Source organism: Serratia sp. K1WW1 (assembly GCF_055790865.1).
In genome coordinates this window covers 920,322-1,035,664 of sequence record NZ_CM147697.1, presented here as the reverse complement: position 1 = coordinate 1,035,664, position 115,343 = coordinate 920,322, and the positions used below count along the sequence as shown (strand labels likewise).

Sequence of the window (115,343 nt, the reverse complement as noted above, 5' to 3'; positions counted from 1 at the left end):
TTATCTGGCACGACAATCACCCGGTAATGCCCCTCGTTTTCTTTCCACACCACCGGGTTATGTGGCATGACATCCGTCGGGCTGAGGCTGATGCGGGTCACTTCCCGCGTGGTGCCATACTGCACACCAAATTTTTCATAGGGATAGGCCGCGAAACGCAGGCCAACGCGCTGATGAGGTTTGATAAACCCAACGGACTTGCTCGGCGCATACAGCTCAATCTGCATTTGGGCCGCCTGTGGCACCAACGTTAACAGCGGTTCATTTTGGTTGACCGTTTGCCCCGCCTTGACCAACACTGCAGCAACACGCCCAGCCACCGGAGCGGCCAGCGTGCTCTCCTCCTGCGATTGCAGTTCTATCTGTTGCTGCCGGATCCCTTGAAGTAACCGGTCCAGCTCCGCCCGGCGGCTTTGCCCCTGTTGCAACAAACTTCCCTGCTCCGTTTCAACCGAGGTCAACTCACGCTTCAGACGCTGCTGTACTTGCCGCTGGTTTTCGACATAACCTTCCGCAGCTGCCAGTTCAATCTGCTTTTGCTGATACTCAAGCTCGGAGACATACTTCTGGCGAACCAAACGTTGATAACGCTCCATCATCGAGCGGGTTAATGCTGCCTGGCGCAGCGTTTGTCTCAGAGCCTCATCGGCGCTGCGCAGTTCATCCTTCAATTGGCCTGCCCGCTGCCGTAATCCCTGTATCTGCAGGGTATTGGCGGCAACCTCCTGATGCTGTTGCTGTACCAACATCTGATACTGCTGCGCCAGGGAGTTCTTCAGCGTCGCCAAGGTGGCCAAACCCTGGCCGTCATAGCGTTCGCCACTTAGCCGATAAAGTAATTGGCCTGCTGCAACCTCATCGCCTTCTTTAATCAGCAAAGCCTCAACCCGCCCTTGCGTACGCGCAACCACTTTGACGACACCGGTTGAAGGCATCACAACACCTTCCAGACGGGCTTTACGGGTATATTCACCGCCAATTAAAAAAGCGATTAATGCAGCCACCAACAGCACGCTGGCACAGGCATAAAGCGTCATATTCGGGCTAGGGGAAATCAAAATCCCCCCTTCGGATCGCGTGACCTGGGCGGCCAAATAGGCCTGGCGGTAGAGACGCTGATAATTACGCGTCACGAGATTGAAACAGCTAATTTTATCGTCTTAATGGCGATATAACGTTGTTCTGGCAATCTATTATTAACCATAAACATTACCGCTCCCTGCAAATGAAATTAATAGTGATTATTACCAATAGATACTTGAACATTAGTTATTAAATTAAAAGCAACACTTGATTTTCTAACAGAGATTTTCTTTAACCAAAAAACTTACCAAAATAAAAAGAACAACTCAACAACACCGTAAATTATTATTAATTGATTGATAACGTAAAATAAATAAGTAAAAGCCATCTTCGGGGAGATGGCTTGAGGCTACAGGAAGAATTTTACTGGCTAATAGATTACCAACGATAACAACAGAGACCGTTATTATTTCACTAACACCGGATCTGCACGATATTGCGTTGGGAACAGCTGCTGTAACTGTTTTACCTTCGGCAAATCATTCACCACGATATAGGGCTGGTCCGGATTGAGGGTGAGATAGTTTTGGTGGTAAGCCTCGGCAGGATAAAAGTGACCATCGTCCTCAATGCGGGTCACCAGCGGTTTGGCAAAGCGCTTACTGGCATCCAGCTGTGCAATATAAGCCTTGGCAACCTGCTGTTGTGACGCCGTCAGTGGGAAAACGGCTGAGCGATATTGCGTGCCGCTGTCCGGCCCTTGGCGATCGAGTTCGGTTGGGTTGTGTGCTACCGAAAAATAGATTTGCAGCAGTTGGCCATAGGTAATCTGCTGTGGATCAAAGGTGATCTGCACCGACTCTGCGTGGCCGGTATCCCCTCCACTGACGGCCTCATAATTAGCCGTTTGTGCCGCACCTCCGGTATAACCCGATATGGCATTGGTCACGCCTTTAACGTGCTGGAACACCCCTTGCACGCCCCAGAAACAACCGCCGGCAAAGATCGCGGTTTCCGAGCGCGATGTCGTCGGCGCTTCGTCTTTTACCGGCGCAGGGATCGCTACCGCCGCCTCGGCATCACCCAGTGGCCAGGCTACGCTCTGCAAACAGAACCCGGCGGCAACCACTATCGCGCCCCATATGCCATATTTACCTAGCGATGGCAGCATTTTGTCTACGTTTCTCATGTTATTCCTCACTATTCTGGTTAGGCAGGGCTTGGTGTGAACAGCATGGCGATGCCATTCATGCAGTAGCGCAAACCGGTGGGTTGCGGGCCATCGTCAAATACGTGCCCCAAATGCCCGCCGCAGCGGCTGCAATGCACCTCTTCGCGAACCATGCCCAGCGTTCGATCCTTACGCGTCGCCACCGCCTGTTCGAGGGGTTGCCAGAAACTGGGCCAGCCGGTATGGCTGTCAAACTTGGTGTGGGAAGAAAACAGCGCCTGCTGGCAACCCGCACAGGCAAACTGACCATCGCGGTGCTCATCGTTAAGCGGGCTGCTGTAAGGGGGCTCTGTGCCTTCCTCGCGCAAAACCGCATATTGGCTGGCAGAGAGCCGTTGCCGCCATTGTTCTGCGGTATAGTTGACGGCAAACGACTCCGCCATTGCCGAACGAGAAAAAAGGGCAGGCAGCAGGCCCACGGCATAGGCCACAGAGAGTGCCCCACCGCCCAGAATAAAATACCGTCTGTTGATCATCATCGTTACCTCTGGTGCTATTCACCGACAATGACAAACTACAGAGAAAGTCGTGACCAAATCCTCACGGAGAGTTCACAAATTTGTGATAACTGGGAACGCTGCATTAATGCGTTGAAAGTTTAAATGGAATTTCTAATTTGGCGGGGTACGGGCTAAGAGGGAAAAATGAAGGAGCGCAGCCTCTGGCGCGCCCCTGGATAGGAAGTATGTCAGCCTATCGGCATAACTTACTCATCTTCAAGATAAGTATAGCCATACAGACCAGCCTCGAACTCTTCGACAAATTGCGCCTGCAACTCCGCGTCAAGATCGGTTTCTTTCACCTGATCGCGGAATTTAGCCAGCAGCGCGATCGGATCGAGCTGCACGTATTCCAGCATATCAGCAACAGAGTCGCCTTCATCAGACAGCTCGGTTTCTACGCTGCCATCAGGGAATACAAACACATCCACCGACGCCGTATCGCCAAACAGGTTGTGCATATTGCCCAGGATTTCCTGATAGGCACCAACCATGAAGAACCCCAGCAGAGGCGGGTTTTCCGGATCGTACGGCGGCATCGGCATGGTGGTGGCTACGCCGTCACCATCAATATAGTGATCGATGGTGCCATCGGAGTCACAGGTGATATCCAGCAATACCGCACGGCCTTCCGGCGGCTTGTCCAAGCCTTCCAACGGCAAGACCGGGAACAGCTGATCGATACCCCAGGCATCCGGCATCGACTGGAACAGTGAGAAGTTGACGTAGAACTTGTCCGCCATCCGCTCCTGCAATTCATCAATGATTGGCCGGTGCGCGCGATTGCTCGGATCGAGCTGCTGCTGGATCTTGTTGCAGATGTTCAGATACAACTGCTCGGCATAGGCACGCTTGGTCAGATCCAACATGCCATGGGCATACTGGGTATGCACATCGTGCAGATCCATCTGGCTATCGTGCAACCATTCACGCAGCGAACGACGGTTTTCCGGCTCGTTCATTTCCTGCCAGGTTTCCCACATGCTTTCCAGCGCGCGCGGCGCATCTTCGACCGGGGGAACCGGCTCACAGAATTCGTTGCGCTCAACGCCAATAACGTTGGAAACCAGCACCGTATGGTGGGCGGTTACGGCACGGCCAGACTCGGTGATCACCGTTGGATGCGGCAGGCCATGCTCATTACAGGCATCACCGATCCCCCAAATCACGTTGTTGGCATATTCATTCAGGCCGTAGTTGACCGAACAGTCGGACTGCGAACGGGTGCCTTCATAATCCACACCCAGGCCGCCACCCACGTCGAAACATTGAATGTTTACGCCCAGCTTATGCAGCTCTACGTAGAAACGCGCAGACTCACGTACGCCAGTGGCAATATCGCGAATATTGGCCAACTGAGAACCCAGGTGGAAATGCAGCAATTGCAGGCTATCCAGGCGGCCCGCTTCACGCAGGGTCTCCACCAGCTTCAATACCTGAATGGCGGCCAGACCGAACTTGGATTTTTCGCCACCGCTCGACTGCCATTTACCTGCCCCTTGTGACGCCAGGCGGGCACGGACACCCAGACGTGGTACCACATTCAGGCGTTCGGCTTCTTCCAGCACCATCTGGATTTCCGACATCTTTTCGATCACCAGGTACACTTTGTGCCCCAGCTTTTCGCCGATCAGCGCCAGACGAACATATTCACGGTCTTTGTAGCCGTTACAGACGATCACCGAACGGGTCATACCGGCATGGGCCAGTACCGCCATCAGTTCCGCCTTGGAGCCGGCCTCCAGCCCCAGTGGTTCACCGGAGTTGACCAGTGATTCAATCACGCGGCGGTGTTGGTTCACCTTGATCGGGTAAACCAGGAAATAGCCGCCTTCATAGCCGAAGGATTCACGCGCACGTTTGAACGCGGCGTTAATGGAACGCAGGCGATGCTGCAAGATCTGCGGGAAGCAGAACAAGGCAGGCAGGCGCTGGCCATCTTTCTGGCGTTCTTTCACCAACTCGGCGAGATCGACGCGCGCATGCGGGACGTCGGGGTCCGGGCACACGCTGATGTGGCCCAGCTCATTGACGTCAAAGTAATTGTTGCCCCAGTAGGCGACGTTATAAGTGCGCAGCATCTTGCTGGCATTACGATCATTCATGGCAACCTCCTGCATGGAGCGTAAAGAGATATTTTCACCCGCTACTGACGGGCGTTGGATCGGCATATCATCAGACATTACTCGCCTCACCTTGCATACTGACGATATAGTCAGCCACTATCGCAGCTACAACCCGCGAGAACAACCCGGAAACACCCCATTCTAGCAGTGAATTCACCTGCCGTTCGTGGTCAGCGATCGGTTTATACCCAATAGATTTATTGTAAGACACCCTGTTCAAACCTCGTGAATCGGGTAAAGAATCATCCCACAGAAGGCTGTAGGCTACCCTTGTTCAGTGCTTCAGACAGCCGTTAACCGGCCCGAGCATCCTGAGTAGCGCCCAGATGTGTGTAACATCGGGTAGATGGTGTAGAGACAAGACGGGAAATAGCAGAAGAATGCGCGCCAGAACGGCACTGCTGTTGCGAACCAACAACCAGTAGACAACGGATCATTAATCCAACCACCTCCACGCATGCCGCCCACAAAGAACGACAAAGCCTCTATATAGTGTAAGAACATGAACGTTCAATGAAGCGGCGGCCCCCTCATGGGGTACCTACGGCTGGTCTTGGCGCGGCGTTGCCGGGTTTTACAGAAGGTAACGATTTTCTGTAACACGCTGTGCACCAAATGAACCGCGCGCGCAGTTTATACCGGACCCCCGGGCAAAATGCAAAATGAAAATTCGCCAGAAACTGTTTCAAGCGATGAAAATGGCGGCAAGCGGTTTGCCCAAAAGAGCGTTAGGGCAAAAAATTGCTGGCAATCCGGCTAAAGGCTGACCTAAAATAGACGTCCAGATGTTAATCCATCTATACTGATTAACCGATAAACTGCTTAACGGCTTTGCCTGAGGGGCGTTGCAGGATGCATCTCGCCATCAGCGGAAGACCCTTCGCTTTGATGCCCGGATCTCCAGCGCTGTGCAGTAATTTCCAACCCGTCTTTTGCAAGGTAAAGAACACCATGGCTAAACACCTCTTCACGTCCGAATCTGTTTCCGAAGGACATCCGGATAAAATTGCCGATCAAATCTCGGATGCCGTTCTTGATGCCATCCTGGAACAGGATCCAAAAGCCCGCGTAGCCTGCGAAACCTACGTGAAAACCGGCATGGTACTGGTTGGCGGCGAGATCACCACCAGCGCCTGGGTCGATATCGAAGAGATCACCCGTAAAACCGTGCGTGAAATTGGCTATGTCCATTCCGATATGGGCTTTGATGCCAACTCCTGTGCCGTATTGAGCGCCATCGGTAAACAGTCACCGGATATCAACCAGGGTGTCGACCGTAGCGATCCGCTGGAGCAAGGTGCTGGCGATCAGGGCCTGATGTTTGGTTATGCCTCTAATGAAACCGACGTGTTGATGCCTGCGCCAATCACTTATGCCCACCGTCTGGTTCAACGCCAGGCCGAAGTGCGTAAAAATGGCACACTGCCTTGGCTGCGCCCAGACGCCAAAAGCCAGGTCACGTTCCAGTATGACGATGGCAAAATCGTCGGCATCGATGCCGTGGTGCTGTCCACCCAGCATTCCGATGATATCGAGCTGAAAGATCTGCAAGAAGCGGTGATGGAAGAGATCATCAAGCCGGTACTGCCAGCCGAGTGGCTGACCGCAGGCACCAAATACCACATCAACCCGACCGGCCGTTTTGTTATCGGTGGCCCAATGGGTGACTGTGGTCTGACCGGTCGTAAAATCATCGTTGATACCTACGGCGGCATGGCCCGTCACGGTGGCGGCGCGTTCTCCGGCAAGGATCCTTCCAAGGTTGACCGCTCTGCGGCCTATGCTGCACGCTACGTGGCAAAAAATATCGTGGCCGCGGGTCTGGCAGATCGCTGTGAGATCCAGGTGTCCTACGCTATCGGCGTGGCAGAACCAACCTCCATCATGGTGGAAACCTTCGGCACCGAGAAGATCTCGACCGAGCAACTGACCCTGCTGGTGCGTGAGTTCTTCGATTTGCGCCCATACGGCTTGATCCAGATGATGGATCTGCTGCAACCGATTTACCGTGAAACCGCAGCTTACGGCCACTTTGGCCGAGAACACTTCCCATGGGAAGCGACCGACAAGGCTGCCCAACTGCGTGAAGCGGCTGGTTTGAAGTAAGACTGAGCGTTAGACGTAACAACGGCGAGCCTGAGGCTCGCCGTTTTCGTTTGTAGATGGGTGCTCGTAGATCTCTATACCCTATGGATTTCAAGTTGCAGCTAGGCAACAAGCTATCTCATCCCCAGGAGCTTACGTTTTTGTAAGTGACTGGGGTGAGATAGTGCAGGTAACAACGCTGCGACTTGAAAGACGACGGGTATACGCTTACACCCAACGGGCGGGAGCAGGCCCCCGCCGTTGGGTTGCCTTACCGTTCGGATCCGTAGGCCAAAATGGCCGCAACCTCCGTGTTGCCCGATCGAATGCGCAGCTCACAAAGCTTGCTGCGCGTTATCCATACCAACAAGATTACGGTGGTACAGATAACGACCAGTTTTACGATATCTCCTCTGTTTGGCATTATGCCTCCTTATCCTTGCCTCGCGGCGAGTAAGAAGCTAACCTAACGTTGTTGGGCGTTAGAGTTGGCCTCGGGTTGATATTATCGACCTGGGGCTTTTCTCTTTGTACCTTTCGCTCAGGCTCCAGATACAAAGATCCAGAGCACCCACCCGCAGTATATTCATCTCACCAGCCTGACTGGCGGCCGTTTTACCCCTAACTTTCAACTTTGCGCAGTGCCACGCAATGCATTGTAACGGCCTGAAAAAAGCGCTAAATGACAGTGGCAACATTGCTAAATGTGTAAGAGGGCAGGCATGAACTTACCTGAACGGTCACAATGCCGCGCCTCTTGTAGAGAGAAGGATGAAGTGTGTCAGCAGTCTGAAACGACGAACCGTAAGTCCGTCGCTTGAGTTTGTATGAGATGGGTGCTCGTAGATCTGTACGCTTACAACCAACGGGCGGGAGCTCGCCCCCGCCGTTGGGTTGCCTTACCGTTCGGATTCGTAGGCCAAAATGGCCGCAACCTCCGTGTTGCCCGATCGAATGCGCAGCTCACAAAGCTTGCTGCGCGTTATCCATACCAACAAGATTACCGTGGTACAGATAACGACCAGTTTTACGATATCTCCTCTGTTTGGCATTATGCCTCCTTATCCTTGCCTCGCGGCGAGTAAGAAGCTAACCTAACGTTGTCGAGCGTTAGAGTTGGCCTCGGGTTGATATTATCGACCTGGGGCTTTTCTCTTTGTACCTTTCGCTCAGGCTCCAGATACAAAGATCCAGAGCACCCACCCGCAGTATATTCACCTCACCAGCCTGACTGGTGGCCGTTTTACCCCTAACTTTCAACTTTGCGCAGTGCCACGCAATGCATTGTAACGGCCTGAAAAAACCAAGGGCCCAGCAATTCTGAGCCCTTGGTGGCAAAGGTGGTAACCGAGATAGTCTACGAAGTTTGCTTACGCAGCAGATAGACAAAGTACGGCGCGCCAATAAAGGTCGCCAGCAGCCCAGCAGGGATTTGGTAAGGGAACATCACCATCCGGCCACACCAGTCCGCAAACACCATCAGCAGGCCGCCTAGCAGCGCAGCAATCACCATCTGCGGCAGCGCCCGGCGGAATCCCAACATGCGGGCCATATGCGGCGCCATCAGGCCAATAAAGCTCAGCGGCCCAACGGTTAGCGTTGCCATCGCCGTCAGCGTTGCCGCCAGCAGCAAAATGCTCATCCTGGTCGGCGTCAGGGCAATCCCTACGGAACGTGCTGTAGCGCCGCCCAACGGCAGAATTGTCAGCCAACGTCTACACAGCGGGGCCAACACGATCAACACGCCAGCAATCGCCGCCGTACGTATTGCCTGCGGAGCATCCACCGAGTAGGTTGAGCCGGAAAGCCACACCAACAGCCCCCCCATACGGGGATCGCCACTGGCCAGCAGCAGGAAAATGGTCGTGCTAAAGGCGGTGCTGAGGGCGATCCCCGCCAACAGCATGCGTTCGGTAGAGAATCCGCCGCGCCCAGCCGCAATCATGATGATCAACAGCGTAGCCGCCGCCCCCAGACTCCCGGCGGGTAACAGCCACATAAAAGCATTACCAGGAACGATAAACAGCATCATCACCACGCCGAAAGCCGCGCCGGAACTGATCCCCAGCACTTCCGGGCTGGACATCGGGTTACCGGTCAGTTTCTGGATCAGCGTTCCGGCTACCGCCAGCATCATCCCGGCCGCCAGGGCAGAAACCACTCGTGGCCAGCGCCAAGGCATCAGCGCCTGTAATTCACTGCCTACGCTCCAGTGCCAGCCGTGGGGGTTTTGCCCAAACATCAGCGCCACCGCAATCCCGGCCAATAGTAAGACGCTCCCCAGCAGGATCCATATCGGCAAGTTGCCACGTTCGACAGGCACTTTGTCGCCTAGGTCCATCGGCGGCGGGGTTGCGCTGCTGCGTAAGCGTGGTAACAACCAAAGCAGCAACGGCGCACCAATCAGTGCCGTCGCCGCGCCGGTCGGGATTTCACGCCACACCAGCGTCAGCCAGATCATCACCTGATCGGTCAACCACAGCAGCAATGCCCCCAATAGTGGAGCCAACATCATGCGGTGGGCCAAACGGCGAGCTCCCAGCATCTTGGCCATCAGCGGGGCAAATAGGCCGATAAAACCGATCACACCGACCGCATTGACCAACATGGCGCTGAACACAATCGCCACCGCCAACGCGGCAAAGCGCGACATTGCCAGGCCCAGGCCCAGATTACGTGCCACGCCGTCATCCAACCCTAACAGCGTTAATGGGCGGATCAATAACGCGGCCAGTACGGCAACCAGCAGCAAGCGCGGCAGGATAAACTGCACCGTCCCCCAATCCTGCTGATTTAGCGCTCCGGTGCTCCACAGGAACAGGCCTTGCAGCTGATCGTAATTGAACAACGCCAGCAAGCTATTGACCGCCCCGCAGTACAGGCCAAGTACCAGACCGGCCAGAATCAACGTCACGGGCGACATCCGTTTGCCCCAGGCAACGCCGAACACCAGCCCGCCGACCACAATGGCACCGACCATCGCCGCCAGCTGTCGGGTCAATTCGCCCCCTGGCAGCATCCACAGCGTGGCAATCGTCAAGCCTAGCTGAGCCCCGGCAGCCACGCCGAGCGTGGCGGGTTCCGCCAAAGGATTGCGTAATACCTGCTGGAACAGTACGCCGACCAATCCCAGTCCGGCCCCCACCAGCAACGACACCGACAGGCGTGGCAACAGGCTGTAGTGGAACAGCATCTGATCGACATTGTCGATATCTGGCTGAACCAACGCCTGCGACCACTGGCTCCACGGCAGTTGATGCAGCAGGTTGAAGAGCGTCAGGCTACCCGCTGCGGCCAGCAATAACAGGATCAGCGCTATCGGCAAGATACGCAGGCGTGCACTCATGAGCGAGTCTCCTGCGCCTGCTCCAGCAAGCGGCAAAAACGCATGGCCGACAGCGTGGCACCGTAGAACCACACCGCTGGCACCTGCCGCAGTTGGCCCTGGCGGATAAACGGCAAGGCCTGCCACAACGGCGTCTTGCTGACCTTATCCATCATGGCTTGATTACCGTGATCGAGATAAATCGCTCGCGCATTGTTTATTGTCGCCAGGCGTTCGATCCCCACCACCGAGGTCCCCCAGAAGTTGGTTTCCCCCTGCCAGGCATTCTCGATGCCTAGCTGATCCATCACTTCCTGAAACAGGCTCTTCTGGCCGATCACCAACACGTGCCGAGGATCGAGCAAAGAAAACAGCAGCAGCGGCTGTTGCCGATACCCCGCCAGGCGGTTACGCGCCTCCCGCATAAACGCATCAAACTGTTGCAGATGCTGGGTAGCCCGCGCTTCCAGACCTATCCGCTGTGCCAATTGCAGCAACGAGTTTTTGCCCACGGTGAGCGGTTTACCGCTGCCGTCGTTAAAGCCAAACTCCATGGTCGGGCCAATAGGCTGCAGTTTTTGTGGCGAAGGGCCATAGCCTTTGGAAAGCAGGATCAGAGAAGGTTTGAGCTGTTGCAACAGCTCCAGATTAGGTTCGGTACGTTGACCGACGTCGATCACCGAGTCCGGCAACCCAGGATCTTGTACCCACAGGTTGTAGTTGTGGATATCGGCCACCGCCTGCGGCATCACGCCCAGTGCGATCAGCAGCTCGACCGGTAGCCACTCCAATGCCGCGATACGGGTGATATCGGGCAAACCTGTCGCTCGCGACGGTAAAGAGAACAACAGAGGCGATAAAGCCATCGCCGTTAATAAACGCCGGCGCAGCGGGTCATGATGGAAATCGGCAGAGGTAGGCATTAATAAACGAAGCTCACTGGTGCACCGCCACTTGGATGCGGCAATATGCCCATCGGGATGCCATAGATCTGTTCCAGCACCGGCCCTTGCATCAGTTCGAGCGATGACCCCTGGGCAATCATTTCGCCGCCACGTAATGCCACCAGATGGTCGCAATACCGAGCCGCCATGTTGATGTCATGCAGCACTGCAATCACCGTCAGGCCGCGCTCATGGCTCAGGCGTTGGATCAACGTCAGCACTTCAACCTGATGGGCAATATCCAACGCCGAGGTCGGCTCATCCAGCAACAAACAACGGCTATCCTGCGCGACCATCATCGCCAGCCAGGCCCGTTGACGTTCACCGCCGGAGAGGCTGTCTACCAGGCGGTTGGCAAAGGGTCGGAGCCCCACCAGCCCGATTGCCTCTTCTACCAGCTCGCGATCGCCAGCCTTGAAACGGCCTAAAGCGCCGTGCCACGGGTAGCGCCCGATGGCGACCAGTTCGCGCACCGTCATCCCTTCCGCTGCGGGCAATTGCTGCGGCAGATAGGCTACTTGGCGAGCAAAGGCTTTGCTATCCCATTGGCCCAGCGGTTGCCCGTTAAGCAGCGCCTGGCCGGAGGTAGGATTTTGGTGACGACCGAGGATTTTCAGCAACGTGGATTTGCCGGAGCCATTATGCCCAATCAAGCCACACACTTTGCCTTGAGGAAAGACTAATGACAGCGGCTGTAACAGCACCCGCCCTGGCACGGCAAAGCTCACGCGGTCGAGCTGGAACGTAGCATCGCGATTAAGGTGTTTATCCTGCATAGGCCCTGCTTGGCGGGGAGCGACCAAAGGCCGCTCCCGTTAGCCGATTAGAAACTGAAGGTTGCCGTGGCGACCACTTGACGTTCTGCACCCCAGAAACAGCCATAGGTGGCGAAACAGCTAGAGACATACTCTTTATCAAACAGGTTGTTAACGTTAAGCGCTACGGAAGAACCTGGCAGGTTGAAGCGCGCCAAATCATATTTGATCACGGTATTCCACACGGTGTAGTCCGGCACTTTGAAGGTGTTGGCTTCATCACCATAGGTTGAGCCGGTATAACGCACACCCGCGCCCAGCGTCAGGCCACTCAATGCGGTTTCATGGAAGGTGTAATCCCCCCACAGCGAGGCCATATGCTTAGGAATGATCGCCGGCGTATTGCCCTGGTTGGTGGTGTCTTCGGTGTATTCAGCATCGGTATAGGTATAGGACGCCAGCAGGTTGACGTTAGCCGTCAGCGCCGCTTTGCCTTCCAACTCTACGCCGCGAGAGCGGATCTCCCCGGTTTGCTGCTGGAACCAACCTTTATCGGCATGCTCAACATCCGTGACCAGGTTATTTGACTTGGTCAGTTGATAGATGGCAATGGTGGCAGAGACAGGGCGATCTTTTGGCATGTATTTCACACCAGCTTCATACTGTTCGCCTTTGGAAGGAACGAAGGCTTTGCCGTCATAACCTGCGCCCACGTTCGGCTCGAAGGATTGTGCGTAGCTGACATACGGCGAGATGCCATTGTCGAACAGATAGTTCAGGCCAATGCGATTGGTTGACTGGTGATCTTTCTGCTCGCTGTAGGGGATCGTAGCCATGTCGGTGCGATCTTCAACGGTGCTCTTAGCCCAGTCATAGCGCGTACCAGCAGTCAGGATCCATTGGTTCCACTCGGCCTGTTCCTGCAGGTAAATGCCCACCTGCCGTTGACCATTGACCTTACTGGTTGGGTTTAACGCCCCCTTGGTATAATTACCAAACTGCGGGTTGGCCAGATCCAGTGGACTGGCCACGCCCCAGCCGCCCTGAATATCGTTGCTCATGCGCATAAAGTCTACGCCGGCCAGCAGCGTATGATCCACGCGGCCAGTAGCAAACTTGGCCTGGCCCTGGGTATCGACGCTGAAGTTATTCAGGCGCTCATCCGAAGCGATATAGTTACGGTTCAGAGTCGTGTTGTCGGCGTTTACGCCAGTGCCATAGATATTGTTCTGATTGGTATGCAGCTGCATATAACGCAGGTTCTGGCGTACGGCCCAGGTATCATCGAAATCATGAGAGAAGCTGTAGCCAAACATCCGCGTCTGGCGCGAATAGAAGTTACTCTTTTCACCTTCGTTGAAGCTGGTTGGCAGCTTGCCATAAGGCGCGTTGACCACCGTTCCCTGCATCGGCAACCAGCCGTAGTAGCCGAGGTTAGGATCGTTTTGCAGGTAAGAGTACAGCGTCAGGTTGGTATGCTCATCGGGCTGCCAACTGAATGAAGGCGCAATGGTATAGCGTTTTTCCTTGGCCATCTCCTGCTGAGCGTCTGCGTCTTTGGCCAAACCGGTCAGGCGGAAGGAATACTTGCCGTCATCATCCAACGCATTGCTGAAATCAAAACCAGTCTGGAACAGGTTATCTGTGCCCATTTTAAATTGGATTTCTTTCAGCGGTTCCGTGGTTGGGCGCTTGCTGATCAGCGAGATAATCCCACCTGGGCTGCTTTTACCGTAAAGCACGGAAGAAGGCCCGCGCAGCACTTCGGCCCGCTCCAGGAAATAAGGATCGATTACGGCTTCGTTAAAATAGTCGCCTTGCAGCTTCAAACCATCCAGATAGATATTCTGGTTGACCGAGCCAAAACCACGAATATAAACCGCATCATAGACGTTGGAACTACCACGGCTGCCCACCATTACACCAGGGGTGAAGCCTAACGCTTCTTTCACCGAGGAAGGCTGCATAACGTCCATTTGTTCACGCGTGACCACAGACACCGACTGAGGGGTCTTCACCAGCGGCGTATCCGTTTTGGTGCCGGTCGCGCTGCGTTTCGCCACGATGGTGCCAACTGGGCCCCAGGCGCTTTCCTGTGAAGCACCACCGCTGCCGCCCCCTACCACCGTAATAGTATCGGCATCCGCGGCAGCCGTCGTCTGAGCTGCAACCGCAGGCAAGGTTAGCGTAGCCGCGATCGTGGCAGCCAAAACGCTTACGGGGAACAAGCCTGATTTGGCCGGTGATGAGGAATGACGCTTGGTCGGCATGTCTGGTTTCTCTGATGTGGTTTGATAACGAATGTGAACGAGAATAATTATTATAAGCGCGGCATTTTATGCAGAAGGCTAGCGGAACTGCAAGCGTATTTCGGCCGTAAAAAAGCTATGGGATTGGCGTGGTAACCGCATTAACAGCGTGGAAATAAAACCAACGACAAAGAAAGGAAAGCCCGTAACAGAACGCTACGGGCTTGATAACACAGTAAAATCAAATAATAAATAGGCTTAACATAACGGCTGGGGTTTATTTGCCAAACATATCTTTTATCCAGCCAGCAACGCCGTCGGCATCTTTCTGTTCGCCGGCTTGCTGCTGTTGAGTTTGTTGCTGCTCGGCCTGGCTTGCCTGGCATAGCCCTTGCGGGTTTTCAGTCCAAACCGGGATGGTGCGCCAAATGCTGCCACCACAGATAAAGTTACCGGCAGAATCAATCCCCATCTGGCTAATGCCTTCCGGTTGTTGCAGCTTCAGCACCAGCGGCGTCTGGTTTTCCAGATAGCGGCGATACAGCGTCAAGGCACCGTTGGCACCCGTCAGTTTGGCCGGGCCGTTATTGTCACGCCCTACCCAGGCAATCGCCACTTCCTTGCCGTCGATACCGGCAAACCAGCTATCACGCAGATCGTTGGTGGTACCGGTTTTAGCGGCCAGGTTGTAATTAGGGAACTTGACCGACAGCGAACGGGAAGTCCCGCGTGCCACACCCTGCTGCATCGCATACAGAGTCAGGTATGCCGCCTGTGCTGGCACCATACGTTCCGCCTGTGGGAAGCTTTGATACAACGCTGTGCCGTCTTCCGCAATCACCGAACGCACGGCAGACAGCGGCGCACGGTTACCCCCGCTGGCGATGGTCTGGTATTCCTGTGCCACTTCCATCGGCGTCAGGCCGATGGCCCCCAGCAACATGGATGGCACCGGAGTGATCGCCGATTTAGGAATACCCAACTTTTGCAGGGTCGCGCTGATCTGATCCAGCCCCACCGACATCCCCAGGTTGACCGTAGGCACGTTGAGCGAGTTGGCCAACGCGTCCACCAGCATCACCCGGCCACGGAACTGGCGATCGTAGTTATTCGGCTGCCACGAGCTGCCGTTCGGCAGTTTGATTGACAGCGGCTGATCGGCCAGCCAGGTATTGAGCCGATACTTATCCGGTTCCGACAGCGCGGTCAGATAGGTTGGCGGCTTGGCCAGTGACCCTACCAGACGGCGCGCCTGCAGCGCACGGTTGAAGCCGGCAAACTGAGGATCGGCACCGCCCACCATGGCTCGAACCTCTCCGGTAAAGCGATCGACAATCACCATCGCCGCTTCCAGATCGTTCAGATGACGCGCAGCACGCAGCGCCGGGATACCGTCTTCCACCGCCTTCTCGGCCGCATCCTGTGAAACCGGATCCAGCGTAGTGAAGATCTTCACGCCGGAAAGATCGTTAACCTTGTCACCCAGCTTGGCCTGCAATTCCTGGCGCACCAGTTGCATAAACGCAGGCTGCGGTGAAATCACCCCACCTTTCGGCTGTACGCCCAGCGGGCGAGCGCTCAGCATGTTATACAGCTCAGCGTCGATCACTCCCTGGTTCTGTAACAGCTTGAGCACCAGGTTACGGCGCTCCAGCGCCAACTTGGGGTTACGCCAAGGGTTATACAGCGAGGCCCCTTTCACCATGCCCACCAACAGCGCCTGTTGATCCAGACTCAGTTCATCGACCGGGCGACCAAAGTAGTACAGGCTGGCCAACGGGAAGCCACGGATCTGATCGCTGCCGCTCTGGCCGAGATACACCTCGTTCAGATACAGCTCCAGAATACGGTCTTTGCTATAACGGTAATCCACCAGCAAGGCCATGTAGGCTTCGTTAAGCTTACGCCACAACGAACGCTCGTTGGTCAGGAACAGGTTTTTTACCAGCTGCTGAGTCAAGGTACTGCCGCCCTGCACCGCACGCCCGGCGGTCAGGTTAGCCACCACGGCACGGCCAATGGAGTAGAAGCTGATACCATCATGCTCGTAGAAATGACGGTCTTCGGTAGCGATCAGCGTGTCGACCAGCAAGTCTGGGAAACCAGAGCGCGGAACAAACAGGCGTTGCTCGCCATTCGGCGATTGCAGCATGGTGATCAGACGCGGATCGAGGCGGAAGAAGCCAAAGTTACGCTGATTTTCCATGTTGACGATTTTCGCCAGACTATTGTTTTGGAAATCGAGGCGAGCGTGGATCTGGCCTTCTTTGCCATCCGGGAAATCAAACGGGCGGCGCAGCATCTCGATGCTGTTGGCCTGCACGGTAAACTCCCCTGGCCGGGTCATACGGCTAACCTGGCGATATTGCATCCCCTCCAGCAGGGCGACCATTTCCTTTTTGCTATACGGCATGCCCGGCTCAAGGTTAACCATGCGGCCATACACCGCCGCCGGTAACTGCCAGACTTTGCCATCGATGCGGCTACGGATCTGGGAATCCAGATAAACACCGTAGATTGCCAGCAGCACCGCAATCACCAGGAACAGTTTTATCAGCAGGCCGAGCCAACGGCGCTTTTTACGCGGCGACTTCGCTTTTACCTTGGGCGGCATGCGTTGTTCCTCTTCGTCGTCATCGTACTCATCATCGTCATACTCATCCTGATACTCGTCTTCTTCATAATCGTCGTCACGTTGACGACGCACCGCTTTACGCGGCTGATTACGTTTTGGTTGTTTGCCTTTGCGCCCGATGGGCTCGCGGTCATCCCCAGCCATTGCGGTTCTTCTCCACGCTTGCTGCAATTTATACCCTATGGATTTCAAGCTGCGGCTAGGCGACAAACTATCTCATCCCCAGGAGCTTACTTTTGGGTAAGTGACTGGGGTGAGATAGTGCAGGTAACAACGCTGCAGCTTGAAAGACGACGGGTCCGTTATTTTGTCGCTTAATCTGTCCCTAAGCCATCTGGCTGAACAGAAGAAACATCTGAATTCGTTACTGGTATTTCTTGGTGCGCCTGGTGGGGGCGGTATTGGCCGGATCGTCTGGCCATACGTGCTTGGGATAACGCCCCTTCATTTCCTTTTGCACCTCGCGGTACGCCCCTTGCCAGAAGGCGGCCAGATCGCCGGTGATCTGCAATGGCCGGTGTGCCGGAGAGAGTAACTCAAGCACCACCGGGATGCGACCCTCAGCCAACGTTGGGCTACGCTGTTCACCAAACATCTCCTGTAAACGCACTGCCAATACCGGCGGTTTATCGGCATCGTAGCGGATCGGCAAGCGGCTACCAGTCGGCACAGCATAATGAGTTGGCAGGGCATTATCCAGCCGTTGCTTTTGCTGCCAGTTTAACCGGCGGGCCAAGGCCTCAGCGATATTGACCTGCTTTAATCCGCGCAGATCGCGAACGCCGCTCAATGACGGTAGCAACCAGCTCTCCAGGGTGTCGAGCAACGTCTCGTCATCCACCGGCGGCCAGTCAGCCTCTGGCAACCAACGCTGGGCACAATGTAAACGCAGGCGCAACTGTTCGGCAGCGGTGTCCCAGTTAAGCACTGCCAATCCCTGGGCGCGGACCCAATTAATCAGTGCCTGTTGCAGTTCCTCTTCCGCCGGTTTGGCCAGCGGCTGAGCCCGCAGCGTTAAGCGGCCAATCTGTTGACGCTTCCAAGCCCGTAGGGTGCCCTTTTCTTCATCCCACTCGACGGCGGTCTGGCTGCTGACAATCTCGGGCAACCGAGCCACCAACGCATCAATTTCGATCGGTAACGCCAGCAGGATACGGGCATCCGGGCTGTTATGGCCTTGCAACAGGCTGGGAATAATCAACCAGGGAGCCCTGGAGAGCGCTTCGTCCTGATCCATCGCTGCGCCCAGGCCATTGGCCAACAGATAGCGCCCATCCTGCCCGCGCCGTTGGGCGATACGATCGGCAAAAGCCTGCGCCAGCAAAGGAGCGGCCAGATCGGCATCAATCTGCCCACTTTTTTGCGGTAAGCGCTTACTCAGTTGCGCCGCCCGGCGTTGCCAATGCGGCTGTGGACGGCTTAGCCAATAGCCGATATCCATCTGCCCGCTGCGTGGCGGTTCCTCCAGCAATGCGGCCAACATCGCCGCCGTGGCTAATCCATCGGCCCCCATCTTGGCACCGTCGCACAGCATGGCCGCCAGTCTGGGTTCACACCCCAACCCGGCCATTTGGCGACCAAAGGTTGTGAGTTTCTCACCGTCATCGATAGCCGCCAGGGTATGCAATAAACGGCGAGCGGCAGCTAATGCGGCCAACGGCGGCCGATCGAGCCAGGTGAGTTGATCCACCTCCACGCAGCCCCATTGCAGCAGCTCCAGCCAGAAGCTGGCCAGATCGCTTTGCAGGATCTCCGGTTCAGCATGTTCTGCAGCGCGCTCCGCCTGCTCTTTGGCAAACAGATGCCAGCAAATTCCAGGTTCCAAACGCCCAGCACGCCCGGCGCGTTGGATCATCGAAGCCTGGCTGATGCGTTGGGTGACCAATCGCGTCAGGCCATTACGGACGTCATAACGCGCTACGCGCTCCAGCCCGCTGTCGACGACCAGGCGGATGCCTTCAATGGTCAAACTGGTTTCGGCAATATTGGTCGCCAACACCACTTTACGCCGCCCGTGCTGCGCCGGTTGGATCGCCTTTTGCTGCTGTGCCAACGGCAATGCGCCATACAGCGGGCAGAGATCGGTATCCGCTGGCACTTCGCCAATGAGCCGTTCCTGCACGCGGTTAATCTCCGCCACGCCGGGTAAGAATAACAACAGCGAACCTGATTGCTCAGCCAACAGGCGCTTCACCGCCGAGGCAACGCCATCCTCCAGCCGTTGGTGACTAGGTAATGGCTGGTACTGCCGTTCAACCGGGTAGCTGCGCCCTTCCGACACCACCACCGGCGCTTGCGGCAGCAGTTGCGACAGCCGCGCATTATCCAGCGTCGCCGACATGATCAGCAGTTTCAGATCGTCACGCAGCCCCTGCTGTACATCCAGCAGCAGGGCCAGAGCCAGATCGGCCTGTAAACTACGCTCGTGGAATTCATCAAGAATAATCAGCGAGACGCCCTGCAGTTCAGCGTCCTGCTGCAACATGCGGGTGAGAATGCCCTCGGTCACCACCTCCAGCCTCGTCTGTGGCCCGCTTTTGCTCTCGGCACGCATGCGATAGCCCACCGTTTGACCCGGTTCTTCACCCAGTTGTTGCGCCAAGCGATAAGCGACGTTTTTTGCCGCCAGCCGCCGTGGCTCCAGCATGATGATACGCCCCGGCAGCCCGGCTTTTGCCAGGATCTGCAACGGCAGCCAGGTGGATTTCCCGGCACCGGTGGGGGCATGCAACAACACCTGTGGGGCAGATTGCAGTGCGGCAAGCAGCTCATCAAGAACCGCGCTGACGGGCAGTGAGGACACAAAACTCTCCATGGGGTAGTTAATGGACAGCGCACATTGTAGCATTAGGCTCAGCATTTCATTCATTTACCGGGGTTCCATGTCCAGCTCGCGCCGCCTGTTCTTCGCCTTGTCGCTACCCGATGCCTTGCAGCAGCAGGTGATCCGCTGGCGGGCCGAGGCATTTAAACCCGAAGATGGCCGCCCGGTGGCCGCCGCCAATCTGCATCTGACGCTGGCCTTTCTCGGCGAGGTCAGCGCACAGAAAGAACAGGCACTAAAAACGCAGGCCGGGCGTATCACACAGGCGGGTTTTAGCCTCAATCTGGACGATCTTGGCCACTGGCCGCGCCCCGGAGTGGTATGGTTGGGCAGCAAACGCCCCCCACGCGCGCTGTTGCAGTTGGCGGAATTGCTGCGTTCGCAAGCGGCTCGCAGCGGCTGTTATCAAAGCCCGATGCCGTTTCATCCCCATATCACGTTATTACGCGCCGCGACCCAGCCGGTCGCTATTCCTCCTGGCACGCCGGGTTGGCCGTTCAACGCCAGCCACTTCTCACTCTACCAATCGTCGTTTGAACAAGGCCGCACCCGCTATCACGAATTAGAGCAGTGGCCACTCGCCGACAGGATAAATCATGATTTTTGACCCACCGCTAAAACCGGCCACGCTCATCAAGCGCTACAAACGTTTTCTGGCCGATGTGATCACCCCCGAAGGTGAAACCTTTACCCTGCACTGCGCCAACACCGGCGCCATGACCGGCTGTGCGACGCCAGGGGACACCGTTTGGTACTCCACTTCGGACAATGCCAAACGCAAATATGCCCACAGTTGGGAGCTGACGCATACCCAGGCTGGCGACTGGATCTGCGTCAACACCCTGCGTGCCAACACTCTGGTTCGAGAAGCCATTGAACAGAATATAATCAGTGAATTATCCGGTTACAGTAAAATCACCGGCGAAGTGAAATATGGCGGCGAAAACAGCCGTATCGATTTGTTATTACAGGCAGAAAATCGGGTTGACTGCTATATTGAAGTTAAGTCAGTCACACTATTGCAACATCAACAGGGCTACTTCCCCGATGCCGTAACGCTGAGAGGGCAGAAGCATTTGCGTGAATTGCAAAACGTGGTTGAACAAGGGCAGCGGGCGGTGCTGTTCTTTGCCGTGTTACACAGCGGCATCGATCGAGTCACCCCAGCAAATCATATAGATGAGCATTATGCAGTGCTACTAGCGCAGGTTCAGCAGTTGGGAGTGGAAGTTGTTTGTTACGGGGCAAAATTATCACCTGACGGTATCTCGCTAAGCGCTAAGTTACCGTTTTTTATTGGCTAGCGGTGCCGGGCACAAATAAATCGACAACCGGATATTGCTTCGCCAAATACGCCTTCCTTCACACCATTGTCAAGCAGGCGACAGGAATAATTGCCATCCCTCTTCCCTTCTGTTATTTATAGCGGCCTGTTTTTCCCCCGTATTGGGGATTCGACATACCCTACTAGCATGAAAGGGTATAGTGCGTGTGTATGTAGGAGAAGCAATATGCAAGAAGGGCAAACCCGTAAAACCTCGTCCTTGAGCATTCTCGCCATCGCTGGGGTGGAGCCGTATCAAGAGAAACCGGGCGAAGAGTACATGAACGACGCCCAGTTGACGCATTTCAGGCGCATCCTTGAAGCATGGCGCAACCAACTCAGGGACGAAGTCGATCGTACCGTGTCGCATATGCAAGAAGAGGCAGCCAACTTCCCCGATCCGGCAGACCGTGCCACTCAGGAAGAAGAGTTCAGCCTCGAACTGCGTAACCGTGACCGTGAGCGCAAACTGATCAAAAAGATCGAGAAAACGCTGAAGAAAGTAGAAGACGATGATTTCGGCTTCTGCGAGTCTTGCGGCGTGGAGATTGGCATTCGTCGCCTTGAAGCGCGTCCGACTGCCGATTTGTGCATCGACTGCAAGACGTTGGCCGAAATCCGCGAAAAGCAGATGGCCGGCTAAGCAGTTGTTACCTCCTGCGGCGCGTGCCAATAGCTCGCGCCGCACAGAGTTAAGGGAAGTAATCCCTTCAGATATGCTAGCAAGTCACTATGTGGGGCGCTTTGCCCCATCGCCTTCCGGGGATCTGCATTTCGGTTCGCTGATTGCCGCTCTGGGAAGCTACCTCCAGGCTCGTGCTCAACGCGGGCAATGGCTGGTACGTATTGAAGATATCGACCCTCCGCGCGAAGTCGCCGGAGCTGCCGGGCGTATCTTATCCGCACTTGAACACTATGGTCTCCACTGGGACGGCCAGGTCATCTATCAATCCCAACGCTCTGAAGCTTACCGCGCAACCCTTGATTGGCTGCAACGCCAGGATCTCAGCTATTACTGCACCTGTACCCGCAGCCGCATCCAGCAGATCGGCGGTTTGTACGATGGCCATTGCCGCCAGTTACGGCTTGGCCCGCAGGGTGCCGCGATCCGCTTACGTCAATCAAACCCGGTATATGCCTTCCACGATAGGTTGCAGGGCGAGCTTCGGGCCGATCCGGCGCTGGCACAGGAAGATTTCATTATCCGCCGCCGTGATGGCCTGTTTGCCTACAATCTGGCGGTGGTGATCGACGATCATTTTCAAGGCGTGACCGAAATCGTCCGCGGTGCCGATCTGATCGAACCCACGGTGCGCCAGATTGCGCTGTATCAGCAATTACAGGCACCGGTTCCCGCCTATGTACATTTGCCGCTGGCGCTGGGGAACAACGGCATTAAACTGTCGAAGCAAAATCATGCCCCCGCCCTGCCCACTGGCGATCCGCGGCCGGTACTGGTTGCTGCCCTGAAATTTCTGCGTCAACCGCTGCCAGAAAACTGGCAAGATCTTGATCTACCATTATTATTGAGCTGGGCGGTTGAGCATTGGCAGTTGGCAAATGTGCCGCGTCAGCCAGCGATCCCGCCGTGTGAAAACACAACGGCATTCTCAAAACAGCTGGGGTAAGCTATGATTAGCCGCTATTTTTTTGTTAGCGCCATTTTTATCCGTCACTATCGAGGTGTACCATTTTTACCCGAGTAGCCAATTTCTGCCGTAAGGTACTAATCCGCGATGACAAGTTGACCCGCGAAGATGCGCCGGCCAGCGATAAAAACCAAGTCCGCGAAGAAAGCGCGCCTGCAGAACCGTTAGCCACAACGCCATCGCGCTCTACCGAGAGCGGCAGGGAGACACCTGCCCGCCGTCCAGCGCCGCGTAAACGCCCGCCATTTGTAGCCGCAGAGGGAACGCGCTCAATGACCGTTATCCCCCGCGATCAACATGCGATCTCGCGCAAAGATATCAGCGAAAATGCGCTGAAGGTGCTGTATCGCCTGAATAAATCCGGCTATGAAGCCTATCTGGTCGGCGGCGGTGTACGCGATCTGTTGCTCGGCAAAAAGCCGAAAGATTTCGACATTACCACCAACGCCACCCCAGAGCAGGTACGTAAGTTGTTCCGCAACTGCCGCCTGGTAGGCCGCCGTTTCAGGCTGGCGCACGTGATGTTCGGGCCGGAAATCATCGAAGTCGCCACCTTCCGTGGCCACCACGAACAGAGTCAGGAATCTGACAAGAACTCTTCCCAGCAGGCCCAGAACGGCATGCTGCTGCGCGATAACATCTTCGGAACCATCGAAGACGATGCCCAGCGCCGCGATTTTACCATCAACAGCCTGTATTACGGCGTAGCCGACTTTGCCCTGCGTGATTACGTCGGGGGCATGCGCGATCTGCAACAGGGCGTGATCCGCCTGATCGGCGATCCGGAAACCCGCTACCGCGAAGATCCGGTGCGGATGCTGCGCGCGGTGCGCTTTGCCGCCAAGCTGGATATGACCATCAGCGAAGAAACCGCCGAGCCTATTCCACGCCTGGCCTCTCTGCTGCACGAAATCCCACCGGCTCGCCTGTTTGAAGAGGCGCTGAAGCTGCTGCAAACGGGTTACGGCTACCAGACCTACCTGAAGCTGTGTGAATATCAGCTGTTCCAGCCGCTGTTCCCGTTGATCGCGCGCAACTTCACGCCAAATCACGACACGCCGATGGAGCGCATTCTGGAGCAGGTATTGAAAAATACCGATCACCGCCTGCAAAACGACAAGCGCGTCAACCCGGCGTTCCTGTTTGCCGCCATGCTGTGGTACCCACTGCTGGAGCACGCACAGAAACTGGCGCAGGAAAGCGGCCTGGCCTATTACGACGCCTTTGCACTGGCCATGAACGATGTGCTGGACGAAGAGTGCCGTTCACTGGCAATCCCCAAACGAATCACTACACTGGTACGTGACATCTGGCAACTGCAGTTACGCCTGTCCCGTCGCCAGGGCAAGCGTGCGCACAAGCTGATGGAACACCCTAAATTCCGTGCGGCGTATGATTTGCTGGCATTGCGTGCCGAAGTGGAAAACAACCCGGAGATGCTGCGTCTTGCCGAATGGTGGGATGAGTTCCAGGTGGCCACCGCGGCCCGCCAGAAAAACATGTTGAGCACGCTAGGCGAAGATCCGGCACCGCGTCGGGCTCGTCAGCGCCGCCCACGCCGCAGGACTCCGAATAACGAAGGAGCATAATGATCCGCGTTTATATCGCGCTGGGCAGCAATCTGGCGCAACCTTTGCAACAGGTGAATACCGCGCTGGAGGCGTTGGAGCATATTCCACGCACCCGTCTGATCGTTTGTTCACCGCTGTACCGCACCAAACCGCTGGGGCCACAGAACCAGCCGGATTATCTCAACGCGGTGGTGGCACTGGATACCCAGTTGCCACCGGAACAGCTGCTCGATCACACCCAGGCGATAGAACGCAATCAGGGCCGAGTGCGCAAAGATGAGCGCTGGGGCCCTCGCACGCTGGATCTGGATATGATGCTGTACGGCGATCTGGTGATCGACACCGAGCGTCTCACCGTGCCCCATTACGGCCTGAAACAACGTGAATTCATGCTCTACCCGCTGGCCGATATCGCTCCGGACCTGGTTTTCCCAGACGGTGAAACCCTGGCGGAGTGCCTGCAACGTGTGCCAAAAAACGGCATGACGCTGTGGCATCAGCCCTAGGCTTGAATACCGCCCCCAGACAAGGTTAACGTCGCGATAAACCCACCCTCCTGCCGATTGGCAAAGCTAACACGTAATCCATGCAGGCTGGCAATCCGCTGCACAATAGACAAGCCCAGCCCGCTTCCCACCTGTTCCTGCCCCGGTGGGCGATAAAAGCGCTCCCCTAGTCTTTCCAGATGCTCAGCCGTGACGCCAGGACCGTCGTCCTCCACCGTCAGTTGCTTCTGGCTGAGCGTGACCGTTACCGTCCCACCGGCCGGAGTGTAACGTACCGCATTGTCCACCAGATTGCGCACCAACAGCGATAACAGCAACTGCTGGCCTGATAATGCAGGAGGTTTGCCCTGTTGCTGATAACGCAGCGTGATCCCGGAGGTATACGCCTGTCGATCCAGTTCCGCCAAGGTCATCGGCACCAGTTGGCACCAATCAACCAAGGTCAGATCGTGCAAATCTGCGAGCGAGTCCAGCCGGGATAAGGTGAGCAGTTGATCCACCAGGCGCGTGGCTCGATCGATACCCTCCGTCAGGTTATTCACCGCATGTTCACGCATGGGCACATCGTCGCCCGCCAGTTGCACCACCTCGGTCTGCACCCGCAATGCCGCCAATGGGCTGCGCAACTCATGGGCTGCATCCGAAGTAAACCGCCGCTCACGCACCAGCAGGCTATTAATGCGCGTAAACAGCGTATTCAGCGCCTCCACCAGCGGACGCACCTCACTGGGTACCTGGTGTGCATTCAGCGGCGTAGCGTCGTCAGGGGCTCGTTTACGCAGGCTGGCGGCCACCTCACGTAACGGTCTTAGCTCGCGGCCAACCATCAGGGCGATCAACAACATCAGGATCGGCAACGTCACCAGCCAGGGCAGCAACTGCCCCATCACCAACCCCAACGCCATATCCTGCCGATAATCCCATTCCTGGCCGACCACAATGCGGTAGCGTCCATCCGGGCTGGTGAGCCATAGCAAGCGCCAGCTGTCGCTATCTCCTTTGAGTTGACCATCGACAAACCCTTGCCGCTCGCCGTCAAACAGGAAGTCTTCACCGTTCTCACCGTCGTTGAGCAGCATGCGCCCATCGTGGGAAAAGATGGCGAATGCCAACGCATCATCGTCCTGCTCACCACGTTTGCCATGGTTCAGCATCTTCTTGGTTTTTGGCAGGCTGCGCGCTTGCTGATTAACCAACAAATCCCCCAGATCGGCGGTCGCCAGCCGTTTGGCAAACAGCATCTGCTGGGTGTCGAACACTTCATTGATATTGTGGCGCGTCATCATCCACGCCACCACGCTGGCGGAGGACCAGGTCAGCAATGCCAGCAGGCTGAAGATCAGGATCAGCCTCAACCGCAAACTCAATGACTTCACGGCTCATCCCCCAGCGTGTAACCCACGCCATGTACGGTGCGGATAAAGCCGTTACCCAGCTTGCGCCGCAGATGATGGATGTGAACCTCAACCGCGTTACTGCTCACATCATCATCCCAGTTATACAGTTTTTCCTGGATCAGCGGCCGTGCCAGCACGCGCCCCTTGTTGTGCAGAAACAGTTCCAGCACCGCCAGTTCGCGCGGGGTCAGCGTCACGGGCTCCCCGTTGCAGCTCACGCTGCGGGATGCGGCATCAAACACCAGCTTGCCGTGGACCAGTTGAGGCGTCAGTTGCCCATGGCGGCGGCGGATCAACGCCTGTAAACGTGCGGCAACTTCCGTCAGGGCAAAAGGCTTGCACAGGTAATCATCGGCTCCGCTCTGCAACCCGTTGACACGCTGTTCCAACGCGTCACGCGCGGTCAGGATCAGCACCGGCACATCCTGCCCGGCCTGACGCCACTGGCGCAGCAAATCCAACCCGTCCAATCCCGGCAAGCTGAGATCGAGGATCACCGCATCATAAGGTGCGCTGTCCAGGGCGTTCTTACCGACGATGCCATCGGTGAACCAGTCGAGGTTAAACCCCAGCTTGGTCAAGCCCGCCTTGATGCCATCACCGATCAGTTTGTCGTCTTCAATCAACAGAATTCTCATGGGCTCTCCCTCTAGACAGACCATTACATCATAAGCTTCTTAAGAACATCTTAACCATCAGCATCGGAGCTACCCACCCCTGAAGGGTTACAGTAGAATGACAGCACTTTTTACCACCGTGCTACGGATCCAGGCTGCGCGGATATTTCAGGAGACGTCGTGATGAAACCTACCACCGTGAGCCATTTACGCCAGTGGAAGCAGGAGCAGCGCAAGTTTGCGACTATTACCGCCTACGATGCCAGCTTTGCCCAGCTGTTTGAAGAACAAGGTATTAAAGTATTGCTGGTCGGTGACTCGCTGGGGATGACGCTGCAAGGGCATGACTCAACGCTGCCGGTAACCGTAGCCGACGTGGCTTACCATACCCGCGCGGTACGCCGAGGTGCACCAGCCAGCCTGCTATTGGCCGACCTGCCTTTCATGAGTTACGCCACGCCTGAGCTTGCCTGCCAAAGCGCGGCCGAGGTGATGCGCGCTGGGGCCAATATGGTCAAAATAGAAGGCGGCAGCTGGCTCTGCGAAACGGTGAAAATGCTCACGGAGCGCGCCGTCCCCGTCTGCGGCCATCTTGGCCTCACGCCACAGTCCGTCAACGTGTTTGGCGGCTACAAGGTGCAGGGGCGCGACGAGTTGGCGGCCAAGCAACTGCTGATCGACGCCCAGAATCTGGAGCTGGCTGGCATGCAGCTGCTGGTGCTGGAGTGCGTACCGACCGAACTGGCCCGCCAGGTTACTGAAGCCTTGTCGATCCCGGTGATCGGTATTGGTGCCGGCAATGCTACCGATGGCCAGATCCTGGTAATGCATGACGCCTTGGGGATCACCGGCGGCCATACCCCTAAATTTGCCAAAAACTTTCTGGCGCAGGGCGGCGATATTCGCGGCGCCGTACAGCTGTATATTCGGGAAGTCGAGCAAGGTATTTATCCCGACGAAGAGCACTCTTTCAACTGAGTGACCGGCCACGATTGATAGCTAACTAGCTTATCCCTCGATACTGAGGGGGCACCGAGGAGTTATGGAATGGTAATTATCGAAACCCTGCCACTGCTGCGCCAACAGATCCGCCGCTGGCGGCAAGAGGGCAAACGCGTTGCTCTGGTGCCCACCATGGGCAATCTGCATGAAGGCCATATGACGCTGGTGGAAGAAGCCCGCGCCCGTGCCGACGTGGTGGTAGTGAGCATTTTCGTTAACCCGCTGCAGTTCGAACGCGCAGACGATCTGGAGCGCTATCCGCGCACCTTGCAGGAAGACTGTGAAAAGCTCAATCGCCGTAATGTCGAGCTGATCTTCGCCCCTGCCCCGGCCGAAATTTACCCCAAAGGGCTGGAAGAACATACCAGCGTTGACGTACCGGTGATCTCCACCATGTTGGAAGGCGCCAGCCGTCCGGGCCACTTCCGCGGTGTCTCCACCATCGTCAGCAAACTGTTCAATCTGATCCAGCCGGATCTGGCCTGCTTTGGCGAGAAGGATTATCAGCAGTTGGCGTTGATCCGCAAGATGGTGGCGGATATGGGCTATAACATTGATATCGTTGGCGTGCCAACGGTGCGCGCCAAAGACGGGCTGGCGCTAAGCTCTCGCAACGGCTATCTCACCGCAGAAGAACGCAAGATCGCGCCACAGTTGAGCAAAATCATGAACGCCCTGGCAGAACAGCTCGGCAACGGCGAACGCCACATCGAAGAGTTGCTGGCGCAGACGGCCGAAAAGCTGCGCGCAGCAGGTTTCACCCCAGACGAGCTGTTTATTCGCGATGCAGACACGCTGCAACCGCTGGGCGTAGAAAGCCGCCGCGCCGTGGTGCTGATGGCAGCCTGGTTGGGCAAAGCCCGCCTGATCGATAATCAGCAGATCGACCTGACTCAGTAAGCCATTTGTTGTACAGTCGTTGCCGTTTTTACCCGGTTGGCGGTAGACTGGCCGGGTTTTCGGTGACGATAAATAGTGCAAGGAAGCAGTTCTTCTTCAGCCGCCTGAAAAGGCCGATATTCAGTTAGGTAACGCTATGATACGTACTATGTTGCAAGGCAAGCTGCATCGGGTGAAAGTGACTCAGGCTGACCTGCACTACGAAGGCTCCTGCGCCATTGACCAGGATTTTCTGGAAGCCGCCGGGATCCTGGAATATGAAGCGATCGATATTTACAACGTGGATAACGGCCAACGTTTCTCCACCTATGCCATCGCCGCCGAACGCGGTTCGCGCATTATTTCGGTCAACGGTGCGGCCGCCCGCTGTGCCTGCGTGGGTGACAAACTGATTATCTGTTCTTATGTGCAGATGAGCGATGCCGATGCCCGCCAGCACCACCCCAAAGTCGCCTACTTCGAAGGTGACAACCACCTGCAACGCAAGGCGAAAGCCGTCCCCGTTCAGGTTGCCTAAAAAATCGGGCGCTTTCAGCGCCCGTCTTCTCTCTATTCTGTTACCGTCACACCCGGTAACGCACCAGGCTTGTTGGCTATTCGCTCCGCCATGGTGGGGATGGAGTCGGTACGCAGGATATACAGCCGTTTTAAAGTATAAGGATTATCACCCGGTTTCACTTTCCCCTGCACCGTGGTCACGGCCAAATGCAGCCCGGCATCTTTTGCCGCCTGGATCGCCTTTTGGTTATAACCACCAAATGGATAGGAAAGGTACAGCACATGCGGATTAAACTGCTCTAACGCCCGTCTTGAGCGCTCAAAGTCGAATTCGATATTGTGCAGTGAACGGCTGAGCAGGATCGGCCGACGGTTGCCATCGGTACGATGTAGGAAATGGGTGTGTGACTGGATATCAAATACATCCTGGATCTCTTTCAGCTCTGAAATGCTCATAAACTGCAGCGAATCCGGGTTCCATTTCTGCGGGTGACGTTTGATACGCGAAGAGATGATAAACGCCGTAGCGCGGAAACCGTAATCCTTCAGTACCGGATACGCATAGCGATAAACCGACTTCAACCCGTCATCAAAAGTCAGTAACACCACTTTACCCGGCAGGTTGATTTGATTATTCAGGTAGGCTTCCAGCTGATACATCGAGATGGTGTCATAACCCGTCTGCTTCAAATAGGTCATCTGGTTGCTGAAGGCCACGTCCGAGGTGGTGGTTGAGGTATTACGGAAACGTTTGTTCTCTTCATTTTTCAGCAGGTGGTGATAGGTCAGCACCGGAATGCCGTTGTCGACTTCACAGTCCAACTCACTGACAAATCCCAGACGATCGCCGATATTGACCTCATACCAGGTATTATTCAGCCGATCTTTCAGCTTGCCGATAATCGGATAGCGCAGGTTCTCTTCCAGTACGCCAAAAATTTCACTTTTGTTATCCGCCGCCGTGTAGACGTTAATTGCACGCTGGGTGATCAGATTCTGATTGGTCAGCGGTTTGTTCAGATCCCCCAGATCGTCCTTCACCTTACGGGTTTTGCTGATGGCGCGAACGTCGTTTTTATCAATAAAGCCGGTACCGTAGCCAAACTTGAGCTCGTAATATTCCGCATCCGCCGGGAACATCTGGATCAGTTGCCCTTTTTTCACTTCACCGACCGGGATCACATGCTCACCGATCAACGAATAAACCTCGCTGTTACGCTGTACTTCCATGTATTGGGCTTGAATAGCGCTGTCTTCTGACAACAAATCCGCCAACGCCGCCGGTGCTACCAACGACATAACAATGCCGAGTAGCCCTGCTGCTATCTTATGTTGAGGCTGCATGGTTTGTTCTGCTTACGAGTGCGTCATGAAAAAATGAAGAAAATGTGGAGCGCCAGCATAGCACGATTTAAATCGCCGGGAGAAAGGGCTTATTGCCTTAATTCTATAGATTTAGATGATGTCTGTGCTAAATCAATAAACGCCCTCCCCCGGCAACGGGGGAGGGAAATGACATCAGGAACGCAAGCCGCGGCCACGCTCAATCAGATACCAGGCCAGCCCGTAGAACACCGCAATGAACGCCACCAGCACCAACATGGTCAGCGCCAACGGCACGTCGGAAATACCCAGGAAACCGAAGCGGAAACCGCTGATCATGTAGACGATCGGATTCAGTTTGGAGACCGCCTGCCAGAAAGGCGGTAGCAGCGTCAGCGAGTAAAATACCCCGCCCAGATAGGTCAGCGGCGTCAGCACAAAGGTCGGGATCAGGCTGATATCGTCAAAAGTGTTGGCAAAGACGGCATTAAGCAAACCGCCTAGCGAGAACAGGATCGCCGTCAACAACAGCGTCACCGCGATCACCCACCAGGAATGGACCACCAGCGGAACGAAGAACAGCGAGATCACCGTCACCAGGATCCCCACACAGATACCACGCGCCACGCCACCGCCAACATAGCCGGCAATCACCACGTGCGTCGGCACCGGTGCCACCAGCAGCTCTTCAATATTGCGCTGGAACTTGGCACTAAAGAATGACGCCGCCACGTTGGCGTAGGAGTTGGTGATCACCGCCATCATGATCAGGCCCGGCACGATAAACTGCATATAATCAAAGCCGTGCATCTCACCAATACGCGACCCAATCAGGTTGCCAAAGATGATGAAATACAGGGTCATGGTGATCACTGGCGGTACCAGCGTCTGGATCCAGATGCGGGCGAAGCGGTTGATCTCTTTGGCCCAGATGCTTTTCAAGGCCACCCAATACAAATGCATCATGCTTGTTCTCCATTACCGTTCACCAGGTTGACGAACAGCTCTTCCAGCCGGTTGGCCTTGTTACGCATACTCAGGACCTGGATCCCCTGCGCGCTCAGTTGGGTGAACAGACCGTTCAGACCTTGCTCACGCATCACTTCCACTTCCAGCGTGGAGGTGTCGGTCAAACGGCTGTGGTAACCCTCAAGATGGGGTAGTGGGCTTTTCGCCGCCAGATCGAGGATGAAGGTTTCGGACTTCAGCTTGGCTAACAGCCCCTTCATCGAGGTGTTTTCTACCAGCTCACCGTTCTGGATGATGCCGATATTGCGGCACAGCATTTCTGCTTCCTCCAGATAGTGCGTGGTCAGGATAATGGTGGTGCCCTGGGCGTTCAGCTCTTTGAGGAAGCCCCACATCGAGCGACGCAGCTCGATATCCACCCCGGCAGTCGGTTCGTCGAGGATCAGCAGCTTGGGCTGATGCATCAGCGCACGGGCAATCATCAGGCGGCGTTTCATCCCGCCAGACAGCATACGCGCCCGCTCGTTACGTTTGCCCCAAAGATCGAGCTGATTGAGGTACTTTTCTGCCCGCGCCATCGCCTCGCGGCGTTCAACGCCATAATATCCCGCCTGGTTGACCACAATCTGCAGCACGGTTTCAAACGGGTTGAAGTTGAATTCCTGCGGCACCAGCCCGAGCTGGCGCTTGGCATTAACGATATCCTTGTCGATATCGTAACCAAACACTCGCACCGTGCCCGCCGTCTTGTTGACCAGTGAACTGATAATGCCGATGGTGGTGGATTTCCCGGCGCCGTTCGGCCCGAGCAGGGCATAAAAGTCCCCCGCCTCCACGTTCAGATTGATACCGCGCAATGCCTTGACGCCACCCGCGTAGGTTTTGGTCAGCTGCGCTATTTCCAGTGCATAATTCATAAGTTATGAGAGTACCTTTTGATGGAGTTGGCTGCCGAACTTGTCTAAGAGGGAGTTTATCATCAGCGGCCCGATTACCGAGTTGAATCCGTGCGAATTCCAGAGGGCAGAAAATTGCTTAACTGTTCCGATTTCCAAATTGTGACGCTTGCCATATATTACATCAACGCAATTCGTTCATAACAGGCCAATAACCGCCATGCAAGAAATCGAAAGGCTTATCGCCAATAACCAAGCCTGGTCCGCTAATATCAACAAGGAAGATCCCGGCTTCTTTGAACGTTTGGCTCAAGCGCAAAAACCGCGATTCTTGTGGATCGGCTGTTCAGACAGCCGCGTGCCCGCCGAACGCCTGACCGGCCTGGAGCCGGGTGAGCTGTTCGTTCACCGTAACGTCGCCAATCTGGTGATCCATACCGATTTGAACTGCCTGTCAGTGGTGCAGTATGCCGTCGACGTGCTGGAGGTGGAGCATATCATTATCTGTGGTCACCTGGGCTGCGGTGGGGTAGAAGCAGCTGTAGAAAACCCGGAACTGGGGTTGATCAACAACTGGCTGCTGCACATTCGCGATCTGTGGTACAAGCACAGTTCCCTGCTCGGCGAGCTGGAACCGGAACAACGTCTGGATGTGCTGTGCGAGATCAACGTCATTGAGCAGGTGTATAACCTGGGCCACTCAACCATCATGCAGTCTGCCTGGAAACGCGGCCAGAAAGTAATGATCCACGGGTGGGTGTACGGGATCCAGGACGGTCGTCTGCACGATCTGGAAGTCACCGCCACCAGCCGTGAAAGCCTGGAGATGGGCTACCGCAAAGCGATAGCCACACTTAAACAAGAGAAAGGCCTGTTCTAGCGCCTGATCCGGGTTCAGCGCCCTGCTGAACCCTGGCCGGATTATTCGTCCAGCATCACCACTTTGCCGATGTAAGGCAGATGGCGATAACGCTGGGCGTAATCGATGCCATAACCCACCACGAACTCGTCCGGGATCGGGAAGCCGACATATTCCACCGGTACTTCAACCTCACGGCGCTCAGGCTTGTCCAGCAGCGTGCAAATCGCCAAAGACTTCGGCCCACGCAACGCCAGGATCTCGCGCACCTTGTTCAGGGTATTGCCGGAATCGATGATGTCTTCGACGATCAATACGTCTTTACCACGGATGTCTTCATCCAGATCTTTGAGGATTTTCACGTCGCGGGTGGTAGACATGCCGCTGCCGTAGCTGGAAGCGGTCATAAAATCGACCTCATGCGACACCTCAATGGTGCGGCACAGATCGGCCATAAACATGAAAGAGCCACGCAGCAACCCGACCAGCACCATGTCACTGCCGCTATCGCGGTAGTCTTCGGTGATCTGGCGACCAAGTTCAGCAATACGGGTCTTAACTTCCTGCTCGGAAATCATTACTTCTACAGTGTGTTTCATAGTTTTCAGGTCAGTTGCCGGAAGAAGGGCGCAGAGTTTAGCATAGCTGGCGGGCGGTGGCGACGCGAGTGCGTCACCACCTGTTTCTTTGGCGTATTTTTGAAACCACAAGCTTTATACCCTATGGATTTCAAGTTGCAGCTAGGCGACAAGCTTGTTCATCCCCAGGAGCTTACTTTTGTAAGTGACTGGGGTGAGCAAGCGCAGGTAACAACGCTGTAGCTTGAAAGACGACGGGTATATTAATCGGCTACGGTAAAGCCTAGCATCATCCCTGTATCCTCATGTTCCAGCAGGTGGCAGTGGGCCATATAGGCCTGATCGGCACTGGCCAGATGGTTGAAGCGCACCAGCACTTCGCTGCGCCAACCTTCTACCAGCACCGTATCTTTCCATCCTGCCCGGTGGGCCGCCGGTGGTTTGCCGTTTTCCGACAGAATGCGGAACTGGGTGCCATGGATATGGAACGGGTGCAGCATCATGTCGCCTTCGCCGGAAATGGTCCATTTCTCGTATTTGCCACGCTTGGCCTCAAACGCGGGCTTGGTCATATCGAAGGCTTTGCCATTGATGGTGTTGGCATGGCTGAAATCAAACGGCTTGCTGCCATGATCCATCTTGCTGTGGTCCATTCCCGCCATGTTGCCCTGGTCCATACCTTGCATCTTACTATGATCCATACCTGCCATGTTGCCAGCGGCATTGCCGTGATCCATGCTCATCCCGGCCATCGCCTGGTGACCATAGCGATCCATCAGAGCCTGCATCCCCAGCATATCCAGCTTAGGATCCATCATCAGTTGCAACCAGCGTTCCTGCACCCCGGCCAGCGATGGCAGCGCAGGCAATTTCACCAGGCTGTCCGGCATGGATTTCACGCCCAGCGCCAACGAGGGCTGAATATGCAGCACCGGCAGCGGCTGGTCGAACGGGGCCAGCGTCATGCCCATCTGCTTCACCGGCAGGGTAACGATATCGAACGGCTTGCCATCGGAGGCATCGACCAGCACTTCAAAGCGCTCGCCCATCAGCATCGGCAGTTCGGTCAGTTTCACCGGTTCGCCCAGGAAGCCACCGTCACTGGCAATCACGTATAATGGGCGATTGTCGCTGGTGGACAGGTTAAGCGAGCGGGCGTTACAGCCGTTCAGGAAACGCAGACGCAGCCAGCCGCGTGGCGCGATGTGTTGCGGATAGCTGGCACCGTTGGTGAACATGCGGTCACCAAACCAGCCCACGGCCGCGCTCATGATGTCCAATTGATATTCGATTTGACCGTCTTTGCCCAGGCGCTTATCTTGCAGGATCACGGGAATATCGTCGGTTCCCCAGGTCTTCGGCAAGGGTAGCTGGCTGCTTTCTTCATCTTCCAACAGCACCAGTCCCCCCAGCCCCTTCATCACTTGCTCGCCGGTTTTGCCATGCGTATGGGGATGGAACCAGCAGGTAGACGCTGGCTGATCGGCAGTGAAACTCACCGTGCGGGTGGTGCCAGGTTGGATCAAGGCTTGTGGACCACCGTCGACATTACCGGGGATCTCTAAACCGTGCCAGTGCACCGTACTGGCCTCTGGCAGTTTATTACTGATATCCACCGTCACCGGCTTACCCCGTTGCAAACGGACCGCTGGGCCAAGCAACGCACCGTTAATCCCCCAGGTACGTGTAGCCACGTTAGGCAGCCAGTTCATCTCACCGGTTTGCAGCGCCAACGTGATCTTTCCTTGCGCATCTGGCGTCAAAATCGGTGGGATCGGCAAGGCTGGACGATCGGCCGCCCAGGCGGCACGGCTCCATAATGGCAAGGCGCTTGCGGCACCTATTGCGGCGGTCAGTTTGATAAAATCACGGCGTAACATCGCTGGTTCCCTTTTCTCAGTGATCGAAAGCTTAAGATCCGCAGCCTAAACCCTCCCCTTAGTGGAAGGTCAAGAGCTACTATTAAGGAGTGTTAAGCCCGCATAATTAATTTGGTGCCTTTACAGCCAAGTGTGGTAACGTCAGCAGATATTGAACAGGTCTATTTCATGATGAAAAAAACAACGTTGTTAATGCTATTGCTGACTATGCTGGGCTTTTCCAATGCCAGCCTGGCGCTAAATGAATCCGAAGCGGAAGATCTTGCCGATCTGACCGCAGTGTTTGTCTATCTAAAAAACGATTGTGGCTACAATGATTTGCCTAACGCGCAAATCAAACGCGCCATCGTGTACTTCGCCCAGCAAAACCGTTGGGATTTGACTAACTATAATAGCTTTAATATGAAATCCCTGGGTGAAGACAGCTACCGCGATCTCAGCGGCATTGCTATTCCTACCCCCAACAAGTGCAAATCTCTGGCGCGCGACTCCTTAAGCCTGCTGGCCTACGCCAACTAACTTCCCCTGCTTTCTCTCAGCCTTGCCAACGATAGCTGGCAGGGTTTGCTATCGCCTATCTGTTGCCCTGCCGACAATGCTGTAATTTGCCACACATAGGGTTTATGATGTTGCGCTCATTTTTCATGGTTGTTATTACGGAGTAACCCGCACATGACCCAGAAAGAGATTTGGTATGAAACGCTGCATGCCAACTTTGGCCAGTACTTCTCAGTAGAGCAGGTACTTTACCGTGAGAAAACCGAGCATCAGGATCTGGTGATATTTGAAAACCCGGTGCTGGGCCGCGTGATGGCTCTCGATGGCGTGGTGCAGACTACCGAACGCGATGAGTTTATCTATCACGAAATGATGACCCACGTGCCGCTGCTGGCCCATGGCCAGGCCAGGAAAGTGCTGATTATCGGCGGTGGTGACGGTGCTATGCTGCGCGAAGTCTGCCGTCATCAGGGCGTTGAACATATCACCATGGTTGAGATCGACGCGGGCGTGGTGGAGTTCTGCCGCCAATACTTACCGAATCACAACGCCGGGGCCTATGACGATCCCCGCTTCAAGCTGGTGATCGACGATGGCGTCAATTTCGTCAACCAGAGCGACGAAAAGTTCGACGTGATTATTTCTGACTGTACCGATCCGATCGGCCCCGGCGAAAGCCTGTTTACCTCGGCGTTCTATGAAGGTTGCGCACGCTGCCTCAACGAGGGCGGCATCTTCGTGGCCCAGAACGGCGTCTGCTTCCTGCAGCAGGACGAAGCGGTCAACAGCCACACCAAACTCAGCCAGTATTTTAACGACGTCAGCTTCTATCAGGCAGCGATCCCGACCTATTACGGCGGCATCATGACCTTTGCCTGGGCCAGCCAGAACCCGGCCTTGCGCCAGCTGGATGTCACCACACTGCAACAACGCTTTCATCAAAGTGGCTTAGACTGCCGCTACTACAATCCGGCAATTCACGCTGGCAGCTTTGCCCTGCCGCAGTATTTGCTTAATGCACTGAACGTTTCACGTTAAGCGAGAAGATAGGGGCTAAAACTAATTGCAAAAGATCAAACTGCACGGCTTCAATAACCTGACCAAGAGCCTGAGTTTTTGTATTTACGATATTTGTTATGCCAAAACCGCAGACGATCGCGATGGCTATATCGCCTACATTGACGAACAGTACAATGCCAACCGCCTGACCGAGATCCTCAGTGAAACCTGCTCGATCATTGGCGCCAATATTCTCAACGTCGCCCGCCAGGACTACGATCCGCAAGGCGCCAGCGTCACCATCCTGATGAGCGAAGAGCCGGTCGATCCGAAAGACGTGGATACCTCTGAGCACCCAGGGCCGCTGCCAAAGACGGTGGTGGCACATCTGGATAAAAGCCATATCTGCGTTCACACCTATCCGGAAAGCCACCCAGAAGGCGGCCTGTGTACCTTCAGGGCCGATATTGAAGTCTCTACCTGCGGCGTGATCTCACCGCTCAAAGCGCTGAACTATCTGATCCATCAGTTGGAATCCGATATCGTCACCATGGACTATCGCGTACGCGGTTTCACCCGCGATGTAGCCGGCGTGAAGCATTACATCGATCATGAGATCAATTCGATCCAGAACTTTATGTCCGAGGATATGAAGGCGCTGTACCACATGATGGATGTCAATGTGTATCAGGAGAACATCTTCCACACCAAGATGCTGCTGAAGGATTTCGATCTGAAGCACTATCTGTTTAACGCCAGGCCGGACGAACTGAGCGAGGCGGAGCGAAAAAGGATAACCGATCTGCTGTGGAAAGAGATGCAGGAGATCTACTACGGGCGCAATATTCCGCACCTGTGATGTTGAGATACAGGGCAGCCCAGGTTGCCCTGTCAGTTACACCAGATGCACGGCTGCGGGTAAATCTGCCAGTTGCTGCTGTGCGATAGCAGGTAGCGCCTTATCGGTGACGATATCCGTCAGGCTGCCAAGCGGCGCCACACAAAATAACGAGTAGGCAGCGTATTTACTGCTGTCTGCCAACAGTACCCGCTGGCGGGCATTGGCCATCAGATCCTGCTTCAGGCCCGCCTTCTCTTCGGTTGGGGTGGTAATACCGTTCTCAATACTCCACGAGTTACAGCTGACAAACGCAATATCCGGGTAGATCCCACGCAGCAACCTGCGCCCATGATCGCCGACGCAGGACTGGCTACTGTCATCAATACGGCCACCAATGATGGTCACTTCGATCTGTTTAAATCCTGAGAGAAACAGTGCGATATGCAGATCGGCGGTGATCACCCGTAGCGGGAGGTGGGTCAAGTGTCGCGCCAGTTCCAGCATGGTGGTACCTGCGTCAAGCACCACTGCGTCACCGGCTTTCACCATCGTGGCCGCATACAGGGCGATCGCCCGCTTCTCCTGTGGGTTACGCAATTGCTTTTCGTTAGTGGTGGGCTGTGCGGGAATAAAACGGTTGAGAGCCACGCCGCCATGGCTGCGATTGATGATCCCCTGCTCATCCAGCTTGATCAGATCGCGCCGGATGGTGGCAGGAGAAGCATCGATAGCGCTGACCAATTGCTCAACGGTGACCAGATTATGGGCTTTCAGGTAATCCAGAATCTGGTCCTGGCGAGTTTGTGGCTTCATGACGTCCGTGGTATCACGCCAACTGAGTGGCTAATTTGATCGAGATCGCCATGCTCTCAGACTTGGCTTTACCTGTCCAGGCAATATCAAACGCGGTGCCGTGGTCGGCAGAAGTCCGGATAAACGGCAGGCCCGCCGTGATGTTAACCCCATCGTAGAAACCCAGCAGCTTGAGGGGGATATGCCCCTGATCGTGATACATGGCGACCACCATATCGTACTGGCCTTCATAGGCCTGCAGGAAGACGGTATCCGGTGGGCACGGGCCTGAGACATCGATCCCACGCTGTTTTGCTGCCGCAATCGCCGGGCTGACGATGTTGATCTCTTCATCGCCAAACAGGCCATTTTCACCCGCGTGGGGGTTAACGCCCGCGACCGCGATCCTTGGATGTTTAAAACCGACGCGCTTGAGGAAGGTATCCGCCATCGTCACCACCGTTTCGATCCGCTCGGGATTCAGCGTATCAAGGAACTTGCGCAGGGCGATATGGGTGGAAACATGGATCACCTTCAGCTTATCGGTGTACAGCACCATCGCATAATCCCGGCTGTTGGTAAGTTTTGCCAACAACTCCGTATGGCCTGGATACAGATGCCCGGCCAGATGCAGCGCCTCTTTATTCAGCGGCGCCGTGGCGATGGCCATTACCTCTCCCGCCATGGCCAGTTCGGTGGCACGCTTTACGCATCGGTAAGCCAGATCGCCCGCTTGTGCCTGCACTTTCCCTGGTGTCAGCGCGGCGGGATCCTCTAGCGATTCATCAATCACGTTGATAATGCCGGGCGCAAAGCGTGCCTGCGAAACGTTCAGGATCGGCCTCAATTCGACCTTTGGCACGATCCCCAATGCCTGGATACGTTGCAACGTTTGCAGACAGCCCACCACGACCGCTGGCGTTCCCGCCAACTCACCTTCAGACAGCGCCTTGATGATAATCTCTGGCCCAATGCCTGCAGGATCGCCCATGGTGACCGCAATCGTGTTATTTGCCACTGTACATCTCCTCAATAAAATAAAGTGCATCCCGCAGCGTTGAAGCACCGCCAAATCCGCCAGCCTTGGTGATCACCGGCAGATCGTCGATCTCGCTGTTGACGAAAGTGCCACAAGGCACACAAGGAACAACCTCACTGGTAATACGGTAACCTTCCGCGCCCAGCGCTCTCGCAACCGCAATGGCGATGTCACCACCGGTCAGGAACAAGCCACCAATCTGAGCCTGATTGATAATCGCCAAGGTGATGGAGCCTAATGTCTGGCTGATTTTGTCCCCCAACTGCTGGCGCGAAAGGTCATGCTTTTCACACAGCGTATCGATCATCTGGCGAGCATCGGCATCTCTACAGGTGCGTAGTACACAGTGCTGCCGATCTCGCAGTACGCTGACAGCCTGGCGAATAATTTCATCTACCGCAGACTGGTTATGCGGTTGCAACAAGGCTTCGACATCAATATCCAGTATGCCGAGCGACTTTTCTTCTGCGGCAAACACAATCTGCTGCCGGGTGGCTTCACTCATCGATCCGGCAACCACAAGTACAGGCAGGCGCTGACGAGCGGCCAGATAGCTGCTGGCTGGCAATGCATTTGCCAGCCCGGCAGCACCCACCAGCAGATAACGGCAATCGAGTTGTGGGATTGCCTGCGCCAACTGCGCCAGATCGCCATCCGTTTCGGCATCAACTATCACAATCGCCGGCCCGCTCTGGCTCAGGAGCGGCAACTCGCGGCCTAGCTTGCCACTGCGTACTACCTGTAAATCCAACTCGTGGATCGGATAGGCAGTCTGCAAGCCAATCAAGGTTTTGATATGAGAAGAAACGATCGGCGTTTTCGGATCGCTGGCGAACTCGGTTTCCACCAGCGGTACGCCGTGAACCCGGCATTCGCCATTGAGCGTTACCCGACCCGCTGCGGGGATGGCTGCGGCCACGATAGCCAACTGCGCACCGCTGGCGACCATCGCCGCCTCGATCTCTGCCCCCACGTTACCGCGAAAGGTCGAGTCGATTTTTTTATACACCTGGGGTGGCGTATCGCTCTGGCAATAAGCCCGCAATGCTTCGCGCACCTTGGCGCTGGCCATTTCAGGAGATAACGCCCGGCTTTCGGTATTGATCACCAACACATCCGTGCGCCGGGTTGACTGTGGTAGTTCGTTGAGCACCACGTCGGTACGCGCGCCCTTTTTGGCCAGTTGCACACCCGTATCATTGGCTCCGGTAAAATCATCGGCGATAACGATCATCTTCATTGTAATTCCTCCCCTACCAAGGCCTTTGTTCGTTGCTGATTGCGTTTTGCTACCCATGAAGTCAGCATCGGTGTCAGTAGTGCGGTCACAATGACCGATGTCGCGACCAGCGGTGTCGCTACCGCTACCACTTCTGCCAAGGCGGGATCGGCCTGTGAGATCGCCAACGGCGTCGCCACTGCGTTGCCTGCCGTACTGGAGGCGGCAGCACCCGCAATACCGGTTCCGCCCAGTAAACGATCCGCTTTGATATTGAAGAAGCCGCCGAACAAGGTGGTCAATACTCCCAACAGAATGCCCGCCAAGCCGCCTTTGAGCAGCATGGCCAAATCAATGCCAGCCCCTAGTGCAAACGCAAAGAATGGGATCAAGAGTGGGCCGCCCTTGGTGAGGAACTCGCGCATCTGCACATCCAGATTGCCAAGCAGCATACCGATCAGCATCGGGATCAGCACCACCACAATCGACATCACGGGTATGTTGGCCATGCCTGCCGCACCAAGTGCGATCATGGTCAGGATCGGGCCGTCGCTCAGGGACATCAGAGGGGTTGCCCCCACCTCATTCTCCGTGCCGAACTCTCCAGCCAGCGCAGCATACAATCCGCCGTTGGTGTTGCTCATCGCGGCAATAATCGCTACGGAGGAAAGCCCCCAGATGCCATCAGCACCAAACATTTTCTCAACCCCGAACCCCAGGGCCACTGCAACGACAAATTTGGTAAAGGTGATCCCACCACCAATCAGCAACGATTTAGGTGCGGCCTTGATATGGATCCCGGCTCCCATACATAGCAGGAAAGCCCCGATCAACGGCGCCGCGCCGTTTTTGAACAATGCCGTAGTAAAGCCACCAACCTCCAGTGCCTGCGGGGCAAAGGTGTTGATCATTGCGCCAAGCACCAGTGGGACAACCATCATCCCCCCAGGGATTTTCTCTATTGCCGCCTTAATTTTCATCCTACCCTCGTCATTGTGATTTATTTTAATCAAAATGATTATATAAAATCAAAAAAGAAAAAATCGGCGCTGTGTCGCAGATTAAAAAATCAGTAACATGATTATTTGATTTTATTTAATCAATACGGAAGGAGAGAAAGGCGGCCACGAATCGGCCACCTGGGACTCACAAGGGGCGCAGCATCCTGCCCCCGTCTGGATAATCAGTAGTTGAGCATAAACGAGCGGTAGGCTTTCAGCACCGTCAGAAAGTCTTCGATGCCGCAGAAAGAGAGGCTCTCTTCGTCGTAGTAGTTCATCCCCTCTTCCATTTCGTCGCCTTCGAACTCCAACTGGTTGGCGCGGATCATCACCTCTTCACCGTCCATCAGCAACGTGTATTCGTGGCCTTCCAACTGCCACTGACGCTCACTGCCCTTGACCCCTGCCGCACCGGCTTCGATGCGGTCCAGCAGGTTAAAATCACCGTTGAGTTCTTCGTTAATCCAATGGCCGATGGCCTCATGCCCCATCGAAAATCTGACCACCACCTGACCGGTTACGTCACGCAGAAATTCGTAATCCATAGCATGCCCTCCTGAGCCGTGTATAAGACTGAGTTTAACCCTAAATTCGCGGCTAACTCAGTGAGCGCTCGCAAAGTTGTTCAATAATTCGTGGCGCAATATAACGGTCCGCCCTCCACTTGGGAAGCGGGAAGGCTCTTGGTACCTGCTATGGGCGGGCAATTGTTGTTATCATGACGCTTCTTAGCCCTTACCCAAGCCTGAGCCGATGATCGACAGCGAAATCACCCTGAAAAAATTGGAAATCTTTCTGGCGTTTATGGAGAAGGAAAACATCGGCCGAGCCGCAGAACAGCTTGGCTTGAGCAGCGTTAGCGTGCATCGTGCGTTACATACCCTGGAAGAGGGCTTCCGCTGCCCGCTGTTTATTCATAAAGGGCGCAACCTGCTGCCCCTGCCCGCAGCACTTACGCTGGCAGAATACGCACGCGATATCGTGGATCTCACCTACAAAGGCATCGAAGAAACTCGGCTGAAGGCGGGGTTTGGCCAGCAACGCATGCGTATCGGCACGCTCTACTCACTGACGCTGGAAACCATTCCACGGTTGATCATGGGGCTGAAGGTACGCCGCCCGGCCATGGAGATCAACCTGACGATGGGATCGAATGAAGATCTGCTGGCCCAGTTGGAGAACCAATTGCTGGACGCCATCCTGATTTCGGTTTCGGACAGCCAAATTGATCCGCTGCGCTTTGAGATCCTGCCGCTGTTTGAGGATGATATCTATCTTGCCGCACCGGCAGCCTCGGCGCTAAACAGCGATGGCACGGCAGACCTGCAAGACTTTCGCAGCCAGAAGTTTGTCTCCCTGACCGAAGGCTTCGCCACTTATCACGGTTTTAGCGAAGCGTTTCAGATTGCCGGTTTTGAACCGGAAATCGTCACGCGGGTGAATGATATTTTCTCAATGCTCAGCCTGGTGCAGGCCGGGGTGGGTTACACGCTGGTGCCAGGGCGGATGAAGAAGATGTATGAACACACGTTGAAATTACTGCCGCTGTGCGAACAGTACCAGATGCGCCAAACCATCGCGCTGGTATTCAACCGTAACCAGCAGCAGGATCCGAACCTGCTGGCGTTGACGGCGGAAGGCCGCATGTACACTCGCGGTGAAGGGCCGGTTTAATCGCGCCGATATTTAGCCACAATGCCGCAGACCGCGTTCAGGCCCAGTTGGCAGCGGGACAGCGCTTCCCCCTGCTCCATCACTTTTTTGGTCAAGCCGGTTAATACCGCGCCCGGCGGCATTTCGATCGCCAGACGGACTTCCCGTTCGTAGGCCGCCACCATTGCCTCATGCCAGCGCACGGTGCGGGCCATATTGAAGGCCAGATCGTCAGCAATTCGCTCCGGTTGCCATAACACGCGCCCGGTACTGCCGCTGAGATACGCAACCTGCGGCCGATTGATGGTTACCTGCTTCATGGCCTGCGCCAGCTTTTCCGCCGGTTGTGCCAACAGGGCACAGTGGGAAGGGACACTCACCGCCAAACGCTGGGTTTTCGCCGCACCGGCGGTTTTTGCCAACGCCATGACCTGCGCCATCGCGGCTTCGCAACCCGCGATAACCAATTGGTCTTCGGCATTGATATTGGCCAGATAGGCCGGTAATTCAGCGCTATTGACCTCTGCTATCAACCTTTCCACCTGGCGCAACGGCAAACCGACAATCGCCGCCAATCCATATCCCGCAGGGTAAGCCTCCTCCATTAGTTGGCCGCGCAACGCCACCAGCCGGACGGCATCGGGAAATGCCAAGGCCCCGGCGATCACCGCGGCCGGAAAAGCACCGATGGATAACCCACTGACAAAATCAGCCTCGACCCCGTGCTGCTGTAATTCCCGCGCGTAGGCCACACCGGCTATCAGCAGGCACAGCTGCACTGCCCGGGTTTTCTGTAAGGCTTCGGCGCTGTCCAACGCCAGTACATCCTGGTCAAGAACAGCGCAGGCCTCGCTTAACAACCGCTGGGTTGTTTCATTGGCCGGCAGTTGGTGCAGCATTTGAGGCACCTGCGGCCCCTGACCGGGAAAGGTAAATAAAATCTTCATCAAGCCTCCTGAGAGCTGGCCCATGGATCCGTCGTCAACAACAGCCCCTCAGCGGTTTTCAGCATCGCTCGCCCATCCCGCAGCCATTCGCTCAGGGCAAAGCCGCCGAGCGGTGTTTCTATTTGGGCATCGGCGCGGCAAGGCAACGCCTGTAACCACTGTGCCAGCCTCTGCAATTCATCAAGGCTGGCAGGCTGCAGGCAGCGAACCAACAGATCCAGATCGCTGTCGGCATGCATCACCGGAATTTCGGTCGCCAAAGCATAACCACAACTGCCGGTCACGCCCCAAACCCACGGCCAAGGCCGCTGAGCCAGCATAATGAGCGCCTGCACCGGCTGTTGTGAAACAAAAGTTGAGTGTAACAACGCTAACGGCTCGCTCACCAAAGACTCCGGCGTCACGACGCGCCGGATAGCCTCTTCACTCACCCAGGCCGCAGCGCGCTGGCTGCGTTTCATCCCCCGGATCCCCACCGGGATCCGCCCGCTATCCTGAACATCGCGCCGTACTACCAACGGTAATGAAGTGCGCCACTGCTGGCCAACCCACTCCGGTAACGCCTCATCGGCGCTGAGGGCAGAACGGTCACTAATCCAAATCAGGTCATGCGGGCGAATCATCGGCTTCTCCAGTTACATCCCTGAAGTCAGGGTGATAAACAGCGGTAAGGTAATGATACACAACACGGAACTGATCAGTAACGTGGCTTCGGCATCCGGCGACTGCACGCCAAAACGGTTACCAAAGACGATACCGAAGAAACCGGCAGAAAGGGCGATCATCAAAATAGCGGTGATGGCCACGCTCCCATGCAGGCCCAATGCCAGCACCAGACCCCAGGCAATAAACGGTTGGATCAGCAGTTTGGTTACGCTCGACAGCAGCACCGGGCCGTTGATCTGCAACTTACGGGCAGACAGGATCACGCCGGTCAGGAACAGCGCCGTCGCCGTCGCCGACAGGCCAAGCGGTTTGATCGCGGCCAGCACCATTTCAGGCATATGCACGCCTACCGCCGACAGCACCACCCCAAGCAACGGCCCCCAGACGATCGGTTTTTTCACCGAGCGCCACATCAACACCGGCAACATACCCAGGCTGGAACCCTGAACCGTACCGGCTGCACGGGCTTTTTCGCGCTCGAGGATCAGCAGGCAAAACGGCGTCATCAGTACCGAACCGCAGGCGATAGCTACCGCCACGGACAACGAGGTTCCCGGCGTTTCCCCCAACACGCTGCCGAGGATCGGCAGGCCAAGCGCGGCATAGTTGGGTAGCGCAACGGTGAGCGTCAGCACGGCCGCATCCTGTGGAGACTTATGGAAGACCTTGGTACAGATGAAATAGATCGCCGCATAGGTGATCCACATTGCCAGCACCAACACCACGATCAGCGGCGACTGCTCAACGATCCCCGCCCAAGGCGTTTGTACGGTGGCACCGAACAGGGCCGCTGGCAGTGCAAAATCCATCACGAAGATGTTGAGTAATGAAACGTTCTGGTTATCGACCATTTTTGCCTTACCGGCAAAAAAGCCCAGCAGCATAATGACAAAAATCGGCGCCAAGGCATGAATAATTACGTATGTCATAAATCACCTGTTAAAAAGAAAAAATCAGTCAGATCAGGTGCGATGGTGTTAGTTATATTGTTATATGCAGGTGAAGCTTTACCCTATGAATTTCAAGCTGCAGCTTGAAAGGCGACGGGTAAATATGCCGGGTCGGAATGCATTACTTGCGCCCTCCCGGCGGGTAGTATTTTGTTCCTGAACTCTGACGTAAAAATGGCTAACGTGGCATTACCACTCTGCGCGCATACGTTCACGCACCAGCGAAGAGCTATGGCGGTTGTCTGCTCCCAGGCGGTTAGTTAATCCAACCCCTTCACTGCGAGTTTTGGCGATCGCCTGGATCAGTGCGTGGCGTACCAGATTAAGTTCCTGCTCACTGGCCTGCAGCGGGTCACGGATATCCAGTAGCTGTTCCAGCAGGCCCAGCGAGCTGTAATGCTCGATGTCATAGGCCATCGGTGGAATGGTTGCTGCCAGCTTCTCCAGCGCCTCTACGGAGCGTAACGTGATGCGCGCCGCAGACTCTTTGCCCATCGCATGGATCATCACGCCTGCATCGTTGAAGGCGATCAAGCGGTTGGCCTGATAGCCGTGCGCCAGAAACGCGCCGGACATGGCTTTACCCACGATCAAACCAATCACCGGATGGCCTGCCAGTCGAGCCTTGGCATAAGCCCCAGCTGCACCGGCCAAGGCTTGGTGAATACCAAAGGCCTCTTCCCGGCGCCCGTAGGCCTGGCTCGGCACATCGATCACCGCCACGATGGCGCACTTTTGTGCTTTATCAACGTCAGCCGCGACCGCTTCACTGACTACCTGGGCTAACGTCCAACCTTCCAGCAAACCTACTTCACCGCGTGCGGCGCGTGGGTAATGGTTATTCGCATCCGGCACCACGGCGATAAAACGCACCGGCTGGCCCTCTAATTCAGCGTCCGCAACCCGGATCGAGGCGCACTGCCCCTGGCGCTGCTCGGCCCCCGCTGTCAGCAAAGAGAACCAATATTCTCCACGGCTTGATGATGACGTACTCATACCCGATCCTCCGCAGCAAACAGTTGAGCAATGACCGCCGAGTCCGCCTGCTGGCGGGTGTCGAACTGCGACAGTTTCGGCAAGTAGTAGTGATAATTGTCTGAGCGGTGCTGAACAGGCACGCCGCGTTGCAGGCTACCTTTCATCGCCGCCTTGACCGCATGCAGCGCATCCGGAACTTCTTCATCGACAAAGCCGCTGCGATAACGCACGTCGCCACCGGTCATGCTCCAGATAAAAGGCCGATCGCGGGAATCGTATTCTTCAATACCGGCTTCCTGTTCAATGACCTGTGGGCCGTTTAAGCCAAGACGCGCTTCACGGGTGACGATCAAATAGCTGCATAAAGCCGCCGCTATCGACATCCCGCCAAAGCAGCCCACGGTACCGGCAATAATGCCCACCACCGGGGTATATCGGCGCAGATCGACAATTGCAGCATGAATATCCGCGATGGCCGCCAGCCCCAGATTGGCCTCTTGCAGACGCACGCCACCGGTTTCCAGCAGCAAGACTGCCTGGGTCGCAATACCGTTGCGGTTATCTTCCGCCGCTAGTTCAAGGGCCGCGGCCATCTTGGCTCCGGAAACCTCCCCCATACTGCCGCCCTGAAACGCCCCTTCTACCGCCACTACCACCGCCGGTTTACCGTCAATGGTACCTTTGGCGACCACCATGCCGTCATCGGCCTGGGTGACTATGCCTTGTGGCTCCAGCCAAGGTGAAGTAATACGCTCAAATGGTCCCAATAGTTCACGGAAACTGCCGCTGTCCAGCAGATTGCGGGCGCGCTCCCGGGCGCTGAGTTCGATAAAGCTGAGATCATCACGCATGGGCGGCCACCTCAAATACCTGTTCAATACGCAGCCGAGCTACACCCGGCGTAGCGCCGAAGTCGTTAATCTCTAGCCGCCCGGCAGGTAAATCGCGCAACGAGGCCAGACGTTCAAACAGGTGTTGCCAACGCTGCCGGCTACCGTCTACGGAGGTTTTGATCGCCACCGTCAGCGTGCCGTTAGCCGCAGGCTCAAACAGAGCCTCCATGTCACCGGAGCCTACGACGCCGGTTAGTGCCTTACCCGGCAGCGTAATGCTGGCCGGATAACTCAAATCGATATGTTCCATAACATCCTCTGGATTGATTATTCAGCGGGCCGTAGCCCGATCGAGGAACAGAGCCGCAGCCAGCAAATCGGCCGCGCCACCGGGTGAAGCGTTGCTCGCCAATAGCCGTTGCTCCAGTTTGGCCAACGCCGCCTGCCCTGCCGGATGTTGATATCCTCCGGCATGCAGTACCTCGGCTGCCCCTTGCTGCATCGCTTTTAGCGCCGTTAACCCACCGCGCGACAGCACGCAGGTATCGCTCAGAGTGGTCATGATGGCCATCAGCGCATCAATCTGCGCGGCTGACTCACTGGCCCCCTGGTTCCTGCTGCGCCACAATTGCGGCAACGCCCGTTGCATAACATGCGGGAAACCTTGCTGGGCCTCTTCCCGCGCGCCGGGTACCTGATAACGTTGAGTGGCTCGCAAGCCTTTGCTGAACACCTTCGGGCTGGCGTGATCCGGCAACTGCGCCAACTGGGCGGCTAATGCACAACTGCTGGATGGCGTTGCGTTCCCCCCTTGCATAGCTACCGCCGTCACCAGCAGGCCCATTGCCCAAATTGCCCCGCGATGTGTATTAACACCGGCGGTGGCAGCCATCATCCGCTGTTCGCCTTCCCGGCCAATTCGGCCCACTTCCTGGCGTAACGCACTATCTGCGGGACGCTGCCAACCGGCAATCGCCAGCCGGTGGAAGACTGGCGTCAGGCTGTGGGCCGAACGCTCCATCAACGCCAACGTCAGATCCTGATGCGCACCGGAACCCCGGGCATCCACCAGCCCCGGTTTCGGGCTGAGGCGCGCCTCATCCACTAGCGCCTGCGTGGCAAACTCCGCCAACCGCGCGGCAACCAAATCCGCATCAGAAGCGATTAAACAGGGGGAAAGTTTCATTACCAGCTCCGGAATTTAGCTGGCGGGTTATACAGGCCTTCGGACCACTCGACCAGATCCGCTACGCTGCCCGCGGCCAGCAAAGAACGCGTTGCATCGGTGCGGCGAATGTCGAGATCTTCCGGGAACACCACTTTGCCTTCACGGCGCAACTCGGCCACGCGTTTGGCGTCCACACCCAGCCCGATATCGGTGATACCGGCCACTGCTGCCACCATGGCGCGGCGCTCTTCCAGCGAGCGTGCACGATACAGATAAGCAATGCCCTCTTCGGTCAGCACGTGGGTCACGTCATCGCCGTAAATCATCACTGGCGCCAACGGCATACCAGACTCTTGCGCCACATCGACGGCATCGAGTTTTTCTACGAAGGTCGGTTTGGCGCCCGCCTGGAAGGTTTCCACCATCTGCACCACCAGCTTGCGGCCACGGGCCAACGGATCCGGCTCTTCGATCATATCCAGCCAGGCAGGCGTAGCGTGGCGACGACCGTGTGGATCATGCCCCATGTTCGGTGCCCCGCCAAAACCAGAGAGGCGGCCACGTGTCACGGTAGAAGAGTGGGCCATACCGTCGATCTGTAAGGTGGAACCGATAAACATATCTACGGCGTACTGGCCGGCCATCTGGCAAAACGCGCGGTTGGAGCGCATGGAACCGTCGCTACCGGTAAAGAAAATATCCGGGCGGGCGGCGATATAATTCTCCATCCCCAGCTCACCGCCAAAGCAGTGTACGGTCTCCACCCAGCCGCTTTCGATTGCCGGGATCAGTGTTGGATGCGGGTTCAGGGTCCAGTGTTTACAGATTTTGCCCTTCAGACCCAGTTGCTCGCCATAGGTAGGTAGCAGCAATTCAATGGCGGCGGTGTTGAAACCAATACCGTGGTTCAGCGATTGCACCTGATGTTTGGCGTAGATGCCTTTGATGGCCATCATCCCCATCAACACGTGCACCGGTTTGATCAGGCGCGGATCGCGGGTAAACAGCGGTTCAATAAAGAACGGCTTGTCTGCCACCACCACAAAATCGATCCAGGAACCGGGGATATCAACTCTTGGCAGGTCCGTTTCATCATCAACCAGTTCGTTGACCTGAGCGATGACGATGCCGTCTTTAAACGCAGTGGCCTCTACCAGTGCCGGAGTATCTTCGGTGCTTGGCCCGGTGTACAGATTGCCATGACGATCGGCCTTGAACCCGGCCACTAGCGCCACGTTCGGCACCAGATCCACATACAGACGGGAATAGAGTTCTATATAGGTGTGGATGGCACCGATTTCGAGCTGCCCATCTTCCAGCAGTTGTGAAATACGCAGGCTCTGGGTGCCAGAGAAGGCAAAATCGAGCTTGCGGGCGATGCCCTTTTCAAAAATATCCAGATGCTCGGCGCGGCCAACGCTTGGCATGATCATATGCAGATCGTGGACCTTGGCGGGGTTGACCTCGGCGAGCATACGGGAGAGAAAATCGGCCTGTTTCTGGTTATTGCCTTCCAGCACCACCCGATCGCCAGAAACCAGCAGCTTTTCCAGCACGCTGGTCAGATCGGCGGTGGGGATCACTTTGCCCTGCGACTGCCCTTGCACACTCGCGATACGGCGTTTTTTTTCCTGCCGCCGGGTATCCCAAACGCGTGTGGGGCTTTGATGAAGCGACATACCTCAACCTCCTGGGTTTACTTGGTTCTGTTCAGTACGGTTAGAGTAAGAGTCTAGGAGAACGCCATCAATCAAGCAGGGGGATGATTTATTAGCCTGAGAGTAATGATTTCATCAAATCAAGACTAATCAATAAGTTAGAATCATTAAAAGCCGGGGGCGATCACAAAAAAACGGGGAACCCAAAGGCTCCCCGTGATGATGCTAACTCAGTATTGAATTACACCGCAGTTTGGAAGATCACACCGTCGGCTTTTTCCGTGTACTGGGTCAACTGGTCGAAGTTCAGGTAGCGATAGGTATCCGCCGCCGTCTTGTCGACCTGTGCCATATAGGTCTGATACTCATCAGGCGTTGGCAGACGGCCCAGCAGTGATGCCACTGCTGCCAGCTCTGCGGAAGCCAGATAAACGTTGGCTCCGGTACCCAGACGGTTCGGGAAGTTACGGGTCGAGGTGGAAACCACGGTCGCACCGTCCGCTACGCGTGCCTGGTTACCCATACACAGTGAACAGCCTGGGATCTCGATACGCGCCCCACTCTTGCCAAAGACGCTGTAGTAGCCTTCTTCAGTCAGTTGCGCTGCGTCCATCTTGGTTGGCGGAGCCACCCACAGACGAGTTGGCAGTTGGCCTTTATGCTGATCCAACAGTTTACCCGCCGCACGGAAGTGGCCGATGTTGGTCATGCAGGAACCGATAAACACTTCGTCGATCTTGCTGTTGGCCACGTCGGACAGCAGGCGCGCGTCGTCCGGATCGTTCGGCGCACACAGGATTGGCTGCTTGATATCGGCCAAATCGATTTCGATCACTGCGGCATATTCCGCATCCGCATCGCCTTCCAGCAACTGCGGGTCCGCCAGCCATTTTTCCATCCCCTGAATACGGCGCTCCAGGGTACGGCGATCGCCATAACCTTCGGAGATCATCCACTTCAGCAGCACGATGTTAGAGCTCAGATATTCGGCGATCGGTGCCTTATCCAGCTTGATGGTGCAACCAGCGGCGGAACGTTCTGCCGAGGCATCGGTCAGTTCAAACGCTTGCTCAACCTTCAGCTCCGGCAGACCTTCGATCTCCAGAATGCGGCCAGAGAAGATGTTCTTCTTGCCCTTCTTCTCTACGGTCAACAGACCCTGTTGGATCGCGTAGTAAGGGATCGCATGCACTAAATCACGCAGGGTGATACCAGGCTGCATTTTACCTTTGAAGCGCACCAGCACCGACTCAGGCATATCCAGCGGCATCACGCCGGTCGCGGCAGCAAAGGCCACCAGACCAGAACCGGCCGGGAAGGAAATGCCGATCGGGAAGCGGGTGTGGGAATCGCCACCGGTACCGACGGTATCCGGCAGCAACATACGGTTCAGCCAGGAGTGGATCACACCATCACCAGGGCGCAGTGAAACGCCGCCACGGTTCATGATGAAGTCCGGCAGGGTATGGTGAGTCGTGACGTCCACCGGTTTCGGGTACGCGGCAGTATGACAGAACGACTGCATCACCAGATCGGCAGAGAAGCCCAGGCAAGCCAGATCTTTCAGCTCGTCACGGGTCATTGGGCCAGTGGTATCTTGTGAACCTACCGAGGTCATCTTAGGTTCGCAGTATTCGCCAGGGCGAACACCAGCAACGCCACAGGCACGGCCAACCATTTTCTGCGCCAGCGAGAAGCCCTTGCTGCTAGCCGCTACCGGCTTGGCAATGCGGAACACTTCGCTGTGCGGCAAGCCCAGCGCTTCACGCGCCTTGGTGGTCAGGCCACGGCCGATAATCAGTGGGATGCGGCCACCGGCACGCACTTCATCCAGCAACACATCGGTTTTCAGCTCGAAGCTGGCAACCAGTTCGCCGGTCTCATGGTTACGCACTTCGCCTTTATACGGGAAGATGTCGATCACATCGCCCATGTTCAGGTTGGAGACGTCCACTTCGATCGGCAACGCGCCTGCATCTTCCATGGTGTTAAAGAAGATTGGCGCAATCTTGCCGCCCAGCACCACACCGCCACCACGCTTGTTCGGCACGTAGGGGATGTCGTCGCCCATAAACCACAGCACCGAGTTGGTAGCCGATTTACGGGAAGAACCGGTACCGACCACGTCACCGACGTAAGCCAGCGGGAAGCCTTTCTTGTTCAGCTCTTCAATCTGCTTGATTGGGCCAACGCTGCCCGGCTGATCAGGGAAAATGCCTTCACGTTCGCTCTTGAGCATTGCCAACGCATGCAGTGGGATATCTGGACGTGACCAGGCATCCGGAGCGGGTGACAGATCGTCGGTGTTGGTTTCACCAGTCACTTTGAACACGGTCACGGTGATCTTTTCCGCCAACGGTGAACGGGACAGATACCATTCGGCATCGGCCCAGGACTGCATGATTTGCTTGGCGTGTGGGTTACCGGCTTTGGCTTTCTCTTCTACGTCGTAGAAGTTATCAAACATCAGCAGCGTATGGGAAAGCGCCTTGGCAGCAATCGGTGCCAGCTTTTCGTTATCCAACGCGTCGATCAGCGGATGAATGTTGTAACCGCCCTGCATGGTGCCTAGCAGTTCAATGGCTTTTTCGGGGGTAACCAGGGGGGAAGTGGCTTCGCCTTTGGCAACGGCTGCCAGAAAACCTGCTTTGACATAGGCGGCTTCGTCGACGCCCGGTGGTACACGGTTAATCAGCAGGTCTAACAGAAATTCTTCTTCGCCTTTTGGCGGATTTTTTAATGATTCAACCAGCGCTGCCATTTGTGTCGCATCTAATGGCTTAGGGACGATGCCCTCTGCAGCACGCTCGGCCACGTGCTTACGGTATTCTTCTAGCACGACTTTCTCCTCGCTCTCATTGTCATTTATTGTGCCTGGCGTTTTATATTCAACCGTTTTTATACCCTATGGATTTCAAGTTGTAGCTAGGCGACCAGCTCGTTCATCCCCAGGAGCTTACTACAGTAAGTGACTGGGGTGAGCGAGTGCAGTCAACAACGCTACGGCTCGAAAGACGACGGGTAGAGCGTACGGTGATACTTGTCGGGCACTGCTGTCGATATCCTGGACTGTAAGTAAGGTACAGTGCCCGGTTCCGCCCAGCCAGCATATCAGGATTTGAATCGGTTGTTAATTCGTTCACATAAAAGCAACATTAAATCTTTGCTGAATCGTTGACCGCAGCGTAATCGGCTGCAAAGCAGGCGGGACGGGCTCGGGTTCGTTACGGCACAACAGCGATCTCAGCCCAATGAGCACAACATAACGTCCATACTTTTACAATGGTTATCGATAGGGTTGGGAGAAATTGGCGGCGTTGGGCACAAAAAAACCGCCATAAAGACGGTTCTTTTGTATCCGCGCGGTGCTAGCAGACACCAAACGGATATCTTACATCGTTAAGAACGATACAAGCGCTAACGAGCAAAGATATCTTGCGTAAAATCGGTTAAAAAAGCAACCGCCTTGATGCAAAAAATCGCTGTTTTATGTACCCTGATTTTGGGTCTGTTCTGCCGGTCTAGCAGCCGGTCATCGGGCTTGAGAACAGTGCTGCAACGACTGCGATACAGGCGCTAACGAGCGCTTGTTCCACCGGGGCTTTCCCGGTGAAGCCGCGGTGGTCGTGGTTCCACAAGGAACGCGCAATGAAAGGGAGATCATTCTTTATCCTGCTCATTGTACTGGGATCGCTGTTTGGAGTCAGTGAGGGTAGCTGGTCAGTTTCCGGCAACCAACTGATCTTCAACGTCGTATTCCAGAACAAGTAAGCTACTGGCCGCTCTTTTGAGCGGCCTTTTATCAGGGACTCGCCAATCCCCCGGCTCAAGGCACAAAAAAACCGCCATAAAGACGGTTCTTTTGCATCCGCGCGGTGTTAGCAGGCACCGAACGGATTTCTTACATCGTTAAGAACGATACAAGCGCTGACGAACAGGTTCATTGTGCGTAAAACCGGTTAAAAAATCAACCACCCGGGTGTAAAAACGAACCTTTTTTATGTACCCTGTTTTTGGGTCTGTTCTGCCGGTTTAGCAGCCGGTCATCGGACTTGAGAACAGTGCTGCAACGACTGCGATACAAGCGCTGACGAACGCTTGTTCCGCCGGGATTTTTCCGGTGAAGTCGCGGTGGTCGTGGTTCCACAAGGAACGCGCAATGAAAGGGAGATCACTCATTATCCTGCTCATTGTACTGGGTTCGGTGTTTGGAGTCAGTAAAGGTGGCTGGTCAGTTTCCGGCAATCAACTGATCTTCAACGTCGTATTCCAGAACAAGTAAGCTACTGGCCGCTCTTTGAGCGGCCTTTTATTGGCATTTAATCCAAATAAAAACGGCCCCTTTGCAGGAGCCGCTTATCAACCTTACCAACCGCTGAAATTACTTCTTCTTGGCTTTCGGGTTTGGCAGATCGGTGATGCTGCCTTCGTAGATCTCTGCTGCCAAGCCTACGGATTCGTGCAGGGTTGGGTGAGCATGGATAGTCAACGCGATATCTTCTGCGTCACAACCCATCTCGATCGCCAGACCGATTTCACCTAACAGCTCGCCGCCGTTGGTGCCGACAATCGCGCCACCGATGATACGGTGCGTTTCTTTGTCGAAGATCAGTTTGGTCATACCGTCTGCACAGTCAGAAGCGATAGCACGGCCTGAAGCTGCCCACGGGAAGGTGGAAGTTTCGTAGCTGATGCCTTTCTCTTTGGCTTCTTTCTCGGTCATCCCTACCCATGCCACTTCTGGCTCGGTGTAAGCGATCGATGGGATCACTTTCGGGTCGAAGTAGTGCTTCATACCAGCGATAACTTCAGCAGCTACGTGGCCTTCATGCACGCCTTTGTGCGCCAGCATCGGTTGACCGACGATGTCACCAATCGCGAAGATATGTGGCACGTTGGTACGCAGTTGTTTGTCGACGTGGATAAAGCCACGGTCGTCAACTTCTACACCAGCTTGGCCAGCGTCCAGCAGTTTACCGTTTGGCACACGGCCGATCGCTACCAGCACCGCGTCGTAGCGCTGTGGTTCTGCAGGGGCTTTTTTACCTTCCATCGTGACGTAGATGCCGTCTTCTTTGGCTTCTACCGCGGTCACTTTGGTTTCCAGCATCAGGTTGAACTGCTTGCTGATACGCTTGGTAAAGACTTTCACCACGTCTTTATCTGCAGCCGGGATCACCTGGTCGAACATTTCAACCACGTCGATCTGTGAACCCAGTGCATGGTATACGGTGCCCATTTCCAGGCCGATGATACCGCCGCCCATAACCAGCATGCGCTCTGGAACGGTTTTCAGCGCCAGTGCATCGGTGGAATCCCACACGCGTGGATCTTCATGAGGAATAAATGGCAGTTGGATCGGACGGGAGCCTGCGGCGATGATGGCATTGTCGAAGTTGATGGTGGTAGCACCATTCTCGCCTTCAACCACTAGCGTGTTGGCGCCGGTGAATTTACCCAGGCCGTTGACCACTTTCACTTTGCGGCCTTTAGCCATGCCAGCCAGACCACCGGTCAGCTGATTGATGACTTTCTCTTTCCAGACGCGCACTTTGTCGATGTCGGTTTTCGGCTCGCCGAAAACGATGCCGTGTTCGGCCAACGCTTTGGCTTCTTCGATCACTTTGGCTACGTGCAACAGTGCTTTGGAAGGAATACAGCCCACGTTCAGGCAAACACCGCCCAGAGTGGAGTAACGCTCAACCAGAATGGTTTCCAGACCTAAGTCAGCGCAACGAAAAGCAGCAGAGTAACCTGCAGGGCCCGCCCCAAGTACCACGACCTGAGTTTTAATTTCAGTACTCATCATGACCTCTTAATTAGTTGTCCGGCGGGTCAGACGTCATTTTATACCCGTCATACTTGAAGCTGCCTCGGCGTTGGCTGCGTTCGTTCACCTGAATCACTTACTTAAAGTAAGCTCATCAGGATTCACGAACTTGCCGCCTTGATGCAGCTCCAATTATTTTGGGTATGTTATTAATCAATCTCATAACGCCCTTCATCCACCGGGACGCATACACGCGAGCAGTTTACAGAATTGTTAATAATCTGCAAAGCGTGTTCGAGTGACCCGTGTCCCAACAATTCTGTCGAGTCATGCAAAACCCGACAAAACTGCTACTGAATTACTAAGGGCGCAGCATGCTGCGCCCTTTTTCATTACATCACCAGACGGCGAATGTCGGCCAGCATGTTGTTGATGATGGTGATAAAGCGCGCACCGTCAGCACCGTCAATCACACGGTGGTCGAAGGAGAGCGACATTGGCATCATCAGGCGCGGCGTGAACTCTTTACCGTTCCAGACCGGCTCCATCGCAGACTTGGAGACACCCAGGATAGCCACTTCCGGCGCGTTAACAATCGGCGCGAAGTGAGTAGTCCCGATACCGCCCAGGCTGGAGATGGTGAAGCAACCGCCCTGCATTTCGCCTGCGGTCAACTTACCGTCACGCGCTTTTTTGGAGATCGCCATCAGTTCACGGGACAGCTCAGTGATGCTCTTCTTGTTCACATCCTTGAATACCGGAACCACCAGGCCATTTGGCGTATCTACCGCCACGCCGATGTTGATGTATTTCTTCAGCGTCAGCTTCTGGCCGTCTTCGGACAGTGAACTGTTGAAGCGTGGCATCTGCTCCAGGGCAGCGGCAACGGCTTTCATGATGAACACCACCGGGGTGAACTTCACGTCCAGCTTACGCTTGGCAGCTTCGTCGTTCTGCTGCTTGCGGAACGCTTCCAGATCGGTGATATCGGTTTTGTCGAAGTGAGTCACGTGCGGGATCATCACCCAGTTGCGGCTCAGGTTGGCACCAGAGATTTTCTGGATGCGGCCCAGTTCAACTTCTTCGATCTCACCAAACTTGCTGAAGTCCACTTTCGGCCACGGCAGCATGCCTGGCAGGCCACCACCGGTAGCGGCAGGAGCGGCTTCGGCACGTTTGACCGCGTCTTTCACGTAAGCCTGAACGTCTTCGCGCAGGATACGGCCTTTACGACCCGTGCCCTTCACTTTCGCCAGGTTAACACCGAACTCACGCGCCAAGCGGCGGATGACCGGGGTGGCGTGCACGTAGGCGTCGTTTTCAGCAAACTCGCCTTTCCCTGCGGCAGCAGCAGGAGCAGCAGCTTTAGCTTCTTGCTTGGCCGGAGCCGGGGCAGCTTCTGCTTTCTGAGCTGGGGCAGCGGCTGGCGCTGCGCCTTCCACTTCGAAGACCATAATCAGCGAACCGGTTTTGACTTTATCGCCGGTAGCGATTTTGATTTCTTTCACGGTGCCCGCGAACGGAGCCGGAACTTCCATAGAAGCCTTGTCACCTTCAACGGTGATCAGTGACTGCTCAGCGGCAACTTTATCGCCCACTTTCACCATCACTTCGGTCACTTCTACTTCGTCGCCACCAATGTCTGGCACTTCGACGTTTTTCGCCGCGCTTGCCGCAGGGGCAGCAGCCGGAGCCGCCTGGGTAGCCGCAGCAGCAGGGGCAGCAGAAGCCGCGCCAGCCACTTCGAAGACCATAATCAGGGAACCGGTTTTCACTTTGTCACCGGTGTTGATTTTGATCTCTTTCACGGTACCGGCGAACGGTGCAGGCACTTCCATAGAGGCCTTGTCGCCTTCTACGGTGATCAGCGACTGCTCGGCAGTCACGGTATCGCCAACCTTCACCAGGATCTCGGTGACTTCAACTTCGTCAGCCCCGATGTCCGGTACTTCAACGTCTTTGGCTGCGGCTGCAGCAGCAGGAGCCGCGGCCGGTTTTTCTTCTGCCTTGGCGGCTGGTGCGGCAGCGGCCGCACCTTCTGCTTCAAAGATCATCAGCAGTTTGCCAGTCTCGGTTTTATCACCGACGGCCACTTTGATCTCTTTCACCACGCCAGCCTGCGGCGAAGGCACTTCCATGGAGGCTTTGTCGCCTTCCACGGTGATCAGCGATTGTTCAACTTCAACCTTATCGCCAACCTTCACCAGGATCTCGGTGATTTCAACTTCATCTGCACCGATGTCCGGCACTTTGATTTCGATAGACATTGTTCAGTACCTCTTATGCCAGACGCGGGTTAACTTTTTCTGGGTTGATGTCGAATTTCTTAATCGCATCAGCGACCACAGAAGCTTCAATTTCACCGCGTTTAGCCAGTTCACCCAGAGCAGCAACCACCACGTAGGAAGCATCAACTTCGAAGTGGTGACGCAGGTTTTCGCGGCTGTCTGAACGACCGAAGCCGTCAGTACCCAGTACGCGATAATCGCTGGCTGGTACGAAAGTACGAACCTGCTCTGCGAAAAGCTTCATGTAGTCGGTAGAAGCTACCGCTGGCGCCTCGTTCATCACCTGAGCGATGTAAGGCACACGTGGGGTTTCGGTTGGGTGCAGCATGTTCCAACGCTCACAGTCCTGACCATCACGCGCCAATTCGGTGAAGGAAGTTACGCTGTAGGTATCGGAACCCACGCCGTAGTCTTTCGCCAGGATCTGCGCAGCTTCACGCACATGGCGCAGGATCGAGCCGGAGCCCAGCAGCTGTACTTTACCTTTGCTACCTTCCAGAGTTTCCAGCTTGTAGATACCTTTACGGATACCCTCTTCTGCGCCCTTCGGCATGGCTGGCATGTGGTAGTTTTCGTTCAGCGTAGTCAGGTAGTAGTAGACGTTTTCTTGCGCGTCACCGTACATACGTACCAGACCATCATGCATGATCACCGCCACTTCATACGCGTAAGCCGGATCGTAAGAGATGCAGTTAGGGATGGTCAGAGACTGAATGTGGCTGTGACCATCTTCGTGCTGCAGACCTTCGCCGTTCAGGGTAGTACGCCCTGAAGTCCCGCCGATCAGGAAGCCACGCGCCTGTTGGTCACCCGCTGCCCAGCACAGGTCGCCAATACGTTGGAAACCGAACATGGAGTAGTAGATGTAGAACGGGATCATCGGCAGATTGTTGGTGCTGTAGGAAGTCGCTGCGGCCAGCCATGAAGAGGCAGCACCCAGTTCGTTGATACCTTCCTGCAGGATCTGGCCTTTCTCGTCTTCTTTGTAGTATGCAACCTGCTCACGGTCCTGCGGGGTGTACTGCTGGCCGTTCGGGCTGTAGATACCGATCTGACGGAACAGACCTTCCATACCGAAGGTACGCGCTTCATCGGCGATGATTGGCACCAGGCGATCTTTGATCGACTTGTTCTTCAACATCACGTTCAGGGCACGCACAAAGGCGATGGTGGTAGAAATTTCTTTGTTCTGCTCTTCCAGCAGTGAACTGAAATCTTCCAGAGCTGGCATTTCCAGCTTCTCGGTGAAGTTCGGCATGCGGGTTGGCACATAGCCTTCCAGCGCCTGACGACGTTCGTGCAGATACTTGTACTCTTCGGAGTCTTTCTCGAAGGTGATGTATGGCAGTTTTTCGATATCGGCATCGGCCACTGGCACGTTGAAACGATCGCGGAAGTGGTGAACCCCTTCCATGTTCATTTTCTTCACCTGGTGAGCGATGTTTTTACCTTCCGCGGTTTCACCCATGCCGTAACCTTTGATGGTATGGGCCAGGATCACGGTTGGTTTGCCTTGGGTATCCTGCGCTTTTTTCAGTGCAGCGAAGACTTTCTTCGGATCGTGACCACCACGGTTCAGCGACCAGATCTCGTCGTCGGTCATGTCTTTGACCAGCGCGGCGGTTTCCGGGAAGCGGCCGAAGAAGTGCTCACGTACGTAAGCGCCGTCTTTGGATTTGAAGGTCTGGTAGTCGCCGTCCAGGGTTTCGTTCATCAGTTGGATCAGCTTGCCGCTGGTGTCTTTACGCAGCAGTTCATCCCAACGACCGCCCCAGATCACTTTCAGCACCTGCCAGCCAGCACCTGCGAAGATACCTTCCAGCTCGTTGATGATCTTGCCGTTACCGGTAACCGGGCCATCCAGACGCTGCAGGTTGCAGTTGATGACGAAGACCAGGTTGTCCAGCTTCTCACGGGTTGCGATGGTGATCGCACCTTTGGATTCTGGTTCGTCCATCTCGCCGTCGCCCAGGAAGGCATAAACGGTCTGGCCAGAGGTGTCTTTCAGACCACGGTGTTCCAGATACTTGAGGAACTTGGCCTGATAGATGGCGCTGATTGGGCCCAGACCCATGGAGACGGTCGGGAACTGCCAGAATTCAGGCATCAGTTTTGGATGCGGGTAAGAGGACAGGCCTTTACCGTGCACTTCCTGACGGAAGTTGTTCATTTGATCTTCGGTCAGGCGGCCTTCAAGGAAGGCACGTGCATAAACGCCCGGAGAGATGTGGCCCTGGAAGTAAACCAGATCGCCGCCGTCTTTCTCGTTGCGAGCACGGAAGAAGTGGTTAAAGCAGACTTCATAGAAGGTCGCAGAAGATTGGAAGGAAGCCATATGGCCGCCCAGATCCAGATCTTTCTTGGAAGCACGCAACACGGTCATCACGGCGTTCCAACGGATAGCAGAACGAATACGACGCTCCAGATCCAGGTTGCCCGGGTATGCCGGTTCGTCTTCTACCGCGATGGTGTTGACGTAGTTGTTAGCCGCAGCACCCGCTGCAACGCTAACACCGCCCTTACGGGCTTCTCCCAGCACCTGATCAATCAGGAACTGAGCGCGTTCAACACCCTCTTCACGGATGACCGATTCGATCGCCTGCAGCCAGTCGCGGGTTTCGATCGGATCCACGTCATTGTTTAAACGTTCTGACATGGTGGTATTCCTTATCTGTCTAATGGTTTGTTTGGAGCCTGTCTTCCTGCGTTCTGAGCAAAACGCACGAAGACAGGCTCATCAGTTTGGTTGCCGCTTAAGTACTTAACTAAGCACTCCGAGCTTTATCTCAACAAGCTGGTGTGCCTTGAGGAGAACCACTCTTAATCCTTGCGTTGCTGGAGACGCCGCAGCGATCGATCACGCCGGGTGTGTTCCCTGCTGAGATCCAGCAAAATTTCCTCGATAAACGCCAAATGGCGGTGCGAGGCTTCACGGGCCTTTTCAGGTTCGCGTGCCACAATCGCCTCAAAGATCCCGGCGCGATGGCTACTCACTGTTGCCAACATCTCACGGCGCGAGTAGAGCAATTCAAAGTTCTGACGAACGTTCTGTTCCAGCATCGGGCCCATACAGCGCAGCAGATGGAGTAACACAACGTTGTGGGCAGCCTCGGTCACGGCAATTTGGTATTGCATGACCGCGTCGGCTTCGGCGTCTAGATCGCCACTGTCCTGAGCTTGCTGGATCACATGATGGCAGTCGCGGATGCGCGCCAGATCTTCGTCCGTCCCACGCAACGCCGCATAATAGGCAGCGATACCTTCAAGGGCATGACGTGTTTCGAGCAGATCGAATTGTGATTCAGGATGATCGGCCAGCAGCTCAGCCAGCGGATCGCTGAAGCTCTGCCACAGATTAGTTTGTACAAAGGTGCCGCCTCCCTGGCGACGCAGGAGCAGCCCTTTAGCTTCCAGACGCTGAATTGCCTCTCTCAGAGAAGGACGGGAAACATCAAACTGTTTCGCCAGCTCGCGCTCTGGAGGCAGCTTTTCGCCTGGACGTAGCGTACCCTCGAGGATCAGGTATTCGAGCTGCTGCTCGATAACATCTGACAACTTGGGTTGGCGGATTTTGCTGTAGGCCATGGGTGATTTCTTCTCTGCGAAGTGCCCGGAGTCAATTGGTAATACCAATTTCAAAAACGTGACGGTAAAGTAACAAAGTATTCACCTCCTGTCCATATGGGCCTTGATCGAAATCATGAATGCCGCACATTTTAACACTTCAATCCATAAGCCTTTGCAAACCGGCAACTCAGCGTTGGTAATACCATTTACGAGGTAGCCGCCGAATTTAACTTTTGTGAAACCTCTGGTTAGAACAATGCCCGGGTTATATGGCAAGGAGATTAAGGGTTATTTTCGCTTTATTACCGCTTACCAAGCCCCGCCCGTTAACAAAAAAACAACAACAATGGCGATTATTTTTGCCAATTCTGTGAGTTATTGCTTATTTCGTGCACGCAATCCCCCCGCTCGTCACACAACCCGCATTTTGTTGCCTAAACTGCTGCAATCTTAATCATTCAAACAACAAAGCAGGTGCAAACTTTCGCACATACCATTATTCTCTGCCAAACGGTAGCGACGCCGTGGAATTTATAGCTATAACGTCGTAAACAAAAAACAACACACATCGTAATCATTACTTTACGGTAATGAGCATTATGTCAGCACAGAGGGTTTCATTGATGGATGGTCAACAGCATGGCGACCAGCTGAAGCGCGGCCTGAAAAACCGCCATATCCAGCTGATCGCCTTAGGTGGCGCAATAGGTACCGGCCTGTTCCTCGGTATCGCTCAAACAATAAAAATGGCCGGCCCGTCGGTCATCCTTGGTTATGCAATTGGCGGTTTTATTGCCTTCCTGATCATGCGTCAACTGGGTGAAATGGTGGTTGAAGAGCCAGTGGCCGGATCGTTTAGCCACTTCGCCTATAAATACTGGGGGAACTTCGCCGGTTTCGCCTCCGGCTGGAACTATTGGGTGCTGTATGTGCTAGTTGCCATGGCGGAACTGACCGCAGTGGGCATTTACGTGCAGTACTGGTGGCCGGAAATCCCCACCTGGATCTCCGCCGCCGTGTTCTTCCTGGCCATCAACGCCATCAACCTGTCGAGTGTGAAGGTCTATGGTGAAATGGAGTTCTGGTTCGCCATCATCAAAGTGGTCGCTATCATCGGCATGATTGCCTTTGGTGCCTACCTGCTGTTCAGCGGCCTGGGCGGCCCGGAAGCCAGCGTCACCAACCTGTGGGCGCAAGGCGGGTTCTTCCCGAACGGCACCATGGGCTTGCTCATGGCGATGGCGGTTATCATGTTCTCCTTCGGTGGATTGGAGCTGGTGGGCATTACCGCCGCTGAAGCCGATAACCCGGAAAAAAGCATCCCGAAAGCCACCAACCAGGTGATCTACCGTATCCTGCTGTTCTATATCGGCTCGCTGACTATTCTGCTGTCACTCTATCCGTGGGGCAAAGTGGTCGAAGGCGGCAGCCCGTTCGTACTGATCTTCCATGCGCTGAACAGCAATATGGTCGCGACGGTGCTCAATATCGTGGTCCTGACGGCCGCGCTGTCGGTCTACAACAGCTGCGTCTATTGCAACAGCCGCATGCTGTACGGCTTGGCCAAACAGGGCAATGGCCCGAAAGCCCTGCTGAAAGTGGATAGCCGCGGTGTGCCGGTAGTTGCCATCGGTTTCTCTGCGTTGGCAACCGCGCTGTGCGTGCTGATTAACTACCTGATCCCAGGCCGTGCCTTTGAGCTGCTGATGGCGCTGGTGGTGTCTGCTCTGGTGATCAACTGGGCGATGATCAGCCTGGCACACCTGAAATTCCGCCAGGCGAAAAACCGTGAAGGGGTCGAGCCGAAGTTCAAGGCCTTCTGGTATCCGTTCAGCAACTATCTGTGCCTGGCCTTTTTGGCCGGCATTCTGGTGATCATGTATCTGACGCCGGGGATCCAGATTTCCGTGCTGCTGATCCCGGTATGGCTCGCTATTCTCGGCATCGGTTACTTCATCAAGCAGCGTGGCCAACAACCGGCCAGTGTCGCAAACCGTTAATCTTGAATCCGTTTTCTCAGGCCCGCCAGCGCGGGCCTTTTTTTACCCTACGCTTTTTGCCAACTGGCTCACACTTCTTCCGCAGTGGCTGATTTATCCATCTCTACAACCATTAATTTCTGATAGTTCGCCGCCACGCAGGGCAATAATCGTTATCCAACAGTCCGATCCTGTCACAGCGGAGAAAATGTCCATGAAGAGCAATGCCCTATCGATAAAAGAAAAGATTGGCTATGGCATGGGAGACGCCGGTTGCAACATGATCGGCGGCGCAATCATGCTGTTCCTCAACTACTTCTATACCGATATCTTTGGCCTAACCCCGGCACTGGTGGGGATTTTGCTGCTGTCCGTACGCGTGCTGGACGCCGTGAGCGATCCCATCATGGGAGCGATTGCCGATCGCACCCAAAGCCGTTTTGGCCGTTTCCGCCCGTGGTTGTTATGGATTTCCCTGCCTTACGTGCTGTTTAGCGTGTTGATGTTTACCACCCCGGAGTGGAGCTATAACAGTAAGGTGATTTACGCCTTTGTCACCTATTTCCTGATGTCGCTGACCTACACCGCCATCAACATTCCCTACTGCTCGCTGGGGGGCGTGATCACCGCCGACCCGCACGAGCGCGTTTCCTGCCAGTCGTACCGTTTCATCATGGTCGGCATCGCGACGCTAATCCTCTCACTGACCCTGTTACCGATGGCGGAATGGTTCGGCGGGGCCGACAAGGCCAAGGGCTACCAAATGTCGATGGGCGTGATGGCGTTGATCGCGCTAGGGATGTTCCTGTTCTGCTTTGCGACGGTGAAAGAACGTATCCGCCCGGCGGTTCCCACCCACGATGCGCTGAAGGCCGATCTGAAAGACGTGTGGAAAAACGATCAGTGGGTACGCATTCTGCTGCTGACCTTCTGCAACGTCTGCCCCGGTTTTATCCGCATGGCCGCCACCATGTATTACGTCACCTACGTCATGCAGCAATCCACCTCGTTCGCCAGTCTGTTTATCGCCTTGGGCGTGGTCGGCATGATGATCGGCAGTGCCCTGGCCAAGCCGTTAACCGACCGCTTCTGCAAGCTGAAGGTGTTCTTCTGGACCAACATCGTGCTGGCCATTTTCTCCAGCGGCTTCTACTTCCTCAACCCGCAGCTGACCTCGCTGATCGTGGTGGCCTACTTCCTGCTGAACATCCTGCATCAGATCCCTTCCCCGCTGCACTGGTCGCTGATGGCCGACGTGGACGACTACGGCGAATGGAAAACCGGCAAGCGCATCACCGGTATCAGCTTCTCCGGTAACCTGTTCTTCCTGAAGGTCGGGCTGGCGGTTGCCGGGGCGATGGTGGGTTTCGTGATGTCTTACTCCGGTTATCAGGCCGATGCTGGTGCTCAAAGCGCCGGAGCGCTGCAGAGTATCGTCTTGCTGTTTACCGTGATCCCTGGCGTGGGCTACCTGATCACCGCTGGCGTGGTCCGTTTGCTGAAAGTGGATCGCAATCTGATGTCACAGATCCAGAGCGATCTGGAAAAGCGCCGCGTCAACTATCAGGAACTGGCGGAATACCGCGAACAACAGCTCGAAGCCAAACACTCTTGAGAGGAACAGATGTCTATTTACCCTAACCCACTGATTGAACAGCGTGCCGATCCCTTTATCTATCGCCATAGCGACGGCTATTACTATTTTATCGCCTCGGTGCCGGAGTACGATCGTCTGGAACTGCGCCGCGCCCGGCAACTGACGGAGCTGCCCCAGGCTCCAGCTCAGGTTATCTGGCGTAAACCCGCGTCTGGGCCGATGAGCAACCTGATCTGGGCACCTGAGCTGCACGTTATCGACGGTAAGTGGTATGTCTACTTTGCGGCGGCCCATAGCCCGGAGATTGCCGACGGCCTGTTCCAGCATCGCATGTTTGCGCTGGAGTGCAGCGCCACCAACCCGCTGGAGGGAGAATGGGTAGAGAAAGGGCGTATTGCAACCCCGATCGACAGCTTCTCGCTGGATGCGACTCACTTTGAGCATCAGGGAAAGCACTATTATCTCTGGGCGCAGCAAGACCCGCAGATCCGTGGAAACTCCAACCTGTATCTGGCAGAAATGGCCAATCCCTGGACGCTAACAGGGGCCCCGGTGATGCTGAGCAAACCGGAGTTGCCTTGGGAAACCATTGGGTTTTGGGTAAACGAAGGCCCGGCGGTGATCAAACACGGTAAGCGGATCTTCATCAGCTACTCGGCCAGTGCCACCGACGAGAATTATTGCATCGGCCTGCTGTGGGCAGATATCGATGCCGATCTCCTCGATCCGACACAGTGGCATAAGGCCAGCGAACCGGTGTTTCGCACCAGCTATGCCAACCGCCAGTTCGGCCCAGGGCACAACAGTTTTACCGTGGATGAGCAGGGTAATGACGTGCTGGTTTACCACGCCCGCAATTACACCGAAATAGAAGGCGATCCGTTATACGATCCGAATCGCCATACGCGGATTAAATCTCTGGAATGGGATGCCGAAGGAATACCGCTGTTTGGCGTTCCTCCGGCAGATAATCACTAACCCACAGTTGGCGGGGTTAGTGGGCTTTGCGCAGTGCCTTCACCTGCTCGGCGGTGATATCCGCCGGCAGCCCGCCCCAGGTGACACGCAGGTAATTCACCAGCTCGGCAATTTGCGCATCGTCCAGACGATCGGCAAAGCCCGGCATGCTCTGCATACTTTCGTTACCGGGGAACTGCTGCGCTGGTAGCCCGTCCAGCACCGACACGATCAGGTTCTTGCCATCTGGTTGGCGCAGCGTGGCGTTATCTCGCATCGCTACCGCAACATGCGGTATGCCTGCACCATCACGCTCATGGCAGGCGGAACACTGATCGAGATAGGTGATACGCCCGGCATTGCTGCCCTGCCCGATTTTAGCGGCCACCGGCTGCGGTGGCTTGTCGCCCATCAGGTAGGTCACCAGCGCCCGATGATCTTCCGGCGTCAAATGGCGAGTGCTGAGATCGACCACCATGTGCATTTCGCTAAACGCCGAGCCCTGCGGCGCTAACCCGGTGCTGAGGAAACGGCTAAGATCCTCTGGCGTCCAGCCGCGCTGTGCCAAAGCCTGTGGCGTAATATCCGGCGCGATAAAGCGCCCCAGATCGCCACCCTGCATCGGCTTGTTCACTTCCATTTGCCCCAGCATGCCCCGTGGCGTATGACATTCGCCACAGTGACCAAGCACGTCAGACAGGTAACGCCCACGCTGCCATTCGGCGGAGCTCCCCTGCGAGCTGGCCGGTAACGGATCGCTGTTGCGGAACAGCAAATTCCAACCGATCAGCGCCATCCTCTGGTTGAACGGGAACGGCATATCGTTGGCTGGAATGGCTACGTCCACCGCCGGGCGCGACATCAGATAGGCATAAATAGCATCCGCATCTTCGCGCGAAATGCCTTTGTAGGAGGTATAAGGCATCGCCGGGTACAGATGGCGGCCACCCGGAGCCACCCCCTGCGTCAACGCCAGGAAGAAATCATCCTTGGTCCAGCGGCCAATCCCCTGATCGGCAGAAGGCGTCAGGTTACTGCCATAAATAGTGCCGAATGGAGTATCCAGCGGATAGCCTCCCGCCAGCGGTGCCCCACCAGCGGCGGTATGGCAGGCAGCACAGTCGGCAGCCTGCGTCAGATAACGCCCACGGGCAATCTGTTCGCTGCTGGCGGTAACCTGCTGGACTGGGCCGTCGTAGCTGCGGTTTTCTCGCCACCAAAGCACGGCGATGACAATCGCCGCAATCAGCACAATCAACAATGCGAGACGTTTTTTCATTACGCCGTCTCCTTCAGCAGGCCAGGGGTTTTCAACACCACGTCACGCACCGCCTCGTAATAACGGACATAGCCGGTGCAACGGCAGATATGGTTTTCCAACGCCTGCTCAATCGCGCCTTCCAACTGATCGCGTGGAATTGGCTCACGCTTGAGCTTCTCGACAAAGATGGTGGCCGCATTGACAAAGCCCGGCGTGCAATAGCCACACTGGAAGCTGTAGTGATCGAGGAACGACTGCTGGATCGGCGAGAGCTCAACCACTTCGCCCTGATTATCCACCTGTGCAACGCCTTCGATGGTGCGTACCTGCTTGCCATTGAAAAAGTGAGCGCCGGTGATACAGGTACGGATTTCTTCGCTGGTACCGCTTGGATGGTCAAGGATCGCCACGCAGGCGTGGCAGATACCCTGGCCGCAGCCTAGGCGTGAGCCGGTCAGATCGAGATATTCATGCAGAAAATCGATCATCATCAGCCCTTCCGGTACCTCGACGGGGCCATATTGTTTGCCGTTAACGGTCAGGGTAATAGGTTGGGTTTTAATGCTCATGGTAACACCTCAAGAATATTTTCGGCACGGACAGGCAAATCACGGAAACGATGGCCCGTGGCGTGGGCAATGGCGTTAACCAATGCGGCGACCACTGGGATCATGACGACTTCCGCCATTCCTTTCGGCGGATCGGTTTCCGACAGCGCAGGCAGGATGTCACCGGTCTGTTTCCAGACCGCCACATCGCTGGCGCGCGGCAAATGGTAACGGTTAAAGTTCCAGGTGCCGTTACCCGGCCCATCTTCGTACAGCGGTAAATATTCATGCAGCGCATGGCCGATCCCCATCGCCAAACCGCCCTGTAGCTGGCCGGAAACCAGCTCAGGTACGATCAGGTTGCCACACTCCATAATCGAATGATGATTTAGCAGTTCAACCTTGCCGGTAGCGATATCTACCGCCACTTCTACCAGCGTACCCACGGCGCTGTAATAGGTCACAGCTGCGTTATTACGTTGGGTTGGCGGGTAATAAACCTGCTCACGAGCCAGAGTGCTGAATTCGCCGTTGCCAATGCGTACCGACAAACCGTCGACAGGCAGGCGCTCGCTGTGATTATTCAGCTTGAAGTCCGCTTCCGCCCACTGCCAGCGGTTGAAGACGTGCACCACTGCGCCAGTCAGGTTGCCCATCTGATAGGCTTTCTTCGCCAACAACTCAAACGGCAATATCTGCATACCGGCCGCCGTCAGGCCACCTTCGACCCAGCGAGCATCTTCTTTACGCACCACCAGCGGTGCCGCCTGGCCGCCACCAATGCCAGACTGCCAGATAGACAGCGCGGCAGGCCACAGCCCCTGTTCAAACACCAACCGGGCCGCTTCACGCGTACTGTGCGAGAAATAGTAAGCGGAGTTGCTGGCGCTGGAAGGTGAGCAGTAGCTTGGCGTCCAGTTCGGATTGGTTTGCAGCTTGTCCTGCTCATCCTGCGACATCGTGTAGGGATCGCCGCTGGTCACCATCGGCAACAGCGCCCATTCGGTCACCGAGAAATGAGCCTCATCCGCCGGTTTACCCAGCCATTGTGCACATAGCACCGACTGCGACGTTGACATACCAGTGCCCATTTCGGCCCCGCTGTGATACAGCGAGATACGCCCGTCCTCGCTGAACTCCACGCGAGCAAAGGAGGTTTCGGCCCCGGTGCCAAAGTCTTTCTGCACGCAGCCAAAACCCACGCCATAACGTTTGCCAGGATATTGGCTCTCAAACTCGGCCTTGCGTTCGGCGCGTTTGCGCCACATCTCATGCTGTGAGGCTTTTACCAGCACTTCATCGGCGCGAATAGCCCCTGCCGGGATCGCCCCCTGGGTATTTTTCATGCCGGATTTAAGCACGTTGCGCAAACGAAACTCGATCGGGTCGAGCTTCAGTTCCTGTGCCAATTCGTCCATCATCATTTCGGTGGCAGCCATGCTTTGCAACGTGCCGTAGCCGCGTGCGGAACCCGCATCGATGGCACGAGAGGCCAGCCCGACCGAGGAAAGATCGCTTTTCGGGAAGTAGTAAATCGACTGTGCCGCCGTAGCCCCAACCATCACCACCGAAGGTGTGAAGTTACAGCGCCCACCACCGTCGGCGGTCATCGCCCCTTGGAAGGCCTGCAATATGCCGGTCTGCTTGTCTACCGCAATGCGGTAATCCATATCGAAGGCATGGCGCTTGATCGAGGTCTGGAACTGCTCATAGCGGTCATTAGCCAGCCGCACCGGCAGCCCGTCACCGTACAGCGCGGCAACCGCACCGTAATACGGGAAGTTATAGTGATCTTTCGAGCCGTAGCCCACGGTGTAACAAGGGTGCAGGATCAGCTGTTTGACCGGCTGATGACGTTTGGCCAACATACGTGGCATTTCGTCCGCCACCTCCTGCGGGGACTGGGTCGGGATCACCATATGCAAGGTCTGGCTGGCAGTATCAAACCAGCCATTGGCGTTGTCTGGCTCCAGGGCCGAAGTATCAACGGATTGCGTGGTATAGCGGCGTGACATTACCAACCAGTCCTGCGGTGGGGTTTGCAGTTGGTCGGCAATCATCCCGGCGTAATACATGCCTTCCTGATCCAGCTTGCCGCCCTCACGCCCTTCCGGCCACACCGGCAGATGTCTGCGCATCGACAGCGGGAAGATCGGGGTATCTTTCAGGCTGGAGAAGCGATCGTCATCGAATGGCTGTTCGCCACCGACGCGCACATAGCGGAAGCTGCCCCAAGGATCGCGCTGTAACGGGCCGGTTTCAGTACCATACTGGATCACTTCGTCGTGGAATTTCAGCTTGTCTTTGGCAAAGCGGAAACGAGCAAAATCATGATAAATCAGGATTGCCACCGCATGGCCGAGATAGGCTGGGGTTTTCCCTGTGGGCAGCAGCATGTCATCGCCATAAAACGCCGGGAAGGCCAAACCGTCTCGCTCAAGATCTTCTGCCGTCACTATCCGATCCGGTTGCAGATCGTCCCCCAGCAAGGAGAGATCGATGCCGGTAAACAGACGATCGGCTTTGGTTGCGCGCAGAATAAAGGCATGGGCCTGCTGCTGCGGCCAGTGTGGCATATCAACGGCACGAATATCGCGGGCAAACACTTTCTGCCCCATGACCTTGGAGCGGCCATCGATACGGTAGCGAATGCGTTTGGTCTGCGCATCCCAATTGGGCGATTGCAGGATCTTCTGCTCAAACAGCGCGGCATAGGCGCGGCTGTAAAGAGGCGCGAGGTAGACGGACACCCCCGCTATCACGGCACCCTTGATAAAACGGCGTCGTGACGGGTTGAAATTGCTCATAAAATATCCTTTACGTTCTTATCTACCCCTGGCATCCAGATGCGGCATTAGCGCCGTAACCATAAGGCTGGGGTAAGTCGTTTTTTTTATCGGTTTTGTTGCGCAACCGCTGGTAACCTTGCCGAAGACGTTATAATCATAAGCTTATAACCAAAATTATGTGAGTATTAACATTTTGTTTTCATAAAATGAAACACTTGGAAACATATAATGCCTCTATAGTGTGGCTGAATTGCGCAAACGCGGGCAAAAGAGATGACGACAGGTATCGTGATTACCGCCGCCGGGCGGGGTGAACGTTTCATTCAGGCCGGTGGCAGTGGCAACAAGCTTAATGCCCTATTGCAGGGTAAGACGGTGTTCGAACATACGCTGCAACAGGCGCTGGCCTCCGGCTTACCGGTGCAGGTCGTCACCCGGCCAGAAAACCTGCCGGTGCAACAGGCTTGTGCCGCGCATCAGGTTCCCTGCACCTTACTGGCCAGCGGTGGGCTGGGTGAGTCAATTGCTGCCGGAGTAGCCGCAACGGCAGACTGGGACGGCTGGCTGATCCATTTGGCGGATATGCCTTTTGTTTCATCGCAGATCTTTGTACAGGTGGCCGCAGCCCTGAGCCAGCACAGCATCGTACGCCCCAGTTTCCAGCAACAACCCGGCCACCCGGTGGGCTTCACCGCCATTTTGCGCAAACAACTATGTACGCTGCGTGGCGATAATGGCGCGCGAGAGCTGCTACGCAGTCACGGGCAGGTCTACCTGCTCCATCTCGATAAACCGAGCATCGTGCAAGATATCGATCTCCCTTCTCAGCTAGTGGCCAACGAGTCCGTTAATTAATGCAGCATCTTGATATCACCGTAGTCAGCCAAGCCATCAACTGGCTGGAACAGCAGCCGGTATGGCTGTGTACCGTATTGAACACTTATGGCTCATCACCACGCTCTCCTGGCGCGTTGATGGTGGCTACCCGCGACGGACACTATTGTGGATCGTTATCCGGTGGCTGCGTGGAAGAGGACTTTTTGCGCCGTCTGGCGGAGGGGGAATATCAAGCCGCCAGCCAGGTGATCCGCTACGGCGCTGGCGGGCTAACCCCAAGCGTGGCGCTGCCCTGTGGTGGCGTGCTGGACGTATTGATCGAGCATCTGCCCGCAGGCCCTGCCAGCATTAGCTACTTGCGCAATATCGCCGAGGCGTTAGCCGGCCATCATGCCTTGGTCAAGCACTTGACCTTGCCCAATGCCTGTAGCGCACTGGAAACCACCAGCTTTGCCAGCGCAACCCAGGTCGTGCGCAACCAACAGGAGATCCAGTTGCACATCGCCGCCGCTCCTCGGTTGCTGATTGCCGGGCTTTCCAGCGTGGCGCTGTATTGCGCCGACTTTGCCAGCGCACTCGGCTTTGAAGTGTTGGTATGCGAAAACCGCCCGGAAGCGTTGGAAAACTTCGCCACGCAGCTCAAACCGCATATCACCTTGCTGCGCCAGTTCCCGGCCAAATTCATTGAGGCAGGCGGTTGCCACGCCAACACCGCGATTGTGGCGCTGACCCACGATCCGCGTATGGATGATTTAACCCTGATGGAGGCGATCTACACCCCGGCGTTTTACATCGGCGCGATGGGTTCCCAACGCAACAGCGATCGCCGCCGCCAGCGGCTGCAACAGATCGCCGAATTCAGCCCGCAGGAACTCGGCCGTATCCATGCGCCGATCGGCCTGCCGCTCGGCAGTAAAACCCCGGCGGAGATCGCGCTGGCCGTGATGGCCGATATCGTGCAGCAGAAGAATCACCCCTCACCCCAACCCTCTCCCACAGGGAGAGGGAGCTGATAGCCCCTGCTCTTTTGGAAGCGTTCAGATAATCTCAACTGGGAGAGAGAGCTGATAGCCCCTGCTCTTTTGGAAGCGTTCAGGTAATCTCAACTGGGAGAGGGAGCTGATAGCCCCTGCTCTTTTGGAAGCGTTCAGGTAATCTCAACAGCCTCGATCACTCCCTCATCCGAGGTAAATCACAACAATTTCAAACACACTCGATCGGTCCCCTCTCCCTGTGGGAGAGGGTTAGGGTGAGGGGCAAGTTTTCTCTGCGAAGGCTTTATCTGGCACTATCGGGATTAGATACTCATATTCCAGGTACAGCTCTTCGTCGCTATCGAGCGAGTAGCTATGCTGCGCGATATCGTACCCTTCCCGGCGTACCAGGTTATACTGCGGCAGAAGTTTGGTATAAACGCTGGCGATATGCTCGTTAAGGGCCACCGGCTTGCCAGCATAGCGAAAGCGGCAAAAACCACCGCTGATTTCCGGTAGCTCCCGCAACGATTTACCTTGGGCGATCGCTTTATCAACCGCAACAAAATAGTCGACCTTCACCCGCTCACCATCGGGCGTAAAATTGGTTAGCGCATAAAGTTTGTCTGGATTTAATTTAAACTCATCACAAAAACGATCCTTTATTCCATCACGAATTGCCGCGTGGGATTCGCCCAACTGTTCAATATCGATGTGATAAGAATAATACTGACCGACCAGCGAGTAGCAGTCTGGTTTAACCTCAACATAATCAATAGAGATATCGCTAGGTTGATTCAGCGACAGCGATTGCACCAGATGGCTGAAATCACAATTCCGCGCCTTGCGATAGCTGCTGGGCGTTTGGGAAAAATGTTTTTTGAAACAGCGTGAGAATGTCTGTTGGGAATCGAACTGATACTCCAACGAAATATCCAGAATGCTTTTCTGCGTAAAGCGTAATGAGAAGGCCGCCAGATAGAGGCGACGGGCGCGGATATAAGCAGCAAGTGGCAGGTTGGTCTGTTGGCGGAACATGCGCTGCAGATACCATTTGGAGTAGCCGGATTTTTCGCAAACAATATCCAGTGATAGTGGATTGCGTAGGTTGTTTTCTATCCAGACCAGTAATTCTTTGATATGTGTTTCCTGCGTCACCATTACTTTTGCTGGCATAACCCATTTTTCCTGTACATTTATCTTATCAATGTGACTGCTCCTCGCCGTAAAATAGGGCGAGGGTTTACGGCAGATGTGCTAATAACTGCTTTGGTTTGGCAGCCTAAACCATAATAACCAGCACTTTGTAAATTTTTCCGGGAGATTTGTAAATATAGACCAACGTAGAACAATCAATACGCTGTTTAACACCTTTTCCCCGGTGCTGCCTGAAGTGTTTCCATGGCCCGTATGGACTCAGCACGCAACTTATTGGAACAGGGCCTGAGGCTTCTGCTTAGCTGTGCTCCGCTTCCGTAGCCAGGGCCGCCTTAACTGATGGGCGTTCGGCAATACGTTGGATGAAATAGTCCAGTTGGGGCCAGCGCTGCAGGTCAATATTCAGATGCGTGCTCCACCGAACCACCACAAACAGGTAGAAATCTGCCACTGAAATCTTGTCACCAAGCAGGTAGTGTCTGCCATCGATAAACAGTGACTCGACAAAATCAAGCCGTGTAAATAACTTGGCCCTCGCCTTGGCATCCTGTTCCGGATTCTCTGGATGGAATAACGGCCCAAAGGCCTGATGCACCTCAGACGCGATATAAAACAGCAATTCGTTTAAACGGGCTCGTTCCATCGTGCCTGACGACGGAACAAGCTCTGTGCCCTCACCAAGGTACAGTGCAATTGCCGCCCCTTCAGTCAATAGCTCTCCGTTTTTCAGTTTCAGCGCAGCAACATACCCTTTAGGGTTGATCGCCAGAAAGTCCTCCCCATGCTCGGTTCGTTTGGTCACCAGATCAACTCGCTCCAGGTCGAACTTCATGTTCAGTTCGCGCAAGATGATGTGGGGGGAAAGGGAACAGGTACCGGTGGCGTAATACAGTTTCATCATGAATCCTTATGGAAGCGATGGATCGTCGAGGGAGACGATGCCATGCCAGGTTTCAAAAAGAAACCACTCACTTCCCATGGTTCAGATTATGTGGTAACCATTTGGTAACCCTATCCCCTCGATGAAGAGAGAATAACTTTGGCACTGAAGCGCAGGAAAAATCGCTCACCCACTCCTGGTAATATTTGCCCACTCAGTAAATGTCTGGCCTTACTGGCGGGAGCCTGGACGCCGGAAATCATCTGGTGTTTGAGTGCGGCACCACGCCGATTCAGTGAAATTCGTGTCGATATTCCCGCCATTTCCGCGAAAGTCCTGACAACCAGGTTACGAGATCTCGAAGGGAAAGGGATAGCCAACCGTCAGGCAATGCCAACATCTCCGCCTTCCGTAGAATACAGCCTCACGGCTCTGGGTGCCGAACTGCTGCCTGCCATTGCGGTTATTGCCAAGGTGGGAGACAAGATAAAGTTTGGTTAGCGGATAAAATGCCGCCCACTGGGGGCGGCTATCAATCAGATTACTTCACACAGCGCGTACATTGAGATCCCTGGATCTTCTGGAAGAAATCATTACCTTTGTCATCCACCAGAATAAAGGCCGGGAAATCTTCCACTTCGATTTTCCAGATCGCTTCCATACCCAGTTCAGGATATTCCACGCACTCCAGGCTCTTGATGCTCTGCTGTGCCAGCACCGCCGCCGGGCCACCAATGCTGCCAAGGTAGAATCCGCCGTGCTTGTGGCAGGCATCCGTCACCTGCTGGCTACGGTTACCTTTGGCCAACATGATCATGCTGCCGCCGTGTGACTGCAGCAGATCGACATAGGAGTCCATGCGCCCTGCCGTGGTTGGCCCCAGAGAACCAGAAGCATAGCCCTCTGGCGTTTTGGCCGGGCCCGCGTAATAGATCGGGTGATCTTTCACGTACTGCGGTAAACCTTCGCCACGATCCAGGCGCTCTTTCAGCTTGGCGTGGGCAATATCACGCCCAACGATGATGGTGCCGCTCAGGGAAAGGCGGGTAGACACCGGATACTGTGACAGTTGCTTGAGGATATCGGCCATCGGGCGGTTCAGGTCCACCTTGATCGCTTCGCCTTCACCCGCGCGGCGCAGTTCCTGCGGAATAAATTTACCTGGGTTATGCTCCAGTTTCTCCAGCCAGATCCCCTCGCGGTTGATCTTGCCTTTGATATTACGATCGGCGGAGCAGGAAACCCCCATCCCCACCGGGCAAGAAGCGCCGTGGCGTGGCAAACGCACTACGCGCACGTCGTGGGCAAAGTATTTGCCGCCAAACTGTGCACCCAGGCCCAAATTCTGGGCTTCTTTCAGCAGTTCCTCTTCCAGCGCCACATCGCGGAACGCCTGGCCGTGTTCGTTGCCTTCGGTTGGCAGCGCATCATAATATTTGGTTGAAGCCAGCTTCACGGTCTTCAGCGTGGCTTCCGCCGAAGTACCGCCAATCACAAAGGCCACGTGGTACGGTGGGCAGGCCGCGGTACCCAGAGTACGCATCTTGTCGACCAGATAGTCTTTCAGCTTACCTGGGGACAGCAGCGCTTTGGTTTCCTGATACAGGTAGGTTTTGTTGGCCGAACCACCGCCCTTGGCGATGCACAGGAACTTATACTCGTCACCATCCACGCTGTAGAGATCGATCTGCGCGGGCAGGTTGCTGCCGGTATTGACCTCCCGGTACATATCCAGCGCGGCGTTTTGCGAATAGCGCAGGTTATCTTCGATAAAGGTGTTGTATACCCCGCGCGACAGGGCTTCTTCGTCCCCGCCACCGGTCCAGACGCGCTGGCCCTTTTTACCCATGATGATCGCCGTGCCGGTATCCTGGCAGGTTGGCAAAATACCCTTGGCGGCGATTTCTGAGTTACGCAAAAATTGCAGCGCAACGTACTTGTCGTTTTCACTGGCATCGGGGTCATTGAGGATATCCGCCACCTGCTGCTGATGCGCAGGGCGCAACATGAACGAGGCGTCGTGGAAAGCGTGCTGGGCGAGCAGGGTCAGGGCTTGCGGGTCAACCTTGAGGACTTCCTGACCGGCAAATTCGCCGACGGAAACGTGGTCACGGCTTAGCAGATAGTATTCGGTATCGTCTTTCTTCAGCGGGAACGGATCTTGATAATGGAACGGTTTATTCGACATTGTTCTCTCACTTGCAACATCAGCTGCGTTAAATTCACACTTACCCAGCGTGCTCGGGGCGCGCTGCGTCAAAAAAACTCCCCACACCTTACGTATTTTTAGGTAGTCAGTTATTGCGCCAAATCGCAAAATAACCTCTATTAACGTAGGGACTTAACGCGGGCGTTGTTTTTCTGACCTCATCCGGTGAGAACTGCGGGTACAGACTCATCATGCACGGATTATTATCCCGCAGTTAACACAATGATTACAATCAATGTCAGTCGATCGGCTTATCATTGTAGGAAAATAGCGTTGCAACGATATCCTTACGGCCCCGTTTCCACACCAAGCCGTTTTCATTCATCACCTAGGCTATTTTTTCTTCCCCGGTAACGTCGCCATTAGCTCCTCCACCGAGATCCCCCCTGCCACACTCCCCGGCACCGGCATCCGCAAAATATGATTCTTGATCTTCCCAATCACATGCATCTCACACGGCTTGCAGTCAAACTTCAACGTCAACGACTCACCCTGATGCACCAACTGCATCGGCGATGCCCTCCCCTTCACACCCTGTACACCCTTGGCCTGTTTAGGGCAGAGGTTGAAGGCGAAGCGCAGGCAGTGCTTAGTGATCATCACCGGCACATCCCCTTTTTCTTGATGCGCCTCGTAGGCGGCATCAATCAACGTGACACCATAACGCTGGTAAAACTCACGCGCCTTCTGGTTATAAACATTGGCAAGAAACGTCAGGTGCGTTTCCGGATAAACCGGCGGCGGCACGGAAACCGGTTTGCGGCCACCGCGTTCGTTTAGCGCCAGGCGGGCGGCGTCCAGTGCTTCCACCGCATCGCGGCGCAGTTGATTGATCTGGCTGTTGGGCATGAAGCAAGCTACCGGCAGATCAAGATGAACGTCACGCGGGTAATAAAGGGTTTGCCCAAGTTTGCTCAATCCGTCACGCAGTGTGACAAGCGCCTTTTCCGGCTGGTTGGCGGCACCGAATTCGCCCTGCAGCGTATGGCTGACGCTGATGCCCTCTTCGCTGATCAGGGTCAGCGTCACTCCGTCGCTGCTTTGTGTCAGCAGAATATCGACGGCGATGCGGCGTTCCGCCGAGGTTTTTAGCAACGCCTGTTGCCAGTTGTGATCGAGGTTGCGATTAAGCGGATGCTGTGGACGCAGCTTATGCAGATCTGCCGGCATTTCGTTAGGCCAAACCCGGTAGCGCCCTTCGGCAATTTTCTCTGCCTTATTGGCGCGGAAGCCAACGATATCGCGCTTGATCAGCACGTTAAGTCCATCGCCATTGGTCAGCGATTCTTTGACTTCTACGTCCAGATGATCTTTACCCACCTTTAGCACTTCTCCTACAGGCAGGCCGATGAACTTGGGTGAATCGAAGGCGCCAATATCCACCTGGCGTTGGTTAACGAAGTAATCGGTACTGCCACGGTGGAAGGTTTTATCCGGCGACGGAATAAAGAAGTGTTCCGTGCGGCCTGACGATGCCGGCGTCAGATCGGAACGCTCGTTGAGAATGGCATCCAGATGCTGACGATAGTACGCGGTGATGTTTTTCACATAGCTCATGTCCTTATAACGCCCTTCAATCTTGAAGGAGCGAACACCGGCGTCGATCAGCGCCGTCAGGTTGCGGCTTTGATCGTTATCTTTCATCGACAGCAGATGCTTTTCATACGCGACTACTCGCCCCTGATCATCTTTCAGGGTGTAGGGAAGCCGGCATGCTTGCGAACAATCGCCACGGTTGGCACTGCGTCCGGTCTGGGCATGGGAAATGTAACACTGGCCGGAGAAGGCCACGCACAACGCGCCATGGATGAAAAATTCGACGGCAGCGTCGACGTTGTCACTGATAGCTTTTATCTGACTGAGATTCAGCTCACGCGCCAATACCAACTGGGAGAAACCGGCATCGGACAGGAAACGAGCCTTCTCTACGCTACGGATGTCGGTCTGGGTGCTGGCATGCAGCTCAAATGGCGGAATATCCAGCTCCAGGATCCCCATATCTTGCACGATAAGCGCATCAACTCCGGCGTCATACAGTTCATGGATCAGGCGGCGTGCCGGCTCCAGCTCGTCGTCATGCAAAATAGTATTGAGGGCGATGAACACTTTGGCCCGGTAACGGCGGGCAAATTCAACCAGCCCGGCGATATCGCTCAAGCTGTTGCCAGCATTATGACGGGCGCCGAAGCCTGGGCCACCGATATAGACCGCATCGGCCCCGTGCAAAATAGCCTCACGGGCGATACCTGCATCGCGGGCGGGACTGAGTAATTCAATCTGGTTAGATAAAAGCATGAGTATCGCCGTTAGGGTAAGGGTGAAAACGCGGCTATTGTAGACACAAACATCGTACATACAAGCCTTGCGTAACGGTTAACAGCCCATATACTTTTACCTACTGCCCCGTTGCCAGCCGCCGCGCCATTGCTTAAGCTAGCGCCATATGAATAGAGTAAGAATCCCCATTGCGCTGCAACAGGCGGTAATGCGCTGCCTGCGAGACAAATTGCAGCTGGCGCGGCAGCATTTTGCCGTCGAGTTCCCAGAGCCCAAGATCCTGTATCAGCAACGCGGCACCAGCGCGGGCACCGCCTGGCTGCAAGCCTGGGAAATCCGCCTCAACCCGGTGCTGCTGATGGAAAACCAGCAGCCGTTTATCGACGAAGTGGTCCCCCATGAGTTGGCTCATCTGCTGGTCTACCGCCAGTTTGGCCGCGTGCCGCCGCATGGCCGGGAATGGCGCTGGATGATGGAAAGCGTATTACAGGTTCCCGCCAGCCGTACCCACCAGTTTGAGACCCGCTCGGTACAGAGCAAAACCTTCCCTTACCGCTGCGATTGCCAGCAACATCAGCTGACCCTGCGCCGCCATAATCGGGTGATGCGCGGCGAGAGCGAATACCGCTGCCGTCAGTGCGGTGAAAAGCTGACATTTTCCGGTTAATCAAAGCCGTTAATAATCATATTTATAAGTTAAAACAATCCATTATCTCTATTTGCACCTGTCGGTGACTTCCGTTACCCTGCCTGCCTTTCCAATTTTGAGCTGTTTTGGAATATGCATCGCAAAATTTTATTTTTAGTCGTATTGACGGCCTCCAGCGGCACGCTAGCCAAGGGGATTAATAACTTTACCCAGGCCAAGACTGCCGCCGCCAAAATCAACCAGGACGCCCCAGGCAGCTTTTATTGTGGCTGCAAGATCGACTGGCAAGGTAAGAAAGGCATTCCCGATCTCGCTAGCTGCGGCTATCAGGTGCGTAAAAATGCCCAACGCGCCGGGCGTATCGAGTGGGAACATGTGGTTCCGGCCTGGCAGTTCGGCCACCAGTTGCAGTGCTGGCAACAGGGTGGGCGTAAAAACTGCAACAAGGATCCGGTTTATCGCCAGATAGAGATCGACTTGCACAACCTGCAACCCGCCATCGGTGAAGTGAACGGTGACCGCAATAACTTTATGTACAGCCAGTGGCGGGGCGGCGAAGGACAATACGGACAATGCCAGATGAAGGTGGACTTCAAGAACAAGCAGGCCGAACCACCGGCACGTGCGCGAGGCGCCATCGCCCGCACCTACTTCTACATGCGCGATCGCTACCAGTTGCCGCTTTCACGCCAGCAAACCCAGCTGTTTGAAGCCTGGAACCGCCTGTATCCGGTCAGCACCTGGGAATGTCGACGTGAAGCACGCATCGCCATGGTACAAGGGAATCACAACCCTTATATTCAACAGGCTTGTCAGCAGCAAAAAGGCTGACCTACTATAGTGCTTTCGCGCTGCCCTCCGGCAGCGCCGTATCATTGAGCCAGGATCTGACAATCATTATGCGTAAACCCCGCATTTACCATCCAGAGCCCTTGAGCGCCAGTGCAGAAATAGCATTGAGCGAGGATGCCGCCAATCATGTCGGCCGTGTGCTGCGGATGAGCGCCGGGCAGGCACTGCAACTGTTCGATGGCAGCAACCAGGTGTTTGAGGCAGAAATCACCCGGGTGGATAAAAAGAACGTGCTGGTTCAGATCAACGCCGGGCAACTGGAAGATCGCGAATCACCGCTCAACTTACATCTTGGTCAGGTGATCTCCCGTGGCGAAAAGATGGAATTCACCATCCAGAAATCCATTGAGTTGGGGGTGAACGTGATCACTCCGCTATTTTCCGAGCGCTGTGGCGTTAAACTCGACGGTGAACGCCTGGAGAAAAAGCTCCAGCAGTGGCAAAAAATCGCCATCGCGGCCTGCGAGCAATGTGGCCGCAACCGCATTCCGGAAATCCGCCCAGCGATGTCTCTGGAGCACTGGTGCGCCGAGCAGGACGATAGCCTCAAGCTGAACCTGCATCCACGCGCCAGCCAAAGTATCAATACCCTGCCGTTGCCGGTAGTGAGCGTACGTCTGCTCATTGGGCCGGAAGGCGGATTATCCGCCGAAGAAATTGCCATGACCACAGACTATGGATTTACTGATATCCTGCTGGGGCCACGCGTTTTGCGTACAGAAACTACCGCGCTCACCGCAATTACCGCTTTGCAGGTTCGTTTCGGCGACCTGGGCTAAGGGCCTGTCTCACAGGTTCGTAAGGAGAAGAGATGATCAAGCTCGGCATCGTGATGGACCCTATCGCATCCATCAATATCAAAAAAGACACCAGCTTTGCCATGCTGCTCGAAGCGCAGCGCCGCGGCTGGGAACTGCATTATATGGAGATGAACGATCTCTATCTGCATGCCGGTGATGGCCGTGCCCGCACGCGCCTGCTGAACGTGAAAGAAGATAAAGAGAGCTGGTTCAGCTTTGGCAGCGAGCAGGATCTGGCGTTGCAGGATCTGGACGTGATCCTGATGCGCAAAGATCCGCCGTTCGACACTGAATACATCTATGCGACCTACATCCTGGAACGCGCCGAAGTGAAAGGTACGCTGGTGGTCAACAAGCCACAGAGCCTGCGTGACTGTAACGAAAAGCTGTTCACCGCCTGGTTCCCGGAGCTGACGCCAGACACCTTGGTCAGCCGCAGCGCTGCCCATATCCGCAAATTCCACCAGCAGCATGGCGATATCATCCTCAAGCCGCTGGATGGCATGGGCGGGGCCTCGATCTTCCGCGTGAAGCAGGACGACCCCAACCTGTCGGTGATTATCGAAACCCTGACCGAACACGGCAGCCGCTTCTGCATGGCGCAAAACTTCCTGCCGGCCATCAAGGATGGGGACAAACGCATTCTGGTGGTGGATGGCGAACCGGTGCCTTACTGCCTGGCGCGTATCCCTGCCCAAGGCGAAACCCGTGGTAACCTGGCCGCAGGTGGCCGTGGTGAAGCGCGCCCGCTGAGCGAAAGCGACTGGAAAATTGCCCGCGCGGTTGCTCCAACGCTAAAAGAGAAAGGGCTGATCTTTGTAGGCCTGGACGTGATCGGCGATCGCCTTACCGAGATCAACGTCACCAGCCCAACCTGTGCCCGTGAGATCGAAGCCGCATTCCCGGTTTCCGTCACCGGCATGCTGATGGACGCCATTGAAAAACGTCTGGCCGCGAAGTAGGCCGACGACGCGCCCTCTCTCATTGGGAGAGGGCATGCATTTTACTTCCGAATTGAATTAACGCCATGAATTTACAGCACCATTTCCTGATTGCCATGCCCGCAATGCAAGATCCGCGCTTCAAACGTTCGGTGATATACGTTTGCGAACATAATGACGACGGAGCCATGGGATTAGTGATCAACAAGCCCGTGGAACATTTCACCGTGGAGACGGTGCTGGATAAACTCGACATCAAGCCTTCACCGCGCGATCCGGCGATCAGCCTGGATAAGCCAGTGTTCGCCGGGGGCCCGCTGGCTGACGATCGCGGCTTTATTCTGCATACCCCACGCAAAGGCTTTGGTTCCAGCATTCAAATCTCACCGGCCACCATGATCACCACCTCAAAAGACGTTCTGGAAACGCTTGGCACGCCAGATCAACCCGCCGATGTGCTGGTGGCGCTTGGCTATGCGGGCTGGGAAAAGGGCCAGTTGGAACAAGAGCTGCTGGAGAATGCCTGGCTGACCACCGAGGCTGACACAGACATTCTGTTCCACACGCCGATCGCCAACCGCTGGCGCGAAGCAGCCAACCGCCTTGGCATCGATATTCGCAGCATTGCCAGCCACGCAGGACACGCCTGATGACCAACCGCACCATTATCGCCTTCGACTTCGGAACCAAAAGCATCGGCGCAGCGATCGGCCAGGAAATTACTGGCACCGCCCGCGCGCTGGCGGCCTTCAAAGCCCAGGACGGTGTACCTGACTGGCAGAAGATCGAGCGCCTGCTGAAAGAGTGGCAGCCAGACCTGGTGGTGGTTGGCTTACCGTTGAATATGGATGGCACCGAACAGCCGCTGACCGAACGAGCGCGTAAATTTGCCAACCGGCTGCATGGCCGCTTTGGCGTGCAGATTGCCCTGCATGATGAGCGCCTGAGCACCGTGGAGGCACGGGCCAATCTGTTTGACCATGGGGGATTCCGCGCATTGGATAAAGGCAGCGTCGATTCTGCCTCCGCCGTGGTTATTCTGGAGAGCTGGTTTGAGCAGCATCCGGGCTGATTTTCCGTGCCGGAGCAAAGCGGCTGAACATGATCGCACCGGCTGTAGGCACCACTTCCCGATCAGATTCAGGCAATTCAAGCGTATCCGGTAGCTCAAGGCTGTCCAGCGTCAGACTGTTGATACGGTACGGCGTCAGATTGCCTATCAGCGCATAGCCCCGCCAGTCGGTGGTGACGCCATACTGATTATCGATGCCAATCCCCGGCGTCCCCGGCACGCTGACGATGGCCACGGTTTCGCCTAACGTCTGCCCCAGCGTGAGCCCTTCCTGATGCGCCATCAGGCTGCCAGCAAGCTCCAGATTCTGCTGACGATACCCTTTACCTTGAGAATAACCGGCCCGCAACTCGCCAGCGTTATATTGATAATTGCCGCTCACATCCTGGCTGTTGCCGTATCGCTGGCTCTGACTGGTGCTGGCGTTGTAACTCAGGCTATAGTCGTCAAGCAGCGTACCGCTGACGCCTATCCGTCGGCTGTCGGTTCGATCGTTAGCCAGCGTATGATCATAGTTCAGCTTCATACGTGGTGCGCCGAGCGCGTTCAACGGCAACGAGACAGAGAGCCCCAACTGTGCCTGTTCTTTACCATAGGAGGGGCGGTTATATTCCGCATACAGCGCAACGTCTACCTTACCCAGGCTGGCGCTGAAGCCCATCTCGACGCTGGTTTCACCTCTTTGATTACCCCGCGTGGCCTCTCGAACCAACGTCAGGTAAAGGCTGTCTGAATCGGACAGATACTGGTTATAGCGCGCTTCCAGGCGATACTTTTTTTCCTCGTCAAAGTCACCGACAAAAATACCGTCTTCCCAGTCCCACCAATAGGTGCTCTGCTGATCTATCGCCGTGCCAAACGTACGATAGCGCTGCCGCGGATAATATTGCGCCATCAGGCTGAGGGAAGACTCCCAGGCCGGGAAAGCCTTGGCGTAACGTATACGCGCCATGCCGCCGGTGTCCGGCGCTGAACGCCTTGGCTGACGGGCAGATGAAAACGTGTAATCCGCCGAGATCGCTCCCCAGTGGTTAAGACTCTTGCCAATCCCGACCGCCACGCTGCGATAAATATCGGCCCCCTGGAAACCACCATACAGCGTAACCTTCCCCGGGAGCCCATAGCTGAGCGAGGCCTGGGCAAAGCCTGGCTGCTCCTCTTCCATACCGTAATAGGGTTGATATTTACCCACCGAGGCGTCATAGCGCCACTGGCCAGCGTAAACCAGGTTGGGCATGGAGGAGTAGGGGATTTTTCGTTCGGTTTCGGTACTGTCGCTTTCGCGTATCGTGACGGTAAGATCCCCCTCAAGCGCGGGCGGATAGACATCTTTCAACACGAATGCTCCCGGGGTAACAAACGTCTGATAGATGACTTCACCGTTCTGGCGCACCCTCACCTCCGCATTACTACGTGCAAAGCCGCGTATCCAGGGGGAAAACTGCCGCAGGCCATCCGGTAGCATTCGGCTATCCGATACCAGGCTGATGCCACGGAATCGGACGTTATCGAACAAAACTGACGGCGTCACGCTGTCGCCCAAGGTCAGCGTAGCGCGCCAGGCTTTGAGATCCCGATAGGCTAGCGCCCTTTCGGTGTGCCAGGTCGGGTTGCCCCAGATCTCTTTCTGATAGACGGGCTGATAACGTAGCCGCCAAGGGCCCACGTTTACCCCGGTGGTAATATCGGCATACAGGCTGTCGTGCCGCTGCGTATCGCGATAGTTTTCACCCGCATAATGGCCGTAATTGAACTGATAGTTAACAAATGCCGCATTGATGCCGTCATCCCAGCGGCCTGCCAGCTTGCTGTCATCCAGCATGCCAGCCGGGATGTCTACCGTCAGCAATTGTGCTATCGGCTCATAGAACACCCCAATTTTTCGGGCACTCAATACCTCGGGCAGAATACAGCCCTCAGGGGTCGTTTCCATCACTATCGCGGCATCACGTATCCCCCACTCACGAAGCAAGGGGGCATTAATACACGGCTGCTCATCCAGCCCCAGGTTAACGGCCACCTCACCCTTAAAGTTATCGTTAATAATGAGATAGACGTTATTTATTTCAGCCCTGGCACCGTTAACCAACAGGCCTAACGACACAATGGCAATATGAAAAGTGGGTTTCATTCGTTCCCTGAGTGCAAACCACAATATTTATCCGACACAAAAAGAGGCGCATCTGCGCCCCTTGATTACCAAATCATGACTGCTTATTTCTGTGCAGCGGCCAGTTCAGCACGAGCCTGCTTCAGCTCTTGTTTGATTTCTTTTACGTCAGCCTGCTTTTCTTGCAGTTTTTTCTGGTACTTGGCCACTTTCTTGGCATCACCTTTAGCCTGAGCTTCACGCAGGTCGGCTTTAATTTCCTGGACGTCTTGCTGCTTGTCGGCCAGTTTCTGTTCCAGCTTGGTGACTTTCTTCTGCGCGTCCTGCAGCACGCTGCCGTTAGTGCAATGGGCATTAACTTCACTCAGGGCTTTCTTCAGACCCGCGACACGGTTGTAGTTACCGTACTTCTCAGCCTGCTGGATCTGATATTCGATCGCAGCACGCTTGGCGTTACAGTCGTTAGCCGCATTAGCCATCGTAGAGAAGCTGGCACCCAGAACCAGAACCAGTGGCAGAATCGTTAATTTAGTGGTGTTTTTCATCATTTAATCCTTAAACGTTATTACACATGAGGAGCCCAAAAGCCCCCCTTCCTGTGCAACAAAGAATAAAATGACCTCCCTTACCTTAATATTTGCAGAAGCCTTAATCACTCTGTAGGAAGGGACTATTCTTCTGTAGTCCGTTGTACCTTCCTTAAGGTACTGAGCAGCCGTTGCGCTTCCCCCAGCACCGCCGTTGCGGTTGCCTGAATGGGGTTGTCATGCAATGACTGACAAGCTTGATTCAGTCTTTCAGCATTTACCAACCGGGCCGCGCCGGCCAATTTATGGGCCAACGCCCGTATGCTTATCAGGTCCATCGGTTGCTGCTTCATGTCCATGGCAAGTTGCGTGCAGTCTTCATGCAAGCAATCCAGTAGGGTTTGGATGAACTCCCGCAATACCTTTGGCTGGCGCAATTCCGCTGGTAAATCTTCCACGACAAACGCAGGTTCCTCTTCACTGTTCCCCACATCAGCCAGTGGCAACGTAGACAATTTCGCTTTTAATATGCTCAGGTTAACCGGCTTAAACAGGCAGTCATCCATTCCCGCCTGTAGACAGGCCTCCCGTGCACTTTCTTGCGCATTGGCCGTCAGCCCCCAGATCACCGTAGGAACGGACTGCTGTTCACGCTCCAGGTGCCTAATTTGGCGGCTAAGGCTGTAACCATCGCGTTCAGGCATCTGGCAGTCGGTGATAATCAGGTTGAAGCTTTCCTGCGCCAACAACTGCAGCGCCTGCTCCCCATCCCCTACCGCACTGGGCTGATGGCCAAGAAACTGCAACTGTTGGGTCAACAACATTCTGCCCGCCGGATGATCTTCAACAATCAGTACCCGCAGTTGGGATGATGCCGCCGGAGTTGGTTCCTCCAGAGGTGTTTGAGGGGGGAATTTCAGCAATCTCGGCACCGAAAGCAGCACGGTGACCTCGCTGCCAATACCAACCTCACTGTTCAATGCGATGGTCCCTCCCATCATCTCCACTAGCTTGCGGCAAATATACAGCCCTAGCCCCGTCCCGCCAGCCTCTCCATTGCCCTGAGTAAAAGGTTGGAACAGACGCTCTTGAGTGGCTGCATCAATCCCTTTGCCAGTATCAGAAACACGTAGCCGCAGATCCGCTCGTTCTTCGCTAATCTGATCGACCACGACGCTGAGCGTGACCTGCCCTTGCTCGGTAAACTTGATGGCATTACTCACCAGATTAGATAGCACCTGCTTGAAACGCATGGGATCAACTAACACATCGCCGTTAATTTCCGCGTCAATATCCAACCTGAACGCTAACCCTTTTTGGCGTGCCACACCGTCAAATAACATCGCCACGGCTTCAATCAGGTGGCGGATATCTGCACGCTGTGGATGCAGGATCAGACGGTCCGCCTCGATGCGTGAGATATCAAGAATGTCACCAATCAAGGCCAGCAGAGAATGGGCGGACTCATGTGCAACGCTCAGCAGTTCTCGATCTGATGTTTCCTCCCGCTGCGGGCGGTTCAGCAACAGTTCCAACATGCCGATAATGGCATTGAGCGGGGTACGGATCTCATGGCTCATGGTGGCCAGGAAGGTGGTTTTAGCCCGGTTGGCACTGTCAGCACGCTCTTTCGCCTGCTGTAACTGCGCGATCAGGCGATCGCGTTCGGTCACGTCAAACCACCCGCCGATTTTTCCTTCAGCACGCTGATCGTCAGTAATCAGCAATTGGCCCCACTGCTGCAAAGTACGCGACTGGCCCCCCAGTTGCATAACTGATAAAACCTGTTCCTGCTCACCGCCCCGGCCAATATCCAGCGTAACCGGCAGTTGCAGTGGGTAATTTTCCAGTGAGCTACCGATCACCGTCTCTGCGGGAACATTGATGGCATTAAAAAACGGCGTGTTCGCCATCACTATCTGGTCTTTCAGATTGGTGATGTAAATCGGCAAGGGCACGCTATCGATTATCGCCTGGCAACGCTGCACCAGGCGGCGATTACAGCGCAACCGGCTGATAACCAAGACTATCACCAGCATTACCAGCAACAGAACGATCGGTAACCACGTTGTGGAATAACAGTGGGCAAGCAATTCTCCATCACCCGAGGCCCCTTCAAGCAGATAGGTATTGTTATACCAATTGCTGGTCATCGCATGGATATCTTCTGGGGGGATATTCAGCAATGCCTTGTCGAGGATGGTTGCCAGGGGATATTCATTGCCAGAGACACCAATCACAAAACGCGCCGGTTCAATATCCAGAGCACTCAGAATACTTAGCCCTGCGGAGGGATCCCGAGCCAGGAAATAATCAGCGCCAATCATCGGCAACACGAGTGCTTCAGCCTTGCCCGCTTTTAGCGCCTCAATACCGGCTTGGGGTGAAGGCACGGTAATGATCCGGCTATCGGGATACTGTTTGCGCAAGATAGCCTGCAGAGGGTGCCCTGCGACCAGGGCAATCAACTGCGGAGGATCATGGCTAATCTGCTCCTGGATCCCCAGCAATACCCAAGAGTTGAATAAATAAGATCGAGTGGTCAGCAACCCGTTAGGCCAGATTGCATCTAACGTCACGCCAGCGACAATGTCCGCCCTGCCGGTTTTCACCGCATCCAGGGAGTCTTGCAGTGATTGCGCGCGGATAATGTCGAATTTTAGCCCTATACGGCTGGAGATAGCCTCCATCACATCGGCTGTCAGACCACGGAACTCCCCCTGAACGTCGAAGAAGCCCAGAGGGGCGAAATCACCATTAACGGCCAAACGCACCCTGGGATGTTCTTCCACCCATTTTCTTTCCAGTGAGGTCAGCAGCAGGTGTTCATCGCTTTGTGACATGGGGATCCCGCCATTCCAGCGGCTTTGGATCTCTGCATGGGCGCTTTCCGGAATGCTCGCTAAAACAGCGTTCAATATTCGCTGTAAACGCACATTCCCGCTGGCCATGCCAAAGGAGAAGCCTTTGATGTCCTGCTGTGGCAGCAATTGCAAACGTAGATTGTTCAGGTTGCCCTGATTGATTAAATAGCGAGCTACCGTGGCATCACCAATAAAAGCGTCCAGCTTCTTGAACGACAACGCCTCCAGCGCCCGGCGCGGTATGTCAAAAACCTGATAATCCGCCGGAAAGCTTGCTACCACGCTCTGATTACCGCTGTATAGGCGTTCGATAGCAATGCGCTTGGGGGGGTTCTGTTGCAGCAAGCTGTCGGTGCGTACCACCAATGCCGGTGAGGCAGAGACATAAGGTGTAGAAAGCAGCATGTCGGGATCGGCTACGTTTTTTGCAGCGACATTGCCGATCAGATCGACTTCTCCCTTATCCAGACTCCGCCGCAAGGCTGAGGCATCTTCGTAGTAACGCACCTTTATCTGTACGTTAAGGTTATAGCCGACGATCCCCAGGTAATCAGCATTGATACCACCATAATCCCGGGTGCCACTGATGATATCAAAAGGAGAATAATTGGGGGCCGCAATGCCGAAAACCAGCACACGTTTACGGCGCAACCATTGCCAATCATCACTGGTTAGCTCGGGCTCAGATAATTGAACCTGGCTACGGCTAAGCAAATTAGTTTCACGAAACGCTGGAACTTCCCCAGCGGAAACACCACAGCAAAAAAACAAAAGTATCAAGAGCAATTTATTCATCGTCAGGTCGTTCGCTCTGATGATGAAAAAAAGCCACCAAATCTTCTGTACTGCTAACTTTTAGTTTTTCCATCAGACGTGTCTTATAAGTGCTGATAGTTTTATTGCTCAAAATCAGACGATCGGCTATTTCCTTATTGCTAAGACCCTCTGACAAATACCGTAACACGGTCAATTCACGATCGGAAAGGCGAGTAAGATCATTCTCGCTTTTTTGCGATGAGTTTAGCAAAGGCATCAGAGTAATCTGTGGAAAACAGGCGTAGCCTTGCAGCACCAGCTGGCACAACGGTGCCAATTGACTGATATCCTGATCCTTGTTGAAAAAACCGCTAGCTCCGGCGCGCAACGCTCTTTCTGCATAGCTCCCCGTGGGGAGACTGGTATAGACCACCACTTTAATTGCGCTGTCCACCTGGCGAATATGCTGTAGGATCTGCAGCCCATCCATTTTGTTCAGCATGATATCAAGTATCACCAGCTGTGGCGTATTTTCCCTTATTCGCGCCATGGCATCCAGACCGTTAGTTGCGGTCTGGATCGAGTTATTACCTAATGAAGATAAAATTGCTTTCACAGCGAAACAAATTGCGGGGTGATCGTCAACAATCAGCCAGGAACCCATAAGAATATCCTTATCCCAATACTAGTTCTAAAAAAAATATAGCTACTTACACTCGCTCTTGAGTTATCAATATACTTTGCTCTTGCACATAATCTCAGTGCTATTGATTGCAATTAAAAATAAGGAGGAAAAATAGTTAATCGATTGTGGCATTATAATATTCCCTGCGCAACACGCTGTTGCAAGCCCTGTTCAAAAGTTTGCATGCCTGACTGCGCTCCGGTTTGCAATACGCTGACCAACTGATGGGTTTTACCTTCGCGGATCATGCTGCTCACCGCCGCCGTGGCCGTGAGGATCTCGTAAATGGCAACACGCCCTCCCCCGGGCTTGCTCAGCAACTTCTGCGCGATCACCGCCTGCAGGCTACTGGCCAACTGAGCCCGAACATAGGCTTTCTCTTCCGCCGGGAAGACATCCACCAGCCTTTCCACCGCCTGTGGTGCGCTGCGGGTATGCAAAGTAGCTAGAACTAGATGGCCAGTTTCTGCCGCGGTCAACGCCAGCCGAACGGTGGTGGTATCACGCAGCTCCCCCAGCAGGATCACGTCTGGATCCTCACGCAGTGCGGCCCGCAGCGAATCGTCAAAACTGTGGGTATCCCGCCCTAACTCGCGCTGTTGGATTAGGGAACGCTGGCTACGATGGATAAACTCGATCGGATCTTCCAGCGTCAGGATATGGCGGCGCTGATGCCGATTAATAAAGTCGATCATCGCCGCCAAGGTGGTCGACTTGCCGCTGCCGGTAGCGCCGGTGACGAGTATCAAGCCATCTTCGCGCTGCAACAGCGCCGGAATAATTTCCGGGGTAGTCAGTTCGGCCAAGGTTGGGCACTGGCTGGCGATCCTGCGTAACGCCACGGAGACCCCGGCGTTTTGCAAAAAGAAATTGGCACGCAGCCGGGTACCATCAGCAAGAGCTAGCGCCATATCGAGCTGCCCCACCTGCTGGAGTTGCTGCCACATCGTCTGCGATAACTGCGTTTGGCACCATGCCGCCATCTGCTGTTGGGTAAGGATTTCCCCACTTTCCACAGCCTGGAGTTCCCCATCGATACGTAACATTGGCAGATGACCGGTACAAAGGTGCAGATCGGAGGCATTATGCTTTACACTAAGAGCCACAAATTCATCGATATCCATATCAATCTCCCGGGTTAATCATGAGCACTATCCAACAGAATCTGCAGGATGTCAGGAGCCGTATTGCAGCGGCCGCTCAAGACTGCGCACGCATTCCAGAAGAAGTGACATTGCTTGCAGTCAGCAAAACCAAACCTGCGGAAGCGATCGCACAAGCCATCGCCGCAGGCCAGCACGCGTTTGGCGAGAATTACGTGCAGGAAGGGGTAGACAAGATCCAGTATTTTGCCCAGTTGCCGGAAGGGGCTGGATTGGAATGGCACTTTATCGGCCCGCTGCAATCCAATAAAAGCAGGCTGGTGGCAGAGCACTTTGCCTGGTGCCACACCGTTGACCGCTTGCGTATTGCCCTGCGCCTGAGCGATCAGCGCCCCGCAGAAATGCCGCCGTTAAACGTGCTGATCCAGATAAATATCAGTGACGAGCAGAGTAAATCTGGCATTGTATTGAGTGAGCTGTCAGCGCTGGCCGAGGCGGTCGCCGCATTGCCTAACCTGTGCTTGCGTGGGCTGATGGCCATCCCGGCCCCGGAACACGACTATCAGCGCCAGTTGGCGACATTCGGCCAGATGAACGACGCTTTCCAGGAGCTCAAGCAGCGCTATCCGCAGGTGGATACGCTGTCGATGGGCATGACAGATGATATGCAGGCAGCGATCGCCGCTGGCAGCACGATGGTTCGTATCGGCACCGCAATTTTTGGCGCCCGCGACTACTCGCACACCACCGTATAACGAGGATTGGATGCAACATCGCAAAATTACCTTTATTGGTGCCGGTAATATGGCCCGCGCTATCATTGCTGGCCTGGTCGCCGGTGGCTATCCGGCAACTGCCATCAGCGTTTGTGCGCCGTCAGCAAAAAACCGTGACGCCCTGGCCGCCGAATATGGCATCCACAGCAGCGCAGACAACATCAGTTGTGCACAACAGGCCGACGTCGTGGTCCTGGCGGTGAAACCGCAAATGATGGCACAGGTTTGCTTACCTTTACAGGAACAGGTCGATTTCTCCGGTAAACTGGTGCTGTCGATCGCCGCCGGTATTCTGGTGAGCCGTTTCTATCAAATGCTCGGTGAAGGCTTGAATATCGTGCGCATCATGCCCAATACCCCTTCACTGGTCGGTAAAGGAATGAGTGGGCTGTATGCTCCCGAGCAGGTTAGCCAACAGGATCGTGATTACACCAGCGATCTGATGAGCTCGGTGGGTAAAGTTTGCTGGGTCGATGACGAAAACGGCATCAATGGCGTGATCGCCGCCGCAGGCAGTGCACCGGCCTATTTCTTCCTGTTTATGGATGCCATGCAGCAGGAAGCCGAACGTATGGGATTCAGCAGCCAGGCCGCACGCGATCTGGTGCAGCAGGCCGCTATCGGTGCTGCGGCATTGGCCGCCGCCAACCCGGAAATTTCACTGGCTACGCTGCGTGAGCAGGTGACCTCCAAAGGGGGCACCACCGCCGAGGCTATACGGGTGTTCAACGAACAACGGTTGCCAGAGACCGTTGCCAAAGCCATGCAGGCCGCCGTTTCCCGTGCGCAGGAAATGGAAAAATCATTTTAACTATGCCCGATGAGTTGCAGGCCGCCACGGTGGTCTGAAAACCAAGGGGATAACCCAGAAGTTAAGGAGAAGGGTAACTTACATGCTAACGCTGACTTTCCTGGTCAAAACCGTCGTTGATATTTACGTGATGGTGCTGCTGTTGCGCATCTGGATGCAACTGACGCGCACTGACTTTTATAACCCGTTTTCGCAGTTTGTGGTGAAAATCACCCAGCCGATCGTTGGCCCACTGCGCCGCATCGTTCCTTCGATGGGGCCGGTAGATAGCGCCTCATTGCTGTTGGCGTTCCTGCTGATGACCATCAAATATCCGCTACTGCTGCTGATCCAGAGCGGTACCCTGTCACTCAGCCTGTACAACTTGCTGTTTGGCCTGATTTCTCTGATCAAATCCGTCGGCTACCTGATCTTCTGGGTGATGATCATTCGCGCCTTGATGAGTTGGATCAGCCAGGGCCGCAGCCCGATTGATTATGTGATGTTCCAGCTTACCGAGCCGTTGATGGCCCCGATCCGCCGCGTGATCCCGGCAATGGGCGGCATTGATTTCTCCGCGATGGTGGTGATCCTGATCCTGTATCTGATCAACTACCTGGGGATGGATCTGTTTGGCGAGCTCTGGTTCCTGCTGTGAGTGCAGTCACCCCGCTGCTGGACGGGCTGGTGGTCAGGCTATATATTCAGCCCAAAGCCAGCCGCGATCAGATTATTGGCCTGCATGGCGACGAGATCAAAGTCGCCATCACCGCACCGCCGGTTGATGGCCAGGCCAATGCCCATCTCATCAAGTTTATCGCCAAGCAGTTCAAGGTGGCGAAAAGCAACGTGATCATCGAGAAAGGCGAGCTGGGGCGGCACAAGCAATTGCGCATCCTCAACCCGCAACAGATCCCTGAGGCCATCGCGGCGCTCATCGAATAATTTCAAGGTATCTATTATGCAAAAAATCGTTCTTGCCACCGGCAACCCCGGCAAAGTGCGTGAACTCGCCGAACTGCTGGCCGATTTCGGCTTTGACGTGGTAGCGCAAACCGAGCTTGGCGTAGACTCTGCCGAAGAAACCGGCCTGACGTTTATTGAAAACGCCATTCTCAAAGCCCGCCATGCCGCGCAGATCACCGGCCTGCCAGCGATTGCCGACGACTCAGGCCTGGCAGTCGATGCCTTGGGCGGCGCTCCGGGTATTTATTCTGCCCGCTACGCCGGTTTAGAGGCCAGCGACCAGCAAAATCTGGACAAGCTGCTGGTGACGCTGAAAGACGTGCCTGCGGGCAAGCGCGGAGCTCAATTCCATTGCGTGCTGGTGTATATGCGCCATGCGGAAGATCCAACTCCGCTGGTATTCCACGGTTGCTGGAATGGTGAGATCACTTTTGAAGCGGCCGGCGTTGGCGGCTTCGGTTACGATCCGATCTTCTATGTGCCAGATTTGGGCTGCACCGCAGCAGAGCTGACGCGGGAAGAGAAAATTGCCATTTCCCACCGTGGCAAGGCGCTGAAGTTAATGTTGGAAGCGATGCGTAATGCCAGCTAACAGCGTACAACTGCCACCGCTCAGCCTGTACATCCATATTCCCTGGTGCGTACAAAAGTGCCCATACTGCGATTTCAACTCGCATGCCTTGAAAGGCGAAGTGCCGCATCAGGAATATGTCGACCATCTGCTGGCGGATCTGGATGCCGATTTGCCGCTCGCCAGCGGTCGTGCAATCAGCACCATCTTTATCGGTGGCGGTACGCCGAGCCTGTTGAGTGCCGAAGCCATGCAGGCACTGCTGGATGGCGTGCGGGCGCGCATTCATGTCGCGGATGACGCCGAGATCACCATGGAAGCCAACCCAGGCACCGTGGAGGCCGATCGCTTCAGTGGCTACCAGCGCGCCGGGGTGAACCGCATCTCGATTGGCGTACAGAGCTTTAGCGCCGAGAAGTTAACCCGTCTGGGGCGCATTCATGGCCCGGATGAGGCCAAACGCGCGGCACATCTGGCAACCGGCCTGGGCCTGCGCAGTTTCAATCTGGACCTGATGCATGGCCTGCCTGATCAGTCACTGGAAGAAGCGCTGGACGACCTGCGTCAGGCTATCGCCCTTAATCCGCCGCATCTGTCGTGGTATCAGCTCACCATCGAGCCAAATACCCTCTTCAGCTCACGCCCGCCGGTATTGCCGGACGATGACGCGCTGTGGAATATCTTTGAACAAGGTCATGAGCTGTTGAGCGCCGCCGGATATCAGCAGTACGAAACCTCGGCCTACGCCAAACCGGGTTATCAGTGTCAGCACAACCTCAACTACTGGCGCTTTGGCGACTATCTGGGGATTGGTTGTGGCGCACACGGCAAGCTGACCTTTGCCGATGGCCGCATTCTGCGCACTGCCAAAACCAAGCATCCACGCGGCTTTATGCGGGGTGACTATCGGGACAAGCTGCATGAAGTCGAGGCGCACGATCGGCCCTTCGAGTTCTTTATGAACCGTTTCCGCCTGCTGGAAGCTGCGCCACGCGCCGAGTTCGCCCAATATACCGGGCTGGATGAGAGCGTGATCCGTGCGCCATTGGACGAAGCGTTGGCTAAAGGCTATCTGCTAGAAACGCCAGAGTATTGGCAAATCACCGAGCATGGCAAACTGTTCCTTAATTCGCTGTTGGAACTGTTCTTGCCGGAAGAATAGTTTAGGCTCACCTGTATGGGCGCCGCATGCTGCGGCCATTGAGATCATCAATGCGGTTCAAGCCCTAAAAACTCAACAACACTGCCCTGGCAACAAAAAAGGTTCCGTCGAGTTAAGAGTGCAACTCTTAAAACAACGGAACCTGTTAACGTAAAACCTTAGTTCAACGCCTTAACCAGATCCTTACGCTGGGTTTCCAGTGCCGTTACGCGCTTACACACGTCGCGACCAAAGTTCTGGAAGTCCTGCTCCTGATTGTTCCATTCGTTCTTGATGGCCTGCTGTAGCCCACCCAGGTTGCCCATGATTGCCTGCAGTGGGTTGCCATTGCTGTTGGCAACCTGCTTGACACCCATTTCGTTCAGGCTGTCCTGCAATACGCCGCCCATGCTTTGCTGCACGATATTGCGGCCATCCTGCTCCACCTGAGCGATCGCCTTGTGGTGGAACGTGAGGCCGTCACTGCGGTGTTCAATGATACGGTTCATCTGCTGCTTCAACTGATCGTTGAGCGTGGTCAGGCGGTTACGCACGTTGCTGTCAGTGCCCAACTGCTGAACGATGACTTTATCCAGCGCTACCCGCGCCTTCTCCAGATGCTGCTGCGCGCCCTGATCGATCCAGGGTAAGTCTTTACGTAATGCGCTCTGGTAGCTGAACGCCTTCTGGCGCTGGCTATCGTTCAGGCTCAATGCTTTACCATCACGAGTGACATCGCCGTCGGCGGTGATTTGCAGGTTACCACTAGCCCCCACCACCTGCACGGTCTGTGGGCTGATAATCACGTCGTCCTGCGGCCTGACGCTGCACTGATACTCGGCATGTGCCTGTGAAGCCGTTAACAACAGCAAGGCCAATCCGGTTCTCTTCAACATAGTTTCTCCTGACTCCCTTCCAACCGCATGTGCGATGGAGTTAAAAAATCGAACGGCTAATGCGTTGAGACAACAGTTCTAGTGCTGCAGTTCCCGCCAATGAGTTACCGGATGCATCCAGCTCCGGCGACCAGACGACAATCGACAGTTCATCAGGGACGATGGCAATAATACCGCCGCCCACTCCAGACTTGCCCGGCATGCCAACCCGGTAAGCAAATTCACCTGCGCCATCATACATACCGCTGGTCATCATCAAGGCGTTAATCTGCCGGGCCTGCAACGGGCTGATCACCTCTTCGCCATCAAGCGTCTGGCCCTGGTTAGCCAGGTAGACAAAGCTGCGTGCCAGCTCAACGCAGCTCATACGTAACGCGCAGTAGTGAAAATAGGTTTGCAGCACGGTCAGCACGTCATTGTCGAAGTTACCGAACGACTTCATCAGATAGGCGATGGCGGCATTGCGGTCGGAATGTTCAAATTCGGAGCGCGCCACGCGGATGTCATAGGATAGGTCATCAACGCCTGCCAGTTGGCGCACCACTTCCAGCATCCGCTGCTTGGGAGCACTAAGCCGGGTTTGCAGCATATCGCATACCACCAGCGCTCCGGGGTTGATAAACGGGTTGCGCGGTTTACCCTGTTCCATCTCCAACTGCAGCAGCGAATTAAACGGCAGGCCGGAGGGCTCTTTCCCCACCCGCTGCCAGATTTCACCTTCCTGATAACGCGTTAGCGCCAGCGTCAGGCTCAGTACCTTGGAGATCGACTGGATCGAAAAGCGCTCCGTTGCGTCCCCGGCCTGAAACAGCTCGCCGTCAACGGTACAGACGGCGATCGCCAGCCGATCGGCGGCGACTTCTGCCAACGCGGGAATATAGTCTGCAACCTTGCCTTGCCCAATCAACGGGCGTACCTGTTGCAGGATCTCTTCCAGCAACGCGTTATCTAATGTTGTTACCACCGCGCTCACTACTCCAGAAAGGACACCAGATAAAACAAAGGTGCCATTAAGGCACCTTCGGCAATGCTAATCGGACGGGATCAATCCCACCAGATGTCGAACAGATCGCTGGTTTTCACATCGTTCAGCTTGCGTGCTTCCAGCCAGTTTTTGATCAGCTCGCGGTGTTCTTCGGTGCAATGGCCAATCGTCTGCAAGCAGACCAATCCTTCCCACTGCAGATAACCACTGCCGTCAAACGCCAGGCCGTTCGGTTCGATCACTTCATCGATAAACGCATCCAGGGTGCTGTCGATATCTTCAACGGCAGTCCCTTCAGCAAAACGCCAGGCGACGGAGAAGCCCAGTTCCTGAAACTCTTCGATGTGCAACTTTTTACGTAAACGACGACTACGGTTCTTAGCCATTATTCCATCCTCTCAAACATCAAATCCCAAACGCCATGTCCCAGACGCTGGCCACGTAATTCAAATTTTGTCAGCGGACGCGAGTCCGGGCGCGGTACGTAATCATTGCTCTCAGAGAGATTACGGTAGCCTGCGCTGCTGCTCATGACTTCCAGCATGTGTTCCGCATAGGGTTGCCAGTCGGTGGCCATATGGAATACGCCACCGACTTTTAATTTGCGCTGCACCAGCTCAACAAACGGCGTCTGTACGATGCGGCGTTTGTTGTGGCGCGCCTTGTGCCACGGATCCGGGAAGAACAGCTGCACCATATCCAGTGAAGCGTCCGGGATCATATTCTGCAAAACTTCTACCGCATCGTGGCACATCACCCGCAGGTTGGCCAACTCCGCCTCATGGGCATCGGCCAGGCAGGCACCCACGCCCGGCGAGTGAACCTCGATCCCCAGGAAGTTCTGCTGCGGGTTGTTGCCCGCCATGGTGACCAACGAAGCCCCCATGCCAAAACCAATCTCCAGCACGGTTGGCGCTTCACGGCCAAACAGCGCGGCGATATCGACAGGTTCAGCCTGATATTCCACGCCCATCACCGGCCAATAGTTGTCCAGCGCCTGTTGCTGGCCTTTGGTCAACCGCCCCTGGCGGCGAACAAAACTGCGGATACGGCGCATCGCGCGGCCGTTCTCATCAAATTCTGGGGAGATGACGTCATTAATCATAGTGCTTTCTGTCTATTTGGCTGCCAATTAGGGGAATGCGCATTATGCAAAGATACCTTGCTTTAGCAAGCGTTCATCATCATACCGGATGTGCTACTGCGGAAAGTTCCGGTTTACAGCACCATCACTCTATGCTGCAATCGCGCATCATTATTTATCTGCCGGATAGCGAACTCGCTCATGATGCAAGCACAACAGTTCTCGCACGTAGTGCTTGACTGGTACCAACGCTATGGCCGCAAAACGCTGCCGTGGCAACTCGATAAAACGCCTTATCAAGTATGGCTCTCTGAGGTGATGCTGCAACAAACTCAGGTTGCCACCGTTATTCCTTATTTTCAGCGCTTTATGGCACACTTTCCGAACGTGCGCGCCCTGGCCGAAGCGCCACAGGATGAAGTCCTGCATCTGTGGACCGGGCTTGGCTATTATGCCCGAGCCAGAAACCTGCATAAAGCGGCGCAGACCATTGTCGCACAGCACGGCGGTGAGTTCCCGACAACCTTTGAAGAAATTGTCGCGCTGCCTGGCGTAGGCCGTTCAACCGCCGGTGCCATTCTCTCTCTGTCCCAGGGGCAGCATTTCCCGATCCTCGACGGTAACGTCAAGCGCGTGCTGGCCCGCTGCTATGCCGTAGCCGGCTGGCCGGGCAAGAAAGAGGTGGAGAATCGCCTGTGGGAAATCAGCGAAGAGGTCACACCGGCAAAAGGGGTTGGCCAGTTCAATCAGGCGATGATGGATCTGGGAGCGATGGTCTGCACCCGTAGCAAACCGAAATGTGAGCTATGCCCGCTCAATGTCGGCTGCATCGCCAACGGCAACAGCAGTTGGGCCAACTACCCGGGCAAAAAACCCAAGCAAACCCTGCCGGAAAAAACCGCTTACTTCCTGATGCTGCAACAGGGCGATGGCGTTTGGCTGGAACAGCGCCCAGGAACTGGCCTGTGGGGCGGGCTATTCTGCTTCCCACAGTTTAGCGCGCGGATCGATCTTGAACTCTGGCTGCAACAACGCGGCCTGCAAGGTAGCCGTTTAGAGCAAATGACCGCCTTCCGCCATACCTTCAGCCATTTCCATCTGGATATTGTGCCTATGTGGCTGAACATCGACAAAGCGGGTAGCGCCATGGATGAGGGTGCCGGTCTCTGGTATAACTTAACGCAGCCCCCTTCGGTCGGGCTGGCCGCGCCGGTTGAGCGCCTGCTTCAGCAGTTGGCCAAACAGTCCCCGACCCAACCCGGTTTATTTGGCAACAGCGCCATTGACGAGGAATTAGCATGAGCAGAACCATTTTTTGTACCTTCCTGCAGCGTGACGCCGATGGGCAAGACTTCCAGCTCTATCCAGGGGAAGTCGGCAAGCGCATCTACAACGAAATCTCCAAGGAAGCCTGGGGAGAATGGATGAAGAAGCAGACCATGCTGATCAACGAGAAAAAGCTCAACATGATGAACGTGGATGACCGCAAACTGCTGGAACAAGAGATGGTCCGCTTCCTGTTCGAAGGGCATGAGGTCCACATCGAAGGCTATACGCCACCGAGCGAATAAGGTTTTCCGGGCCAGCGCTGGCCCTTTCCCCCTGTTTAATTCTTCGCGTATACGGCTTTAACAAGATGAAGAAAATGTTAGCTTTGCTAGTGATAGCGCCTTTGCTGATCTCCTGTTCCGGCAAAAAAAACGACGTGGTCAGTGAAGCCTATGTCAAAGACACCAACGCCTTTGATATTTTGATGGGCCAGTTTGCCCACAATATCGAGAACATCTGGGGGCTGAGCGAAGTTCTGATCGCCGGGCCAAAAGACTACGTCAAATATACCGACCAATATCAGACCCGTAGCCACATCAACTTTGATTCGGGCACCATCACTATCGAAACCATCGCCACCACCGATCCGGCGGCTCATCTGCGCCAGGCGGTGATCAGCACCCTATTGATGGGTGATGATCCGGGCTCGATCGACCTCTATTCCGACGCCAATGATATCCAGATCAGCAAAGAGCCGTTCCTGTACGGCCAGGTGCTGGATAACAAGGGCCAACCCATCCGCTGGGAATGGCGGGCGGCGCACTTCGCCGACTACCTGCTGCAAAACAAGCTAAAGAGGCGTACCTCAGGCCTGCACGTGATCTACTCGGTGACTATGCAACTGGTGCCTAACCACCTGGACAAACGTGCACACAAATATCTGCCGATGGTTCGTCAAGCGTCTGAGAAATACGGCGTCGAAGAGTCGCTGATCCTGGCGATTATGCAGACCGAATCCAGCTTTAACCCTTATGCGGTAAGCGGTTCCGACGCGCTGGGCCTGATGCAGGTGGTGCAGCATACCGCCGGTAAAGACGTGTTCCAGAGCAAAGGTAAATGGGGCACGCCAAGCCGTAGTTATCTGTTCGATCCGGAGAACAACATCGATACCGGTACCGCTTATCTGGCCATCTTGCAGAACAACTACCTCGGCGGTATTCAGAACCCGACCTCACGCCGTTATGCGGTGATCACCGCATACAACGGTGGGGCTGGCAGCGTGCTGCGGGTGTTCAATAGTGACAAGGCCAAGGCGGTAACCATCATCAACAGCATGCAGCCTGGTGATATTTATCAGACTCTGACCACCAAGCATCCGGCGGGTGAATCACGCCGTTATCTGGTGAAAGTGAATAACGCGCAAAAAAACTATCGGCGGAAGTAATCGCTGGTGGGAAAATACAGGATTGGGGGGACGGAGATCCCCCTAACCCTAATCGAATAGACGGTCCTTACTGTTTGATCATATAGCCAAAAATCCGTTTCCAGCCGTGATCTTTTTTCTCTATATACACGCCCTGCAGCTCCGGTGAGAAGCCTGGCAAGCGGTTGATGCCCTCCTCCAGCGCCAGGAAGTAACGCTGTACCGCACCTCCCCACACTTCGCCTGGCACCACGCACAGTACGCCCGGTGGATAAGGTAAGGCACCTTCTGCCGCGATGCGCCCGGCAGCCTGAGCGATCGGTACCAGCTCAACGTTGTCGCGGATAAACTCGACGTTGGCATCCTGCGGATTCATCATCACCGGCGGGAAATGATCCTGACGGAACATCTCTTTTTGCAACTGCTTCACGTCGAAGCTGACGTACAGATCGTGCATCTCCTGGCACAACTGACGAATGGTGTAGCCTGCATAACGCTGCTGATTCTTGCGATAAACCGTCGGCAAGACCTCGCTCAGTGGCGCATCTGCCTCGACATAACGCTCGAACTGCACCAGCATATCCACCAGATGCTCCATTTTCGCCGGGTTCTCCGCCGGGGTGAGCAGGAACAGGATCGAGTTGAGATCGCACTTTTCTGGCACAATGCCGTTCTCACGCAAGAAATTGGCCAGAATGGTTGCCGGGATACCGAATTCGGTGTAATGACCGGTGGCTGCATCAATCCCCGGAGTGGTCAGCAGCAACTTGCAAGGATCGACCAGATACTGCCCTTGCGCGTAGCCTGCAAAACCGTGCCATTGCTCGCCCGGTACAAAGTTGAAGAAGCGTGCATCGTTGGCGATCAGGTCGGTATCGTAATCCTGCCAGTTCTTGCCTGCCACCTGCGGCGGAATAAAGGGCCGCAGCTGCGAGCAGCGTGCCAGCAGCTGTTTACGCGTGTCGATCCCCAGCTTGACGCACTCCATCCACATGCGGCGGCCAGCGGCACCGGCATGCATCTTGGCGTTGACGTCCAGCGCGGCAAACAGCGGATAAAACGGGCTGGTTGAGGCATGCAGCATAAACGCATTGTTGAGATGCTTGTGGTTGCAGTGGCGCTTCTGGCCTTTGATGTGATCGTCTTTCTTATGGATCTGCGAAGTCTGCGAGAACCCGGCCTGCTGCTTATGCACCGATTGCGTGACGAAAATACCCGGATCGTGCTCATCCAGTTCCAGCAGCAGCGGCGAACACTCTTTCAGCATCGGGATAAAGCCTTCATACCCCACCCAGGCCGAATCAAACAGGATGTAATCGCACAGATGGCCGATGGTATCGATCACCTGACGGGCGTTGTAAATGGTGCCGTCATAGGTGCCGAGCTGGATGATCGCCAGGCGAAAAGGCCGTGCCGCAGCGGCTTTTTCCGGGGCAACATGGCGGATCTGCTCACGCAGGTAAGCCTCATCAAAGCATTGGGAATCGATGCCGCCAATAAAACCAAACGGGTTACGCGCGGTTTCCAGATACACCGGCGTCGCTCCGGCCTGGATCAACGCTCCGTGGTGATTGGATTTATGGTTATTGCGATCGAACAGCACCAGATCGCCACGCGTCAGCAGCGCGTTGGTCACCACTTTATTGGATGCCGAAGTGCCGTTCAGCACGAAGTAGGTTTTATCGGCGTTGAACACTTTCGCCGCGTGTTTTTGCGCATCCTTGGCCGAGCCTTCGTGGATCAGCAGATCGCCCAGCTTCACATCGGCGTTGCACATGTCCGAACGGAAAATCGTTTCGCCGTAAAACTCGAAAAACTTGCGCCCTGCCGGATGCTTGCGGAAAAACTCGCCGCCCTGATGGCCCGGACAGGCAAAGGTTGAGTTCTCCATTTCCACGTAGGTTTTCAGCGTTTTGAAGAACGGCGGTAACAGCGCCTGCTCGTAGGCATCGGCGGCGGCCTCCAACTGCGCCATGTAAAACGCTTTGGTCGCGGCAGCCAAGGCAAATACGCCAGTAATCAACGGCAGGTGATCCGGGGAAAGCTGTTCATCCCCCTCAACGGCAACAAACGTCGGGATCTCAAAGCCGGTCGCTTTAAGCGTTGCCAGAATACCGGCATCCACATCGCTAACGGAGACCACGGCCGCCGCCACATCGGTATAGTCAGTCTGCCCCACGCGCACGATTTGGCGCAGGGTTTCAATGCTGGCTACCAGGCTGGCGCTGGTTGCTATCTTCAATTCTTTCATCATACTGAGTCTCAAACGGTTAAGGATGAGGGTGTGCCAATGGGCACATAATGAGATAACCCTGGTTATCCCGGCAAAGTGATGAGCCAAGGCGCAACCATGACCGGCCGATGCGGGTAGGCATCAGACAACTATCGGGGACTGGGATCGGCAGCGTCCGATAGACATCAGTAAAATCAGAGCCGCAGCTCTATTTTTAATCATGCCTAACAGCGAGCATTGGCTAGCTTTACCGCATAACGGGCAGCGGTGTTCGCATAAATGGCGTTAAGGAAACACGGAGTGATGGCATCACCAGATGTCTGGAGCGCAGCTGCGCTGAGGTGGTTAAACCCGTCATGCCTGTACTCCTCTGTGATGAAGTGGGGAATTCGCGCAATGATTACACGTTTTTTTCGAGGGTTCAAGCCGGTTAATAGTTACTATTAATGCATAATTATTTATTGATACCGTGTGGGTTTCCCCACACGGCCAGGCAGGCGTTGATTAGAACAGGTTGAACTTGTAATCCACCTGGAACTCAATCGAGTGGTTCTGAGCGCGCATCGGCTTGCCATCCGAGGTCAGCTTCGGCTGGTTGCTCTGGCTCTGGTAGTTCCAGGATGGCCCACCGGACAGCTGGAACGCCAGATCCTTCAGGGCAGGCTGTGACGGCGTCCAGCGGGAGTAAACCAGGGTTTCACCACGCTCAATGCTATGGCCACGGTACTTCATTCCCCAGCCATAGTTGGTGACCATCCCCAGCTCAACCTCTGGCGTAACGGCATAGCCGAAGGTCCAGGCCAGCATCTTTTCCTTATCGCCCACATAGTCGTTACCCCAACTGTCGGCCATGGAGTTAAAGGTGCCGCGGCTGTGTTTGGCCAGGTGCCACTCAAAGCGCCCTAACCCGTTGCCATTATCGAGTGAGGCCCGGGTGTATGAAGCCCCAACCTTATGCTTCCAACGCTCGGCGCGCCATTCGGCGTACATCGCATAATGGTAGGCATCATCATCGAACGTCTTGTGACGGGTGGACATGCGGGTCCAGTCTTGCAAACCATGGTTGTAATACAGTTGGCTGGCAAACTTGAGGCGATTTTCCGCCCAGGACGCCGGTTGCCAACCCAGTTCTAACCCGTGGCGCTGCATATAGTTATGGCTTTCCCCCAGGAAATAGAGCGCACTATAGCCGTGATCGCTATAGCTCAATTCACCGGTCGCAATGCTGCCGATCTCCTTTTTATCCGCAGTGAGGAAATGGATCTTATCCGGAGAGTCCCTGTCGCTATAGCGAGTTACGTAGGCACCGCGTACCCGTACTGGCCCGGTTGCCGCTTCGCCACGCAATCCCAGATAGGTACTTGGAATGGCGCGCGTGGAGTTATTGAGTGCGCCCCATTTTTTAATCTGCTGCCAACCGGAATAAAGGTGCAGATAGGTATCATCATCACCCAAACGCCCTTTCAGGTAGAGCTGACCCATCTTGTTGAAACCTTTGGCCTGACCGTTGTCGTTATACAACACGCTACGGCCCCAGAAATCATCGCTGGCGGCCAGTTTAATCACGCCATAATAAGAAGCGTCTACACCCAACCTATCCGCAAAATAGCCGGACTGATAATCAAGAGTGATCCCCTGCCCCCAGGCCGTTTGAATGGAGCGCTCCCCATAATCCTCGGTGCTTAAATTTTTAAACACGTTACGGAAAGAAAGGTCTGCGTGGCTATCGTTAATAAAACTTGAGAAGAGACGATCGCTTACCTTTATTTCCTCTGCGCTGAGGGGTAAAGAGAACATCAGTGCAAACAGTGCCAGTGGTTTTTTTATTTTAAAATTATTTCTTTGATACATAGAAAAATTCCGTTTTCTATCTACTAACCCAGAACTATTTAATTAAATGATTTCTAGATAATGAGGAAAATATGTCACCCTGCAACCAGGGTGACATACGGCTAATAGTATTATTCTGTAATAATGGTATGGATCAGTTTTGGCGCTTGCGCCTTATCGGCAAGGGTGATGCTGTCATAGATTTTCGCCATGACGTTCTCCACATCTGGGCGGTTGGCATGGATCGTTACCAGCGAGTCACCGATGGCGACCCGATCGCCAACTTTTTTATGCATCATCAGGCCCACGGCCAGATCGATGTCATCTTCCTTGGTGGCACGACCGGCACCGAGCAACATGGCTGCCACACCGATTTCGTCGGCCACAATGTTGGCGACCACGCCCGCCTGCTTGGCGGGGACTTCAATCAGGTATTTAGCCTGCGGCAGCTTCTCTGGATGATCCACCATTGAAGCATCGCCACCCTGGTTGGCCAGGAAGTCACGGAACTTGGCCAGCGCCTTGCCGTTATCGATCACCTCTTGCAGCATGGCGCGCGCAGCCGATAACGAATCGGCCTTCTTCGCCAGCACGACCATTTGGCTACCCAACTGCATGACCAGTTCGGTCAGATCTTCCGGGCCTTCGCCACGCAGCGTATCGATGGCTTCCTTCACTTCCAACGCATTACCGATGGCGTAGCCCAAGGGCTGCGACATATCGGAGATCACCGCCATGGTATTACGGCCCACGTGGTTACCAATGCGCACCATCGCCGTGGCCAGCTCGACGGCATCCTCGGTGGTTTTCATAAACGCACCGGCACCGGTTTTCACGTCCAGTACGATGGCATCGGCACCCGCCGCAATCTTCTTGCTCATGATCGAACCGGCAATCAGCGGAATAGAGTTCACCGTACCGGTCACATCACGCAGCGCATACAGCTTTTTATCCGCCGGGGTCAGGTTACCGGTCTGGCCAATCACCGCCACCTTGTCGCGGTTCACCAGCTCGATAAACTGTTTGCTGGAGATTTCCACGTGGAAACCGGCCACCGCTTCCAGCTTATCGATAGTGCCACCGGTATGCCCCAGGCCACGGCCCGACATCTTCGCCACCGGGATATCCAGCGCCGCTACCAACGGTGCCAGCACCAACGTAGTGGTATCACCCACACCGCCGGTAGAGTGCTTGTCTACCTTGACGCCTTCAATCTCCGAGAGATCGATCACGTCACCGGAGTTCACCATCGACATCGTCAGATCGGCACGCTCACGATCGTTCATATCCTGGAAGAAGATCGCCATCGCCAGCGCACTGGCCTGGTAATCCGGAATATCACCCCGGGTGTAGCCGTTAACAAAAAACTCAATCTCTTGCGTAGTCAGCTCTTTTCCATCGCGCTTTTTGGCGATGATATCAACCATTCTCATTGTCTTTCCCCGGATATTTATTTCTGTAAATCGATTTTGTAAACGGCAAAGCCGATATCGTCTTTTCCTACCAGCGTCATTGGGTGCTGCGCGGCCTGCAATATGTAATCAGCCGCATTCTGGCTTGGTGAGGTCTCGATGCGGATATCCAACGGCTTATCCGCAGTAATTTGCGCGATCCGCCAGTTGTTTTTTACCTCTGGCGTATATGCGCCATGCTGTTTGGTCTGCTCGGAGATGTAATTGGCCACGATAGTGCGCACTTCATCCGGCGAGGAGATAACGATATTTTTTTCACCCGTACCGGCGAACTTGCCGGTAAATGCCCGGTAATTGTTCACGGCAACCAGGAATGGCGCGTCTGCTACCATCGGCTTACCTTTATAGGTCAACGACTTGATACGCTGGGCCTGTGGATTGATCACGTTGCAATCCACGTCATAACGCGCTGGCTGGGTTACGTCGATCTGATAGCTCAGATCGTCAAACATATCGAAGTTGTACGCCCGGAAGCCGTTCCAGTTGAGCAGGGGCTGTGGCTTATCGCTGTTCACGTCGATCTGGTTGTACATGCCCGCAGAGCACTCCAGCCACTCTTTCAGCTCGCTGCCTTTCACTTTCACTGCCGCCAGCGTGTTGGAATACTGGTACAGATCGGCCGCATTACGGAAGCTCAGAGGCCCTTTACGCATATCGACGAAGGCTGCCGGGTCGTTCTTCCTGCCACCCGCTTTGAACGGTGCCGCAGCTGACAGTACTGGAATATCCGCCAAATCCGGATCGCCCTGAATAAAGTGTTCAACGTAGGCTTTCTGCGCCGCACGGATGATCTGGATGGCCGAGGAGTCCTGCACTAATGACAGATAGGTATTGGTATCTTCGGCAATGGTGCCAATCGGCTTGTTAACGAACTCACGGGTCTCGTTATGCGCTTGCTCCAGCGTTTTCACCAGCGTGGCCTTGGCATCGACCAGCGATTTGTCATTCTTCTTATCAAAGATTGGGCGAGCTTCTGCACGGCTGGAGACCACCTTCCAGTTATTGGTTTCCCCTTCCAGCACCAGATCGATCACCCCCAGGTTATCTGCCCAGTGGCCCGGCATGACTGCTGGTACGCCGTTGACCGTACCCTTTTCAAGATCTACCCCAGGAATAGCGGCGAAATCCTTGCTTGGGAAGATACCGTGAGAGTGGCCAAAGGTAATGGCATCGATACCTGGAACCTGCGTGAGGTAGTAGACCGAGTTTTCTGCCAGCGCCTTGTAAGGATCGGCAGAGATGCCGGAGTGGGCGATAGCAATCACGATATCCGCCCCTTCCTTACGCATCTGTGGCACCAGCTCCTTGGCGGTTTCGGTAATATCTTTGGCGATCACCTTGCCCGACAGCTTGTCCTTGTCCCACAGCACAATCTGTGGCGGTACGAAGCCGATATAACCGATGCGCAGCTTATGCTCTTTACCTTCGGTATCTTTTACCGGCGTATCCACGATCAGGTACTGTTTGAAATACGGCTTGTTGGTCTTGGCGTCATAGACGTTGGCGTTGATGTACGGGAATTTGGCCCCGCTAATCGCCATTTTCAGGTAATCCAGCCCGTAGTTGAACTCGTGGTTGCCCAGGCTGCCGACCGCATAATCCAGGGTGTTCATCGCCTGATAAACCGGATGTACATCGCCCTTCTTCAGGTTGGCGGCAGCATAGTCCGCCATCGGGCTACCCTGGATGATATCGCCGTTATCGACCAGCACGCTGTTGGTCGCTTCCGCGCGGGCAGCATCAATCAACGTGGCCGCTCTCACCAAGCCGTACTGAGCGGTGGCTTTATCTTTGTAATAGTCATAATCCATCATGTTGCCGTGAACGTCGGTGGTTTCCATGATACGGAGATCCACCGTTGCGGCATGCGCAGCGCCTGCAACCAACAGGGCCAATAACGATAGCTTGAGGGGAGAAGTCATTTTCATCACATATTCCTTATTGTTATAGCGTTAGCAGACCACAACCTCTCGATGTGGCCTTGAGCTAATTAAAAGAAGAAACCTACGACGGCGGCGTTCAGGAAGCTGACCAGCGTGGAGCCGTAAAGCAGCTTCAGGCCAAAGCGGGCTGCGGCGTTACCTTGCTTGGAATCCAACGCCTTGATGGCACCGACGATAATGCCGATAGAGGAGAAGTTGGCGAACGACACCAGGAACACCGAAATAATCGCCATGGTACGTTCGGAGAAGTTGTAGTCACCCTGCGACAGGTTGAGCATGGCAACAAATTCGTTGCTAACGATCTTGGTTGCCATCAGGCCACCGGCCTGCACCGCTTCGTGCCACGGTACGCCCACCAGGAAAGCCAGTGGAGAGAACACGTAACCCAACACGCCTTGGAAGGAAATGCCAAATGCAGCGGTGAATAGCGCGTTAGCCATGGTGATCAGTGCAATAAATCCAATCAGCATCGCGCCAACGATAATCGCCACCTTGAAACCATCGAGGATGTATTCACTCAAGACTTCGAAGAAACTCTGCTTCTCCCCTTCAATGACATCCAGAATGTCTTCCTCAGGCTTGACCTGATAAGGGTTAATCAGCGACGCCATGATAAAGCCACCAAACAGGTTCAGCACCAAGGCAGTCACCACGTAGCGCGGATCAAGCATCACCATGTAAGCGCCCACAATCGCCATTGATACCGTCGACATGGCCGAGGTACACAGCGTATACAGGCGGTGCTCCGGCAGCAGGCCGAGCTGTTTTTTTACCGAAATGAACACTTCAGACTGGCCGAGGATCGCCGAAGCCACCGCGTTATAGGACTCTAGGCGCCCCATGCCGTTGACCTTGCTCAGCGCCAGGCCGATGTACTTGATGATAAAGCCCAGGATGCGCCAGTGTTGCAGGATGCCGATCAGCGCGGAGATAAATACGATAGGCAGCAAAACGGACAGGAAGAACGAGATCTCGCCGTGATTCACCAAACCACCAAAGACGAAGTTCACACCTTCGTTGGCATAGGAAAGTAAATTGCCAAATACCCCGGCGATCACGCCAATCACTTTATTGCCTACGTCGGTCTTCAGTAGCAGTGCGGTCATCAAAAACTGGCAGGCCAGCATGACGAAAATCGGACGATAGCGGATGTTTTTGCGATCGTTGCTCACTAAAAGTGCCAAAATACAGATAGTAACGATACACACTATCCCTATGATATATTTCATTTTTTCCCCAAAATTATCTGCGAACCTTTACGTTCTGTTGACCAGCCTTGTACCCTGGCAGATGCCGGGAACTAATGATGTTATTATCGAAACATAACACAGACAATATGTTATTAAAGTTACACGGATCACATTTAAAAATCACAATAACCTTAAAATACATATATGTAACATGTTGCACCTGTCACTAACATTGAGATGATTATGGATGAGGCAGAGATGAACATTGTTGGGGGGAGTTTTTTGATTTCTGGCTTCGGGCGTTTGAGGGGGAGAAAGGAGAAGGCTGGCGCAGGAAGGTAGCCCTGCCCTTGCTTGAAATTAGAGCAATCGCTCGGCTTTGTGACAGAAACCCATTGACGACACAGGGCCAAATACGGTTTAATGCGCCCCGTTGCCCGGATAGCTCAGTCGGTAGAGCAGGGGATTGAAAATCCCCGTGTCCTTGGTTCGATTCCGAGTCCGGGCACCATCATTTAGAAGAACCCGCCTATGGCGGGTTTTTTGCTTTCCAGGCAATAATCCTTTGACCTACGCACTGCGACCGGGATTTCACCTTGTTGAGTCTAATTTCTCATGATTTGCTTAAAGGCATTAGCGGTATTTTTGATGGCCACTTCTGTTGGTAAGCGTACCATCGGACTGGCCCCGTAAAAACCATGGCAGTCTGGGCAATGCGAGAGAATATAGGCTACATCCAGTAGCCAGGCAGCATAGGTATCCTCCTACCGTCTCCATCGCTTCATCCATGCCACATTTAAAAATATGATCCCGAGCATCTAAGCTAATCCTTCGCCCAGAGCAATCACTTCAGTAATCAATGCCATCGTTCATAGTGACTATGCATAGAGCCGTAGCTACATTACGTGGGTAAAGTCATATGCCAGATATGGATTAATATAGCCGTTCAACTGTTCTAATCCTCACGACCTCAATTTCGATAACATTTCAAATGTAGAGTCGTCGTCTTGAAAGAGGCTTCAGATGCCTCTTTTTAACATCATTTCGCTATTACTTTCCGTTGAGAAGATGTTCGACAAAACAGGAAAAGAAAGTTAATGAACGTCCCAGAGTTGCTGAATAAGGTTGAAAATATGAAGTTCTGAATACCCCTGATAAGTATCGCGAAAGGCATAAGCAATAGTGTCATTGATCTCAATATCCCATCGCCTATAGCTCTCATAGGGGTAATAGCAATAAAAAACCTCCTTTATTTTCTGCTTAATTTCTGTTTCGAACAACCCACAACCCGAATGACTCAGACAATGGACTATAACATCAGAGCGCCTCATGTTATTCGCATTCCTAAGGGAAATGTAAATCAAATGCACTACAATATACTATCGCAACTCAATTAATAGAAGTTAACACGCAAATAATAAAATTAAAATTAAACTTAAATAAAATTAATAAAAAATAAAGCAATAATTTTTTTAACGCAGGTACTTACCTCGATAAATGTATGTTAGCATCATTAGATGTTCTCATGTATCTACAATAACAATACCAGCCAAACATCTTCTATATGTCTAAGGTCAACAAACCCCATGTAATAAACTCTCTTTTCTAATTTGTTCAAAAAATAAATTCACCAGTAAAATAAATAAGGTATTTAACAATGACAAATAAATGGTTAGTACTTTCACTGATCATCGCAATGTATCTTCCTGTGTCAATCGATGCCACAGTTTTACATGTTGCTGCTCCGACACTGTCTATCGAGTTAAATGCCAGCAACAATGAACTACTTTGGATCATCGATATCTACTCGTTAGTCATGGCATGCTTTCTACTGCCAATGGGTGTGCTCGGAGATAGAATTGGCTTCAAGCGGCTTGCTTTGATGGGGAGTGCAATTTTTTGTGTGGCTTCTCTTTTTGCCGCGATTTCTATCAATGTCATGTCATTAATATTGTCGCGAGCTTTTTTGGCTCTAGGGGCCGCGATGATCCTACCCGCGACCCTCTCAGCATTGCGGCATACCTTTGCCGATGAAAAACAACGTGCCATTGCACTTGGCGTATGGGCTGCAGTGGGTACAGGTGGTGCTGCCATGGGTCCTCTGGTTGGTGGGGCTTTAATGGAGTATTATCATTGGGGCATGGTATTTGCTATCAACGTGCCGTTGTGCCTACTAGTTATCATAGCGACATTGACGCTACCTTACCAAGTTAAGATTGATAGATCAAAAAAGCTACCCATAGTAGATTCCATATTCTTAATAGTAGCTATACTTCTCTCCATTTTTTCAATTAAGACAGGATTCAGTGAGGGTTTTAATTACGTTAAAACTGCCATGCTATTTTCCGGTATTTTCATGATCGTGATGTTTTTTAAATATCAGGCAAAAACAAACTCCCCCATGATCGACGTGTTACTTTTTAAAAACAAGGTAATCATTGCCGGTATAATTATGGCTCTCACAGCCATGATCTCACTTGTTGGGTTTGAATTGCTGATTTCTCAAGAATTACAGCTTGTTTTTGGCAAAACTCCACTTCAAGCAGGCCTTTTCCTGTTACCGTTGATGATCGCCAGCAGCGTTTGTGGTCCTATCGCTGGTTGGCTTGTCTCCTTCATTGGTTTGCGTCAAGTCGCGACAGGGGGATTGCTGCTTAGTGCAGTCAGCTTTATTGGAATGGCGATGACTGATTTCAATTCCCAAGTCTATATGGCTTGGGCATTCATGATACTTTTAGGTTTTAGTGTTGAAGCCTCGCTGCTGTCCTCAACCGCAGCTATTATGAATGCAGTCCCAAAAGAAAAAGCCGGTGCGGCTGGTGCCATCGAAGGGATGGCCTACGAGTTAGGCGCCGGAATCGGCATCGTGGCCTTTGGTCTGATGATGTCATACTCGTATATGAACGCCCTGTCTTCTACAATCGAACCTTCTTCAATTGATTTTGAGAAAACCAAAGGGTCACTAAGTCAAGCTATGCAGTACATTAATAGCCTAACTCCTATGCATGGGGAGCAACTTTTTTCGAAGGCCAAAACGGCCTTTTTAGCATCACACACGCTTGTTTTATCTCTCGCTGCATCGATTTTATTCCTGCTGGCGGGTCTCATCTATAGACTGCTATCAATAAAATCAGCGGATATTAAATAAAAACAGAAACCACACGAAAATTTGATACCAACCGCATCAATCGCAACCTGACAGATTTCATTTTTCACAAATTAACTTTGTCGGGTAAGGTGCTTGTAGAACACTTCAATGTAATCGGCAAAACCCAGGCCATGTCCCGGTTTTTGTCGATTCTCTTTCTGATCCGCTCTTTTTTAGCGAACTGAAGAACGATTCTGCCACCGAATATCCCAGCAATTTCCTCAAAGGCTCACACTCGGTGTCGCCCACCAGAACCGTTGCCAATCATTGCTACAGTACTGCTCTCCCTATCGCTACGCTTCCAGTTGGTTTGATCTATCAGCAACACCCGGCAACAAACATGCTAGCCACTATCGTGAATTAATCCCGTTATATTTCCTAGCAGATTGATTGACACTCAATCATTCATGCCGAACTGCCCCCCCGTCACCGCGCAAAACAGAATAAAAAACTAATTAATCGCTAATTTAATAATTATTTTGCTGATTACTGGCCAAAATGTAAAATATAAGTGCAATTTGATACAAGCCCTATCGTATGCCAAAGGTACAAAACACTCTGATTGATAGTTGCCAGTAGAGCATCAATGTCAATTTGGTGCGGTAGCTATTGCGCCATACTTTACTACATAAATAAATCATATAAGGTTAATAATATGAAAGTATTAATTGTCAGTGATTCACATTATGTGCGTGATGGAATATCCTCTCTGCTTAATAGAAGACATAGCGTTAAAGTCCTAACACACGCGTCCTATAATGAATTATATCTTTATAACTTTCCGAGAAGCAGACCTCACATTATTTACTTTCACCTAAACTCTATTCATCAAATTAACTCTTTATTAAGAAATGACGTACAACGAATTAGCGTATTTTTTTCATCCAATTTTGAGGGGTTAATAAACACCCTGTTATGGCCTGACAATCATAGTTTCATTCGATTAGACTCAAAGGTAGATAAACTGGAGGATTTTATTTTACAACAAGAGAGAAATATAGATTATTTGCAAAAAACCGAATCAACAATACCTGCAAAACATTATGTTTCAGCATCTGAGCTTGAGGTTATAACGTTAACTTCAATATCATGGTCTTGCCAGAGAATTGCCATGACTAAAAATAAAAGCTATAAAACCGTTCATAAACAAAAATTATCAGCCATGAGAAAGCTGGGGTTCAGCAATAAAATTAACTTTTCAAAATACTTAACAAAAATAAATTACCACTCATAAATATGCCAAGTAACCATATATTTAAACCACGACC

General features: G+C 54.6%; 100 protein-coding genes, 1 tRNA gene and 1 pseudogene (1 of these 102 only partly in view). 41 read left to right on the top strand and 61 right to left on the bottom strand.

The features are described 5' to 3' along the window. The 6 genes from ACX9GU_RS04630 to ACX9GU_RS04605 form a co-directional block, all read right to left on the bottom strand. A protein-coding gene (locus ACX9GU_RS04630; protein ID WP_473193990.1) for an HlyD family secretion protein crosses the window boundary here: on the bottom strand, positions 1–1,133 show its 5' portion. Its footprint begins 136 nt before the window's first position; 1,133 of the gene's 1,269 nt are visible here — the first part of the coding sequence; the start codon lies at positions 1,131–1,133; its stop codon lies off the left edge, out of view. Positions 1,134–1,489: 356 nt separating this feature from the next. Next, positions 1,490–2,212, bottom strand: a complete 723-nt coding sequence (msrA, locus tag ACX9GU_RS04625) for a peptide-methionine (S)-S-oxide reductase MsrA (RefSeq protein ID WP_473193989.1) — start codon at positions 2,210–2,212, stop codon at positions 1,490–1,492. Between the two features lie 20 nt (positions 2,213–2,232). Further along, positions 2,233–2,733, bottom strand: a complete 501-nt coding sequence (msrB, locus tag ACX9GU_RS04620; protein ID WP_473193988.1) for a peptide-methionine (R)-S-oxide reductase MsrB — start codon at positions 2,731–2,733, stop codon at positions 2,233–2,235. Between the two features lie 227 nt (positions 2,734–2,960). Then, positions 2,961–4,937 carry a biosynthetic arginine decarboxylase gene (gene speA, locus ACX9GU_RS04615; protein WP_473193987.1) on the bottom strand — a complete coding sequence of 659 codons (1,977 nt, stop codon included), beginning with the start codon at positions 4,935–4,937 and terminating at the stop codon, positions 2,961–2,963. Between the two features lie 236 nt (positions 4,938–5,173). Next, complete coding sequence (locus tag ACX9GU_RS04610) at positions 5,174–5,317, bottom strand: hypothetical protein (protein ID WP_438691342.1); 144 nt, start codon at positions 5,315–5,317, stop codon at positions 5,174–5,176. Positions 5,318–5,686: 369 nt separating this feature from the next. Next, positions 5,687–5,833 carry a hypothetical protein gene (locus ACX9GU_RS04605; protein ID WP_021179752.1) on the bottom strand — a complete coding sequence of 49 codons (147 nt, stop codon included), beginning with the start codon at positions 5,831–5,833 and terminating at the stop codon, positions 5,687–5,689. Here ACX9GU_RS04605 and metK point away from each other — a divergent pair. Next, positions 5,832–6,986 (top strand): methionine adenosyltransferase, encoded by a 1,155-nt coding sequence (gene metK, locus ACX9GU_RS04600; protein WP_473193986.1) that lies wholly within the window; start codon positions 5,832–5,834, stop codon positions 6,984–6,986. The genes ACX9GU_RS04605 and metK overlap by 2 nt on opposite strands. A 250-nt stretch (positions 6,987–7,236) precedes the next feature. Here the strand turns inward: metK and ACX9GU_RS04595 are convergent, their stop codons facing one another. The 8 genes from ACX9GU_RS04595 to hrpB all read right to left on the bottom strand — a co-directional run bounded on the left by ACX9GU_RS04595 (position 7,237) and on the right by hrpB (position 19,688). Next, the gene (locus ACX9GU_RS04595; protein WP_037375722.1) at positions 7,237–7,389 is read right to left on the bottom strand and encodes a Hok/Gef family protein; all 153 of its coding nucleotides are present in this window, start codon (positions 7,387–7,389) and stop codon (positions 7,237–7,239) included. A 475-nt stretch (positions 7,390–7,864) separates the two neighbouring features. Next, positions 7,865–8,017, bottom strand: a complete 153-nt coding sequence (locus tag ACX9GU_RS04590) for a Hok/Gef family protein (RefSeq protein WP_024484362.1) — start codon at positions 8,015–8,017, stop codon at positions 7,865–7,867. Between the two features lie 305 nt (positions 8,018–8,322). Further along, positions 8,323–10,311, bottom strand: coding sequence for a Fe(3+)-hydroxamate ABC transporter permease FhuB (gene fhuB, locus ACX9GU_RS04585; RefSeq protein ID WP_473193985.1), 1,989 nt, complete (start codon positions 10,309–10,311; stop codon positions 8,323–8,325). Continuing rightward, positions 10,308–11,213, bottom strand: coding sequence for a Fe(3+)-hydroxamate ABC transporter substrate-binding protein FhuD (gene fhuD / locus ACX9GU_RS04580; RefSeq protein ID WP_473193984.1), 906 nt, complete (start codon positions 11,211–11,213; stop codon positions 10,308–10,310). The genes fhuB and fhuD overlap by 4 nt, the downstream gene beginning before the upstream one ends. Next, complete coding sequence (gene fhuC / locus ACX9GU_RS04575) at positions 11,213–12,010, bottom strand: Fe3+-hydroxamate ABC transporter ATP-binding protein FhuC (protein ID WP_473193983.1); 798 nt, start codon at positions 12,008–12,010, stop codon at positions 11,213–11,215. Before fhuC ends, fhuD begins: the two co-directional genes overlap by 1 nt. A gap of 47 nt (positions 12,011–12,057) precedes the next feature. Then, positions 12,058–14,259 carry a ferrichrome porin FhuA gene (gene fhuA, locus ACX9GU_RS04570; RefSeq protein WP_473193982.1) on the bottom strand — a complete coding sequence of 734 codons (2,202 nt, stop codon included), beginning with the start codon at positions 14,257–14,259 and terminating at the stop codon, positions 12,058–12,060. A 256-nt stretch (positions 14,260–14,515) separates the two neighbouring features. After that, on the bottom strand, positions 14,516–17,017 hold the full coding sequence (gene mrcB, locus ACX9GU_RS04565; RefSeq protein ID WP_473193981.1) for a bifunctional glycosyl transferase/transpeptidase: 2,502 nt from the start codon (positions 17,015–17,017) through the stop codon (positions 14,516–14,518). Positions 17,018–17,237: 220 nt separating this feature from the next. Further along, positions 17,238–19,688, bottom strand: a complete 2,451-nt coding sequence (gene hrpB / locus ACX9GU_RS04560; RefSeq protein WP_473195110.1) for an ATP-dependent helicase HrpB — start codon at positions 19,686–19,688, stop codon at positions 17,238–17,240. 67 nt (positions 19,689–19,755) lie between these two features. On the opposite strand from hrpB, the gene thpR reads away from it, so the two are divergent. The 6 genes from thpR to folK all read left to right on the top strand — a co-directional run bounded on the left by thpR (position 19,756) and on the right by folK (position 24,747). Further along, the gene (gene thpR / locus ACX9GU_RS04555) at positions 19,756–20,304 is read left to right on the top strand and encodes an RNA 2',3'-cyclic phosphodiesterase (RefSeq protein WP_261145053.1); all 549 of its coding nucleotides are present in this window, start codon (positions 19,756–19,758) and stop codon (positions 20,302–20,304) included. Beyond that, positions 20,294–21,001 carry a DNA/RNA nuclease SfsA gene (gene sfsA, locus ACX9GU_RS04550; protein ID WP_021806247.1) on the top strand — a complete coding sequence of 236 codons (708 nt, stop codon included), beginning with the start codon at positions 20,294–20,296 and terminating at the stop codon, positions 20,999–21,001. The genes thpR and sfsA overlap by 11 nt, the downstream gene beginning before the upstream one ends. 207 nt (positions 21,002–21,208) lie before the next feature. After that, entirely contained in the window at positions 21,209–21,664 is a 456-nt protein-coding gene (dksA, locus tag ACX9GU_RS04545; protein WP_021179742.1) for an RNA polymerase-binding protein DksA, read from the top strand. A gap of 73 nt (positions 21,665–21,737) precedes the next feature. Further along, positions 21,738–22,649: a tRNA glutamyl-Q(34) synthetase GluQRS gene (gene gluQRS / locus ACX9GU_RS04540; protein WP_094981455.1), complete on the top strand. Its 912-nt coding sequence runs from the start codon at positions 21,738–21,740 to the stop codon at positions 22,647–22,649. A gap of 293 nt (positions 22,650–22,942) precedes the next feature. After that, the gene (pcnB, locus tag ACX9GU_RS04535; protein WP_024528317.1) at positions 22,943–24,259 is read left to right on the top strand and encodes a polynucleotide adenylyltransferase PcnB; all 1,317 of its coding nucleotides are present in this window, start codon (positions 22,943–22,945) and stop codon (positions 24,257–24,259) included. Beyond that, positions 24,259–24,747 carry a 2-amino-4-hydroxy-6-hydroxymethyldihydropteridine diphosphokinase gene (gene folK, locus ACX9GU_RS04530; protein WP_473193980.1) on the top strand — a complete coding sequence of 163 codons (489 nt, stop codon included), beginning with the start codon at positions 24,259–24,261 and terminating at the stop codon, positions 24,745–24,747. The genes pcnB and folK overlap by 1 nt, the downstream gene beginning before the upstream one ends. Here folK and qseC read toward each other — a convergent pair. Continuing rightward, positions 24,744–26,123 carry a quorum sensing histidine kinase QseC gene (qseC, locus tag ACX9GU_RS04525; RefSeq protein ID WP_473193979.1) on the bottom strand — a complete coding sequence of 460 codons (1,380 nt, stop codon included), beginning with the start codon at positions 26,121–26,123 and terminating at the stop codon, positions 24,744–24,746. The two genes, folK and qseC, sit on opposite strands and share 4 nt — an antisense overlap. Further along, the gene (qseB, locus tag ACX9GU_RS04520; protein WP_473193978.1) at positions 26,120–26,782 is read right to left on the bottom strand and encodes a quorum sensing response regulator transcription factor QseB; all 663 of its coding nucleotides are present in this window, start codon (positions 26,780–26,782) and stop codon (positions 26,120–26,122) included. The genes qseC and qseB overlap by 4 nt, the downstream gene beginning before the upstream one ends. A 162-nt stretch (positions 26,783–26,944) precedes the next feature. Between qseB and panB the strand changes: the two genes are divergently transcribed. From panB to panD, 3 genes are all read left to right on the top strand, one after another. Beyond that, positions 26,945–27,739 carry a 3-methyl-2-oxobutanoate hydroxymethyltransferase gene (panB, locus tag ACX9GU_RS04515; protein WP_473193977.1) on the top strand — a complete coding sequence of 265 codons (795 nt, stop codon included), beginning with the start codon at positions 26,945–26,947 and terminating at the stop codon, positions 27,737–27,739. Between the two features lie 69 nt (positions 27,740–27,808). Beyond that, entirely contained in the window at positions 27,809–28,663 is an 855-nt protein-coding gene (gene panC, locus ACX9GU_RS04510) for a pantoate--beta-alanine ligase (RefSeq protein ID WP_473193976.1), read from the top strand. Positions 28,664–28,799: 136 nt separating this feature from the next. Further along, positions 28,800–29,180: an aspartate 1-decarboxylase gene (gene panD, locus ACX9GU_RS04505; RefSeq protein ID WP_024484346.1), complete on the top strand. Its 381-nt coding sequence runs from the start codon at positions 28,800–28,802 to the stop codon at positions 29,178–29,180. A gap of 32 nt (positions 29,181–29,212) precedes the next feature. On the opposite strand, the gene ACX9GU_RS04500 is transcribed toward panD, so the two are convergent. The 3 genes from ACX9GU_RS04500 to ACX9GU_RS04490 form a co-directional block, all read right to left on the bottom strand. Next, positions 29,213–30,505, bottom strand: coding sequence for a polysaccharide deacetylase family protein (locus ACX9GU_RS04500; RefSeq protein ID WP_473193975.1), 1,293 nt, complete (start codon positions 30,503–30,505; stop codon positions 29,213–29,215). A gap of 174 nt (positions 30,506–30,679) precedes the next feature. Further along, the gene (locus tag ACX9GU_RS04495; protein WP_024484344.1) at positions 30,680–31,450 is read right to left on the bottom strand and encodes an ABC transporter permease; all 771 of its coding nucleotides are present in this window, start codon (positions 31,448–31,450) and stop codon (positions 30,680–30,682) included. Then, entirely contained in the window at positions 31,447–32,370 is a 924-nt protein-coding gene (locus tag ACX9GU_RS04490; RefSeq protein ID WP_024484343.1) for an ABC transporter ATP-binding protein, read from the bottom strand. Before ACX9GU_RS04490 ends, ACX9GU_RS04495 begins: the two co-directional genes overlap by 4 nt. Positions 32,371–32,569: 199 nt before the next feature. Here ACX9GU_RS04490 and can point away from each other — a divergent pair, with 199 nt between their 5' ends. Next, positions 32,570–33,229 carry a carbonate dehydratase gene (gene can, locus ACX9GU_RS04485; protein WP_024484342.1) on the top strand — a complete coding sequence of 220 codons (660 nt, stop codon included), beginning with the start codon at positions 32,570–32,572 and terminating at the stop codon, positions 33,227–33,229. Positions 33,230–33,270: 41 nt separating this feature from the next. On the opposite strand, the gene hpt is transcribed toward can, so the two are convergent. After that, complete coding sequence (hpt, locus tag ACX9GU_RS04480) at positions 33,271–33,807, bottom strand: hypoxanthine phosphoribosyltransferase (RefSeq protein WP_029988257.1); 537 nt, start codon at positions 33,805–33,807, stop codon at positions 33,271–33,273. Positions 33,808–34,049: 242 nt separating this feature from the next. Then, a complete protein-coding gene (gene cueO / locus ACX9GU_RS04475; RefSeq protein WP_473193974.1) occupies positions 34,050–35,666 on the bottom strand; it encodes a multicopper oxidase CueO in 1,617 nt (538 codons plus the stop codon). Between the two features lie 171 nt (positions 35,667–35,837). Here cueO and ACX9GU_RS04470 point away from each other — a divergent pair, with 171 nt between their 5' ends. The 3 genes from ACX9GU_RS04470 to speD all read left to right on the top strand — a co-directional run bounded on the left by ACX9GU_RS04470 (position 35,838) and on the right by speD (position 38,022). After that, positions 35,838–36,185 carry a YacC family pilotin-like protein gene (locus ACX9GU_RS04470; RefSeq protein ID WP_037375824.1) on the top strand — a complete coding sequence of 116 codons (348 nt, stop codon included), beginning with the start codon at positions 35,838–35,840 and terminating at the stop codon, positions 36,183–36,185. 153 nt (positions 36,186–36,338) lie between these two features. After that, complete coding sequence (gene speE, locus ACX9GU_RS04465) at positions 36,339–37,202, top strand: polyamine aminopropyltransferase (RefSeq protein ID WP_024484339.1); 864 nt, start codon at positions 36,339–36,341, stop codon at positions 37,200–37,202. A gap of 25 nt (positions 37,203–37,227) precedes the next feature. Next, positions 37,228–38,022 (top strand): adenosylmethionine decarboxylase, encoded by a 795-nt coding sequence (gene speD / locus ACX9GU_RS04460; RefSeq protein ID WP_021179725.1) that lies wholly within the window; start codon positions 37,228–37,230, stop codon positions 38,020–38,022. 36 nt (positions 38,023–38,058) lie between these two features. Here speD and ACX9GU_RS04455 read toward each other — a convergent pair whose 3' ends face one another. From ACX9GU_RS04455 to yacL, 5 genes are all read right to left on the bottom strand, one after another. Continuing rightward, positions 38,059–38,817 (bottom strand): DeoR/GlpR family DNA-binding transcription regulator, encoded by a 759-nt coding sequence (locus ACX9GU_RS04455; RefSeq protein ID WP_473193973.1) that lies wholly within the window; start codon positions 38,815–38,817, stop codon positions 38,059–38,061. 13 nt (positions 38,818–38,830) lie between these two features. Next, on the bottom strand, positions 38,831–39,844 hold the full coding sequence (locus ACX9GU_RS04450; RefSeq protein WP_473193972.1) for a D-threonate 4-phosphate dehydrogenase: 1,014 nt from the start codon (positions 39,842–39,844) through the stop codon (positions 38,831–38,833). Continuing rightward, a complete protein-coding gene (dtnK, locus tag ACX9GU_RS04445; RefSeq protein WP_473193971.1) occupies positions 39,804–41,075 on the bottom strand; it encodes a D-threonate kinase in 1,272 nt (423 codons plus the stop codon). The genes ACX9GU_RS04450 and dtnK overlap by 41 nt, the downstream gene beginning before the upstream one ends. Beyond that, positions 41,072–42,034: a 2-keto-3-deoxygluconate permease gene (locus tag ACX9GU_RS04440; RefSeq protein WP_473193970.1), complete on the bottom strand. Its 963-nt coding sequence runs from the start codon at positions 42,032–42,034 to the stop codon at positions 41,072–41,074. Before ACX9GU_RS04440 ends, dtnK begins: the two co-directional genes overlap by 4 nt. Before the next feature lie 203 nt (positions 42,035–42,237). Beyond that, entirely contained in the window at positions 42,238–42,600 is a 363-nt protein-coding gene (gene yacL, locus ACX9GU_RS04435; RefSeq protein WP_021179705.1) for a protein YacL, read from the bottom strand. Between the two features lie 208 nt (positions 42,601–42,808). Here yacL and ACX9GU_RS04430 point away from each other — a divergent pair, with 208 nt between their 5' ends. Continuing rightward, on the top strand, positions 42,809–43,729 hold the full coding sequence (locus ACX9GU_RS04430) for a LysR family transcriptional regulator (protein WP_473193969.1): 921 nt from the start codon (positions 42,809–42,811) through the stop codon (positions 43,727–43,729). On the opposite strand, the gene mdcH is transcribed toward ACX9GU_RS04430, so the two are convergent. The 9 genes from mdcH to acnB form a co-directional block, all read right to left on the bottom strand. Next, positions 43,726–44,655, bottom strand: coding sequence for a malonate decarboxylase subunit epsilon (gene mdcH, locus ACX9GU_RS04425; protein WP_473193968.1), 930 nt, complete (start codon positions 44,653–44,655; stop codon positions 43,726–43,728). The two genes, ACX9GU_RS04430 and mdcH, sit on opposite strands and share 4 nt — an antisense overlap. Then, complete coding sequence (locus ACX9GU_RS04420) at positions 44,655–45,278, bottom strand: malonate decarboxylase holo-ACP synthase (protein WP_473193967.1); 624 nt, start codon at positions 45,276–45,278, stop codon at positions 44,655–44,657. Before ACX9GU_RS04420 ends, mdcH begins: the two co-directional genes overlap by 1 nt. 12 nt (positions 45,279–45,290) lie before the next feature. Further along, a complete protein-coding gene (locus tag ACX9GU_RS04415) occupies positions 45,291–46,250 on the bottom strand; it encodes an AEC family transporter (protein ID WP_473193966.1) in 960 nt (319 codons plus the stop codon). Positions 46,251–46,460: 210 nt separating this feature from the next. Further along, positions 46,461–47,267: a biotin-independent malonate decarboxylase subunit gamma gene (gene mdcE, locus ACX9GU_RS04410; RefSeq protein ID WP_473193965.1), complete on the bottom strand. Its 807-nt coding sequence runs from the start codon at positions 47,265–47,267 to the stop codon at positions 46,461–46,463. After that, positions 47,264–48,100, bottom strand: coding sequence for a biotin-independent malonate decarboxylase subunit beta (locus ACX9GU_RS04405; protein ID WP_473193964.1), 837 nt, complete (start codon positions 48,098–48,100; stop codon positions 47,264–47,266). The genes mdcE and ACX9GU_RS04405 overlap by 4 nt, the downstream gene beginning before the upstream one ends. Next, positions 48,093–48,392, bottom strand: a complete 300-nt coding sequence (locus ACX9GU_RS04400; protein ID WP_473193963.1) for a malonate decarboxylase subunit delta — start codon at positions 48,390–48,392, stop codon at positions 48,093–48,095. Before ACX9GU_RS04400 ends, ACX9GU_RS04405 begins: the two co-directional genes overlap by 8 nt. Before the next feature lie 21 nt (positions 48,393–48,413). Further along, positions 48,414–49,268, bottom strand: coding sequence for a triphosphoribosyl-dephospho-CoA synthase (locus ACX9GU_RS04395; protein WP_473193962.1), 855 nt, complete (start codon positions 49,266–49,268; stop codon positions 48,414–48,416). Beyond that, on the bottom strand, positions 49,268–50,929 hold the full coding sequence (mdcA, locus tag ACX9GU_RS04390) for a malonate decarboxylase subunit alpha (RefSeq protein ID WP_473193961.1): 1,662 nt from the start codon (positions 50,927–50,929) through the stop codon (positions 49,268–49,270). Before mdcA ends, ACX9GU_RS04395 begins: the two co-directional genes overlap by 1 nt. A gap of 220 nt (positions 50,930–51,149) precedes the next feature. Beyond that, complete coding sequence (gene acnB, locus ACX9GU_RS04385) at positions 51,150–53,747, bottom strand: bifunctional aconitate hydratase 2/2-methylisocitrate dehydratase (protein WP_121607801.1); 2,598 nt, start codon at positions 53,745–53,747, stop codon at positions 51,150–51,152. Positions 53,748–54,556: 809 nt separating this feature from the next. Here acnB and ACX9GU_RS04380 point away from each other — a divergent pair. Together ACX9GU_RS04380 and ACX9GU_RS04375 are read left to right on the top strand one after the other, a co-directional pair. Continuing rightward, positions 54,557–54,679 carry a hypothetical protein gene (locus ACX9GU_RS04380; protein ID WP_473193960.1) on the top strand — a complete coding sequence of 41 codons (123 nt, stop codon included), beginning with the start codon at positions 54,557–54,559 and terminating at the stop codon, positions 54,677–54,679. Positions 54,680–55,067: 388 nt separating this feature from the next. Beyond that, on the top strand, positions 55,068–55,190 hold the full coding sequence (locus ACX9GU_RS04375; protein WP_255417705.1) for a hypothetical protein: 123 nt from the start codon (positions 55,068–55,070) through the stop codon (positions 55,188–55,190). Between the two features lie 99 nt (positions 55,191–55,289). On the opposite strand, the gene lpdA is transcribed toward ACX9GU_RS04375, so the two are convergent. The 4 genes from lpdA to pdhR all read right to left on the bottom strand — a co-directional run bounded on the left by lpdA (position 55,290) and on the right by pdhR (position 62,551). Continuing rightward, on the bottom strand, positions 55,290–56,714 hold the full coding sequence (gene lpdA / locus ACX9GU_RS04370; protein ID WP_021806270.1) for a dihydrolipoyl dehydrogenase: 1,425 nt from the start codon (positions 56,712–56,714) through the stop codon (positions 55,290–55,292). A gap of 356 nt (positions 56,715–57,070) precedes the next feature. Further along, positions 57,071–58,945 (bottom strand): pyruvate dehydrogenase complex dihydrolipoyllysine-residue acetyltransferase, encoded by a 1,875-nt coding sequence (gene aceF, locus ACX9GU_RS04365; protein WP_473193959.1) that lies wholly within the window; start codon positions 58,943–58,945, stop codon positions 57,071–57,073. A 13-nt stretch (positions 58,946–58,958) separates the two neighbouring features. Beyond that, complete coding sequence (gene aceE, locus ACX9GU_RS04360) at positions 58,959–61,622, bottom strand: pyruvate dehydrogenase (acetyl-transferring), homodimeric type (RefSeq protein ID WP_473193958.1); 2,664 nt, start codon at positions 61,620–61,622, stop codon at positions 58,959–58,961. A 164-nt stretch (positions 61,623–61,786) separates the two neighbouring features. Next, positions 61,787–62,551 (bottom strand): pyruvate dehydrogenase complex transcriptional repressor PdhR, encoded by a 765-nt coding sequence (gene pdhR / locus ACX9GU_RS04355; protein WP_021179689.1) that lies wholly within the window; start codon positions 62,549–62,551, stop codon positions 61,787–61,789. Positions 62,552–63,156: 605 nt separating this feature from the next. Here pdhR and ACX9GU_RS04350 point away from each other — a divergent pair. The 3 genes from ACX9GU_RS04350 to ACX9GU_RS04340 all read left to right on the top strand — a co-directional run bounded on the left by ACX9GU_RS04350 (position 63,157) and on the right by ACX9GU_RS04340 (position 67,087). Further along, positions 63,157–64,533: an amino acid permease gene (locus ACX9GU_RS04350; RefSeq protein ID WP_473195109.1), complete on the top strand. Its 1,377-nt coding sequence runs from the start codon at positions 63,157–63,159 to the stop codon at positions 64,531–64,533. Positions 64,534–64,726: 193 nt separating this feature from the next. Next, on the top strand, positions 64,727–66,127 hold the full coding sequence (locus ACX9GU_RS04345; RefSeq protein ID WP_473193957.1) for a glycoside-pentoside-hexuronide (GPH):cation symporter: 1,401 nt from the start codon (positions 64,727–64,729) through the stop codon (positions 66,125–66,127). A gap of 9 nt (positions 66,128–66,136) precedes the next feature. Then, on the top strand, positions 66,137–67,087 hold the full coding sequence (locus ACX9GU_RS04340; RefSeq protein ID WP_473193956.1) for a glycoside hydrolase family 43 protein: 951 nt from the start codon (positions 66,137–66,139) through the stop codon (positions 67,085–67,087). 16 nt (positions 67,088–67,103) lie between these two features. On the opposite strand, the gene ACX9GU_RS04335 is transcribed toward ACX9GU_RS04340, so the two are convergent. Genes ACX9GU_RS04335 through ACX9GU_RS04325 form a run of 3 tightly spaced genes read right to left on the bottom strand, consistent with a single transcriptional unit; the run spans position 67,104 to position 71,682 of the window. Next, entirely contained in the window at positions 67,104–68,345 is a 1,242-nt protein-coding gene (locus ACX9GU_RS04335; RefSeq protein WP_473193955.1) for a c-type cytochrome, read from the bottom strand. Then, positions 68,345–68,896 carry a (2Fe-2S)-binding protein gene (locus tag ACX9GU_RS04330; RefSeq protein WP_260513559.1) on the bottom strand — a complete coding sequence of 184 codons (552 nt, stop codon included), beginning with the start codon at positions 68,894–68,896 and terminating at the stop codon, positions 68,345–68,347. The genes ACX9GU_RS04335 and ACX9GU_RS04330 overlap by 1 nt, the downstream gene beginning before the upstream one ends. Next, positions 68,893–71,682, bottom strand: a complete 2,790-nt coding sequence (locus ACX9GU_RS04325; RefSeq protein WP_473193954.1) for a xanthine dehydrogenase family protein molybdopterin-binding subunit — start codon at positions 71,680–71,682, stop codon at positions 68,893–68,895. Before ACX9GU_RS04325 ends, ACX9GU_RS04330 begins: the two co-directional genes overlap by 4 nt. A gap of 255 nt (positions 71,683–71,937) precedes the next feature. On the opposite strand from ACX9GU_RS04325, the gene ACX9GU_RS04320 reads away from it, so the two are divergent. Both ACX9GU_RS04320 and ACX9GU_RS04315 read left to right on the top strand, forming a co-directional pair. Next, a complete protein-coding gene (locus tag ACX9GU_RS04320; protein WP_473193953.1) occupies positions 71,938–72,519 on the top strand; it encodes a nucleotidyltransferase family protein in 582 nt (193 codons plus the stop codon). Continuing rightward, entirely contained in the window at positions 72,519–73,514 is a 996-nt protein-coding gene (locus ACX9GU_RS04315) for an XdhC family protein (protein WP_473193952.1), read from the top strand. Before ACX9GU_RS04320 ends, ACX9GU_RS04315 begins: the two co-directional genes overlap by 1 nt. 231 nt (positions 73,515–73,745) lie before the next feature. On the opposite strand, the gene ACX9GU_RS04310 is transcribed toward ACX9GU_RS04315, so the two are convergent. Both ACX9GU_RS04310 and gstA read right to left on the bottom strand, forming a co-directional pair. Next, positions 73,746–74,651 carry a helix-turn-helix domain-containing protein gene (locus tag ACX9GU_RS04310; RefSeq protein WP_473193951.1) on the bottom strand — a complete coding sequence of 302 codons (906 nt, stop codon included), beginning with the start codon at positions 74,649–74,651 and terminating at the stop codon, positions 73,746–73,748. A 280-nt stretch (positions 74,652–74,931) separates the two neighbouring features. Next, positions 74,932–75,531 carry a glutathione transferase GstA gene (gene gstA / locus ACX9GU_RS04305; protein WP_473195108.1) on the bottom strand — a complete coding sequence of 200 codons (600 nt, stop codon included), beginning with the start codon at positions 75,529–75,531 and terminating at the stop codon, positions 74,932–74,934. 141 nt (positions 75,532–75,672) lie between these two features. Here gstA and ACX9GU_RS04300 point away from each other — a divergent pair, with 141 nt between their 5' ends. After that, positions 75,673–76,014, top strand: a complete 342-nt coding sequence (locus ACX9GU_RS04300) for a winged helix-turn-helix transcriptional regulator (protein WP_473193950.1) — start codon at positions 75,673–75,675, stop codon at positions 76,012–76,014. 40 nt (positions 76,015–76,054) lie between these two features. Here the strand turns inward: ACX9GU_RS04300 and fumA are convergent, their stop codons facing one another. Both fumA and ACX9GU_RS04290 read right to left on the bottom strand, forming a co-directional pair. Then, the gene (gene fumA / locus ACX9GU_RS04295; RefSeq protein WP_473193949.1) at positions 76,055–77,701 is read right to left on the bottom strand and encodes a class I fumarate hydratase FumA; all 1,647 of its coding nucleotides are present in this window, start codon (positions 77,699–77,701) and stop codon (positions 76,055–76,057) included. Positions 77,702–78,055: 354 nt separating this feature from the next. Further along, entirely contained in the window at positions 78,056–80,017 is a 1,962-nt protein-coding gene (locus ACX9GU_RS04290) for a peptidase U32 family protein (RefSeq protein ID WP_473193948.1), read from the bottom strand. A gap of 148 nt (positions 80,018–80,165) precedes the next feature. On the opposite strand from ACX9GU_RS04290, the gene ACX9GU_RS04285 reads away from it, so the two are divergent. From ACX9GU_RS04285 to ruvX, 6 genes are all read left to right on the top strand, one after another. Further along, positions 80,166–80,666, top strand: coding sequence for a SprT family zinc-dependent metalloprotease (locus tag ACX9GU_RS04285; protein ID WP_473193947.1), 501 nt, complete (start codon positions 80,166–80,168; stop codon positions 80,664–80,666). Between the two features lie 114 nt (positions 80,667–80,780). Continuing rightward, positions 80,781–81,479 (top strand): deoxyribonuclease I, encoded by a 699-nt coding sequence (gene endA, locus ACX9GU_RS04280; RefSeq protein ID WP_473193946.1) that lies wholly within the window; start codon positions 80,781–80,783, stop codon positions 81,477–81,479. A gap of 68 nt (positions 81,480–81,547) precedes the next feature. Next, positions 81,548–82,279 (top strand): 16S rRNA (uracil(1498)-N(3))-methyltransferase, encoded by a 732-nt coding sequence (rsmE, locus tag ACX9GU_RS04275; RefSeq protein ID WP_071682020.1) that lies wholly within the window; start codon positions 81,548–81,550, stop codon positions 82,277–82,279. A 32-nt stretch (positions 82,280–82,311) separates the two neighbouring features. Beyond that, the gene (gene gshB / locus ACX9GU_RS04270) at positions 82,312–83,262 is read left to right on the top strand and encodes a glutathione synthase (protein ID WP_024484034.1); all 951 of its coding nucleotides are present in this window, start codon (positions 82,312–82,314) and stop codon (positions 83,260–83,262) included. 65 nt (positions 83,263–83,327) lie between these two features. After that, on the top strand, positions 83,328–83,891 hold the full coding sequence (locus ACX9GU_RS04265; protein WP_024484035.1) for a YqgE/AlgH family protein: 564 nt from the start codon (positions 83,328–83,330) through the stop codon (positions 83,889–83,891). Next, on the top strand, positions 83,891–84,313 hold the full coding sequence (gene ruvX / locus ACX9GU_RS04260) for a Holliday junction resolvase RuvX (protein WP_021179674.1): 423 nt from the start codon (positions 83,891–83,893) through the stop codon (positions 84,311–84,313). Before ACX9GU_RS04265 ends, ruvX begins: the two co-directional genes overlap by 1 nt. On the opposite strand, the gene ACX9GU_RS04255 is transcribed toward ruvX, so the two are convergent. The 5 genes from ACX9GU_RS04255 to ACX9GU_RS04235 all read right to left on the bottom strand — a co-directional run bounded on the left by ACX9GU_RS04255 (position 84,276) and on the right by ACX9GU_RS04235 (position 92,379). Next, positions 84,276–86,444 carry a fimbria/pilus outer membrane usher protein gene (locus ACX9GU_RS04255; protein ID WP_473193945.1) on the bottom strand — a complete coding sequence of 723 codons (2,169 nt, stop codon included), beginning with the start codon at positions 86,442–86,444 and terminating at the stop codon, positions 84,276–84,278. The genes ruvX and ACX9GU_RS04255 overlap by 38 nt on opposite strands. Before the next feature lie 83 nt (positions 86,445–86,527). After that, on the bottom strand, positions 86,528–86,971 hold the full coding sequence (locus ACX9GU_RS04250) for a DUF1090 domain-containing protein (RefSeq protein WP_473193944.1): 444 nt from the start codon (positions 86,969–86,971) through the stop codon (positions 86,528–86,530). A gap of 122 nt (positions 86,972–87,093) precedes the next feature. Beyond that, the gene (locus tag ACX9GU_RS04245) at positions 87,094–90,465 is read right to left on the bottom strand and encodes an ATP-binding protein (RefSeq protein WP_473193943.1); all 3,372 of its coding nucleotides are present in this window, start codon (positions 90,463–90,465) and stop codon (positions 87,094–87,096) included. Between the two features lie 136 nt (positions 90,466–90,601). Beyond that, positions 90,602–91,234 (bottom strand): response regulator, encoded by a 633-nt coding sequence (locus ACX9GU_RS04240; protein WP_473193942.1) that lies wholly within the window; start codon positions 91,232–91,234, stop codon positions 90,602–90,604. Between the two features lie 152 nt (positions 91,235–91,386). After that, positions 91,387–92,379, bottom strand: coding sequence for a type IV pilus twitching motility protein PilT (locus ACX9GU_RS04235; RefSeq protein WP_473193941.1), 993 nt, complete (start codon positions 92,377–92,379; stop codon positions 91,387–91,389). Positions 92,380–92,399: 20 nt separating this feature from the next. Between ACX9GU_RS04235 and ACX9GU_RS04230 the strand changes: the two genes are divergently transcribed. The 6 genes from ACX9GU_RS04230 (at position 92,400) to hemW (ending at position 96,623) form a co-directional block, all read left to right on the top strand. After that, complete coding sequence (locus tag ACX9GU_RS04230) at positions 92,400–93,113, top strand: YggS family pyridoxal phosphate-dependent enzyme (protein WP_473193940.1); 714 nt, start codon at positions 92,400–92,402, stop codon at positions 93,111–93,113. 10 nt (positions 93,114–93,123) lie between these two features. After that, positions 93,124–93,945 carry a pyrroline-5-carboxylate reductase gene (gene proC, locus ACX9GU_RS04225; protein WP_473193939.1) on the top strand — a complete coding sequence of 274 codons (822 nt, stop codon included), beginning with the start codon at positions 93,124–93,126 and terminating at the stop codon, positions 93,943–93,945. Between the two features lie 82 nt (positions 93,946–94,027). Then, positions 94,028–94,582 carry a YggT family protein gene (locus ACX9GU_RS04220; protein WP_021179666.1) on the top strand — a complete coding sequence of 185 codons (555 nt, stop codon included), beginning with the start codon at positions 94,028–94,030 and terminating at the stop codon, positions 94,580–94,582. Next, positions 94,579–94,869 (top strand): DUF167 family protein YggU, encoded by a 291-nt coding sequence (yggU, locus tag ACX9GU_RS04215; RefSeq protein WP_021179665.1) that lies wholly within the window; start codon positions 94,579–94,581, stop codon positions 94,867–94,869. The genes ACX9GU_RS04220 and yggU overlap by 4 nt, the downstream gene beginning before the upstream one ends. A 16-nt stretch (positions 94,870–94,885) precedes the next feature. After that, entirely contained in the window at positions 94,886–95,482 is a 597-nt protein-coding gene (gene rdgB, locus ACX9GU_RS04210) for an RdgB/HAM1 family non-canonical purine NTP pyrophosphatase (protein ID WP_115159327.1), read from the top strand. After that, positions 95,472–96,623, top strand: coding sequence for a radical SAM family heme chaperone HemW (hemW, locus tag ACX9GU_RS04205; protein WP_021806295.1), 1,152 nt, complete (start codon positions 95,472–95,474; stop codon positions 96,621–96,623). Before rdgB ends, hemW begins: the two co-directional genes overlap by 11 nt. 158 nt (positions 96,624–96,781) lie before the next feature. Here the strand turns inward: hemW and ACX9GU_RS04200 are convergent, their stop codons facing one another. The 4 genes from ACX9GU_RS04200 to trmB all read right to left on the bottom strand — a co-directional run bounded on the left by ACX9GU_RS04200 (position 96,782) and on the right by trmB (position 99,588). Beyond that, the gene (locus ACX9GU_RS04200; RefSeq protein ID WP_368438252.1) at positions 96,782–97,498 is read right to left on the bottom strand and encodes a DUF2884 domain-containing protein; all 717 of its coding nucleotides are present in this window, start codon (positions 97,496–97,498) and stop codon (positions 96,782–96,784) included. Positions 97,499–97,538: 40 nt separating this feature from the next. Further along, positions 97,539–98,462, bottom strand: coding sequence for a glutaminase B (glsB, locus tag ACX9GU_RS04195; RefSeq protein ID WP_473193938.1), 924 nt, complete (start codon positions 98,460–98,462; stop codon positions 97,539–97,541). 80 nt (positions 98,463–98,542) lie between these two features. Further along, positions 98,543–98,869, bottom strand: a complete 327-nt coding sequence (locus ACX9GU_RS04190) for a YggL family protein (protein WP_473193937.1) — start codon at positions 98,867–98,869, stop codon at positions 98,543–98,545. Beyond that, positions 98,869–99,588 (bottom strand): tRNA (guanosine(46)-N7)-methyltransferase TrmB, encoded by a 720-nt coding sequence (trmB, locus tag ACX9GU_RS04185; protein WP_021806299.1) that lies wholly within the window; start codon positions 99,586–99,588, stop codon positions 98,869–98,871. The genes ACX9GU_RS04190 and trmB overlap by 1 nt, the downstream gene beginning before the upstream one ends. A 180-nt stretch (positions 99,589–99,768) precedes the next feature. On the opposite strand from trmB, the gene mutY reads away from it, so the two are divergent. From mutY to mltC, 3 genes are all read left to right on the top strand, one after another. Further along, positions 99,769–100,869, top strand: a complete 1,101-nt coding sequence (mutY, locus tag ACX9GU_RS04180; protein WP_473193936.1) for an A/G-specific adenine glycosylase — start codon at positions 99,769–99,771, stop codon at positions 100,867–100,869. Beyond that, on the top strand, positions 100,866–101,138 hold the full coding sequence (locus tag ACX9GU_RS04175; RefSeq protein WP_024484083.1) for an oxidative damage protection protein: 273 nt from the start codon (positions 100,866–100,868) through the stop codon (positions 101,136–101,138). The genes mutY and ACX9GU_RS04175 overlap by 4 nt, the downstream gene beginning before the upstream one ends. 65 nt (positions 101,139–101,203) lie before the next feature. Further along, entirely contained in the window at positions 101,204–102,280 is a 1,077-nt protein-coding gene (gene mltC, locus ACX9GU_RS04170; RefSeq protein ID WP_021806301.1) for a membrane-bound lytic murein transglycosylase MltC, read from the top strand. A 67-nt stretch (positions 102,281–102,347) separates the two neighbouring features. Here mltC and speF read toward each other — a convergent pair whose 3' ends face one another. The 5 genes from speF to ACX9GU_RS04145 form a co-directional block, all read right to left on the bottom strand. Beyond that, positions 102,348–104,510, bottom strand: a complete 2,163-nt coding sequence (speF, locus tag ACX9GU_RS04165) for an ornithine decarboxylase SpeF (RefSeq protein WP_473195107.1) — start codon at positions 104,508–104,510, stop codon at positions 102,348–102,350. A 486-nt stretch (positions 104,511–104,996) separates the two neighbouring features. After that, complete coding sequence (locus ACX9GU_RS04160; RefSeq protein WP_473193935.1) at positions 104,997–106,343, bottom strand: OprD family outer membrane porin; 1,347 nt, start codon at positions 106,341–106,343, stop codon at positions 104,997–104,999. A 110-nt stretch (positions 106,344–106,453) separates the two neighbouring features. Then, entirely contained in the window at positions 106,454–107,755 is a 1,302-nt protein-coding gene (locus ACX9GU_RS04155) for a pyrimidine-nucleoside phosphorylase (protein ID WP_473193934.1), read from the bottom strand. Between the two features lie 17 nt (positions 107,756–107,772). Next, positions 107,773–109,716, bottom strand: coding sequence for a bifunctional 2',3'-cyclic-nucleotide 2'-phosphodiesterase/3'-nucleotidase (locus tag ACX9GU_RS04150; protein ID WP_473195106.1), 1,944 nt, complete (start codon positions 109,714–109,716; stop codon positions 107,773–107,775). Between the two features lie 68 nt (positions 109,717–109,784). After that, entirely contained in the window at positions 109,785–110,966 is a 1,182-nt protein-coding gene (locus tag ACX9GU_RS04145) for a NupC/NupG family nucleoside CNT transporter (protein ID WP_202672118.1), read from the bottom strand. Positions 110,967–111,362: 396 nt separating this feature from the next. On the opposite strand from ACX9GU_RS04145, the gene ACX9GU_RS04140 reads away from it, so the two are divergent. Continuing rightward, a tRNA-Phe gene (locus ACX9GU_RS04140) sits at positions 111,363–111,438 on the top strand. A gap of 94 nt (positions 111,439–111,532) precedes the next feature. Here the strand turns inward: ACX9GU_RS04140 and ACX9GU_RS04135 are convergent. Then, positions 111,533–111,664: pseudogene (locus ACX9GU_RS04135) on the bottom strand (phosphoenolpyruvate hydrolase family protein); the annotation flags it as partial. Between the two features lie 920 nt (positions 111,665–112,584). Here ACX9GU_RS04135 and ACX9GU_RS04130 point away from each other — a divergent pair. Together ACX9GU_RS04130 and ACX9GU_RS04125 are read left to right on the top strand one after the other, a co-directional pair. After that, entirely contained in the window at positions 112,585–114,075 is a 1,491-nt protein-coding gene (locus ACX9GU_RS04130; protein WP_473193933.1) for an MFS transporter, read from the top strand. A gap of 655 nt (positions 114,076–114,730) precedes the next feature. After that, positions 114,731–115,309: a helix-turn-helix domain-containing protein gene (locus ACX9GU_RS04125; RefSeq protein WP_473193932.1), complete on the top strand. Its 579-nt coding sequence runs from the start codon at positions 114,731–114,733 to the stop codon at positions 115,307–115,309. The last annotated feature ends 34 nt before the right edge of the window (positions 115,310–115,343 follow it).

Excerpts from the sequence above, each read along its gene's own strand:
- msrA (WP_473193989.1), bottom strand. The coding sequence starts at position 2,212 with ATGAGAAACGTAGACAAAATGCTGCCATCGCTAGGTAAATATGGCATA.
- msrB (WP_473193988.1), bottom strand. The coding sequence starts at position 2,733 with ATGATGATCAACAGACGGTATTTTATTCTGGGCGGTGGGGCACTCTCT.
- speA (WP_473193987.1), bottom strand. The coding sequence starts at position 4,937 with ATGTCTGATGATATGCCGATCCAACGCCCGTCAGTAGCGGGTGAAAAT.
- ACX9GU_RS04610 (WP_438691342.1), bottom strand. The coding sequence starts at position 5,317 with ATGATCCGTTGTCTACTGGTTGTTGGTTCGCAACAGCAGTGCCGTTCT.
- metK (WP_473193986.1), top strand. The coding sequence starts at position 5,832 with ATGGCTAAACACCTCTTCACGTCCGAATCTGTTTCCGAAGGACATCCG.
- ACX9GU_RS04605 (WP_021179752.1), bottom strand. The coding sequence starts at position 5,833 with ATGGTGTTCTTTACCTTGCAAAAGACGGGTTGGAAATTACTGCACAGC.
- ACX9GU_RS04595 (WP_037375722.1), bottom strand. The coding sequence starts at position 7,389 with ATGCCAAACAGAGGAGATATCGTAAAACTGGTCGTTATCTGTACCACC.
- ACX9GU_RS04590 (WP_024484362.1), bottom strand. The coding sequence starts at position 8,017 with ATGCCAAACAGAGGAGATATCGTAAAACTGGTCGTTATCTGTACCACG.
- fhuB (WP_473193985.1), bottom strand. The coding sequence starts at position 10,311 with ATGAGTGCACGCCTGCGTATCTTGCCGATAGCGCTGATCCTGTTATTG.
- fhuD (WP_473193984.1), bottom strand. The coding sequence starts at position 11,213 with ATGCCTACCTCTGCCGATTTCCATCATGACCCGCTGCGCCGGCGTTTA.
- fhuC (WP_473193983.1), bottom strand. The coding sequence starts at position 12,010 with ATGCAGGATAAACACCTTAATCGCGATGCTACGTTCCAGCTCGACCGC.
- fhuA (WP_473193982.1), bottom strand. The coding sequence starts at position 14,259 with ATGCCGACCAAGCGTCATTCCTCATCACCGGCCAAATCAGGCTTGTTC.
- mrcB (WP_473193981.1), bottom strand. The coding sequence starts at position 17,017 with ATGGCTGGGGATGACCGCGAGCCCATCGGGCGCAAAGGCAAACAACCA.
- hrpB (WP_473195110.1), bottom strand. The coding sequence starts at position 19,688 with ATGGAGAGTTTTGTGTCCTCACTGCCCGTCAGCGCGGTTCTTGATGAG.
- thpR (WP_261145053.1), top strand. The coding sequence starts at position 19,756 with ATGTCCAGCTCGCGCCGCCTGTTCTTCGCCTTGTCGCTACCCGATGCC.
- sfsA (WP_021806247.1), top strand. The coding sequence starts at position 20,294 with ATGATTTTTGACCCACCGCTAAAACCGGCCACGCTCATCAAGCGCTAC.
- dksA (WP_021179742.1), top strand. The coding sequence starts at position 21,209 with ATGCAAGAAGGGCAAACCCGTAAAACCTCGTCCTTGAGCATTCTCGCC.
- gluQRS (WP_094981455.1), top strand. The coding sequence starts at position 21,738 with ATGCTAGCAAGTCACTATGTGGGGCGCTTTGCCCCATCGCCTTCCGGG.
- pcnB (WP_024528317.1), top strand. The coding sequence starts at position 22,943 with ATGACCGTTATCCCCCGCGATCAACATGCGATCTCGCGCAAAGATATC.
- folK (WP_473193980.1), top strand. The coding sequence starts at position 24,259 with ATGATCCGCGTTTATATCGCGCTGGGCAGCAATCTGGCGCAACCTTTG.
- qseB (WP_473193978.1), bottom strand. The coding sequence starts at position 26,782 with ATGAGAATTCTGTTGATTGAAGACGACAAACTGATCGGTGATGGCATC.
- panB (WP_473193977.1), top strand. The coding sequence starts at position 26,945 with ATGAAACCTACCACCGTGAGCCATTTACGCCAGTGGAAGCAGGAGCAG.
- panC (WP_473193976.1), top strand. The coding sequence starts at position 27,809 with ATGGTAATTATCGAAACCCTGCCACTGCTGCGCCAACAGATCCGCCGC.
- panD (WP_024484346.1), top strand. The coding sequence starts at position 28,800 with ATGATACGTACTATGTTGCAAGGCAAGCTGCATCGGGTGAAAGTGACT.
- ACX9GU_RS04500 (WP_473193975.1), bottom strand. The coding sequence starts at position 30,505 with ATGCAGCCTCAACATAAGATAGCAGCAGGGCTACTCGGCATTGTTATG.
- ACX9GU_RS04495 (WP_024484344.1), bottom strand. The coding sequence starts at position 31,450 with ATGATGCATTTGTATTGGGTGGCCTTGAAAAGCATCTGGGCCAAAGAG.
- ACX9GU_RS04490 (WP_024484343.1), bottom strand. The coding sequence starts at position 32,370 with ATGAATTATGCACTGGAAATAGCGCAGCTGACCAAAACCTACGCGGGT.
- can (WP_024484342.1), top strand. The coding sequence starts at position 32,570 with ATGCAAGAAATCGAAAGGCTTATCGCCAATAACCAAGCCTGGTCCGCT.
- hpt (WP_029988257.1), bottom strand. The coding sequence starts at position 33,807 with ATGAAACACACTGTAGAAGTAATGATTTCCGAGCAGGAAGTTAAGACC.
- cueO (WP_473193974.1), bottom strand. The coding sequence starts at position 35,666 with ATGTTACGCCGTGATTTTATCAAACTGACCGCCGCAATAGGTGCCGCA.
- ACX9GU_RS04470 (WP_037375824.1), top strand. The coding sequence starts at position 35,838 with ATGAAAAAAACAACGTTGTTAATGCTATTGCTGACTATGCTGGGCTTT.
- speE (WP_024484339.1), top strand. The coding sequence starts at position 36,339 with ATGACCCAGAAAGAGATTTGGTATGAAACGCTGCATGCCAACTTTGGC.
- ACX9GU_RS04455 (WP_473193973.1), bottom strand. The coding sequence starts at position 38,817 with ATGAAGCCACAAACTCGCCAGGACCAGATTCTGGATTACCTGAAAGCC.
- ACX9GU_RS04450 (WP_473193972.1), bottom strand. The coding sequence starts at position 39,844 with ATGCACTTTATTTTATTGAGGAGATGTACAGTGGCAAATAACACGATT.
- dtnK (WP_473193971.1), bottom strand. The coding sequence starts at position 41,075 with ATGAAGATGATCGTTATCGCCGATGATTTTACCGGAGCCAATGATACG.
- ACX9GU_RS04440 (WP_473193970.1), bottom strand. The coding sequence starts at position 42,034 with ATGAAAATTAAGGCGGCAATAGAGAAAATCCCTGGGGGGATGATGGTT.
- yacL (WP_021179705.1), bottom strand. The coding sequence starts at position 42,600 with ATGGATTACGAATTTCTGCGTGACGTAACCGGTCAGGTGGTGGTCAGA.
- ACX9GU_RS04430 (WP_473193969.1), top strand. The coding sequence starts at position 42,809 with ATGATCGACAGCGAAATCACCCTGAAAAAATTGGAAATCTTTCTGGCG.
- mdcH (WP_473193968.1), bottom strand. The coding sequence starts at position 44,655 with ATGAAGATTTTATTTACCTTTCCCGGTCAGGGGCCGCAGGTGCCTCAA.
- ACX9GU_RS04420 (WP_473193967.1), bottom strand. The coding sequence starts at position 45,278 with ATGATTCGCCCGCATGACCTGATTTGGATTAGTGACCGTTCTGCCCTC.
- ACX9GU_RS04415 (WP_473193966.1), bottom strand. The coding sequence starts at position 46,250 with ATGACATACGTAATTATTCATGCCTTGGCGCCGATTTTTGTCATTATG.
- mdcE (WP_473193965.1), bottom strand. The coding sequence starts at position 47,267 with ATGAGTACGTCATCATCAAGCCGTGGAGAATATTGGTTCTCTTTGCTG.
- ACX9GU_RS04405 (WP_473193964.1), bottom strand. The coding sequence starts at position 48,100 with ATGCGTGATGATCTCAGCTTTATCGAACTCAGCGCCCGGGAGCGCGCC.
- ACX9GU_RS04400 (WP_473193963.1), bottom strand. The coding sequence starts at position 48,392 with ATGGAACATATCGATTTGAGTTATCCGGCCAGCATTACGCTGCCGGGT.
- ACX9GU_RS04395 (WP_473193962.1), bottom strand. The coding sequence starts at position 49,268 with ATGAAACTTTCCCCCTGTTTAATCGCTTCTGATGCGGATTTGGTTGCC.
- mdcA (WP_473193961.1), bottom strand. The coding sequence starts at position 50,929 with ATGTCGCTTCATCAAAGCCCCACACGCGTTTGGGATACCCGGCGGCAG.
- ACX9GU_RS04380 (WP_473193960.1), top strand. The coding sequence starts at position 54,557 with ATGAAAGGGAGATCATTCTTTATCCTGCTCATTGTACTGGGATCGCTG.
- ACX9GU_RS04375 (WP_255417705.1), top strand. The coding sequence starts at position 55,068 with ATGAAAGGGAGATCACTCATTATCCTGCTCATTGTACTGGGTTCGGTG.
- lpdA (WP_021806270.1), bottom strand. The coding sequence starts at position 56,714 with ATGAGTACTGAAATTAAAACTCAGGTCGTGGTACTTGGGGCGGGCCCT.
- aceF (WP_473193959.1), bottom strand. The coding sequence starts at position 58,945 with ATGTCTATCGAAATCAAAGTGCCGGACATCGGTGCAGATGAAGTTGAA.
- aceE (WP_473193958.1), bottom strand. The coding sequence starts at position 61,622 with ATGTCAGAACGTTTAAACAATGACGTGGATCCGATCGAAACCCGCGAC.
- pdhR (WP_021179689.1), bottom strand. The coding sequence starts at position 62,551 with ATGGCCTACAGCAAAATCCGCCAACCCAAGTTGTCAGATGTTATCGAG.
- ACX9GU_RS04350 (WP_473195109.1), top strand. The coding sequence starts at position 63,157 with ATGGATGGTCAACAGCATGGCGACCAGCTGAAGCGCGGCCTGAAAAAC.
- ACX9GU_RS04345 (WP_473193957.1), top strand. The coding sequence starts at position 64,727 with ATGAAGAGCAATGCCCTATCGATAAAAGAAAAGATTGGCTATGGCATG.
- ACX9GU_RS04340 (WP_473193956.1), top strand. The coding sequence starts at position 66,137 with ATGTCTATTTACCCTAACCCACTGATTGAACAGCGTGCCGATCCCTTT.
- ACX9GU_RS04335 (WP_473193955.1), bottom strand. The coding sequence starts at position 68,345 with ATGAAAAAACGTCTCGCATTGTTGATTGTGCTGATTGCGGCGATTGTC.
- ACX9GU_RS04330 (WP_260513559.1), bottom strand. The coding sequence starts at position 68,896 with ATGAGCATTAAAACCCAACCTATTACCCTGACCGTTAACGGCAAACAA.
- ACX9GU_RS04325 (WP_473193954.1), bottom strand. The coding sequence starts at position 71,682 with ATGAGCAATTTCAACCCGTCACGACGCCGTTTTATCAAGGGTGCCGTG.
- ACX9GU_RS04320 (WP_473193953.1), top strand. The coding sequence starts at position 71,938 with ATGACGACAGGTATCGTGATTACCGCCGCCGGGCGGGGTGAACGTTTC.
- ACX9GU_RS04315 (WP_473193952.1), top strand. The coding sequence starts at position 72,519 with ATGCAGCATCTTGATATCACCGTAGTCAGCCAAGCCATCAACTGGCTG.
- ACX9GU_RS04310 (WP_473193951.1), bottom strand. The coding sequence starts at position 74,651 with ATGCCAGCAAAAGTAATGGTGACGCAGGAAACACATATCAAAGAATTA.
- gstA (WP_473195108.1), bottom strand. The coding sequence starts at position 75,531 with ATGAAACTGTATTACGCCACCGGTACCTGTTCCCTTTCCCCCCACATC.
- fumA (WP_473193949.1), bottom strand. The coding sequence starts at position 77,701 with ATGTCGAATAAACCGTTCCATTATCAAGATCCGTTCCCGCTGAAGAAA.
- ACX9GU_RS04290 (WP_473193948.1), bottom strand. The coding sequence starts at position 80,017 with ATGCTTTTATCTAACCAGATTGAATTACTCAGTCCCGCCCGCGATGCA.
- ACX9GU_RS04285 (WP_473193947.1), top strand. The coding sequence starts at position 80,166 with ATGAATAGAGTAAGAATCCCCATTGCGCTGCAACAGGCGGTAATGCGC.
- endA (WP_473193946.1), top strand. The coding sequence starts at position 80,781 with ATGCATCGCAAAATTTTATTTTTAGTCGTATTGACGGCCTCCAGCGGC.
- rsmE (WP_071682020.1), top strand. The coding sequence starts at position 81,548 with ATGCGTAAACCCCGCATTTACCATCCAGAGCCCTTGAGCGCCAGTGCA.
- gshB (WP_024484034.1), top strand. The coding sequence starts at position 82,312 with ATGATCAAGCTCGGCATCGTGATGGACCCTATCGCATCCATCAATATC.
- ACX9GU_RS04265 (WP_024484035.1), top strand. The coding sequence starts at position 83,328 with ATGAATTTACAGCACCATTTCCTGATTGCCATGCCCGCAATGCAAGAT.
- ruvX (WP_021179674.1), top strand. The coding sequence starts at position 83,891 with ATGACCAACCGCACCATTATCGCCTTCGACTTCGGAACCAAAAGCATC.
- ACX9GU_RS04255 (WP_473193945.1), bottom strand. The coding sequence starts at position 86,444 with ATGAAACCCACTTTTCATATTGCCATTGTGTCGTTAGGCCTGTTGGTT.
- ACX9GU_RS04250 (WP_473193944.1), bottom strand. The coding sequence starts at position 86,971 with ATGATGAAAAACACCACTAAATTAACGATTCTGCCACTGGTTCTGGTT.
- ACX9GU_RS04240 (WP_473193942.1), bottom strand. The coding sequence starts at position 91,234 with ATGGGTTCCTGGCTGATTGTTGACGATCACCCCGCAATTTGTTTCGCT.
- ACX9GU_RS04235 (WP_473193941.1), bottom strand. The coding sequence starts at position 92,379 with ATGGATATCGATGAATTTGTGGCTCTTAGTGTAAAGCATAATGCCTCC.
- ACX9GU_RS04230 (WP_473193940.1), top strand. The coding sequence starts at position 92,400 with ATGAGCACTATCCAACAGAATCTGCAGGATGTCAGGAGCCGTATTGCA.
- proC (WP_473193939.1), top strand. The coding sequence starts at position 93,124 with ATGCAACATCGCAAAATTACCTTTATTGGTGCCGGTAATATGGCCCGC.
- ACX9GU_RS04220 (WP_021179666.1), top strand. The coding sequence starts at position 94,028 with ATGCTAACGCTGACTTTCCTGGTCAAAACCGTCGTTGATATTTACGTG.
- rdgB (WP_115159327.1), top strand. The coding sequence starts at position 94,886 with ATGCAAAAAATCGTTCTTGCCACCGGCAACCCCGGCAAAGTGCGTGAA.
- hemW (WP_021806295.1), top strand. The coding sequence starts at position 95,472 with ATGCCAGCTAACAGCGTACAACTGCCACCGCTCAGCCTGTACATCCAT.
- ACX9GU_RS04200 (WP_368438252.1), bottom strand. The coding sequence starts at position 97,498 with ATGTTGAAGAGAACCGGATTGGCCTTGCTGTTGTTAACGGCTTCACAG.
- ACX9GU_RS04190 (WP_473193937.1), bottom strand. The coding sequence starts at position 98,869 with ATGGCTAAGAACCGTAGTCGTCGTTTACGTAAAAAGTTGCACATCGAA.
- trmB (WP_021806299.1), bottom strand. The coding sequence starts at position 99,588 with ATGATTAATGACGTCATCTCCCCAGAATTTGATGAGAACGGCCGCGCG.
- mutY (WP_473193936.1), top strand. The coding sequence starts at position 99,769 with ATGATGCAAGCACAACAGTTCTCGCACGTAGTGCTTGACTGGTACCAA.
- ACX9GU_RS04175 (WP_024484083.1), top strand. The coding sequence starts at position 100,866 with ATGAGCAGAACCATTTTTTGTACCTTCCTGCAGCGTGACGCCGATGGG.
- mltC (WP_021806301.1), top strand. The coding sequence starts at position 101,204 with ATGAAGAAAATGTTAGCTTTGCTAGTGATAGCGCCTTTGCTGATCTCC.
- speF (WP_473195107.1), bottom strand. The coding sequence starts at position 104,510 with ATGAAAGAATTGAAGATAGCAACCAGCGCCAGCCTGGTAGCCAGCATT.
- ACX9GU_RS04160 (WP_473193935.1), bottom strand. The coding sequence starts at position 106,343 with ATGTATCAAAGAAATAATTTTAAAATAAAAAAACCACTGGCACTGTTT.
- ACX9GU_RS04155 (WP_473193934.1), bottom strand. The coding sequence starts at position 107,755 with ATGAGAATGGTTGATATCATCGCCAAAAAGCGCGATGGAAAAGAGCTG.
- ACX9GU_RS04150 (WP_473195106.1), bottom strand. The coding sequence starts at position 109,716 with ATGACTTCTCCCCTCAAGCTATCGTTATTGGCCCTGTTGGTTGCAGGC.
- ACX9GU_RS04145 (WP_202672118.1), bottom strand. The coding sequence starts at position 110,966 with ATGAAATATATCATAGGGATAGTGTGTATCGTTACTATCTGTATTTTG.
- ACX9GU_RS04130 (WP_473193933.1), top strand. The coding sequence starts at position 112,585 with ATGACAAATAAATGGTTAGTACTTTCACTGATCATCGCAATGTATCTT.
- ACX9GU_RS04125 (WP_473193932.1), top strand. The coding sequence starts at position 114,731 with ATGAAAGTATTAATTGTCAGTGATTCACATTATGTGCGTGATGGAATA.